General features: G+C 64.8%; 110 protein-coding genes, 2 tRNA genes, 1 other RNA gene, 1 pseudogene and 1 riboswitch (1 of these 115 running past the window's edge). Of the genes and pseudogenes, 61 read left to right on the top strand and 53 right to left on the bottom strand.

The annotated features are described in order from the left end of the window. From tldD to R3E77_13190, 3 genes are all read left to right on the top strand, one after another. On the top strand, positions 1-323 hold the end of the coding sequence (tldD, locus tag R3E77_13200; GenBank protein MEZ5500371.1) for a metalloprotease TldD. It extends 1126 nt beyond the left edge of the window; 323 of the gene's 1449 nt are visible here — the last part of the coding sequence; the start codon falls outside the window, past its left edge; the stop codon is at positions 321-323. A 141-nt stretch (positions 324-464) separates the two neighbouring features. Beyond that, on the top strand, positions 465-740 hold the full coding sequence (locus tag R3E77_13195) for a hypothetical protein (protein MEZ5500370.1): 276 nt from the start codon (positions 465-467) through the stop codon (positions 738-740). 57 nt (positions 741-797) lie between these two features. After that, positions 798-1031 (top strand): hypothetical protein, encoded by a 234-nt coding sequence (locus R3E77_13190; protein ID MEZ5500369.1) that lies wholly within the window; start codon positions 798-800, stop codon positions 1029-1031. Positions 1032-1047: 16 nt separating this feature from the next. Here the strand turns inward: R3E77_13190 and R3E77_13185 are convergent, their stop codons facing one another. Genes R3E77_13185 through yjgA form a run of 4 tightly spaced genes read right to left on the bottom strand, consistent with a single transcriptional unit; the run spans position 1048 to position 4537 of the window. Further along, positions 1048-2346 carry an AAA family ATPase gene (locus tag R3E77_13185; protein ID MEZ5500368.1) on the bottom strand — a complete coding sequence of 433 codons (1299 nt, stop codon included), beginning with the start codon at positions 2344-2346 and terminating at the stop codon, positions 1048-1050. Positions 2347-2356: 10 nt separating this feature from the next. Next, positions 2357-3478: a 5-(carboxyamino)imidazole ribonucleotide synthase gene (locus R3E77_13180; GenBank protein ID MEZ5500367.1), complete on the bottom strand. Its 1122-nt coding sequence runs from the start codon at positions 3476-3478 to the stop codon at positions 2357-2359. Then, positions 3475-3981, bottom strand: a complete 507-nt coding sequence (purE, locus tag R3E77_13175; GenBank protein MEZ5500366.1) for a 5-(carboxyamino)imidazole ribonucleotide mutase — start codon at positions 3979-3981, stop codon at positions 3475-3477. The genes R3E77_13180 and purE overlap by 4 nt, the downstream gene beginning before the upstream one ends. A gap of 19 nt (positions 3982-4000) precedes the next feature. After that, complete coding sequence (gene yjgA, locus R3E77_13170) at positions 4001-4537, bottom strand: ribosome biogenesis factor YjgA (protein ID MEZ5500365.1); 537 nt, start codon at positions 4535-4537, stop codon at positions 4001-4003. Between the two features lie 91 nt (positions 4538-4628). Here yjgA and pmbA point away from each other — a divergent pair, with 91 nt between their 5' ends. Then, positions 4629-5966 carry a metalloprotease PmbA gene (gene pmbA / locus R3E77_13165; protein MEZ5500364.1) on the top strand — a complete coding sequence of 446 codons (1338 nt, stop codon included), beginning with the start codon at positions 4629-4631 and terminating at the stop codon, positions 5964-5966. Here pmbA and R3E77_13160 read toward each other — a convergent pair. After that, a complete protein-coding gene (locus R3E77_13160) occupies positions 5950-7278 on the bottom strand; it encodes a YihY/virulence factor BrkB family protein (GenBank protein ID MEZ5500363.1) in 1329 nt (442 codons plus the stop codon). The two genes, pmbA and R3E77_13160, sit on opposite strands and share 17 nt — an antisense overlap. A gap of 86 nt (positions 7279-7364) precedes the next feature. On the opposite strand from R3E77_13160, the gene R3E77_13155 reads away from it, so the two are divergent. Then, positions 7365-8192 carry a cobalamin-binding protein gene (locus tag R3E77_13155; GenBank protein MEZ5500362.1) on the top strand — a complete coding sequence of 276 codons (828 nt, stop codon included), beginning with the start codon at positions 7365-7367 and terminating at the stop codon, positions 8190-8192. A 6-nt stretch (positions 8193-8198) separates the two neighbouring features. Here the strand turns inward: R3E77_13155 and R3E77_13150 are convergent, their stop codons facing one another. Next, positions 8199-9152: a phosphoribosylaminoimidazolesuccinocarboxamide synthase gene (locus R3E77_13150; protein MEZ5500361.1), complete on the bottom strand. Its 954-nt coding sequence runs from the start codon at positions 9150-9152 to the stop codon at positions 8199-8201. Positions 9153-9237: 85 nt separating this feature from the next. On the opposite strand from R3E77_13150, the gene djlA reads away from it, so the two are divergent. Together djlA and rpe are read left to right on the top strand one after the other, a co-directional pair. After that, positions 9238-10038, top strand: coding sequence for a co-chaperone DjlA (gene djlA, locus R3E77_13145; protein MEZ5500360.1), 801 nt, complete (start codon positions 9238-9240; stop codon positions 10036-10038). A 32-nt stretch (positions 10039-10070) separates the two neighbouring features. Further along, positions 10071-10766, top strand: coding sequence for a ribulose-phosphate 3-epimerase (gene rpe, locus R3E77_13140; protein MEZ5500359.1), 696 nt, complete (start codon positions 10071-10073; stop codon positions 10764-10766). A 71-nt stretch (positions 10767-10837) separates the two neighbouring features. Here rpe and crp read toward each other — a convergent pair. After that, positions 10838-11473, bottom strand: a pseudogene (gene crp, locus R3E77_13135) (cAMP-activated global transcriptional regulator CRP). 70 nt (positions 11474-11543) lie between these two features. Further along, complete coding sequence (coq7, locus tag R3E77_13130; GenBank protein MEZ5500358.1) at positions 11544-12173, bottom strand: 2-polyprenyl-3-methyl-6-methoxy-1,4-benzoquinone monooxygenase; 630 nt, start codon at positions 12171-12173, stop codon at positions 11544-11546. 132 nt (positions 12174-12305) lie between these two features. Here coq7 and rplM point away from each other — a divergent pair, with 132 nt between their 5' ends. The 3 genes from rplM (at position 12306) to R3E77_13115 (ending at position 13260) form a co-directional block, all read left to right on the top strand. Next, complete coding sequence (gene rplM / locus R3E77_13125; GenBank protein ID MEZ5500357.1) at positions 12306-12734, top strand: 50S ribosomal protein L13; 429 nt, start codon at positions 12306-12308, stop codon at positions 12732-12734. Positions 12735-12761: 27 nt separating this feature from the next. Beyond that, positions 12762-13154 (top strand): 30S ribosomal protein S9, encoded by a 393-nt coding sequence (gene rpsI / locus R3E77_13120; GenBank protein MEZ5500356.1) that lies wholly within the window; start codon positions 12762-12764, stop codon positions 13152-13154. Positions 13155-13186: 32 nt separating this feature from the next. Then, positions 13187-13260, top strand: a tRNA-Gln gene (locus tag R3E77_13115). Positions 13261-13294: 34 nt separating this feature from the next. On the opposite strand, the gene rpiA is transcribed toward R3E77_13115, so the two are convergent. The 6 genes from rpiA to R3E77_13085 all read right to left on the bottom strand — a co-directional run bounded on the left by rpiA (position 13295) and on the right by R3E77_13085 (position 16122). Further along, positions 13295-13954 carry a ribose-5-phosphate isomerase RpiA gene (gene rpiA, locus R3E77_13110; protein ID MEZ5500355.1) on the bottom strand — a complete coding sequence of 220 codons (660 nt, stop codon included), beginning with the start codon at positions 13952-13954 and terminating at the stop codon, positions 13295-13297. Positions 13955-14246: 292 nt separating this feature from the next. After that, positions 14247-14708: an EVE domain-containing protein gene (locus R3E77_13105; protein ID MEZ5500354.1), complete on the bottom strand. Its 462-nt coding sequence runs from the start codon at positions 14706-14708 to the stop codon at positions 14247-14249. A 5-nt stretch (positions 14709-14713) separates the two neighbouring features. Then, on the bottom strand, positions 14714-15295 hold the full coding sequence (locus tag R3E77_13100; protein ID MEZ5500353.1) for a 5-formyltetrahydrofolate cyclo-ligase: 582 nt from the start codon (positions 15293-15295) through the stop codon (positions 14714-14716). A gap of 17 nt (positions 15296-15312) precedes the next feature. After that, positions 15313-15502: non-coding RNA, 6S RNA (gene ssrS, locus R3E77_13095), on the bottom strand. 78 nt (positions 15503-15580) lie between these two features. Then, positions 15581-15898, bottom strand: coding sequence for a cell division protein ZapA (locus R3E77_13090; GenBank protein MEZ5500352.1), 318 nt, complete (start codon positions 15896-15898; stop codon positions 15581-15583). Next, positions 15895-16122: a TIGR02449 family protein gene (locus R3E77_13085; GenBank protein ID MEZ5500351.1), complete on the bottom strand. Its 228-nt coding sequence runs from the start codon at positions 16120-16122 to the stop codon at positions 15895-15897. The genes R3E77_13090 and R3E77_13085 overlap by 4 nt, the downstream gene beginning before the upstream one ends. 67 nt (positions 16123-16189) lie before the next feature. Here R3E77_13085 and R3E77_13080 point away from each other — a divergent pair, with 67 nt between their 5' ends. From R3E77_13080 to R3E77_13065, 4 genes are read left to right on the top strand one after another with little or no spacing between them, the layout of a single operon-like run. Further along, positions 16190-16747: a UPF0149 family protein gene (locus R3E77_13080; GenBank protein MEZ5500350.1), complete on the top strand. Its 558-nt coding sequence runs from the start codon at positions 16190-16192 to the stop codon at positions 16745-16747. Next, complete coding sequence (locus R3E77_13075; GenBank protein ID MEZ5500349.1) at positions 16747-18078, top strand: aminopeptidase P N-terminal domain-containing protein; 1332 nt, start codon at positions 16747-16749, stop codon at positions 18076-18078. Before R3E77_13080 ends, R3E77_13075 begins: the two co-directional genes overlap by 1 nt. Then, on the top strand, positions 18075-19298 hold the full coding sequence (ubiH, locus tag R3E77_13070; GenBank protein ID MEZ5500348.1) for a 2-octaprenyl-6-methoxyphenyl hydroxylase: 1224 nt from the start codon (positions 18075-18077) through the stop codon (positions 19296-19298). Before R3E77_13075 ends, ubiH begins: the two co-directional genes overlap by 4 nt. Next, the gene (locus tag R3E77_13065; GenBank protein ID MEZ5500347.1) at positions 19295-20554 is read left to right on the top strand and encodes an FAD-dependent monooxygenase; all 1260 of its coding nucleotides are present in this window, start codon (positions 19295-19297) and stop codon (positions 20552-20554) included. The genes ubiH and R3E77_13065 overlap by 4 nt, the downstream gene beginning before the upstream one ends. On the opposite strand, the gene R3E77_13060 is transcribed toward R3E77_13065, so the two are convergent. Both R3E77_13060 and ispG read right to left on the bottom strand, forming a co-directional pair. Then, positions 20514-20852 carry a 4a-hydroxytetrahydrobiopterin dehydratase gene (locus tag R3E77_13060; protein MEZ5500346.1) on the bottom strand — a complete coding sequence of 113 codons (339 nt, stop codon included), beginning with the start codon at positions 20850-20852 and terminating at the stop codon, positions 20514-20516. The genes R3E77_13065 and R3E77_13060 overlap by 41 nt on opposite strands. Next, positions 20849-22084 carry a flavodoxin-dependent (E)-4-hydroxy-3-methylbut-2-enyl-diphosphate synthase gene (gene ispG / locus R3E77_13055; GenBank protein ID MEZ5500345.1) on the bottom strand — a complete coding sequence of 412 codons (1236 nt, stop codon included), beginning with the start codon at positions 22082-22084 and terminating at the stop codon, positions 20849-20851. The genes R3E77_13060 and ispG overlap by 4 nt, the downstream gene beginning before the upstream one ends. A gap of 189 nt (positions 22085-22273) precedes the next feature. Next, a riboswitch (glycine riboswitch) is annotated at positions 22274-22368 on the top strand. A gap of 179 nt (positions 22369-22547) precedes the next feature. Here ispG and gcvT point away from each other — a divergent pair. From gcvT to R3E77_13015, 8 genes are all read left to right on the top strand, one after another. Further along, complete coding sequence (gcvT, locus tag R3E77_13050; protein MEZ5500344.1) at positions 22548-23639, top strand: glycine cleavage system aminomethyltransferase GcvT; 1092 nt, start codon at positions 22548-22550, stop codon at positions 23637-23639. Positions 23640-23676: 37 nt separating this feature from the next. Next, positions 23677-24072, top strand: a complete 396-nt coding sequence (gcvH, locus tag R3E77_13045; protein MEZ5500343.1) for a glycine cleavage system protein GcvH — start codon at positions 23677-23679, stop codon at positions 24070-24072. Between the two features lie 14 nt (positions 24073-24086). After that, positions 24087-25460, top strand: coding sequence for an aminomethyl-transferring glycine dehydrogenase subunit GcvPA (gene gcvPA, locus R3E77_13040; GenBank protein MEZ5500342.1), 1374 nt, complete (start codon positions 24087-24089; stop codon positions 25458-25460). A 20-nt stretch (positions 25461-25480) separates the two neighbouring features. Continuing rightward, positions 25481-26950: an aminomethyl-transferring glycine dehydrogenase subunit GcvPB gene (gene gcvPB, locus R3E77_13035; GenBank protein ID MEZ5500341.1), complete on the top strand. Its 1470-nt coding sequence runs from the start codon at positions 25481-25483 to the stop codon at positions 26948-26950. A 26-nt stretch (positions 26951-26976) separates the two neighbouring features. Beyond that, entirely contained in the window at positions 26977-27327 is a 351-nt protein-coding gene (locus R3E77_13030) for a diacylglycerol kinase (GenBank protein MEZ5500340.1), read from the top strand. 13 nt (positions 27328-27340) lie between these two features. Then, entirely contained in the window at positions 27341-28279 is a 939-nt protein-coding gene (locus R3E77_13025; GenBank protein MEZ5500339.1) for a carbohydrate kinase family protein, read from the top strand. Positions 28280-28293: 14 nt separating this feature from the next. Beyond that, a complete protein-coding gene (locus R3E77_13020) occupies positions 28294-31140 on the top strand; it encodes a PDZ domain-containing protein (GenBank protein ID MEZ5500338.1) in 2847 nt (948 codons plus the stop codon). A 68-nt stretch (positions 31141-31208) separates the two neighbouring features. Then, entirely contained in the window at positions 31209-32228 is a 1020-nt protein-coding gene (locus tag R3E77_13015; GenBank protein MEZ5500337.1) for an L-threonylcarbamoyladenylate synthase, read from the top strand. Positions 32229-32242: 14 nt separating this feature from the next. Here R3E77_13015 and R3E77_13010 read toward each other — a convergent pair whose 3' ends face one another. Genes R3E77_13010 through R3E77_13000 form a run of 3 tightly spaced genes read right to left on the bottom strand, consistent with a single transcriptional unit; the run spans position 32243 to position 34907 of the window. Next, on the bottom strand, positions 32243-32854 hold the full coding sequence (locus R3E77_13010; protein MEZ5500336.1) for a LysE family transporter: 612 nt from the start codon (positions 32852-32854) through the stop codon (positions 32243-32245). Further along, on the bottom strand, positions 32854-33558 hold the full coding sequence (locus R3E77_13005) for a GntR family transcriptional regulator (GenBank protein ID MEZ5500335.1): 705 nt from the start codon (positions 33556-33558) through the stop codon (positions 32854-32856). Before R3E77_13005 ends, R3E77_13010 begins: the two co-directional genes overlap by 1 nt. After that, positions 33552-34907 carry a formimidoylglutamate deiminase gene (locus R3E77_13000; GenBank protein MEZ5500334.1) on the bottom strand — a complete coding sequence of 452 codons (1356 nt, stop codon included), beginning with the start codon at positions 34905-34907 and terminating at the stop codon, positions 33552-33554. Before R3E77_13000 ends, R3E77_13005 begins: the two co-directional genes overlap by 7 nt. Before the next feature lie 76 nt (positions 34908-34983). Between R3E77_13000 and hutI the strand changes: the two genes are divergently transcribed. From hutI to cysQ, 5 genes are read left to right on the top strand one after another with little or no spacing between them, the layout of a single operon-like run. Then, complete coding sequence (hutI, locus tag R3E77_12995; GenBank protein MEZ5500333.1) at positions 34984-36192, top strand: imidazolonepropionase; 1209 nt, start codon at positions 34984-34986, stop codon at positions 36190-36192. Continuing rightward, positions 36189-37742 carry a histidine ammonia-lyase gene (hutH, locus tag R3E77_12990; protein ID MEZ5500332.1) on the top strand — a complete coding sequence of 518 codons (1554 nt, stop codon included), beginning with the start codon at positions 36189-36191 and terminating at the stop codon, positions 37740-37742. Before hutI ends, hutH begins: the two co-directional genes overlap by 4 nt. Continuing rightward, positions 37729-38538 carry an N-formylglutamate deformylase gene (gene hutG, locus R3E77_12985; protein MEZ5500331.1) on the top strand — a complete coding sequence of 270 codons (810 nt, stop codon included), beginning with the start codon at positions 37729-37731 and terminating at the stop codon, positions 38536-38538. The genes hutH and hutG overlap by 14 nt, the downstream gene beginning before the upstream one ends. Continuing rightward, a complete protein-coding gene (gene hutU / locus R3E77_12980) occupies positions 38535-40205 on the top strand; it encodes a urocanate hydratase (GenBank protein MEZ5500330.1) in 1671 nt (556 codons plus the stop codon). The genes hutG and hutU overlap by 4 nt, the downstream gene beginning before the upstream one ends. Further along, entirely contained in the window at positions 40202-40981 is a 780-nt protein-coding gene (gene cysQ, locus R3E77_12975) for a 3'(2'),5'-bisphosphate nucleotidase CysQ (GenBank protein MEZ5500329.1), read from the top strand. The genes hutU and cysQ overlap by 4 nt, the downstream gene beginning before the upstream one ends. Here cysQ and R3E77_12970 read toward each other — a convergent pair. After that, positions 40970-42487 carry an AAA family ATPase gene (locus R3E77_12970; protein MEZ5500328.1) on the bottom strand — a complete coding sequence of 506 codons (1518 nt, stop codon included), beginning with the start codon at positions 42485-42487 and terminating at the stop codon, positions 40970-40972. The two genes, cysQ and R3E77_12970, sit on opposite strands and share 12 nt — an antisense overlap. An 83-nt stretch (positions 42488-42570) precedes the next feature. Between R3E77_12970 and R3E77_12965 the strand changes: the two genes are divergently transcribed. Beyond that, positions 42571-43869 (top strand): type III PLP-dependent enzyme, encoded by a 1299-nt coding sequence (locus R3E77_12965; GenBank protein MEZ5500327.1) that lies wholly within the window; start codon positions 42571-42573, stop codon positions 43867-43869. Next, positions 43866-44453 (top strand): SRPBCC family protein, encoded by a 588-nt coding sequence (locus R3E77_12960; GenBank protein MEZ5500326.1) that lies wholly within the window; start codon positions 43866-43868, stop codon positions 44451-44453. The genes R3E77_12965 and R3E77_12960 overlap by 4 nt, the downstream gene beginning before the upstream one ends. Here R3E77_12960 and R3E77_12955 read toward each other — a convergent pair. Further along, positions 44423-46522, bottom strand: coding sequence for a thioredoxin domain-containing protein (locus R3E77_12955; protein MEZ5500325.1), 2100 nt, complete (start codon positions 46520-46522; stop codon positions 44423-44425). The two genes, R3E77_12960 and R3E77_12955, sit on opposite strands and share 31 nt — an antisense overlap. 82 nt (positions 46523-46604) lie before the next feature. On the opposite strand from R3E77_12955, the gene R3E77_12950 reads away from it, so the two are divergent. The 4 genes from R3E77_12950 to R3E77_12935 are packed head-to-tail and all read left to right on the top strand — an operon-like array spanning position 46605 to position 50012. Beyond that, a complete protein-coding gene (locus R3E77_12950) occupies positions 46605-47822 on the top strand; it encodes a class I SAM-dependent rRNA methyltransferase (GenBank protein ID MEZ5500324.1) in 1218 nt (405 codons plus the stop codon). Between the two features lie 11 nt (positions 47823-47833). Further along, positions 47834-48634, top strand: coding sequence for a prolipoprotein diacylglyceryl transferase (gene lgt / locus R3E77_12945; GenBank protein ID MEZ5500323.1), 801 nt, complete (start codon positions 47834-47836; stop codon positions 48632-48634). Next, on the top strand, positions 48631-49425 hold the full coding sequence (gene thyA / locus R3E77_12940) for a thymidylate synthase (GenBank protein MEZ5500322.1): 795 nt from the start codon (positions 48631-48633) through the stop codon (positions 49423-49425). Before lgt ends, thyA begins: the two co-directional genes overlap by 4 nt. Before the next feature lie 26 nt (positions 49426-49451). After that, complete coding sequence (locus R3E77_12935; protein MEZ5500321.1) at positions 49452-50012, top strand: SET domain-containing protein-lysine N-methyltransferase; 561 nt, start codon at positions 49452-49454, stop codon at positions 50010-50012. Positions 50013-50031: 19 nt separating this feature from the next. On the opposite strand, the gene R3E77_12930 is transcribed toward R3E77_12935, so the two are convergent. Beyond that, on the bottom strand, positions 50032-53034 hold the full coding sequence (locus R3E77_12930; protein MEZ5500320.1) for a hypothetical protein: 3003 nt from the start codon (positions 53032-53034) through the stop codon (positions 50032-50034). A 104-nt stretch (positions 53035-53138) separates the two neighbouring features. Between R3E77_12930 and R3E77_12925 the strand changes: the two genes are divergently transcribed. Next, positions 53139-53663 (top strand): dihydrofolate reductase, encoded by a 525-nt coding sequence (locus tag R3E77_12925; protein ID MEZ5500319.1) that lies wholly within the window; start codon positions 53139-53141, stop codon positions 53661-53663. Here the strand turns inward: R3E77_12925 and R3E77_12920 are convergent. The 3 genes from R3E77_12920 to R3E77_12910 are packed head-to-tail and all read right to left on the bottom strand — an operon-like array spanning position 53645 to position 56874. Beyond that, on the bottom strand, positions 53645-55042 hold the full coding sequence (locus R3E77_12920; protein MEZ5500318.1) for an NAD(P)/FAD-dependent oxidoreductase: 1398 nt from the start codon (positions 55040-55042) through the stop codon (positions 53645-53647). The genes R3E77_12925 and R3E77_12920 overlap by 19 nt on opposite strands. Continuing rightward, positions 55039-56322 (bottom strand): kynureninase, encoded by a 1284-nt coding sequence (gene kynU / locus R3E77_12915; GenBank protein ID MEZ5500317.1) that lies wholly within the window; start codon positions 56320-56322, stop codon positions 55039-55041. Before kynU ends, R3E77_12920 begins: the two co-directional genes overlap by 4 nt. 24 nt (positions 56323-56346) lie before the next feature. Continuing rightward, complete coding sequence (locus tag R3E77_12910) at positions 56347-56874, bottom strand: 3-hydroxyanthranilate 3,4-dioxygenase (GenBank protein MEZ5500316.1); 528 nt, start codon at positions 56872-56874, stop codon at positions 56347-56349. Between the two features lie 124 nt (positions 56875-56998). On the opposite strand from R3E77_12910, the gene R3E77_12905 reads away from it, so the two are divergent. Then, positions 56999-57517 (top strand): hypothetical protein, encoded by a 519-nt coding sequence (locus R3E77_12905; GenBank protein MEZ5500315.1) that lies wholly within the window; start codon positions 56999-57001, stop codon positions 57515-57517. On the opposite strand, the gene R3E77_12900 is transcribed toward R3E77_12905, so the two are convergent. Genes R3E77_12900 through R3E77_12870 form a run of 7 tightly spaced genes read right to left on the bottom strand, consistent with a single transcriptional unit; the run spans position 57496 to position 64566 of the window. Beyond that, positions 57496-58326: a symmetrical bis(5'-nucleosyl)-tetraphosphatase gene (locus R3E77_12900; protein MEZ5500314.1), complete on the bottom strand. Its 831-nt coding sequence runs from the start codon at positions 58324-58326 to the stop codon at positions 57496-57498. The genes R3E77_12905 and R3E77_12900 overlap by 22 nt on opposite strands. A gap of 12 nt (positions 58327-58338) precedes the next feature. Continuing rightward, positions 58339-58716, bottom strand: coding sequence for a Co2+/Mg2+ efflux protein ApaG (gene apaG, locus R3E77_12895; protein ID MEZ5500313.1), 378 nt, complete (start codon positions 58714-58716; stop codon positions 58339-58341). A 5-nt stretch (positions 58717-58721) separates the two neighbouring features. After that, positions 58722-59171 carry a universal stress protein gene (locus tag R3E77_12890; GenBank protein ID MEZ5500312.1) on the bottom strand — a complete coding sequence of 150 codons (450 nt, stop codon included), beginning with the start codon at positions 59169-59171 and terminating at the stop codon, positions 58722-58724. Positions 59172-59181: 10 nt separating this feature from the next. Beyond that, a complete protein-coding gene (rsmA, locus tag R3E77_12885; GenBank protein ID MEZ5500311.1) occupies positions 59182-59955 on the bottom strand; it encodes a 16S rRNA (adenine(1518)-N(6)/adenine(1519)-N(6))-dimethyltransferase RsmA in 774 nt (257 codons plus the stop codon). Further along, positions 59955-60917 (bottom strand): 4-hydroxythreonine-4-phosphate dehydrogenase PdxA, encoded by a 963-nt coding sequence (gene pdxA, locus R3E77_12880; GenBank protein MEZ5500310.1) that lies wholly within the window; start codon positions 60915-60917, stop codon positions 59955-59957. Before pdxA ends, rsmA begins: the two co-directional genes overlap by 1 nt. A gap of 49 nt (positions 60918-60966) precedes the next feature. After that, positions 60967-62280, bottom strand: a complete 1314-nt coding sequence (locus tag R3E77_12875; GenBank protein MEZ5500309.1) for a peptidylprolyl isomerase — start codon at positions 62278-62280, stop codon at positions 60967-60969. A 27-nt stretch (positions 62281-62307) separates the two neighbouring features. Beyond that, positions 62308-64566: an LPS-assembly protein LptD gene (locus R3E77_12870; protein MEZ5500308.1), complete on the bottom strand. Its 2259-nt coding sequence runs from the start codon at positions 64564-64566 to the stop codon at positions 62308-62310. A gap of 23 nt (positions 64567-64589) precedes the next feature. Here R3E77_12870 and R3E77_12865 point away from each other — a divergent pair, with 23 nt between their 5' ends. From R3E77_12865 to lipB, 4 genes are read left to right on the top strand one after another with little or no spacing between them, the layout of a single operon-like run. After that, positions 64590-65648, top strand: coding sequence for a phosphotransferase (locus tag R3E77_12865; GenBank protein ID MEZ5500307.1), 1059 nt, complete (start codon positions 64590-64592; stop codon positions 65646-65648). Next, a complete protein-coding gene (locus R3E77_12860) occupies positions 65645-66349 on the top strand; it encodes a nucleotidyltransferase family protein (protein ID MEZ5500306.1) in 705 nt (234 codons plus the stop codon). The genes R3E77_12865 and R3E77_12860 overlap by 4 nt, the downstream gene beginning before the upstream one ends. Then, complete coding sequence (gene lipA / locus R3E77_12855; protein ID MEZ5500305.1) at positions 66346-67362, top strand: lipoyl synthase; 1017 nt, start codon at positions 66346-66348, stop codon at positions 67360-67362. Before R3E77_12860 ends, lipA begins: the two co-directional genes overlap by 4 nt. Next, positions 67337-68035 carry a lipoyl(octanoyl) transferase LipB gene (gene lipB / locus R3E77_12850; protein MEZ5500304.1) on the top strand — a complete coding sequence of 233 codons (699 nt, stop codon included), beginning with the start codon at positions 67337-67339 and terminating at the stop codon, positions 68033-68035. Before lipA ends, lipB begins: the two co-directional genes overlap by 26 nt. Here the strand turns inward: lipB and R3E77_12845 are convergent. The 11 genes from R3E77_12845 to R3E77_12795 form a co-directional block, all read right to left on the bottom strand. Beyond that, positions 67992-69455: a saccharopine dehydrogenase NADP-binding domain-containing protein gene (locus R3E77_12845; GenBank protein MEZ5500303.1), complete on the bottom strand. Its 1464-nt coding sequence runs from the start codon at positions 69453-69455 to the stop codon at positions 67992-67994. The genes lipB and R3E77_12845 overlap by 44 nt on opposite strands. Positions 69456-69554: 99 nt before the next feature. Continuing rightward, complete coding sequence (locus R3E77_12840) at positions 69555-69821, bottom strand: DUF493 domain-containing protein (GenBank protein ID MEZ5500302.1); 267 nt, start codon at positions 69819-69821, stop codon at positions 69555-69557. Then, a complete protein-coding gene (locus tag R3E77_12835) occupies positions 69815-70681 on the bottom strand; it encodes an aminotransferase class IV (protein ID MEZ5500301.1) in 867 nt (288 codons plus the stop codon). The genes R3E77_12840 and R3E77_12835 overlap by 7 nt, the downstream gene beginning before the upstream one ends. 39 nt (positions 70682-70720) lie before the next feature. Then, entirely contained in the window at positions 70721-71860 is a 1140-nt protein-coding gene (locus tag R3E77_12830; GenBank protein ID MEZ5500300.1) for a D-alanyl-D-alanine carboxypeptidase family protein, read from the bottom strand. 29 nt (positions 71861-71889) lie between these two features. Beyond that, positions 71890-72903 (bottom strand): septal ring lytic transglycosylase RlpA family protein, encoded by a 1014-nt coding sequence (locus R3E77_12825; protein MEZ5500299.1) that lies wholly within the window; start codon positions 72901-72903, stop codon positions 71890-71892. After that, positions 72900-73907: a lytic murein transglycosylase B gene (gene mltB, locus R3E77_12820; GenBank protein ID MEZ5500298.1), complete on the bottom strand. Its 1008-nt coding sequence runs from the start codon at positions 73905-73907 to the stop codon at positions 72900-72902. The genes R3E77_12825 and mltB overlap by 4 nt, the downstream gene beginning before the upstream one ends. Beyond that, positions 73907-75043, bottom strand: coding sequence for a rod shape-determining protein RodA (gene rodA / locus R3E77_12815; protein MEZ5500297.1), 1137 nt, complete (start codon positions 75041-75043; stop codon positions 73907-73909). The genes mltB and rodA overlap by 1 nt, the downstream gene beginning before the upstream one ends. After that, a complete protein-coding gene (gene mrdA, locus R3E77_12810) occupies positions 75040-76956 on the bottom strand; it encodes a penicillin-binding protein 2 (GenBank protein ID MEZ5500296.1) in 1917 nt (638 codons plus the stop codon). Before mrdA ends, rodA begins: the two co-directional genes overlap by 4 nt. 15 nt (positions 76957-76971) lie before the next feature. Then, on the bottom strand, positions 76972-77445 hold the full coding sequence (gene mreD, locus R3E77_12805) for a rod shape-determining protein MreD (GenBank protein ID MEZ5500295.1): 474 nt from the start codon (positions 77443-77445) through the stop codon (positions 76972-76974). Continuing rightward, the gene (gene mreC / locus R3E77_12800; protein ID MEZ5500294.1) at positions 77442-78380 is read right to left on the bottom strand and encodes a rod shape-determining protein MreC; all 939 of its coding nucleotides are present in this window, start codon (positions 78378-78380) and stop codon (positions 77442-77444) included. The genes mreD and mreC overlap by 4 nt, the downstream gene beginning before the upstream one ends. Positions 78381-78393: 13 nt before the next feature. Further along, the gene (locus R3E77_12795) at positions 78394-79437 is read right to left on the bottom strand and encodes a rod shape-determining protein (protein ID MEZ5500293.1); all 1044 of its coding nucleotides are present in this window, start codon (positions 79435-79437) and stop codon (positions 78394-78396) included. Between the two features lie 126 nt (positions 79438-79563). Between R3E77_12795 and gatC the strand changes: the two genes are divergently transcribed. From gatC to R3E77_12765, 6 genes are all read left to right on the top strand, one after another. After that, positions 79564-79854, top strand: a complete 291-nt coding sequence (gene gatC, locus R3E77_12790) for an Asp-tRNA(Asn)/Glu-tRNA(Gln) amidotransferase subunit GatC (GenBank protein MEZ5500292.1) — start codon at positions 79564-79566, stop codon at positions 79852-79854. Beyond that, a complete protein-coding gene (gene gatA, locus R3E77_12785; GenBank protein MEZ5500291.1) occupies positions 79854-81314 on the top strand; it encodes an Asp-tRNA(Asn)/Glu-tRNA(Gln) amidotransferase subunit GatA in 1461 nt (486 codons plus the stop codon). Before gatC ends, gatA begins: the two co-directional genes overlap by 1 nt. 8 nt (positions 81315-81322) lie before the next feature. Next, complete coding sequence (gene gatB, locus R3E77_12780; protein ID MEZ5500290.1) at positions 81323-82762, top strand: Asp-tRNA(Asn)/Glu-tRNA(Gln) amidotransferase subunit GatB; 1440 nt, start codon at positions 81323-81325, stop codon at positions 82760-82762. Continuing rightward, positions 82762-83670, top strand: coding sequence for an Hsp33 family molecular chaperone HslO (locus R3E77_12775; protein ID MEZ5500289.1), 909 nt, complete (start codon positions 82762-82764; stop codon positions 83668-83670). Before gatB ends, R3E77_12775 begins: the two co-directional genes overlap by 1 nt. 260 nt (positions 83671-83930) lie before the next feature. After that, the gene (locus R3E77_12770; protein MEZ5500288.1) at positions 83931-87194 is read left to right on the top strand and encodes a S8 family serine peptidase; all 3264 of its coding nucleotides are present in this window, start codon (positions 83931-83933) and stop codon (positions 87192-87194) included. Then, complete coding sequence (locus R3E77_12765; GenBank protein ID MEZ5500287.1) at positions 87194-87403, top strand: hypothetical protein; 210 nt, start codon at positions 87194-87196, stop codon at positions 87401-87403. Before R3E77_12770 ends, R3E77_12765 begins: the two co-directional genes overlap by 1 nt. Before the next feature lie 20 nt (positions 87404-87423). Here the strand turns inward: R3E77_12765 and R3E77_12760 are convergent, their stop codons facing one another. Next, the gene (locus R3E77_12760) at positions 87424-88206 is read right to left on the bottom strand and encodes a methyltransferase domain-containing protein (protein MEZ5500286.1); all 783 of its coding nucleotides are present in this window, start codon (positions 88204-88206) and stop codon (positions 87424-87426) included. Positions 88207-88247: 41 nt separating this feature from the next. Continuing rightward, positions 88248-89384, bottom strand: a complete 1137-nt coding sequence (locus tag R3E77_12755) for a cyclase family protein (GenBank protein MEZ5500285.1) — start codon at positions 89382-89384, stop codon at positions 88248-88250. 127 nt (positions 89385-89511) lie between these two features. Between R3E77_12755 and R3E77_12750 the strand changes: the two genes are divergently transcribed. From R3E77_12750 to metH, 3 genes are read left to right on the top strand one after another with little or no spacing between them, the layout of a single operon-like run. Further along, on the top strand, positions 89512-90309 hold the full coding sequence (locus R3E77_12750; GenBank protein ID MEZ5500284.1) for a metalloregulator ArsR/SmtB family transcription factor: 798 nt from the start codon (positions 89512-89514) through the stop codon (positions 90307-90309). Then, the gene (gene metF, locus R3E77_12745) at positions 90306-91172 is read left to right on the top strand and encodes a methylenetetrahydrofolate reductase (protein MEZ5500283.1); all 867 of its coding nucleotides are present in this window, start codon (positions 90306-90308) and stop codon (positions 91170-91172) included. The genes R3E77_12750 and metF overlap by 4 nt, the downstream gene beginning before the upstream one ends. Then, positions 91169-94891: a methionine synthase gene (metH, locus tag R3E77_12740; protein ID MEZ5500282.1), complete on the top strand. Its 3723-nt coding sequence runs from the start codon at positions 91169-91171 to the stop codon at positions 94889-94891. Before metF ends, metH begins: the two co-directional genes overlap by 4 nt. Here metH and mtgA read toward each other — a convergent pair. From mtgA to prmC, 3 genes are read right to left on the bottom strand one after another with little or no spacing between them, the layout of a single operon-like run. After that, positions 94888-95595, bottom strand: coding sequence for a monofunctional biosynthetic peptidoglycan transglycosylase (gene mtgA / locus R3E77_12735; GenBank protein ID MEZ5500281.1), 708 nt, complete (start codon positions 95593-95595; stop codon positions 94888-94890). The two genes, metH and mtgA, sit on opposite strands and share 4 nt — an antisense overlap. A 54-nt stretch (positions 95596-95649) precedes the next feature. Further along, positions 95650-96141 carry a peptidylprolyl isomerase gene (locus tag R3E77_12730; GenBank protein MEZ5500280.1) on the bottom strand — a complete coding sequence of 164 codons (492 nt, stop codon included), beginning with the start codon at positions 96139-96141 and terminating at the stop codon, positions 95650-95652. Between the two features lie 5 nt (positions 96142-96146). Beyond that, on the bottom strand, positions 96147-97031 hold the full coding sequence (gene prmC / locus R3E77_12725) for a peptide chain release factor N(5)-glutamine methyltransferase (GenBank protein ID MEZ5500279.1): 885 nt from the start codon (positions 97029-97031) through the stop codon (positions 96147-96149). Between prmC and R3E77_12720 the strand changes: the two genes are divergently transcribed. The 5 genes from R3E77_12720 to R3E77_12700 are packed head-to-tail and all read left to right on the top strand — an operon-like array spanning position 97030 to position 102274. Beyond that, the gene (locus R3E77_12720) at positions 97030-97797 is read left to right on the top strand and encodes a hypothetical protein (protein ID MEZ5500278.1); all 768 of its coding nucleotides are present in this window, start codon (positions 97030-97032) and stop codon (positions 97795-97797) included. The two genes, prmC and R3E77_12720, sit on opposite strands and share 2 nt — an antisense overlap. After that, positions 97772-98752: a hypothetical protein gene (locus R3E77_12715; GenBank protein ID MEZ5500277.1), complete on the top strand. Its 981-nt coding sequence runs from the start codon at positions 97772-97774 to the stop codon at positions 98750-98752. The genes R3E77_12720 and R3E77_12715 overlap by 26 nt, the downstream gene beginning before the upstream one ends. Further along, positions 98749-100029, top strand: a complete 1281-nt coding sequence (locus R3E77_12710; protein ID MEZ5500276.1) for a DUF4350 domain-containing protein — start codon at positions 98749-98751, stop codon at positions 100027-100029. The genes R3E77_12715 and R3E77_12710 overlap by 4 nt, the downstream gene beginning before the upstream one ends. Beyond that, the gene (locus R3E77_12705) at positions 100026-100973 is read left to right on the top strand and encodes a MoxR family ATPase (GenBank protein MEZ5500275.1); all 948 of its coding nucleotides are present in this window, start codon (positions 100026-100028) and stop codon (positions 100971-100973) included. Before R3E77_12710 ends, R3E77_12705 begins: the two co-directional genes overlap by 4 nt. A 2-nt stretch (positions 100974-100975) precedes the next feature. Continuing rightward, positions 100976-102274 (top strand): DUF58 domain-containing protein, encoded by a 1299-nt coding sequence (locus tag R3E77_12700; protein MEZ5500274.1) that lies wholly within the window; start codon positions 100976-100978, stop codon positions 102272-102274. On the opposite strand, the gene R3E77_12695 is transcribed toward R3E77_12700, so the two are convergent. The 3 genes from R3E77_12695 to prfA are packed head-to-tail and all read right to left on the bottom strand — an operon-like array spanning position 102251 to position 104863. Further along, positions 102251-103240, bottom strand: coding sequence for a stage II sporulation protein M (locus R3E77_12695; GenBank protein ID MEZ5500273.1), 990 nt, complete (start codon positions 103238-103240; stop codon positions 102251-102253). The two genes, R3E77_12700 and R3E77_12695, sit on opposite strands and share 24 nt — an antisense overlap. Continuing rightward, entirely contained in the window at positions 103237-103791 is a 555-nt protein-coding gene (locus R3E77_12690) for an RDD family protein (protein MEZ5500272.1), read from the bottom strand. Before R3E77_12690 ends, R3E77_12695 begins: the two co-directional genes overlap by 4 nt. Then, positions 103784-104863, bottom strand: coding sequence for a peptide chain release factor 1 (gene prfA / locus R3E77_12685; GenBank protein MEZ5500271.1), 1080 nt, complete (start codon positions 104861-104863; stop codon positions 103784-103786). Before prfA ends, R3E77_12690 begins: the two co-directional genes overlap by 8 nt. A gap of 58 nt (positions 104864-104921) precedes the next feature. Here prfA and R3E77_12680 point away from each other — a divergent pair, with 58 nt between their 5' ends. The 8 genes from R3E77_12680 to ychF all read left to right on the top strand — a co-directional run bounded on the left by R3E77_12680 (position 104922) and on the right by ychF (position 111573). Continuing rightward, positions 104922-106553, top strand: coding sequence for a tetratricopeptide repeat protein (locus R3E77_12680; GenBank protein ID MEZ5500270.1), 1632 nt, complete (start codon positions 104922-104924; stop codon positions 106551-106553). Then, the gene (lolB, locus tag R3E77_12675; protein MEZ5500269.1) at positions 106550-107149 is read left to right on the top strand and encodes a lipoprotein insertase outer membrane protein LolB; all 600 of its coding nucleotides are present in this window, start codon (positions 106550-106552) and stop codon (positions 107147-107149) included. The genes R3E77_12680 and lolB overlap by 4 nt, the downstream gene beginning before the upstream one ends. Next, positions 107137-107988 carry a 4-(cytidine 5'-diphospho)-2-C-methyl-D-erythritol kinase gene (ispE, locus tag R3E77_12670; protein ID MEZ5500268.1) on the top strand — a complete coding sequence of 284 codons (852 nt, stop codon included), beginning with the start codon at positions 107137-107139 and terminating at the stop codon, positions 107986-107988. Before lolB ends, ispE begins: the two co-directional genes overlap by 13 nt. 6 nt (positions 107989-107994) lie before the next feature. Beyond that, positions 107995-108069 (top strand) — tRNA-Gln (locus tag R3E77_12665). Between the two features lie 39 nt (positions 108070-108108). Next, positions 108109-109047: a ribose-phosphate pyrophosphokinase gene (locus tag R3E77_12660; GenBank protein MEZ5500267.1), complete on the top strand. Its 939-nt coding sequence runs from the start codon at positions 108109-108111 to the stop codon at positions 109045-109047. Between the two features lie 74 nt (positions 109048-109121). Then, entirely contained in the window at positions 109122-109829 is a 708-nt protein-coding gene (locus R3E77_12655; protein MEZ5500266.1) for a 50S ribosomal protein L25/general stress protein Ctc, read from the top strand. Between the two features lie 63 nt (positions 109830-109892). After that, a complete protein-coding gene (gene pth / locus R3E77_12650) occupies positions 109893-110480 on the top strand; it encodes an aminoacyl-tRNA hydrolase (GenBank protein MEZ5500265.1) in 588 nt (195 codons plus the stop codon). Position 110481: 1 nt separating this feature from the next. After that, positions 110482-111573, top strand: coding sequence for a redox-regulated ATPase YchF (ychF, locus tag R3E77_12645; GenBank protein ID MEZ5500264.1), 1092 nt, complete (start codon positions 110482-110484; stop codon positions 111571-111573). Here ychF and R3E77_12640 read toward each other — a convergent pair. Both R3E77_12640 and dacB read right to left on the bottom strand, forming a co-directional pair. Beyond that, positions 111563-112024 carry a VOC family protein gene (locus tag R3E77_12640; protein ID MEZ5500263.1) on the bottom strand — a complete coding sequence of 154 codons (462 nt, stop codon included), beginning with the start codon at positions 112022-112024 and terminating at the stop codon, positions 111563-111565. The two genes, ychF and R3E77_12640, sit on opposite strands and share 11 nt — an antisense overlap. After that, the coding region (dacB, locus tag R3E77_12635) for a D-alanyl-D-alanine carboxypeptidase/D-alanyl-D-alanine-endopeptidase (protein MEZ5500262.1) at positions 112017-113192 on the bottom strand (1176 nt) is incomplete at its 5' end. The genes R3E77_12640 and dacB, both read right to left, overlap by 8 nt.

The raw sequence follows: 113192 nt of genomic DNA, 5'->3' as shown, positions 1-113192 counted from the left end.
TCATCGCCTCGGTCGAGCATGGTCTCTATGCAGTGAATTTTGGCGGCGGGCAGGTCGATATCACCTCCGGTCGATTCGTATTTTCCGCAAGCGAGGCCTATTTGATCGACAAGGGGCGGATCGGTGCGCCCGTGCGCGGCGCCACGCTCATCGGCAATGGCCCCGAAGTGCTGACCCGTGTCGCCATGGTCGGAAACGACCTCCAACTCGACGGCGGCATCGGCACCTGTGGCAAGGACGGCCAGAGCGTGCCGGTAGGCGTAGGCCAACCCACCTTGCGCATCGACGGGCTGACCGTCGGAGGTACGTCGGCGCTGGGTTGAGAAGCCTCCGTTTCTCGCGATTGCGATCAATAATCCCGCGCCCGACTGACGCCATTTGGCGTCAGACTTTCTGTCAAGCGGCGGCGCAGGATGCGCGTAATCCAGCAAGGTTGCGAGGGACGCCGCGACATAATTTCCATCTTGCCTCGCACCGGCGCATTTCCTGTGAAGCGCGGCACGCCGCACCTGCGCGCAGCCGACTACCTTTGTCGCCTCGAGACCCAAGGTTTACCGGAGACGGCGATGCACGTAGACAGCAAGGCTGACACGATCGAGCTCAAACTGCCGCAGGACCTCCTTGCCGAGGTGGCCCGTTCGACTCTGCCGCGCCCGCACGAGGATCTGCGGGTCAATCGTTTCCAGGTCTCGCTCATCGATCGGCTCTTCGCGCTCTTTTCTTCGCGAGCCAAGCGATAAGTCAACTGGCGAGCGCCAGGAGTTGCCAAAACCGCCACGCGTGCCGACAATGGCCGTGTGAGTACGCCGCAATTCCGTCTGCCCCGATCAATCTACGAGGCATTACCCTACCTTTATGCCCTGGGCGGGACGCTGCTCGCGGTTACCGGCTTCCAGTTGACCAACGCATGGTTGAGCGGCTTGCTGGTCTTCGCCGGATTGGCCGCACTGGTCTGCGGCAGCGCCATCTGGCTGCGCCGGCGCGATTATCGCTCCTCGCAGCGTGGCTACGAGGGATTCGACCAACTCTGAGCGGCGAACCTGCGCGTCAGGTTGACTCGTTTGCGTCCGGGTCGGCGAATTCGTCTTCGCCAGGATAGGTATCGCTGAAATCCTTTTCGCGAGGCAGGCGCTCGTCGAAATAAGTCAGTTCATGACGACCGATGGTGACAACGTCGCCGTCGTTGAGGTTGCATCGCCGCACCCGTTTTTCCTTCACGAAAATGCCGTTGGTGCTGTTGAGGTCCTCGATCACGCATGCAGTCTCGGTGGTGATGATCTGGCAGTGATGGCGGCTGATGAAGCGGCTGTCGATCTGCAGGTCGTTGTCGGCCGTGCGACCGACGATCTTGCGCCCGACGCCGAGCGACAATTCGGACACGAACGCGCCTTCGGTCGACAGCTGCAACCGCGCCAGCACCGCGCCGGGACCCGCGCGTCGTGGCATGAAGACCTGGGTTTCCCCGCCTTGCTGTGGTCCATCGCCGATTTGCGTCTGTGTTTCATCGTGGGTGACAGGCCGGGGTGCCGGCGCAACCCAGGGCGACCAGCGCAATTCCGCAATCGCGCTCTCGATGTCCGCCAGCGTGACCTCGGCTCGCTCCGCAGCAAACGCCGACATCATGGCGGTGTCGCAGAGCGTGTTGATGAGGCGCGGAACGCCACCGGTATAGCGGTAGATCGTGGGGTAGCTATCATCACTGAATATGCGCCGCCCCTCGGCGCCCGCGACTTCGAGCCGGTGTACGACGTAGTCGTGGGTATCGGCGGCACTCAGTGGCGTCAGGTGAAATCGCAATCGTACCCGCTGCACGAGCTGGGTGAGCTCCGGCGCATCGAGCTTGCCATTCAACTCCGGCTGACCGACCAGGACGATGCGCAGCACCTTGTCCTTGGTGGTCTCGACGCCCGACAGGAGCCGCACTTCCTCGAGCACCTTCGGCGAGAGGTTCTGCGCCTCGTCGATCACGAGCAGTACTTTGCGTCCCGAGGCATATTGCTCGACCAGGAAATCGTTGAGTGTCGCGAGCAGCTCGGCTTTTTTCATCTTGAAGGGCTTGAAGCCGAACTGCACCAGCACCGATTGAAGAAACTCCGACGCCGACACCTGGGTCTGGTTGATTTGTGCCACGACGATATCGGCCGACAATTCCTTGAGAAAAGTCTCGATCAGGGTGGTCTTGCCTGAGCCGATATCGCCGGTGATGATCACGAAGCCATCTGTGAACCAGATGGTCGACTCCATGTAGGCCTTGGCGCGCGCGTGATTCTTGCTGAGGTACAGGAACTGCGGGTCCGGGCTCAGCCGGAACGGCAATTCCTTCAACCTGAAGAATTCGAGGTACATTGGCTCGATATTACGTGAATTTCGGCCCCGGCAGCGACCTGGGGGGTCGCGGCATGACGAGCGACAGGACCTTCCGTGCCAGCCGGTCGCGCTTTCGGGCGCTGTCGGCCAACACTGTCAAATGACCGAGCTTGCGACCGGGTCGCGCGGTCTTGCCGTAGTCGTGCCAGTGCAGGTCCTCGATGGCAAGCAACGGCGCCTGCGCAGGCATGCGTCCGATCAGATTGACCATGGCCACATGGCGATGGGTCGTGGTCGCGCCGAGCGGCAGTGCGCAGATGGCGCGCAGATGATTCTCGAACTGGCTGGTCGCCGCTCCCTCGATGGTCCAATGGCCGGAGTTGTGCACGCGCGGGGCGATTTCATTGGCAACCAGACCGCCATCGCGGACGAAGAATTCCACCGCCATCACGCCGACGTAATCGAGCGACTCGAGGATCGCCGAAACGTGCCTCTCGGCAGCGTGCTGCAAGGCAGCGTTCGTGAGCGGCGCGCGGCTCAAGCGCAGAATTCCCTGCTCGTGCCAGTTCAGCGTGAGCGGGTAGAACAGTACCTGGCCGTCGCGACCGCGCACGGCAAGCGCGGATACTTCGTACTCGTAGTGGATCAGTTCCTCGTAGATGCAGGGCGCTCCAGCGACCTGCTGCCATGCCGCTGCGATGTCCTGCGCGCGGCGCAGCACGACCTGGCCCTTGCCGTCATAGCCAAGGCGCCGGGTCTTCAGTACGCCGGGGAGGCCGATCTCGCGAACCGCGGCGCGCAGGCCTCGTTCGTCGGCCACGGCGCGGCAATGCGTGGTCGGTACCTTGAGGCGACGGAACAGGTTTTTCTCGCGCAACCGGTCCTGGCCGATCTCGAGCGCGCGCAGTGGCGGCGCAAAGCGGTGGCCGGGTCCGAGCTGGCGCAGCGCGCCGACCGCGATGTTCTCCCAGTCGAAGGTGATCACCGCGCTCGCCGACCCCAGTCGACGCAAGGCGGCCCGATCCGTGAACGCGCCTCGCAGCGACTGAGTTACCTGGGCGGCGGGACCTGTTGCATCGGGGTCCTGCACGATGGTACCGACCCCCAGTGGATGGGCTGCCAGGGCCAGCATGCGCGCGAGCTGGCCGCCGCCCACGATCCCGACCTTCATGCGTCAGTCGGCGGCGGCTGTCGCGGATCGGGGTCCGCCATGATCAGTGCGGTCTGCGCGCTGCGCCACTGCCGCAGGCGTTTGTCGATATCGGCATGTCGCAATGCGAGGATTGCGGCAGCTGCGAGCGCCGCATTGGTTGCACCGGCATTGCCGATCGCAAATGTGGCAACGGGAATGCCGGCCGGCATCTGCACGATCGACAGCAGCGAATCGATGCCGTTCAATGCGCGCGACGCGATGGGCACTGCCAGCACCGGCAAGGTCGTCTTCGCCGCGGTCATGCCGGGCAAGTGCGCAGCGCCGCCCGCGCCAGCTATGATGACTTCGAGGCCGCGTTCGCGAGCCGTTTCCGCGTATTTGAACAGCAGGTCCGGCGTACGGTGCGCAGATACGACCTTCACTTCGTAAGCGACGGCCAGCTTGTCGAGCATTTCGGCCGCCGCGCGCATGGTCTCCCAGTCGGAACGCGAGCCCATGATGATGCCAACGAGTGCGGCCATCAGCGCATTCTAGCATGCGTCATCGCAGGGTCCCGGCGGCACGGCTCGCGATGGCACGCCCAAGTGCGCGTTCGAGCCTGCGTTCGGCCTCACGGCGATGCGATACCGGACCATGTCGTGCCGCGGCGATGATCGGGGCGAGGTCGGCTTTGGCGGATGCACCGAAGATAGCCGCGAACTCGGCGAGCGCCGTGTCGCCGCCACCCAGCAGGCGCTGTCGCCATCGATAGGCTTCGTGCGCCTGGCGCGCGGCACCGGCGCGTTCGGCATCGCGCTGCAGGATGGCACTGCGCAGCGCCTCGATATCCGCCTGGCGCATCAGGCGGCCGATCAGCTGCCGTTGCCGCGCGAGCGCACCGCGGCTGCGCAATTGCTGCGCCGCCAGGACCGCCTCGCGCAGCTCCTCGCCCAAAGGGAGCTGCGCGAGCTCTGTTGCGGTGAGGTCGATCAGCGCGACGCCGATGCGCTGCGCATCGAGTGCCGCGCGTTTGGCTGCACTGCGACTGGGTCGCTCATCGCCGGGGGCTGGATGGTCGAGGTCTGCGCGTGATCGCAAGCAACAATGCCTTCATCGCTCTCTGGACAAACCCTATCTTAGCCATTGGCGCTACGGTGCATAACCCGTCGAGACACTTTAAAATCGGCCGATGCACGATCTGGCGCGCAAACAGGCCGAACTCGGCGAAGCGGTCGCACTCTCGCTCAGCGAGGCGCGGCGGCTCGGTGCCTCCGCAGCGGAAGCGGATGCCAGCTTCCAGAATGGCTTTACGGTCAACGTTCGTCTCGGCGAAGTCGATACCGTCGAGTACCAGCGTGACCGCGCCCTCGGCATCACGGTGTACTTCGGTCAGCGCAAGGCGAATGCCAGTACGGCGGATTTCAAGCCACAGGCGGTTCGCGACATGGTGGACAAGGCCTGCACCATGGCCCGCTACACCGGCGAGGACTTCGCAGCAGGTCTTGCCGATCCGGTCGAAATGGCGCGCGAGCTTCCTGACCTTCGGCTTTATCACCACTGGGACCTCTCTCCCGATGAGGCCATTGTGCTTGCGCGCGACTGCGAGTCCGCCGGGCGCGAGGTGGCCGGTATTGCCAATTCCGAGGGCGCGGCCGTCACCTCGCACGATGGCGTGCGCGTGTATGGCAATACGCATGGTTTCATCGGCGGCTATCCGAGCAGCAGTCACAGCCTCAGTTGCTCGCTGCTGGCGGGCCAGGGCGATGCGATGCAACGGGACTACTGGTACACGACCGACCGCAATCCCGCCAATCTGACCGCGCCGGCGGAAGTGGGCCGGTTGGCTGCACAGCGCACGCTCGCGAGGGTCGGCGCTAGGCAGATCGATACACGGCGTGCACCGGTGCTGTTCGCGGCGGAACTCTCACGCGGTTTGTTCGGCGCGCTGCTTGGAGCCATCAGCGGCGGCAGCCAGTACCGGCGGGCCAGTTTTCTGCTCGACGCCCTTGGCCGCAGCGTATTTCCGCAGTTCATCAGCCTGACCGAGCGGCCGCATTTGCCGGGTGCGATGGGCAGCGCGGCCTTCGATGGCGATGGCGTGTCGACTCGCGAGCAGAGCTTCATCGCCGCCGGCGAGCTGCGCAGCTACGTGCTGTCCAGCTATTCGGCGCGCCGGCTCGGCATGCGCACCACCGGCAACGCGGGCGGCGTGCACAACCTGGTCGTCGAGTCGAGCGATGGCGCAACCGACTTCGAGGGCCTGCTGCGCCGCATGGGCAGCGGCCTTCTGGTCACCGAGTTGATGGGGCAGGGCGTCAATGGCGTCACCGGCGATTATTCGCGCGGTGCCGGAGGATTCTGGATAGAGAACGGCGTACTCGCCTACCCCGTGCACGAAGTGACCATCGCCGGCAATCTCGCCGACATGTTCCGCGGCATCGTTGCCGTGGGCAGCGATGTCGATCGGCGCAGTGCCATACACAGCGGCTCGGTGCTCATCGACAGCATGACTATCGCGGGGCGCTGAGCGCCGCTTCGTCGGTGTTCCCGATCAGGTCTCCGAGCGTACGATGCGCCAGCGCCGCGCGACGGGCGGCGCCGAGTTCGAGACCGAGCCGATCGACCGGCTGCAGGCTGCGCAAGCCGCCAATACGGCCGCTCATGCAATTGCGCGCGACTTCGAGGATGTCCTCGAGCGTGATGGCATCGATATCCCGGGCCGGCACCAGTACATCGTCGTCGGTCACGAGCAGCATATTGGCCTTCTCGAGCGCCGCAACCACCTGCGAGACGCCGATGCCGGGAACGGCTAGCCGGTCGGAGAGGCTCTGCATGGTCAGCAGCGGCTGTCCATGGGCGTGCCGCTCGCCTACCAGGTACATGATCTGCAGGGCGAGCGTCTCCATTTCGCTCGCCGACAGGCGCAGCGGCATCAGCCCAAGTCGCAGGTAGCTCGGATTCTGCAGGTAGAACGACAGCAGCGCTCCGACCAGCAGGATCAGCCAGCCGAAATAAGTCCACAGCAACGCCGCCACGATGATGGCGAATCCCGCATAGACGAGGGTGAGGCGCGCGGTGTAGAGCACCATCGCGGTGAACAGCTTGCCGACCGCCGCCCAGAGTACGCCGGCCGTCATGGCCCCGATGAGCGCCGGACGCCAGGCAACGCGCGTGTTCGGCACGAACATGTACATGCCGGTAAATACGGCGGTCACCATGGCGTAGGGTCCGAGCGCCACGGCGATCTCGATGGCCTTTTCCATCACTGCCAGGTTGCCGAAGCGGCGCAGCTGCGGAGCACCCAGGGCCGCGTGCGTCAGTCCCAGGAATCCCACCAGCAGCACCGGCCCGATGATCAGGAGCGCGAGGTACTCGGTGACCCGCCGCGGAAAGCTGCGCGGCAGGTCCACCCGCCACAGAAAGTTGAAACTGTCCTCGACTTTCTTGATCGTGCCAAGCAACGTCCACACGAGCAGCGCAAGGCCCACCGAGCCCACGATTCCGCTGCTGACGTTGTCCGCGAACTGCATGACGCGGGCCGTTATTTCACCGGCCGCGGCGCCCACCGGCCGGAAGAACTCGAAGATGACGGGCTCGAGATCGCGATGCGCACCGAAGCTCTTTAGGATCGCGAATGCAAACGCCACCAGAGGAATCAAGGTGAGCAGCGTCGTGTAGACGAGGCCCATGGCCCGCAGGTTGACCTCGCCGCGTGACAGGTCGCGCAGCACCGCGAACGGATAGCGAAGCAATCGCAGCAGCAGCGCGCCGATGCCGGTAGCGCTCGAGGATGGACCGAACAGGTAGCGCTCGAACCAGCCGAATACCCGCTCCCACATCGTCTCAGGTCTCCAGTGGCCGGGAACCTGTGCGCGAAGGTCCGACATGGCTGACAGTGGTCGCGCGCTTGGTTAGATTGGGTCCCATGCCCGCCGATTATCCACGACGAATCGTCTGTCTGACCGAGGAAACGACGGAAACCCTGTATCTGCTCGGCGCCGAGGATAGGATCGTCGGCATTTCCGGCTTTACCGTCCGTCCGCCGCGCGCTCGCCGCGAGAAGCCGCGTGTTTCGGCATTCACATCGGCGAAGATCGACCGCATCCTTGCCTTGCAGCCGGATCTCGTGCTGGGTTTCTCGGACCTGCAGGCCGACATCGCCGCGCAGCTGGTGCGCGCGGGCATTGCAGTGCACGTATTCAACCAGCGCTCGGTGGCGCAGATCCTGCAGATGGTGCTGCAGGTCGGCGGGCTGATCGGCGCCGAGCAGCCAGCCCAGGTGTTGCACGGGCAACTCTGCAAGGGCATCGAAGCCGTGCGGGTGGCGGCCGGGGGCCTGCGGCGCCGGCCACGCGTGTACTTCGAGGAATGGGACAACCCGCAGATCTCCTGCATCCGCTGGGTGTCGGAACTGATCGGCATCGCCGGAGGCGACGATTGCTTCGCCGAACTCGCCAGGCAGCCGCTCGGTCGGGATCGCATCATCGCCGATCCCGACGAAGTCGTGCGGCGCCAGCCCGACATCATCTTCGGTTCCTGGTGCGGCAAGAAATTCAGTCCGCGCACAGTGATGGCGCGCGAGGGTTGGGGTGCGATTCCCGCGGTGCGCGACGCTGCCGTCTTCGAGATCAAGTCGTCGATCATCCTGCAGCCAGGGCCGGCGGCACTGACGGACGGTCTGCAGGCGTTGCATGCACACATTGCGCGCTGGTCCGTGCCGGGAGATGAAGCTGCCGCAACGGCACCGGCGTGAACATGGCTATGCCGTCGCCGCAGGCGAGGTAAGGCGCCGGTAGGCCTCGGCGTATTTCTCCGCAGTGCGTTCGATGATCTGCGGCGGCAGCCTTGGCCCTGGTGCGCGCTTGTCCCAGTCGAGGGTTTCGAGGTAGTCGCGCACGAATTGTTTGTCGAAACTCGGCGGGCTACTGCCTGGCCGATAGCTGGCCGCGGGCCAGAAACGCGACGAGTCCGGCGTCAGCACTTCGTCGATCAGCGTAAGTCGGCCGTCATCATCGAGACCGAACTCGAACTTGGTGTCCGCGATGATGATGCCCCGCGCCGCGGCGTGTCGCGCGGCATGCGCGTACAGACGCAGGGACACTTCGCGTACCTGCGTCGCGAGTTCGCTGCCGATCAGGCCCGCCGCGGCCTCGAAGCTGATGTTCTCATCGTGATCGCCAACGGCCGCCTTGGTCGCCGGTGTGAAAATGGGCTGCGGCAGCTGTGCCGCCTGTTGCAGACCCGGCGGCAGTGCGATGCCGCAGACCATGCCGCTCGCGCGATAGTCCTTCCAACCCGAGCCGATCAGATAGCCACGCACCACCGCCTCGATCGGCAGCGCGCGAAGACGCGCGACGACCATCGAACGGCCAGCCACGATCTCGCGCTCGGCGGCCACCGGCACGACCTCGGTGGGGTCACGATCGAGCAGATGATTGGGCACGATGTAACGCAGCTCATTGAACCAGTAGAGCGAGATACCGTTCAGGACGGCGCCCTTGCCGGGTATCGGATCGGGCAGCACGACATCGAAGGCCGACAGCCGGTCGGTGGTGACGATCAACATCGACTTCTCATCGAGCGCATAGATGTCGCGAACCTTGCCGGTGTGCAGTTTTTCGAGACCGGTGAGCGAGGTGCTATGGACGAGTCGGGGCATGGCTTCGGGTATGAGTGTGAAGATCAGGGCCGCGTGCGCGGCGTTCGCGGCCACGCCTGTTAACATGCGCGCCACACGCGCCGAGCATCTTGCGGCCGCCAGGCGCGTACGGTCAAGACGACCGCTTGCGGGGCAGGACATGGCGAGATGGACGGGTAAATTGATCGGCGGTGTGATCGGGCTGTTCGCGGGTGGCCCAATCGGCGCGCTCGTCGGCGGCCTGCTCGGCCATCAGTTCGATCATGCAGCCGATGGCAGCGATGAGCTGGCGCCACAGCTGCCGCCCGCCGAGGTCGCGCAGCGCTTCTTCGCCGCCACCTTCGAAATCATGGGCTATGTGGCGAAGGCGGATGGCCGCGTGTCCGAGGCGGAGATCGCCGCGGCAAGCGCGATCATGGAGCAACTGAAACTCGACGATGCTTCGCGGCGCGCCGCCATCGAATGCTTCGGACGCGGCAAGGCGCCGGGCTTTGCGCTCGGCGATGCTGTCGCCTCGTTGCAGCGTGCCTGCCGCGGCCGCGCCGACCTGCGCCGCATATTCATGGAAATCCAGTTGCGCGCCGCGCTCGGCGGCAGCGACATGGCAGGACCTGCGCGCCAGATCCTGCAACGCATCGGCGCCAGTCTCGGCGTCTCGGCACTCGAGCTCGCGCATCTCGAGGCTGTGCTGCGCATTCGGGGCTCGACCGCAGGCGCCGAACCGTCGAGTGCCGCTGCGCGCCAGGGTGCATTACGTGATGCCTACGAAGTGCTCGAGATCAACGACACGGCCACGGACCCGGAAGTCGCCAAAGCCTACCGGCGTCAGTTGTCGCGCCACCATCCGGACAAGCTCAAAGCCAACGGCCTGCCCGAGTCCATGCTCGAACATGCCAAGGAGCGAACCCGGCAGATCATCGAGGCCTATGACCTCATACGCAAGACGCGCGGGACCGGCTGAACCTCGCCAGTGAGTCGCGTAGACTAGCGCCTGTGCCCGCCAAGCCCTGGATAGCCCCGTCGATACTGTCAGCCGACTTTGCCCGCCTGGGCGAGGAAGTCGAGGCGGTGCTGCGTGCCGGGGCCGACCTCATTCATTTCGACGTCATGGACAATCACTACGTGCCGAACCTCACAGTCGGTCCGCTGGTGTGCAGTGCACTGCGCAAGCACGGGATCAGCGCGCCGATCGACGTGCACCTGATGGTGCGGCCCGTGGATGCATTGATCAGCGAGTTCGCACGCGCCGGAGCGACCTACATATCCTTCCATCCCGAGGCCAGCGATCACGTCGACCGTAGCATCGAGCTCATCCATGCCGCAGGCTGCCGGGCGGGCCTGGTACTGAACCCGGCGACACCGCTCGATGTGCTCGATTACACGCTTGCCGAGCTCGATCTGGTGCTGGTGATGTCGGTCAATCCCGGATTCGCGGGCCAGCAGTTCATACCGCTCGCGCTCGAGAAGCTGCGCGCGATTCGCCGCCGGATCGATGCGGGCGCGCGGCCGGTGCGGCTGGAGATCGATGGTGGCGTCAAGGTGGACAACATCGGCGCCATAGCGGGTGCGGGGGCCGACACCTTCGTCGCCGGATCGGCAATATTCGGCAGCGGCGATTATGCCGCGACCATCAGCGCCATGCGGCGCGCGATTCAATCCTCGTCGTCGTCATCATCATCGTCGTCGTAGCTGCTGCGCACCGCCGCCGGACTCGCCTTCCCGGTGGCCGGTACGACGACCGGGCGCGTTTTCATTTTCGGGCGCGCATTGAACACCACGATGGTCTTGCCGGTGGCGCGCAACAGGCCTTGCTCCTCGAGCACCTTGAGCACCCGTCCCGCCATTTCACGTGAGCAGCCGACCAGTCGCGACAGTTCCTGCCGCGACACCTTGATCTGCATGCCCTCGGGATGCGTCATGGCATCGGGCTCGCCGCACAGATCCATGATGGCATGAGCGACACGGCCGGTAACGTCGACGAAGGCGAGGTCACCCAACTTGCGATTGGTGCGATCGAGGCGCGTCGCCAGCTGGGTCGCCAGCTCGAAAATGAGCCCCGGGCTTTCCGCCGCGATCTGCCGAAAACGCGGATAGGTCATTTCGGCCAGCTCACACTGGTTGCGCGTACGTACCCAGGCGCTGCGCGTCGGCTGTTCGTAGAACAGTCCCATTTCGCCAAAGAACTGTCCCTTGTTGAGATAGGCGAGGACCATTTCATTGCCTTCCTCGTCCTCGATCATCACCTCGACCGAGCCGGAGATGATGTAGTAAAGGACATCGGGCATGTCGCCAGCGTGGATCACCACGGTCTTGGATGGCACTGTCCGAATACGGCAATAGCTCAAAAACCGGTTGATTGCCGGAATCTCGCTCAGTGGCTTGATGTTCTCTTCCATTAGCGCAACGTCTCCCCAGGGTCCGCCATGGCCGATGCCTGGCATCGACTGGCGGCGAATTATTACATATTCAAAGCCAATAGGCTGTGCTGGTCATTACGCGCGCCGCTGCCCGCATCAGTGACTGCACTGGCGCGGGCAGCTCGATGCCACCGGCGGCAGCAGCGTTCGCACCGTGCGCCGCTTCGTCGCTGCACATCGCGGCAACGATGCTGCGGCTCCTGTGATCATCCGCAGGCAGACGTTCGAGATGGCCATGCAGATGCGCTTCGACCTGGCTCTCGGTTTCGCGCACGAAGCCGAGGCTCACGCGATCGCCCGCGAGTCCTGCGATCGTGCCGATCGCAAATGAACCGGCATACCAGAGGGGTTTCAACAGCGATGGTTGGCTGCCGAGTTCATGCAGGCGCTCCTCGCACCAGGCGAGATGATCCTGCTCCTCGGCGGCCGCTCGATGGAGAAAATCGCGCGTCCCTGCATCGCGCGCGAACAAGGCCTGGCCCTGGTACAAGGCCTGGGCCGCGACCTCGCCGGCGTGGTTGACACGCATGAGGCCCGCGGCCTCGCGCCGGGCGGGTTCGCTGAGACTGTCCTGTGCTGCGGCGGGGGCGCGGCGGCGAGCCACCGGCGGGGCCGCCAGGGCGCCGAGTGCCTGCCCAAGTGTGCCCAGAAGCTGGTCGAGGGGCCCCAATTCGCGCATGCACTCATTATATGTCCCCACGGGGGCAGGGGCCGAGTCCCGCCCCGGACCGCCACTTTGCATTGGCAGGGTGGCTTCAAGTACACTTCCCGGCCTTTTTTGGTACCCCCGGACCCCCAAGGTTCTAAGCATATGAAGACTCAGTTCGCCAAGCCTGGCGCCGTACGCGGCGACTGGTACCTGGTCGACGCCTCGGGCAAGACGCTCGGGCGCCTTGCCACTGAAATCGCCCATCGCCTGCGCGGCAAGCACAAGGCCGACTACAGCCCGCACGTGGACATGGGCGATCACATCGTGGTGATCAATGCCGGCAAGGTCGCTGTTACGGGCAACAAGCTCAACGACAAGATCTACTACCGGCACACGGGGTTCATCGGCAATCTCAAGTCGATAGCGCTCGGCAAGCTTCTCGAGCAACGCCCGGAGCGGGCCATCCAGTTCGCCGTCAAAGGCATGCTGCCGAAGAACACCCTGGGCCGGCGCATGTTTCGCAAATTGCATGTGTTCGCCGGCGACAGCCACCCGCACTCTGCTCAGCAGCCGAAGGCGCTCGAGCTCTAACCCCATCTCAGAAGGACGATCCCAGCCATGGCCTCGACTCAACCCTACGGAACCGGACGACGCAAGACCGCGGCAGCGCGGGTCTATCTGCGGCCCGGGAGCGGCAAGATCACCGTCAATGACCGACCGCTCGAAGAGTTCTTCGGTCGCGAAACAGGCCGCATGATCGTGCGACAACCGCTCGAGACCATCGAGATGCAAAGCCGGTTCGACGTGGTCGCGCGGGTAAGCGGCGGCGGCACCACCGGGCAGGCAGGCGCAATCCGCCACGGCATCACGCGCGCCCTGATCGAGTACGACGAAAATCTGCGCAAACCCCTGCGGGCTGCCGGTTTCGTCACGCGCGATGCGCGCGAAGTCGAGCGCAAGAAGGTTGGCCGTCGCAAGGCGCGGCGCGGAACGCAGTACTCGAAGCGCTGATCGCGGTCCGTCGGCCTGTCACGCGCATCCATTGGGGGATCGTCTAGTGGTAGGACAGCGGACTCTGACTCCGCTAACCTAGGTTCGAATCCTAGTCCCCCAGCCATACTCGGGCCCGCCTCGTGCGGGCCCGTTCATTTTCAGCGTTGTTCGCAACCGCTCGCCGTGCCGATGAGCAGCACATCGGCACCGCGGGTCGCGAATATGCCAACACTCACCACACCCGCGATCTGATTGATCTCGGCCTCGAGCGCGGCCGGGTCCGCAATGCTGAGTCCCTTGAGGTCGATGATCTGGTTGCCGTTGTCGGTCGTGACATCTCGTCGCCACTGGGGTGTACCGCCCAGGGCGCGCAACTTCCGGGCGACATGCTCGCGCGCCATCGGTATGACCTCGACCGGAACGCCGAAGGCACCCAGTCGGCTCACCAGCTTGCTGTCATCGATCATGCAGACGAAGCGACGCGATGCTCCTGCAACGATCTTCTCGCGGGTGAGGGCGCCGCCGCCACCCTTGATCAGTTCGCGCTGCCAGGTGGCTTCGTCCGCGCCATCGACGTACAGGTCGAGTTCACCGGCATCGTTCAGGTCCAGCACGTCGATTCCGCCCGCTCGCAGGGCCCTGGTTGTGGCTTCGGAGCTCGAAACGGCAGCGCCTGGCCGGCGTTCCGAAGCCAGCAGCAGTTCGATGAAGATGTTGACCGTCGACCCGGTGCCTACCCCGAGCACGGCAGCCGGGGTTACGAAATCGATTGCGGCTGCCGCAGCCAGACGCTTCTTGTTGTCCTGTATCTGTGCCATCCAGGCGCGATGCTGCCATGCCGAAGGGACGGTTGCCAGAGACAAAAAAGACGATGCCCGCTTGCGCGGGCATCGTCTGGAATCTGAAGGCGGCGAGCAGGAAATCCCGCTCGCCGCGAAGGTCTGAAAAAAGCCTTACTTCTTCTTGGCGGCTTTCTTCGCTTTCTTCTTGGCTTTACGTTTTGCCATTGTCATCTCCATTTACAGGTTAGTCCGAGGTCGGAGTATATACACGAAGAAATAAATTACAAGTAAGTGGCATCCAGTGACACAACGTGACCCCGGTCACGCTTCATTCGAGTTTGAGTATGTACTGCCAGTGTCCTTCACTCACCGGAGTGATTGAAAGTCGATTGCCACGTTGCAACAACAGCAGGCCATCGAGCTTGCGCACATGCTTGCGCAACTCATCCAACGTGATGGTGCGACGGAGTTTGCGCACCAGTCGCACATCGACGACGTACCAGCGGGGCTGATCCGGATCGCTCTTGGGGTCGTAGTGATGGTCATCCGGGTCGAACGCGCTCGCATCCGCATAGCCCTCGCGCACGACTTCGACGATGCCGACTATGCCCGGCTCCGCGCAGCTCGAATGGTAGAAAAACCCCCGGTCCCCGCGCTTCATGGCATCGCGAAGATAGTTGCGAGCCTGGTAATTGCGCACGCCGTCCCAGGCAGTGCGGCGTCCGGGAGCCGCCGCGAGGTCATCTATACCAAATGACTGTGGTTCGCTTTTCATGAGCCAGTACTGCATCGGGACTATCTCCAGAACCTTCGGATACCACTTTCAGTTACAACGGCATCCAGTTGAATGTCGTGGGTCTTCGGCGTGAGCGCCGGGCATCGCTGTGCCTCGTAACCGAGGCCGATCAGCAACGGCCCACGCCACCTGCGCCGCAGCGCCCGAAACCTCAACAGCCGATCATAGTAGCCGGCCCCCATGCCGAGACGATTGCCGAGCTGATCGAACCCCAACAGCGGCAGCAGTATCACCTGGCACCAGCGCGGATCGAGCCAATCGGCATCGGCAGGTTCGTCGATGCCATAGCGATTCGTCGACAGAGGGGGGTGCAGCGGGCACAGCCGCATGCGCCGGTGAGCATAGTCGCTGATGACCGGGGCGTAGAGCGCGCAGCCATTGCGTTGCGCAGCGAGGATGGTTGGCCAGCAATCGACTTCCGTGGGCGTCGGCAGGTAGACGGCAATACGTGCACGCGGACGCAGCAGGTGCAGGCCGCGCAGGCAATGCGCGATGCGCCGGCCGGCATCTGCGCGATCGGTCGGGCTGACGGCGGCGCGACGCTGCCTCAGGCGGGTGCGCAAGGCGGCGATGTCAGTCATGGTGGAGGTCGAAGAGCGCGTCGCCCGCCGGTGCCGGTGCGAACCATTGCTCTCGAACCAGAGCAACAGGTGGGGCAAGCTGCGGTTGGTAAGGCTTCCCGCTCATGGCGGACTTGCACAATTCAGCCGGCAAGCTCAAGGGCCCCGAGGGTGTTTCAATTAGGGTCGAGAGGTAACCCGATCCGCTGTCGAACACCGCAGGCGACGCGTGGATGAATCTACACGATGCGCGCGCGGGCCGTGAAGGGATTGTCGTGCGTTTCTTGCGACAGTTGGCAGTTTTGCTCAAAGCTCGAGCTGTTGACCCTTTTCGAGGGCGGACTCGACCCGTTCACGCAGGTTGCGTAACCGGCCACCGACGTTGTGCGAGACCTGGCTGCCCTGGCTCTTGATCTTCAGCAGTTCGTTGGCGAGATTGAGCGCCGCAATGATCGCGATCCGGTCGAGGCCAACGACTTTGCCGGTGTCACGGATTTCCTTCATTTTCGAGTTGAGGTATTCGGCCGAATCGAGCAGATCCGAACGCTCCTCATGCGGGCAGGCGATCTGGTATTCCTTCTCGAGGATGCGCACCCCGACGCGGGTCACCGCCGGCTCGCTCATGCGCCGTGCTCCAGCGTCTTCAGGCGATTGATCATCGCCTCGACCCGCGTGCGAACCTGTTCGTTCTTGTGGAGCAATCCTGCGCGCTCGGTTGCGAGCATTTCCTGGCGCTGCTTGAGTGCGCGGTTTTCTTCCTTGAGCCGGCCTATGGTTGCCAGAAGCTCTTCGAAGCGCTTTTCGAGTCTCTTCAGTTCGCTGTCGACCGTGGTTGCAGTGTCGTTCATTGGAAAACTATAGGTCCGCATGCGCGGACTGGTCAATCACAATCAGCGCTTCGGGCATAATGGCCGCATGACTGCCGCCGACTATGCGCTGCTTTCGAAACTCTTCGATCAGGTTCATGCGGTGACCGCGGTGGCCGAGGCGCATGGCGCCCTGGCCGGCGCCCTGTGTTCGGGCGCGGACTATGCCATCGATGACTGGATCGCCGAAATTCAGCCATCCCTTGCCATTGACAACAAGCTTGCGCTGTGGCTGGACAAGATCTACAGCGGTACGCGCAATGCACTCGAGGGGCAGGAGCTTGCACTGCAGTTGCTGCTGCCGGCCGATGACATGCCGATCGAGTCGCGCGCCGAAGCGCTTGGACTTTGGTGCCAGGGCTTTCTCTACGGGCTAGGTACCCACGGTCTGCGCGATGCCGCGGACATGCCTGGCGAGGTCGGCGAAGTGGTGCGCGACCTGACCGAGATCACCCACATTGGTGTCGATGCGAGTGAGGGCGAGGAGCGAAACGAAACGGCCTTCGTCGAACTGGTGGAGTTCGTGCGGGTCGGCGTGCAGCTGATTTTCGAGGAACTGGCCGACAGGCGTCGCCCCGGCAACGTCGAGCGGCCGGTGCTGCACTGATGGTCGCGCGGCCGAGACCGGTTGCAGCGGCCGAATACGCACGGCGCCGGGCGCAGCTCATGCGCAGCATGGGACCGGGCAGCATCGCGGTGGTGCCATCGGCGCCACTGCAGATGCGCAATTCGGATGTCGAACACCGCTACCGCCAGGATAGTGACTTCCATTACCTGACCGGGTTTGGCGAGCCCGAAGCCGTTGCAGTCCTGGTGCCGAAGCGCCGTGCCGCCGAGTACATCCTGTTCGTGCGCGACCGCGATCCGCAGCGCGAGACCTGGGATGGGCTGCGCGCGGGGCCCGCCGGCGCGGTGCGCGATTTCGGAGCAGACGATGCCTTTCCGATTGGCGACATCGACGAAATCCTGCCCGGGCTGCTCGAGAATCGCGACAAGGTCTTCTATGCCATGGGCGTCAACTGGCAGTTCGAGCAGCGGCTCCTGGGCTGGATCAACGGCTTGCGCGCTCATGGTCGCTACGATCGCCATGCGCCGGCCGAAGTCGTCGCGCTGCAGCACCTGTTGCACGACATGCGCCTCACCAAGAGCCGTGCCGAGATCGCCCAGATGCGCGAAGCCGCCGCGATCGGTTGCCGGGCACACCAGCGGGCTATGCGTGCCGCCCGCGCCGGCCGTTACGAGTACCAGATCGCCGCTGAATTGCTCCATGAGTTTCACCTGGCCGGCGCCGAGCTGTCCTACCAGCCGATCGTCGCCGGCGGGCGCAACGCCTGCATCCTGCACTATCACGAGAATCGCGCGCCGCTGGTGAGCGGCGAGCTGTTGCTGGTCGATGCAGGTTGCGAGTACCGCTACTACGCGTCGGACATCACACGCACCTACCCGGTGAACGGCAGGTTCAGCCCGGTGCAACGCGCGGTCTATGAGGTTGTGTTGGCGGCAAACCAGGCCGCCATCGACAAGGTTCGGCCGGGCAATCACTGGAACGAACCCCACGATGCGGCGGTGCGGGTCCTGACCGAAGGGCTGGTGAAACTCGGCGTCCTGAAGGGCAAGCCCGGCCAGCTCGTCAAATCGGACGCCTACCGCAAGTTCTACATGCATCGTACCGGTCACTGGCTCGGGATGGATGTCCACGACGTTGGCGACTACAAGCTCGGCGACGCCTGGCGCGTTCTCGAACCAGGCATGGCCCTCACCATCGAACCGGGGCTGTATTTTCCGAAGGGCATGCGCGGGCTGCCACGCGGACTCGCAGGTACGGGCATACGCATCGAGGACGACGTGATTGTCGGTACGAGCGGCCCCGAGGTATTGACCGAGACTGCGCCCAAATCGGTCAAGGCCATTGAAAAACTCATGTCCATGCGGCGATGAGCGCGGCGTTACCCGGCGAATTCGATGTCCTGATCGTTGGCGGGGGCATGGTCGGCGCGAGTCTTGCACTGGCGCTTGGACAGTCGGGCAGAAGCGTCGCGCTGCTCGAAGCGATTGCCGCGGACAGTGCCCTGCAGCCGAGTTTCGACGAACGTACCACTGCACTCGGGAACGGCAGCCGACAGATATTCACCGCGCTCGGGGTCTGGCCGCAGATCGAGCGCGAGGCGGCGGCGATCGAACAGATCCACGTGTCCGACGCCGGTCGCTTTGGTTTCGCGCGCCTCGACGCATCGGAGCTCGATCTCGCGGCTTTCGGCTATGTCGTGCCGAATCGGGTAATCGGTACGGTGTTGTGGGCGCGTCTTGCCGCGATGGAAAATGTTTCGCTGCTGGTACCTGCCAGGGTCGAGAACGTCGAATACGAAACACGGTTCGCGCGCGTGAGCGCCCGTTTGCGCGAGGGCCAGCACCTGCTGCAGGCGCCTCTGCTGATCGCTGCCGACGGCGCCCACTCGGTGGTGCGCCAGGCTGCGGGCATCGACGTCGAGGTCGAGGACTACGAGCAGGTTGCGCTGGTGGCCAATGTCGAGACAGACAGTGCAGCCCGCGGGATTGCCTACGAGCGCTTTACGCCGCAGGGTCCGATCGCGTTGTTGCCGCGCTCCGATCGGCAGTTCACGGCCGTCTGGACCCGTCCTGCGAGCGATGCCGCGACCGCACTCGCACTTGACGATGCGACCTTTCTCGCGCAGCTGCAAGACGCCTTCGGCTGGCGGGCAGGCCGCATGCAGCGGCTCGCGCGTTGCGGCAGCTATCCGTTGCAGCTGTCGCGAGCGAGCGGCCTGGTCGGTCGGCGCACATTGGTCATAGGCAACGCCGCGCAGGCCCTGCATCCAGTGGCGGGACAGGGATTCAATCTCGGGCTGCGCGACGTCGCATTCGTCTGTGAGTGGCTGCAGGAAGCCGTTGGCGATCCGGGCAGCGAGGCGCAACTCGCGCGCTATGCGAACGCGCGCAATGCCGACCGCGAGGCCGTCACGCGTTTCACCGATACGCTGATCAGGACCTTCGGCGATCGCCGCCCCTGGCTCGCAGCTGCGCGCGATCTGGGTCTGCTGCTGTTCGACCTGGCGCCGCCGGTGAAGCGCGCGCTCGCCGGCATCAGCTACGGCATGGCAGGTTCGAGTCCGCGGCTCGCGCGGGGAGCGAGGCCATGACGGGGCGCGACGCCGATATCATCGTGGTCGGCGCCGGTGTGGCCGGCCTCGCCTGCGCAGCGTTGCTGCGACGCAACCCCGATTTGCAGGGCTTGCGGGTATTGCTCGTCGATCGCAACGCACCGCCGCGATTCGATCCCACCGCGCCGCTGCGATCGCGAGTGCTTGCGGTATCGCGCGCCGGGGAGCGCTTGCTGCAGCATGTCGGTGGTGCGCCATTGTCCGAGCATCCCCGTGCTGGCATCTACGAGCGTATGCATGTCTGGCATCACAGTGTCGCGCCCACGGATGCGCGCGCGCTCGATTTCGACGCAGCGGAAATCGCCGAGCCCAACCTCGGCATGATCGTCGAGAACGACCTGTTGCAACAGCTGTTCCACGAGCGCGCGCTGGCGCTCGGCATTGCGACCCGCTTCTGCGAAATCACCGGACTCGATTTCGCAGCCGACAGTGTCGTATTGACGACGAGCGACGGTCCGTTGCGCGGCGGGTTGGTGATCGCCGCCGACGGCGCGCGCTCGCGCCTGCGCACGCTGGCGGGTCTCGGCGGGAAGCAAGGCAGTTTCGGGCAGCTCGCCCTGGTTGGCAATTTCCGTACGGAGCGATCGCATCAGCGCACGGCGTGGCAGCGCTTTCTCGGCGATGGCACGCTGGCACTCCTGCCGCTCGCAGACGGCTGTTCCTCCATCGTCTGGGCAACCGCAGCGGCGAACGCCGAGCGTCTGCTCGCCCTCGCACCCGATGCGCTGGAAAACGAGCTGACCCTGGCATCAGCCCAGGTACTCGGCCAGCTTCAGGCAGTCACCGAAGTGCAGGCCGTGCCGCTTGGCTACCACGCGGCCGATCGCTACGTGCTGCCACGCTTTGCGCTGATTGGCGATGCCGCCCATGTCGTGCACCCGCTGGCGGGGCAGGGCGCGAATCTCGGCCTGCTCGATGCAGCCGCGCTCGTGCAATGCCTCGGCGAGCAGCACCGGCGCGGCGAGGATTGCGGCGCGCTGGCGGGACTTCGCAACTACGAGCGCTGGCGCAAGAGCGAGAACCTCGCCATGGCCGGCGCGATGAATGCGCTGCAGGCTGTACTCGCGACGGGCAGCGGCAGCGCAACTCGCCTTGCTGTGAGTGGCCTTGGCTGGGTGAACGGCGCCGGGCCGCTCAAGAACTTCTTTGCGCGGCGCGCGCTCGGCTTGAGCGGCGAGAGGCCCGAGGCATTGTTCAGGACTCAATCAGCAGGTCGATCTTGGCGGCGCAGATGAAGTCATTGTCCGAAAGACCGTCAATGGCGTGGGTGCGGTAGACGACCTCGCAGTAGCCGTAGCCGACCTTCAGATCCGGGTGATGATCCTCGCGATTGGCGATATGCGCGATCGCGTTGACGAAACTCATCGTGCGGTAGAAATCCTTGAACGTGAACCGCCGCGCGAGCTCCCCCGCAGCCGCTCCGAGCTCCCAGCCGGGCGCGAGCTGCGCGAGCGCGGCCACCGCCTGCTCGCGCGCAAGCGGCGCCAGGCCGCCCTCGCAGGGCGTACAGTGCCGGTCGGCATATTGACTCATGGCTGATCCTTCCTGTGTGCGCCATCGGGACCAAAGCGGCGCGCGACGTAATCTTCGACCAGTGCGGTGAATTGCTCGGCAATGTGCTCGCCCTTGAGCGTCACGGTCTTGACGCCATCTTCATAGACCGGCGCGACCGGTCTCTCGCCCGTGCCGGGCAGGCTGATGCCGATGTGCGCATGCTTGCTCTCGCCGGGACCGTTGACCACGCAGCCCATGACGGCGACCGTCATCTGTTCGACGCCGGGGTGCCGGCTGCGCCAGTGCGGCATGCGTTCGCGAAGGTGCAACTCGATATCGCGCGCGAGCTCCTGGAAAAAACTGCTGGTGGTGCGCCCGCAACCCGGGCAGGCGATGACCTGCGGGGCAAAGGCGCGTAAACCGAGGGACTGCAGCATCTCCTGGGCCACGCGGACTTCCTGGGTTCTGTCACCCCCGGGTTCGGGTGTGAGCGAAACCCGAATGGTATCGCCGATGCCATCCTGCAGCAGCACCGCCATCGCAGCGGTGGAAGCGACGATGCCCTTGCTGCCCATGCCCGCTTCGGTGAGGCCAAGGTGCAACGGATGGCGCGAGCGCTGCGCCAGGGCGCGATAGATCGCAATCAGATCCTGCACGCCGCTCACCTTGGCGGACAGGACGATGCGCTCGGGCCCGAGTCCGATATCCACGGCGCGCTCGGCGCTGTCGAGGCAGGAGGTGATGATCGCCTCGTGCATGACCTCGCGGGCGCTGCGCGGAGCCGCACTGGCATTGTTGGCGTCCATCAGCCGCGTCAACAGGTCCTGATCGAGGCTGCCCCAGTTGACGCCTATGCGCACCGGTTTGCCATAGCGGCAGGCGGTTTCGATCATTGCGCAGAACTGCGGATCGCGTTTGCTGCCGCGGCCGACGTTGCCCGGATTGATGCGGTATTTGTCGAGCGCCTGCGCGCAGCCGGGATGCTCTGCCAGCAGCTTGTGACCATTGAAGTGAAAGTCACCCACCAGCGGCACGTCGACGCCAAACCGGGCGAGCCGATCGCGGATGTGTGGCACGGCAGCCGCTGCGGCGTCGCTATTGACCGTGATGCGCACCAGTTCCGAGCCGGCATTGGCCAGGGCACGCACCTGCAGTGCGGTCGCTTCGACGTCGGCGGTATCGGTGTTGGTCATCGATTGCACGACGATGGGATGGTCCCCGCCGAGCGTGATCGAACCGACCTGCACCGCGTGACGCGGCTTGCGAGTCACGAGCGGGGCGCCAGGGCGCTGCGCCTGGTCGCAGGAGGCTGGCAATAGTGCCCGCAAATCGGCAGATTCAAGGTCATCGTATGCAAACGGCATCGCATGGGTGAAGTCGAAATTTTGCGCTTCGCCGGACCGCGGCGCCAGTTGATGATGACGAAATGCCCCCGCCAGTGGTGTATATTATGAATACCCGCAGGTATCGATCAGAGAGTCCGCGACTGTGCTCGCGGCGCCGAAGGCGCAAGTTCCGCCCGGAAACGCTCAGGCAAAAGGATGGCGATCCCGAAGCGGTCTCTGGAGAGTGGCGAACCGCAGCGGTTCGCACACCGAAGGGGTGAGGCGCAGGACCGCGGGTCCGGCGCTCGATCTCTCAGGTCAATGGACAGAGGGGCGGCAGGAGCAGCAGTGTTCCTGCCGCCTTTTTTGTCTTTCGCCGCGGGTGGTCGTGAAAGACCGGGAGACGGATTTGGCACGACGCACACCGTTGTACGCATCTCATCTGGCCGCCGGCGCCCGCATGATCGACTTCGGCGGCTGGGAGATGCCGCTCAATTATGGCTCGCAGCTCGATGAGCACCACGCAGTGCGCCGCGCCGCCGGCGTTTTCGATGTCTCGCACATGGCGGTCGTCGACCTCGAGGGCGAACGCAGCCAGGAGCTGCTCGGCCGGCTGCTCGCGAACGACGTCGCCAAATTGACCACGCCGGGTCGCGCGTTATACAGCTGCATGCTGAACGAGCATGGCATGGTGCTGGACGATCTGATCGCCTATTACATCGATGATCGCAATTATCGCCTGGTGGTCAATGCCGGGCGGCGCGATGCGGATCTCGCCTGGATACGCGGCCATGCGCTTGCCTTCGATGTCGCCGTGCACGAGCGCAACGACCTGGCGATGCTGGCCGTACAGGGTCCGCTGGCCCGCGATAAGGTTGCACGTTTGCTCTCGAGCGCGGATCGCGCCACGGTGCTTGCGCTCGAGCCGTTCCATGCGGCCAGCTGCGCGCGGGAGTTCATCGCGCGCACCGGCTACACGGGCGAAGACGGCTTCGAGGTGATCCTGCCCGCGGACCTCGCCGTGCGGCGCTGGCAGGACCTGCGCGATGTCGAGGTCGCGCCAATTGGGCTCGGCGCGCGCGATACGCTGCGCCTGGAGGCTGGGATGAACCTCTACGGCAACGACATGGACGAATCGACGCATCCGCTCGAGTCGGCCCTGGCCTGGACTTGCGCATTCGAACCAGCCACGCGCGATTTCCTGGGCCGTGCGGCGCTCGAAGCGATTCGCCGGCGAGGCAGCGAACGCAAGCTCGTCGGACTCGTGCTCGAGGGCCGCGGTGTGCTGCGGGCCCACCAGGATGTCCTGCAAGGCGGCACGACCGTCGGCGCGACGACCTCGGGCGGATTTGCGCCCACGCTTGGCCGATCCATTGCGCTCGCGCGCATTGCGCGCGCCATCGAAGGTGAAGTCGATGTACAGGTGCGCGACAAACCACTACGGGCGCGCATCGTCAAGCCACCGTTCGTTCGCCACGGCAAGGTGCTGGTGGCCGTTTGAATCCATTGCCGTACCCATTTGCAGTGAGGATGCACCGATGAGCCTTGTTCCCAACGATCTCAAATACACGCGCACCCACGAATGGCTGCGCGAGCGTTCCGACGGCTCGATAGAGGTCGGCATTACCGACCATGCGCAACAGGCTCTTGGCGATCTGGTTTTCGTCGAACTGCCCGAATCCGGCCGGCAACTGGCGCGCGGCGAGGCCTGCGCGGTGGTGGAATCGGTCAAGGCCGCCTCCGACGTATACAGCCCAATCGCCGGCACGGTGAGCGAGGGGAACGATGCACTCGCTGCAAGCCCCGAACTCATCAACCAGGATCCTTATGGCGCGGGCTGGATGTTGCGATTCGCCGCGGGCGCCGAGCTCGACCCGGGCACGGTAATCAGCGCTGGCGAATACGAAGCGCTGCTCGCCAGCGAAACCGCCTGAACGCGACCCTCGCCATGCCGTTCATTCCGCACACACCGGCCGATCTCGAGCAGATGCTGGCCGCCGTCGGCGCGCGCAGCATCGATGACCTGTTCGATGAAATTCCGCCCGCGCTGCGCATCAAGTCATTGCAAGCCGTTCCCGCGGGTCTGAACGAATTCGCGGTCGGCCGCCTGATGCGCGAGCGCGCCGCAATGGACGGTGCGCCGCTCAATTTCATCGGCGCCGGCGCCTACGAACATCACATCCCGGCGGCCGTCTGGGCGATTGCGACCCGCGGCGAGTTCTACAGCGCCTACACGCCATACCAGGCGGAAGCGAGCCAGGGCACGCTGCAGACCATCTATGAATACCAGACCATGATGGCGAGCCTGACCGGCATGGAGGTGTCCAACGCCACGCTCTATGACGGCGCCTCGGCTTTGGCGGAAGCGGCGCTCATGGCGGTGCGGGCGCACCGTCGTGATCGCAGCCGTCGATTCCTGCACTCGGCGGCGCTGCATCCTCATTATCGCGATGTCGCCTTCGCGAGCGCCGGCCAGCAAGGGCTGCAGTTTCTCTCCCTCGCTTACCAGGCCGCGACCGGGCGCCTCGATCGCGCAACGGTTGCAGCAGCGATCGGCGAGGGCGCCTGCGCACTGATCATCCAGCAGCCGAATTTCTTCGGCATGCTCGAGGATGTCGATACGCTGACCGATCTCGCGCATGAGGCCGGCCTGATGGTAATCGCTGTGGTCAATCCTACGGCGATGGCGGTATTGAAGCCACCGGGGCAATGGGGCGCACGCGGCGCCGATATTGTCGTGGGCGAGGGCCAGCCACTCGGCGTGCCGCTCTCGAGCGGTGGCCCCTATTTTGGTTTCATGACGACGCGCATGGAGTACGTGCGGCAGATGCCGGGACGGATCGTCGGCCGCACCGTCGATCTCGACGGCCGCACCGGCTATGCGCTGACGCTGCAGGCACGTGAGCAACATATTCGCCGCGGCAAGGCGACGTCCAACATCTGCACCAACCAGGGCCTGTTGATGACCGCGGCCACGATCTACATGTCGCTCCTGGGGCCGCTGGGACTCGCCAGCGTCGCGCGCCAGTCTATGCAAAGGCTGCGCGAGCTGTGTGCGGCGCTTACGAAGATCCCGGGCGTCGAGCTCGCATTCACCGGGCCGCGCTTCCATGAGGCCGTGCTGCGCCTGCCGCAACCCGTGGCGCCGATACTCGCGCGGCTCGCGCGCCAGGGCATACTCGGTGGCATCGACCTGTTGCGCTCGTATCCGGACCTGGGCCCGGCGCTGCTGCTGGCTGCGACCGAGACCAAGACCACGGCCGACATCGAACGCTATGCCGAGGCCCTGCGTAGTGCGTTGGCCGCCGAGCGTGCGGCCTGAATCCGAGGCGCGGAACCGAGATGCATACCAGCGAACCCTGCATATTCGATTACTCTCAGGACGGGCGCAGCGCCCATGCGCAATGGGCCGAGCCGGCGACGCTCCCCGATGACCTGCCCGCCGACGCGCTGCGTCGCGAGCCACCCATGTTGCCGCAGGTGAGCGAGCTCGATGTGGTGCGTCATTTCACCCGCCTGTCGCAGCTGAATTTTTCCATCGACACGCACTTCTATCCGCTCGGCTCGTGCACCATGAAATACAACCCGCGGGCCTGCAACCAGTTTGCCATGCTGCCGGAATTCCTCGGGCGACATCCACTTGCACCCGCCGAGGTCAGCCAGGGCTTTCTCGAGTGCATGTACGAATTGCAGGAGATGCTGAAAGCCGTCACCGGCATGCATGGCGTCGCACTGAGTCCGATGGCGGGCGCGCATGGCGAGTTCGCCGGCGTGGCAATGATTCGCGCCTACCATCGCGCGCGCGGCGACCTCGCACGCAACGAAATCATCGTGCCTGCCGCCGCGCACGGTACGAATCCGGCGACCGCAACGATGTGCGGCTGCGTTGTGCGGGAAATTCCTGTCATGTCCGATGGTGACGTGGACATCGATGCCCTGCGCGGCGCACTTTGCGAACGCACGGCAGGCATCATGCTCACCAATCCCTCGACGCTCGGCGTGTTCGAACGCGGCATCGCCGAAGTCGCCGGCCTCGTGCATGCCAGCGGCGGTCTGCTCTACTACGACGGCGCCAATCTCAATGCGATCCTCGGCAAGGTGCGTCCAGGCGACATGGGTTTCGACGTCATACACATGAACCTGCACAAGACCTTCTCCACGCCCCACGGTGGCGGTGGTCCGGGTGCCGGCGCAGTGGGCGTCAGCCAGCGGCTGCTGCCGTATATGCCATTGCCGGTCGTGGGGCGCGACGGCGCGACCTTTCGCTGGCTCGATGAGCACGATCTGCCGCAATCCATCGGTCGTCTGTCGGCGTTCATGGGCAATGCGGGCGTACTGCTGCGCGCCTATGTGTACATGCGCATGCTCGGTCGCGAGGGTATGGCCAGGGTCGGGGACTACGCGACACTCAATGCGAATTACCTGCTGCGGCGGCTCATCGACGAGGGTTTCGAGGCGGCTTATCCGCAGCGCCGCGCGAGTCATGAGTTCATCATCAGCCTGAAGCGCAGTGCCCGCGAGCAGGGCGTCACGGCGATGGACTTTGCCAAGCGCCTGCTCGATTATGGCTTTCATGCGCCGACCACCTATTTTCCGTTGCTGGTCCCGGAGTGCCTGTTGATCGAGCCGACCGAGACCGAGAGCAAGCAGACTCTCGATGCCTTCATCGCGGCGATGGCGGCGATTCGCGCCGAATCGCAGTCGAACGCCAGGCTCGTCAACGACGCGCCACAGACCATGCCGGTGCGCCGCCTCGACGATGTACGCGCGGCCAAGCAGCTCGACCTGACCTGGAAGCCCAAATCCGCGTGACAGGTTGGGAAAAACCTCGCGGCGCGATGCGCATCTTCAAGGCGATGCGGGCGAGCGCCAAAGGCCTCGCCGCGGCGATACGCTACGAAGCTTCGTTCCGCTCTGAACTGCTGCTCGCGCTCGTGGTCCTACCGGCAGGACTCTGGTTCGGGAACTCGCCGCTCGAGAAGCTGGCGTTGACGGCGCCGATGTTGCTGGTGTTGATCATCGAGCTGGTCAATAGTGCCATCGAAGCGGCCATCGACCGCGTCGGCATCGAGGTGCACGAGCTGTCGGGTCGCGCCAAGGATCTCGGGTCCGCGGCAGTCTTTTTCAGCCTGCTGCTGCTTGCGCTCAGCTGGCTGCTGATACTGGGCACGCGCTGGGCGCTATTCTGATGAGGATCGACCGATGACCGCACTCATCTGCGGATCCATGGCCTACGATACCGTCATGGTGTTCGACGGCAGGTTTCGCGACCATATCCTGGCCGACCGAATTCACATGCTGAATGTGTCCTTCCTGGTGCCGGGCATGCGCCGCAATTTCGGCGGCTGCGCAGGCAACATTGCCTATAACCTCAAGCTCCTGGGCGGTGATGGCAGGATCATGGCCACCGTGGGCAGTGATTTCGCGCCCTACGAGGCATGGTTGCGCGACTGCGGTGTTTCGCGGCAGCACATACTGCGTATCGACAACGAATACACCGCGCAGGCCTTCATCACCACGGACCTCGACGATAACCAGATCACGGCCTTTCACCCCGGCGCCATGAATCATGCACATCGAAACGAGGTGCCATCCGGCGCCGGCATCGAAATCGGGGTGGTGGCGCCGGAGAGCCGCGAGGGCATGTTGCAACATGCCGCGCAATTCGACGCCCAGGGCATTCCCTTCCTGTTCGATCCCGGCCAGGGGTTGCCGATGTTCTCAGGCGATGAGTTGCGCAGGTTCGTGAGCATGGCGCGCTGGGTCGCGGTGAATGACTATGAAGCGAGCCTGCTGGCAGAGCGCTGTGGCCTTGGCATCGATGAGCTGGCGCAAAGCGTCGAGGCTCTGATCGTGACTCGCGGCGCCTCCGGATCGTGCATCCACCATGCGGGCCAGCAGTTGCAGATTCCGCCAGCGCGACCGGCCGAAGTGCGTGACCCGACCGGCTGCGGTGATGCCTATCGTGCTGGTCTCCTGTATGGCCTGCAACGTGGTCTTGACTGGCCGCAGACAGGCCGACTGGCCTCGCTCTTGGGCGCGCTGAAGATCGAACATCACGGCACGCAGAATCATCGCTTCACGCAGGGCGAATTGCGCTCCCGCTACCTTGGCGAATTCGGCGCGGCACTCAACATCTGACTGGGATTTCATTCATGCGACAGCTACTGTCTTTTTGTCTCTGTCTGCTCATTTGCACGGGAGCCCTCGCCGCCGAAGCGCCGGCCGAAGTCCCTGGGCAGGTTCTGCAGGAGGCTGTCGCCCAGGAGAGCGCCGGCTGGGCGCGTACCCTGACGCGAATCGCACAAAGTGTCGTGTCGATCAAAGTCGATCAGACCCGCGCCTTCGACACCGAGTGGAACAGTTCTGCCCAGGCGACCGGGTTCGTCGTCGACGCGGCGCGCGGCCTGATTCTCACCAATCGGCACGTGGTTACACCCGGCCCGGTCACGGCGGAGGCGATTTTCCTCAACCGCGAGGAAGTGCAGCTGCGCGCCGTGTACCGCGACCCCGTGCATGACTTCGGCATCTACCGCTACGATCCGGCGAAACTTCGTTTCATCCATCCCGAGTCCTTGCCGTTGTACCCGGAAGGGGCGCGCATCGGCCGTGAGATCAGGGTGATCGGCAACAACGCCGGCGAGCAATTGTCGATACTCGCAGGCACACTCGCCCGGCTCGATCGCGACGCGCCGGACTATGGCATCGGCAAGTACAACGACTTCAACACCTTCTACCTGCAGGCGGCATCCGGCACCTCGGGCGGCTCCTCCGGGTCGCCGGTCGTCGACATACAGGGTCGTGTCATTGCATTGAACGCCGGTGGTGCGACCGGCGCGGCCTCGAGCTTCTACCTGCCGCTCGATCGGGTGAAAAGGGCGCTCGAACTGATCCAGGCTGGCGAGCCGGTGCCGCGGGGTACCCTGCAAGCACGCTTCGCCTACACGCCCTATGACGAATTGAAGCGGCTGGGACTCGATGGCAGGACCGAGGCCGCGGTGCGCAATGCCTTCCCGGCCGTGACCGGCATGCTGGTGGTCGCGGAAGTGCAGCCCGGTTCGCCTGCCGAGAAGGTGCTGCAGCCCGGCGACGTGCTGATCAAGGTCAACGAGCGTTACATCACGCAATTCGAACCGCTCGCGGACATCCTCGATGGCAGCGTCGGCAAGCCCGTACAGGTGCTCATCGAGCGCGGCGGCCGGGTCGTCGATGCCGCAATCACGGTGTCGGATCTGCACGGAATCACGCCGGACGAATACCTCGAAGTCGGCGATGGCATCGTACACACCCTGTCGTATCAGCAGGCGCGCCATTTCAACCTGCCGGTCGCGGGCGTCTACGTGGCCAATCCGGGCTATATCTTTGGCGCGGCCGGCGTGCCGCGCGGTGCCGTCATTCGTGCTCTCGATGGGACCCAGGTACCCGGGCTGGACGCCTTTGTCGAAGCCGTGTCCAAGCTCGGACAGGGCGAGCGTGCACTGGTGCGCTATTCGACCATCGACGATCCGGCGAGCATCCAGGTCGCATCATTGCGGATGGATTGGCGATGGTTTGCGACCCGGCGTTGCCACCGCGACGATGCGACAGGACTGTGGCCTTGCACGGATCTGGCGGCACCTGCGGACAAGGCAGGGGTTGCGAGCGGCGGCAGCACCACTTTCCCGAAATACACCGACGCCAAGCTCACGCGCATCGCCCCGTCCCTGGTCGGAGTCACCTTCGACATGCCGTATTCCATCGCCGGCATCACCGAGAAGAACTACTACGGCACGGGGGTGATCGCAGATGCTGCGCGTGGCCTCGTCGTGGTCGATCGCAATACCGTGCCGGTCTCGCTCGGCGATGCGAGACTCACGTTCGCAGGCTCGCTCGAAATACCCGCGCGCGTTGTATTCGTCCATCCGCTGCACAATCTGGCGGTGCTGCAATACGATCCGGCGCTCATCGGATCGACGCCGGTGCGTTCGGCGCGCCTTGCCACGCGGCCGCTTCGGATCGGTGATGCGGTCAACGTGGTCGGATTGAGTCGCGACGGCGAGATCAAGCAGCGCGCGACCACCGTGGCCGACATCGAATCACTCGACCTGCCGTTGTCGCGCACCATGCAGTTTCGCGACAGCAACCTCGAGGTCATCCAGCTCCTGAACGCGCCGCAGGAATTCGACGGCGTCATTGTCGATCGCGGCGGTGCGGTCGCGGGCCTGTGGTCGAGTTTCGCATATGAGGACGGCCGCGACATGCAGCAGCAGAATCGCGGCGTAGCCATCGAACTGGTCGCAGACATGCTCTCACGCGTCGAGGATGGCGGTACGATCAATTCTCTCGAAGCCGAATTCAGCGCCATTGCGCTCGCCGCGGCGCGTCGATTTGGCCTTAGCGACGAGTGGTTGGCGCGCCTCTCGAATGGCGCCGAGGCACAGCGGCGCGTGCTGATCATCACACGCCTGGTCGGCAGCTCACCGGCGCAGCAGCTCCTGCAGCAGGGCGACCTGCTGCTGTCTATCGATGACAAGGTGATCAGCAGCTACCGCGGCGTCGAGACGGCGGTTGCCGACCGGCCGAGGGTCAAGGTCACGGTCTGGCGCGACGGGGCCGAGCTTACGCTCGAAGTGCCTACGGTCGCACTGACCGGTGATGATTTCGACAAGGTCCTGCTGTGGGCCGGTGCAACGCTGCATGCGCCGCACCGGGCCATGATCGCGCAGCGCGGCACGGCGGCCGAGGGTGTCTACGTTGCCTACTTCTCGTATGGATCGCCGGCCTCGCGCTATGGACTGTATCCGGGGCGGCGCATCACCGAACTCGACGGCGTGCCGACCCCGGATCTCGATTCCTTCATCAAGCTGTTGCGCGGCCGGGCCGATCGCAGCAGCGTGCGCCTGAAAACCATCACCTGGAACAACGCCGCGGAAGTGATCACGCTGAAGCTCGACGAGCACTACTGGCCGGCCTACCTGTTGACGCGTACAAAGAGCGGCTGGCAACGGCAAGACGTCGAATAGAGCCTTTCCGTGTTGCAGATCACGAATCTTGCAACGCGCATGGGAGGCGATTGACCTAGAATTCGCGCATGGTCCGGGTTCGTGCCACGCAGCAGGAGATCGACGCCGCAGTCGCAGCATTGCGCGATGGCGAGCTGGTCGCTTTCCCCACGGAGACCGTCTACGGACTTGGCGCCAACGCCCAGAATCCGGCGGCGGTGCGCAAGCTCTTTCGCGTCAAGGGGCGACCGGCCGAACATCCGGTCATCGTCCATCTCGACAATGAGCGTTTCATGCACCGTTGGGCTGCGAGCGTGCCACGTGCGGCGCAGAAGCTGGCCGAAGCGTTCTGGCCCGGTCCGCTCACGCTCATTCTCGAGAAGCACGAAAACGTCAACACCGTGGTCACCGGCGGCCAGCAGACCATTGCACTGCGCGTCCCCGCCCATCCCATGGCGCAGCAGTTGCTCACCGCCTTTGGCGGGGGCATCGCCGCGCCGTCGGCCAATCGATACGGCCGCTTGTCGCCGACGCGTGCCGAGCACGTTCGCGAGGAGTTCGGCACGGAAGTTCCGGTCATCCTCGATGGCGGCGAATGCCAGATCGGTATCGAATCGACCATCGTTGCCTTCGATGCGCACGGCGCCCGGCTGCTGCGTCCGGGTTGGATCAGCGTCGCGCAGCTCGAGGAGGTCATCGGCCCGGTTGCCATCGGGCCGTCACTCGATGCGCCGCGTGTCCCGGGTAGCGATCGGCGCCACTACGCGCCGATGACACCGATGGTCATCGTGCCGGCCGATGACATCGATGTCGAAGCGCGCGAACGATCCGACGGTGGCAGGCGCGTTGCCGTGCTGGCGCAACGCCTGCCGTTACGAACCTATCCGTCGGTGACCTGGGTGAACGCCGGGCGTCGACTCGATGTCTATGCACACGATCTGTATGCGAATCTCCGCGCCCTTGACACGGCCGGTTGCGAACTCATTCTGGTGCAAGCCGTGCCCGAAGACGCGCAATGGCAGTCGGTGCGTGACCGGCTGATGCGCGGCGCCGAAAGGCGCTCCGACCCGGATGAGGATACCGCCGAGGGTCTTGCCGTATTGCCGTGAGCGCGCAAGGCCGCTCAGCGCCGCAAGGCGAGCAGAACGGCCGCACCGGCGAGCAAGAGCGAAGTGCCGCGGTTGAGCCATGTCAGCCGTCGCGGTTTTTGCAGCGACCGGCCGATTCGTTCGGCGCCCGCCAGGTAGAGCCATTGCACGGCAAGGTCGATCGTTAGACCGAGCACGGCGATCGTCACGACTCCCTGCAGGTGCAGTGAGTTCATGTCGAAGGCCTGAGGCAGGATGGCGCCGAAGAACGCGAGCGCCTTGGGGTTCGCGAGCGCAACGCCAAGGCCGCCGAGCCACGGCGTCAGCGCGCCCGATTGTGGCTGGGTGCCAGCCCGGCCGGGCGTAGCGCGCCACAGCCGGAGCGCGAGATAGAGCAGATAGGCAATTCCGAGCCAGCGGATCGCGGCGAATAGCGGCCCGTGTCGCGCCGCGATCGCGGCGAGTCCTGCCGCCGCAAGCCACAACCACAGCTGGTTGCCGGCAATCATCCCGAGCCCGAAGCCGATGGCCTGCCGGCGGCCGTGATGCAGGACCTGGCCGAGCAGTGCGGCCTGGCCAGGTCCCGGCACCAGGGCTGCGCCAGCGAAGAGCAGCGCGAAAGTGGCAAGTCCTGCGGCAGTGGGCATCAGAATTCGCTCTGCAACTGGTGGTTGGGTGTGTAGTACATGTCGACGCAGGTGACCGCCCGGTCGCCGAGCCAGGTCGTGCGGCGCAGCAGGAGTAGCGGCGCACTGCGCTTGCAGCCGAGTGCGCGCGCCGCCGCCGGCGGCGCCGGCACGGCTGCGATGGCCAGCTTGCCGGTACTGAGTGGTGCATTCGCAATCAGCCATTCGTTGGCGCTGATGCCCGCAAAATCGACCTCAGTTGCAGCCGGCGTCACGCGCGGATCGATCCAGCGATCTTCATAGACATAGGGGCGGCCATTTGCCAGATGCAAGGCCCGCAGGCGCAGCAGCGGAGCGCCTTGCGCGAGATCAAGTTGTCTCGCGATGATGCGATTGGCGGGCAGCGTCTGCCGGGCGAGGAGGCGGTAGCCGTAGGCCGCGCCAATGGCCGCGACCTCGTGACGCAGCAGGGGGATGTCGAGCATCGCGCGGCGCACAGGATGCAACGCCACGCGGCTGCCGGCCTTGCGCCGCCGCTCCAGTACGCCGCTGCGGGCGAGCTCGCGCAATGCGCGATTGACCGTGGTCCTTGCGCAGTGCAGCTCGCCGGCGAGTTCGGCTTCGGTCGGTATCGCCATGCCCGGCAGCCAGCGGCGCGTCTCGATGCGGCGCAGGACTTCATCGCGCACCGCCTGCCAGCCCGTCCGCGCGCGCGCATTCACCATGTGCGCAGTCGTTCGAGGCAGCGACGGTAGTCGGCGATGATTGCCGTGCGCTCGACATGCCGTCCCTGGTGCACGAGGTGTCGTCCTGCTGCCCACACCTCGCTCACACCGCCGTCCGCGAATATCCAGGTATCGAGCCACTGGTCGTCGCGCCGCGCGGCGTAGCGGTGATCATGGCTGTCGAGCGTCATGAGGTCGGCGTATTCGCCGAGGGCGATCCCGCCGCCACCGCGGCCAAGCGCACGCGCGCCGCCGCGCACCGCCTGCTCGATGAGAAACCGTCCGCTCGATCCGCCGGTCGCGGCAAGTCGGGTGCGCTCCTGATCGCGCAATCGCTGCGAATATTCGAGCATGCGCAGCTCCGCCGCCACGGAAATCTCGACATTGGAATCGCTGCCAACGCCCCACAGTCCGTTCTCGCCGGCGAACTCGCCCGCCGGGAATATGCCATCGCCGAGGTTCGCTTCGGTCACCGGGCACAGCGCCGCGACGGCACCGCTTCGAGCCAGGGCCTTCAATTCGCCGGCGAGCAGGTGGGTCGCGTGTACGATGGTCCACCTTGCATCGACGCCGCAGTGACGCAGCAACCACTCGACCGGCCTTGCGCCGAGGCAGGCGTTGACTTCCTCGACTTCGCTGCGTTGCTCGGCGGCATGGATGTGCAGGAGTTGCGCCGACGGCAGCTGGGACAGCTCGATCATCGCGGATGCTTCGACGGCCCGCAGTGAGTGTGCGGCCGCACCGACGCGAAAATCGGCCAGCGCATGCGCACACAGTGCCTGGCACGCTTCGAGCAGGCGCTGGTACTCGTGCAACGTGTTGCCGAAGCGCCGCTGCGCGCCTTCGAGGGCGCGGCCGTCGCAGCCGCCACGCTGATAGAGCACGGGCAGCAGCGTAAGTCCGATGCCGCTGCGCCGGCTCGCCGCCACCACGGCGCTGGCCATCTCGGCCACGTCGGCGTAGTTTGCGCCATTCGGGTCACGGTGCAGGTAATGGAACTCCGCGACGCTCGCGAATCCCGCTTCGAGCATCTCCATCTGTGCGAGAGCCGTGATCGCGTGAAGATCCTGCGGTGTCAGCCGCTCGACCAGCTGGTACATGCGCTGCCGCCAGCTCCAGAAGTTGTCGCCGCCGGCGGTGCCGCGCGCTTCGGCGAGTCCGGCCATGGCCCGCTGGAATGCATGGCTGTGGACATTGGCGGGCGCCGGCAGGAGCAGGTCGTGCTCGCAGGCCTCAGCGACAGGCGCCGCGCGTATCGCCGCGATGCGACCGTTCGCATCGACGTCGATCGCCACCGCGCCATGCCAGCCATCGGGCAGCAGGGCCCGTTTCGCCGTGATCGATTGCATGGGTATATAATGCGCCTCGACTATTATGTATGCACATAATAAACACAAGGCCGTCGACCCCGCAGGATCGCGTGACATGACCGGGCGTCTGCTCGTCAATGCCACGCTGGCGACCATGTGCGGACCCGGCCATGATCCCTGTGCAATGCAACGCGGGGCGGCAATTGCCTGGGCCGACGGTGTCATTGCCTGGACGGGCGCGGCTTCGGCCGTACCCGCGTCGTACTCCCACTGGCCGCGGCTGGACCTGCAAGGGCGCCTGGTGACGCCGGGTCTGATCGACTGCCACACGCATATCGTGCACGCGGGCAATCGCGCAGCCGAATTCGCGGCACGCTTGGCGGGCGCGAGCTATGAGCAAATTGCGTGCGCGGGGGGCGGGATCATGGCGACCGTGGGTGCGACGCGCAATGCCGACGAGGCGCAGCTGCTCGGCGAATCCATGCCGCGCATCGATGCCTTGCTGGCCGAAGGCGTCACTACGCTCGAGATCAAGTCGGGCTATGGGCTCGATGTTGAGACGGAACTGACGATGCTGGCCGCTGCGCGCGAAGTGGCGCGTCAGCGTCCCGTGCGCGTGCGTGCCAGTTTCCTCGGCGCGCATGCCCTTCCCGGCGAATACAGCGGCCGCGTTGGTGAGTATATCCGCGAGTGCTGCATTCCGGCCCTGCGCGCCGCGCATGAACGTGGGCTGGTCGATGCGGTCGACGCCTATTGCGAGGACATCGCGTTCACCGCCGCGGAGCTGCAGCCGCTGTACGATGTCGCGCGCGAGCTTGGATTGCCCGTCAAGCTGCATGCCGACCAGCGTAGCGACGTGGGTGCAGCGGAGTTCGCCGCTCGCAATCACGCGCTGTCGGCCGATCATCTCGAGTACGCCAGCCGGTCGGGTATTGCGGCAATGGCCGCGGCCGGTACCGTCGCCGTGCTGCTGCCCGGCGCGTACTACAGCCTGCGTGAAACGCGCAAGCCGCCGATCGCCGATTTGCGTTCCCAGGGCGTTGCGATCGCGGTTGCGACCGACTGCAATCCCGGCACATCGCCCCTTACGTCGCTTCTGCTGGCCGCCAACATGGCCTGCGTGTTGTTCGAGCTGACGCCTGCCGAGGCGCTCGCGGCAATCACCTGCCATGCCGCGCGTGCGCTTGGTCTTGCCGATACAGGCCGGCTTGCGGTTGGCCTGCGGGCCGATCTCGCCATCTGGGACGCGAGCGATCCGGCCGAACTCATTTGTCGCCTGGGCGGTGCGCGACCTGTCGAGCGCATATTTGGAGGTGAATCATGACCTTGCTTCTGCGTCCAGGCCATGCGCGACTCGCCGATCTCGAAGAGGTCTATCGCAGCGCGAAATCCGTGCGTATCGACCCGGCGGCGCGAGCGGCTGTCGATGCCGGTGCCGCGCGGCTCACCGCGTACGCAGCGGGCGAACGCGCCGTATATGGCATCAACACGGGATTCGGCCGGCTCGCGAGCGTGCGCATCGCCGCGGGCGATGCCACGCGCCTGCAGCGCAACCTGATTCTCTCTCACTGCAGCGGGATCGGCCCGCCACTTGGACCCGCCGTCGTCAGGCTGACCATGACGCTCAAGCTCCTGTCGCTCGCGCGCGGCGCGTCCGGCGTGCGTTATGCACTCATCGAGCTGCTCGAACAGATGCTCGCGCGCGATGTGCTGCCGTTGATCCCTGTGCAGGGTTCGGTGGGCGCATCAGGCGATCTTGCGCCGCTTGCCCACCTCGGCGCCGTACTGATAGGCGAGGGCGAGGCGTATTTTCAGGGCAAACGGATGCCGGGCGCCGCGGCACTCGCTGCTGCCGGCCTCGCGGCCATCGAGCTGGGTCCGAAAGAGGGCCTGGCGCTGATCAACGGCACGCAATTCTCCACCGCGCTTGCGCTGGCGGGGCTATTCGATGCCTGGCGCTGCGCGCAGGCGGCGGTCGTCACGGGTGCGCTCAGCACGGATGCGGCCATGGCTTCGACCGAACCCTTGCTCGAGGAAATCCACGAGCTGCGCGGTCACCGCGGCCAGCTCGAGGTGGCCGCGGCAATGCGGGCGCTGCTCGATGGCTCACCGCTACGCGAGTCGCACAGGAGCGATGACAATCGCGTCCAGGATCCCTATTGCATTCGCTGCCAGCCGCAGGTGACTGGCGCCTGCGTCGACCTGTTGCGCCAGGCCGCCGCGACCTTGCGTATCGAAGCCAATGCGGTTACCGACAACCCGTTGTTGCTCGAGCGCGCGCAGCAGATCGTTTCCGGCGGGAATTTTCATGCCGAACCGGTCGCCTTCGCCGCCGACCAGACTGCGCTCGCGATTGCCGAGATCGGCTCGATCTCCCAGCGACGCATCGCATTGCTGGTCGACCCCACGCTCAGCTTCGATCTGCCCCCCTTCCTGACACCCAACCCGGGCCTGAATTCCGGCTTCATGGTGGCGGAGATCGCCGCAGCTGCGCTGATGAGCGAGAACAAGCATCTCGCGAACCCCTGTTCGACCGATTCCACGCCCACCAGCGCCAACCAGGAAGATCACGTGTCCATGGCGGCCCATGGCGCACGCCGCCTGGGTCCCATGAACGAAAACCTTGCGCAGATACTCGGCATCGAGTTGCTCTGCGCCGCACAGGGCGTGCATCTGCGTGCGCCCTTGACGACGAGCGATCAGCTCGCAGCGGTCATTGCCTGCCTGAGGCGCGAAGTCGCACCGCTCCGCGAGGATCGTATCCTTGCTGCCGACCTGTCGCGAGCGGCGGCGCTGGTGCGCGCGGCCGAGGTGGTCAGGGCGACCGGGCGGGCGCAACTGCTCGCGCCCCTCGATGCAAATGTCGGCGGTTGAAGTCACCCCGGGCGACGGCCCGGTGCTGCTCGCGATGCCGCATAGCGGTGTCGAGGTGCCATCGGCACTCTGGGAGCGATTGAACGAGCGCGGGCGGGCGCTCGCCGATACCGACTGGCATGTCGATCGCCTTTATCTGCCGTTGCTGCCCGGTGCGACCCGCGTGCGTGCGAGATTCCACCGCTACGTCATCGACGCCAATCGCAGTCCCGACGGAGCGAGCCTGTATCCCGGGCAGAACAGTACCGCTTTGTGCCCGCTGACCGATTTCGCCGGCGAGCCGATCTACCGCGAGGGCACTGAGCCGGACGCCGCGGATATCGCGGCCCGGTTGCGGGAATTCCATTCCTGCTATCACGAAGCGCTGCAGCGTGAGATCACGCGAATCAAGGAGCGCTTTGGCTGCGTCGTTCTCTACGACTGCCACAGTATCCGTTCCGTCCTGCCTTTCCTGTTCGATGGCGAACTCGCGATCTTCAATATCGGCAGCAATGGCGGCCGCAGCTGTGCGCCGGATGTCGTGGCGGGGATGGCCGACATCTGCCGGACCGCGACTGGCTACAGCCATGTCGTCGACGGCCGGTTTCGCGGCGGCTGGACCACCCGCCATTACGGGCAGCCGGCTGCCGGCGTGCACGCCGTGCAGATGGAACTGGCGCAGCGCTGCTATATGGACGCAACGCCACCCTGGCGCTGGCGCGAGGAGCGCGCATCGGCCGTGCAGCGCGTGCTCGGGGAGATATTGCTTGCGCTCGATGAACTCGCGCGCGGCGGCCGACTGGAGATGAGGACATGAGCGCATTTCACCGACAACAACGCAGCATCCGCGCCCCGACCGGCACGAAACTGACCGCGAAATCGTGGCTGACCGAGGCGCCGCTGCGCATGTTGATGAACAATCTGCATCCCGACGTCGCCGAAAATCCCGCCGAGCTCGTCGTCTACGGCGGTATCGGACGCGCGGCGCGCAGCTGGGATGACTATGACCGGATCGTCGCAGCCCTGACCCGGCTTGAACACGACGAGACGCTGCTGGTGCAGTCGGGGAGGGCGGTCGGTGTGTTTCGCACGCACGATGACGCTCCGCGCGTGCTCATCGCCAACTCCAACCTGGTGCCGCACTGGGCGACCTGGGAGCATTTCAACGAACTCGACCGCAAGGGCCTGATGATGTACGGGCAGATGACCGCGGGCTCGTGGATCTACATCGGCACGCAGGGCATCGTGCAGGGAACCTACGAAACTTTCGCCGAAGCTGCTCGCCAACATTATGGCGGCAACATGCGCGGCCGCTGGATCCTCACCGCGGGTCTCGGCGGCATGGGCGGCGCACAACCGCTGGCGGCGGTGATGGCCGGTGCCTGTTGTCTTGCCATCGAGTGCGACCCTGAACGGATCGCCTTTCGCCTGCGCACGCGCTACCTCGACGAGTCGACCGAATCCCTCGACGATGCGTTGGCGCGCATCGAGTACTGGTGCGAGCGCGGCGAGACGCGCTCGATTGCCCTCCTTGGCAATGCCGCGGACATCTTTCCCGCGCTGCTCGCTCGCGGCGCCAAGCCTTCGCTCGTGACCGACCAGACCTCGGCGCATGATCCCGTCAATGGCTACCTGCCGCTCGGCTGGACCCTTGCCGAGTGGCGCGAGCGACGGACCCGCTCGCCGCAGGAGGTCGCCAAGGCGGCGCGTGCTTCGATGCGGGTGCAGGTTACGGCCATGCTCGGATTCCATCGCCGCGGCGTGCCGACCGTCGATTACGGCAACAACATCCGGCAGATGGCGAGCGACGAAGGCCTTGCCAATGCCTTCGACTTCCCCGGCTTCGTGCCAGCCTACATCAGGCCGCTTTTCTGCCGCGGCGTCGGGCCGTTTCGCTGGTGCGCGTTGTCGGGCGATCCGGCCGATATCGAGCGCACCGACGCCTGTGTCAAGGAGTTGCTGCCGGATCACCGCGAATTGCATCGCTGGCTCGACATGGCGCGCGAGCGCATTGCGTTTCAGGGTCTGCCGGCTCGTATCTGCTGGGTCGGGCTCGGCGAGCGGCATAGGCTCGGTCTCGCATTCAACCGGCTGGTGCGTAGCGGAGAGCTGCGCGCGCCCATCGTCATCGGGCGCGATCACCTCGATTCGGGCTCGGTGGCCTCACCGAACCGCGAGACCGAGGCCATGCGCGATGGATCCGACGCGGTATCGGACTGGCCGTTGCTGAATGCCTTGCTCAACTGCGCATCCGGCGCAACCTGGGTGTCGATCCACCACGGCGGCGGCGTCGGCATGGGTTATTCGCAACACGCCGGCATGGTCATCTGCTGCGACGGCAGCGACGCGGCGGCGCGGCGCATCGAACGCGTGCTGTGGAATGACCCGGCGAGCGGCGTGATGCGTCATGCCGATGCGGGTTATCCGCTTGCGTTAGACTGCGCACGCGAGCACGGCCTCGACCTTCCGGGAATCGCGCATTGATCGAACAAATCGTCGAACTCGTTGACCGTGCCGGTGCGGCGATCATGGAGGTCTATGCAAGCGGTGACCTGCGCGTCGCTGAAAAAGCCGACAGCTCGCCGCTCACCGAGGCGGACCTGCGGTCGCACCGCCTGATCACTGCGGGACTCGAACGGCTGGAGCCCCGCTACCCGGTACTGTCGGAGGAATCGGCGGCGGTCCCTTATGCCGAGCGGCGCCGGTGGCAGCGCTACTGGCTGGTCGATCCCCTCGATGGCACGCGCGATTTTCTCTCACGCAACGGTGAATTCACCGTCAACGTTGCGCTGGTGGAAAATCATCGCGCCATCCTCGGAGTCGTCGGTGTACCGGCGCAGGGACTCATCTATCATGGCGAGCTGGGCCATGGTGCTTTTCGGCGCGAGCGGATGCAGCCCGCTCGGCCGATCGTCGTCAGCCGCTGTGCCGACCCGGTGCGTATCGTCGGCAGTCGATCCCACCGCGGCAGTTCGCTGGATGCCTTCCTCGCGAGGGTCCCGGCCCATGAGCTACTGGCGGTCGGCAGTGCGCTCAAGTTCTGCCTGGTCGCCGAAGGCAGGGCCGACGTTTATCCGCGCCTGGGCCCAACCTGCGAGTGGGATACCGCTGCGGCGCAGGCCGTGCTGGAGTCTGCCGGCGGCAAGGTCGTGACCCTGGACGGAGCAGACCTTGGCTACAACAGCAAGGAAGAGCTCCTCAACCCGCATTTCGTTGCCTTCGGTGACAGCGCGCGGGACTGGCTCGCTCTAGTCGGCTGAGACGGTCCGATCCCGTGCCCAGTTGCGTAGGGCCGCGACCTTTTCGGCCATTACGACGGCCAGCGGTCGTGTCGCAACCAGTTCGCGGGCAATCAGCTGCGCGCTGACCGTCGATCCGCTGGCATGGGCGGCATAGCGCGCAGCCACCACGGCTTGTTCGATTTCCGCGCCGGAGAAATGCTCGCAGTGACGCGCAAGGGCGGCCAGTTGGTTTGGCGCCAGTTCGATGCCGCGCTTGCCGGTGTGGATGCGCAGGATGTCCTGGCGCGCATCGGCGCCCGGCAGGTCGACGAAAAAGATTTCATCGAACCGTCCCTTGCGCAGGAGCTCGGCCGGCAGCGCCGCAATGTCATTCGCCGTGGCGACGACGAAAACGCGGCTCTGGTTCTCTGCGAGCCAGGTGAGCAGGCTGCCGAGCACGCGGCGCGAAGTGCCGCCCTCGCCATCGCCGGTGGCGATCGCTTTTTCGATTTCGTCGATCCACAACACGCAGGGCGCAAGCGCCGTTGCCGAGCTCAGCGACTCGCGCAGGTTGCGCTCGGATTCACCATGCCACTTGTTGTATAGCGCGGCGAAATCGAAACGCAGCAGCGGCACGCCGAAGACGCCCGCCGCCGCCTTGGCTGCCAGGCTCTTGCCGCAGCCCTGTACGCCGAGCAGCAGTACCCCCTTCGGAGGTTCGAGATCGGCGGCACTGCCATCGAATGCGGGCTTTCTCGCCTGCAGCCACTGTCGCAGGCGATGCAGTCCGCCGATGTCGGCGAAGCGCGCCGTGTCGGGCTCGTAGGTCAGCGTGCCGTTGCGGTTCAGCAGCTCGAATTTGGCGGCCATGATGCGCGGCAGGTCCGCAGAAGTGATCGCCCCATCGTGCGCAAGCGCCTGACGAACCAGGCGCTCGCAGTCGCTGGCGGACAGTCCGGCGAGGTTCTCGAGCAGGCGCGATTCGGCCTCCTTGTCGACAGGCGGCGCGATGCCATTGTGGCTGGCGGCGAAATCGGCAATGGCGCGCGTTACGATCATGCGCCGCTCGTTGAGCGTCGGCATGTTCAAGGTCAGGCGCGCCGCGAAATGGTCGAGCTCGCCGGGCAGCTCCAGGTGATGGCTGATGAGCACGACGGTGCGGGCGACGTCCCCATAGCCCTGCGCCACGTCCTTCAGCATGCGCACGTTGACCGGGTCGGCAAGGTAGGGGTGAAAGTCGAGCAGCACATAGATGCCGGCAGCGGGTGTCGCCTTCAGGTGGCGCAGGAACTGCGTCGGGTCGGCGACCGTTCGCAATGGCCCGCCCAGGTCGCGATCGATGCGTTGCAGGCCTTCGGTCACAGTCCATTGAAATACGCCCCAGTCGCGCTTGCGGCGTGCATTGAGGCTCGCGCGCCGCAGGAGCTCGAGCGCACGCTGCTCTTCGCGGGTCTCGAGGATGATCAGGGCATGGTTCGACAGCAGCAACGCTGTCAGTTCCGCCAGTGGATCCTGCAGATTGGCGGAACGATTGGGCTCGCTCATGGTCCAAAGAGTAGCAAATCCCCGAACGGCCCTTGCGCGCCGCCCGCCAATTTCGTGAAACTGTGCGATTCGGCGCGGTCCTGGTGACCGCCAAATGTTCCAAGGCTGGCAGCGCGTTGAGTCATACCAAGAGCAAGACCCGGTCGGTTGCGAAATCCGTCAAGCCTGCAGTGGCGGGCGACCCCTTTCGGCCCGCCGCGGTACGGCGCCTGGTTGCCAATTTCGGTTCGCCGCTGCTGATACTCGACTGCGATCGATTGCGCCGTCAGTACCGCCAGCTGCAAAGGGCACTGCCGGGGGTCGACCTGCACTACGCCCTGAAGCCCATGCCGCACCCCTCGGTGGTGCGCACCGTGCTCGAAATGGGCGGCTGGCTCGATCTTGCAACCAGTGGCGAGGTCGATCTCGTGCGTCGCATGCGCGTCGATCCGGGCCGTTGCATCCATACGCATCCGATCAAGCGCGAAGCCGACATCCGCGCTGCGCTGGATTATGGCGTGCGGACCTTCGTTGCCGACAATCCGGACGAGATCCGCAAGTTCCGGCCTTTCGCCAGTCGCGCCGGGTTGTTGCTGCGCGTTTCCTTCCGCAGCCCGGGCGCGGTCTGTGACCTGTCGCGGAAATTCGGCTGCGATCCCGAAGACGCCATCGAACTGTGCCGACTGGCGCGCAGGCTCGGGATCGAGGTGACCGGGTTTTCCTTTCACGTCGGCTCGCAATCAGCCGATGCCCTGAAGCACGTCGAGGCGATCGAGGTCTGCACGCAGCTTCTTGCCACGGCGCGCCAGATGCGCCTTGCAACACCGACGACGCTCGACATCGGTGGCGGGTTCCCCATCGACTACGCGCAGCGAGCGCCGGACATACAGTTCTTCTGCGCGCCCATTCGCAAGGCACTGCGCGAGGTGCCGCGCAATGTGCGGGTCATAGCCGAACCGGGTCGCTATATCGTGGGTCCCGCGGCGCTCGGTGTCGCAAGCGTGATGGGCCGGGCGCGCCGCGAGGGGCTATGGTGGTATTACCTCGACGATGGCCTGTACGGCTCCTACAGTGGACAGCTCTACGATCACGCCCGCTATCCCGTGGAGGCACTGGGTGGCAGCGCGCGCAAATACCCGTCCGTGCTTGCGGGTCCTACCTGTGACAGTATCGACGTGGTCGCCGAGAACATCATGTTGCCGCAATTGCAGGCTGGCGATCTGATCATGGGCCGCGCGATGGGCGCCTACACGGCCGCGAGCGCGACGGATTTCAACTTCTTCCCGCGCGCCCGCATCATTACCGTCAATGCCTGGCCCGGAGATACCGGGCACCAGGCGGTCGTCGAGTCCACGCGGCGCCGTCCCAGGCGCCCTCAAACCCAGCGTCGAGGCAGCCGATGAAAATCATCATCAATGTGATCGCGGCGTTGCTCGTCATCGCGCTACTCGTTGCCATTACCTTCGACAAGGTCGAGTTCAAGAACAGCATCACGATCGACCGTCCTGCGCCGCAGGCCTGGCTGGTGCTCATGGACGAACATCAGGCCGCGCGCTGGCTGGAGGGGTTGCAACGTGTCGAGACGGTATTTGGCCAGACCCGCGGCGTCGACAGCAAACGCCGGTTTGTCTATGACGACTATGCGAGCGAGGAGACGGCGCTCGAGGTCGTGCCGCCACGCCTCTATGTCGCGCAGTCGCTATCGCCGCGTGCGCGCATGCTGAGTGAATTCGCCATCGAAGACATGGGCGAGCAATGCCAGTTGAGCTGGCACAGCATCATGCAGCCGCGCGGCTGGCGACGCGTATTCATACCGCTCCTGAAGCGGGGCATCGCGAAGCAGCGGCAGCGTGATCTCGAGGCGCTCAAGCGCTTGGTGGAAACCGAACCGGTACGCCAGTTTGCGGTCGCACCGACCGACGAGGAACTGGGCCTGCCGCCGGGCTCGACCGACCTTCAGCCGCAAGCGGCGGCCGCGCCGCCGTAGCCGAGCGCCGCGACGAGATCCTCGAGGCTTGCAAGTGCCGCGCCGCAGGTCAAGCCGCGGCACACATAAGCCCGCACTTCACCCGGAACGCCCGCTTTGCCTGCCAGGGCGGCCGGCAAGCCCGCGCAGTCCTCGGCGATGGGGAACACGAGTCGGCCGGCATCGTAGAGCGCGTCGAGCTCGTTGCACCACTCGGCGAGCGCCGTGCGCGGACCGCGCAATATCACCAGTGCCGGCGGGTGCAGAAATTCATCGAGCGCAAGCAACATGCCGCTGTGTGCGGCGGGATGGCGGAGGCTGGCCGCCCTTGCGGCACGCAGGCTCTTCTCGGCTGCAGCAAGATAGCGCGGCTCTGCGAATAACCAGCCGCAGCGCTGCAGGACGCGAGTGGCGCAGGCGCTGCCACCGATGCTCGCATCGTCGGCAAAACTGCGACTGCGCAGCAGCAGCGACTCATGGTCCCGGCTCGTGAAGAAGAATCCGCCCGCCTGCTCATCGGCGAATTGAGCCAGCAGGGTCTCGATGAGTTGTAGCAACGCGGCGCCGAGCTCGGGCTGCCAGCCGAGCTGCAGCAGTTCCACGAGCGCATCCGCCAGCAGCGCGTAGTCGTCGAGGTAGCCATTCAACTTGGCCGTGCCATCGTCGAGCGCCGTCGCAAGCAGGCGGGCATCGCGATACAGGTGTCGCAGCAGGAATGCGCTCGCCGATCGCGCGGCATCAGCGAGGTCGTCGCGCCGCAGACTGCGGGCGGCGATCACCAGGCCGCGTATCGCGAGGGCATTCCACGAGGTCAGTATTTTCTCGTCGCGCGAAGGGCGCACTCGCTCGTCACGAACAGCGAGAAGTCTGGCCCGCGCCGAATCGATGCGCGCCCTGACATCGGCAACGGGCAGATTGGCCTGCGCGGCGAGTGCCTCGAAGTCGCACTTGACGGCTAGATGCCAGGCCGATTCGAAATTGGGTTCGCCGTCGAGACCGAAGCGGGCGGCAAACAGGTCTTGATCCGGCGCGGTCAATTGCTGCGCGATCTCATCGCGCTGCCAGACGTAGAAGCGCCCCTCTTCGCCTTCCGAATCGGCATCCAGGCTCGAATAGAAGGCACCGCCTGGCGCCTGCATCTCCCGCAGCAACCAGTCACCGACCTCATTGGCAGTCTTGCGGTAACGTTCCTCGCCGGTCGCCAGTGCCGCTTCGGCGTAGCTCGCGATGAGTCCGGCATTGTCGTAGAGCATTTTCTCGAAATGCGGGATCTGCCAGGACGCATCGACGCTGTAACGGCAGAAGCCACCGCCGAGGTGATCGAACAGCCCGCCGTCTGCCATGCGCTGTAGCGTCAGGCTGTGCATCGCCAGGGCCTCAAGGTCCGGTTGCTCGCTACGGGCACTGCGCCACCATTGCCGCAACAGCAGATCGATGCTGCTCACATGGGGAAACTTGGGTGCACCACCGAAGCCGCCGTGGCGCGCGTCGAATTGCGCCGCGATCTCGCTGCGCCAGGCCTTGATGGGCTCGGCGTCCAGCGGGCCCTGCTCGCCGGCCTCCGCGGCCATGATTTCGGTCAGCGCCGAGAGGAGCGCGCGATTCTGTTCGCGCAATTCGCTTTGACGCTCTCGGTAATACGCAGCGACGCGCTCCAGCAGATCGCGGAACGCCGGCAGTCCAAAGCGCGCCTGCGGCGGAAAATATGTGCCGCCGAAAAATGGTCGTTGATCGTCATGAGCAAGGAACATCGTCAATGGCCAGCCGCCGCCGCGGCGTGTGAGCAGCTGGTGCGCAAGCTGGTAGATCCTGTCGAGGTCCGGCCGCTCCTCGCGGTCGACCTTGATATTGACGAATAGTTCATTCATCACGGCGGCTGTCGCCGGATCCTCGAACGACTCGTGCGCCATGACGTGGCACCAATGACAGGCTGCATATCCTATCGACAGCAAAATGGGCTTGCCGCTGGCGCGCGCGATTTCAAGCGCCGCATCGTCCCAGGGCTGCCAATGCACGGGATTATCGGCATGCTGGCGCAGGTAGGGGCTGGTCTCGCTCGTGAGACGGTTGCCTGACGTCTGATTGCTCAGGGCTGCTCCGGTGAATGGACTAAAATGTGCGTGTCACTATAACAACGCGACGACGCTGTCGCGACCGGGTCGCATCGCCCCCATGAATATTCCGAGCCCAACAGGCCTGCTTGCAGAACTTCGGCTCCTGCCTCGTGAGGAGCGGCGACTGCGAGCGGGCCACGTCTGGGTATTCGCCAACGAAGTGGACAACCGCCACAGCCCATTGAAATCCTTCGCACCTGGATCGCAGGCGCGCCTGCTGAGCGCCCGCGGTGAGCTGCTGGGTTTCGTCTATGTCAATCCACATAGCCTGATCTGCGCGCGCCTCGTCGCGGACCCTTCCGAAGGGCCGCTCGGCGAGGAGCTGATCGCCCTGCGTCTCGAGCGCGCGCTCGAGTGCCGCCAGCAGCTCTACAGCGATCCCTGGTATCGGGTGGTGTTCGGCGAGGCGGATCGACTGCCGGGCCTGATTCTTGATCGCTACGGCGATGTCCTGGTTGGCCAGATCGCAACTTGCGGCATGGAGGCGTTGCGCCCGGCGCTCGAGCGGGCAGTGGATCGCGTGCTGAAACCCGCCGCATTGCTGTGGAAGAACGACAGTTCGGCGCGTGATCTCGAAGGCCTTGCACACGAGCAGCGCTGGGTCGGCGCCGCGCCCGCCATGCTCGAGGTGCGCGAAGGCCCGTTGCGATTTCAGTTGCCGTTCACCGGGCTGCAAAAGACCGGCTGGTTCTACGATCAGCGCGACAATCGACAACGCCTGCGACGCCATGTCGTACGCGGTGCCCGTGTCCTCGATGTGTTCTCGTATGCCGGTGCCTGGGCGAGCACCGCTCTGGCCGCCGGGGCAGGTAGCGCACTGGCTGTCGACTCCTCCGCCGGCGCGCTTGCCAATGCCGTCGCCTGTGCGCGCGACAATGGCTTCGAGCTCGAAACCCTGCAGAGCGATGCTTTCGATGCGCTCGAGCAGCTGCACGCTCGCGGCGAGCGATTCGACATCGTGATCATCGATCCGCCGGCTCTGGCCAAGCGGCGTCGCGATCTGGCGCGTGCCCGGGCCGCTTATCGCAAGCTCAATCAACTGGCGATGCGGTGCCTGCACGATCAGGGCTTGTTGGTGTCGGCGTCCTGTTCATATCACCTCGCCGAGGCCGACCTGCTCGCCGAGATCGCCCATGCGGCACGCCAAAGCGGCGTATTCGCGCAGGTGCTGGAAGTGGGCGGTCAGTCGGCCGATCATCCCTTCCTGCCCGCCGTTGCGGAGACCCGCTACCTCAAGGTGTTTTTTTGCCGCATCGCGCGCCTGCCAAACCGCTAAAATTGGCCACCATGCTGACGTTTCCGAATGTCGATCCGGTCGCCATCTCGCTCGGGCCTGTCAAGATTCGCTGGTACGGCATCATGTACCTCATCGGATTTGCCGCGGCCTGGTGGCTTGCCCGCCGCCGCGCCCGGCAGCGGGGCTCCACCTGGAGCGCGGTCGATGTCGATGACCTCATATTCTTCGCCATGCTCGGGGTGATCCTGGGCGGCCGCCTCGGCTATGTGCTTTTCTACGGCCTCGGTTACTGGCGTGACGACTGGCTCTATCCGCTGAAGATCATGGACGGCGGCATGTCCTTTCACGGCGGCCTGATCGGTGTGCTGATCGCCCTCGCGCTGTTCGCGCGCCGGCGTGGGCGCGCGATCGCCGACGTTTTCGACTTCACGGCACCGCTCCCCGGGATCGGCCTGCTGGCCGGGCGCCTTGGCAATTTCATCAATGGCGAACTGTGGGGCAAGCCCGGCGAGGTCCCCTGGGCCTTTGTCGTGGACGGTCAGGCACGCCACCCGACCCAGCTCTACGAGGCGTTGGGCGAGGGTGTCATCTTGTTTGCCATCCTGTGGTGGTTCACCGCGAGGCGGCGACCCCAGCTCGCGCCGTCTGGTCTGTTCCTCGTTCTCTATAGCCTCGCGCGCATGACTGTCGAATTCTGGCGCCTGCCCGATGCGCATATCGGTTACCTCGCGGGCGGCTGGTTGACCATGGGGCAGCTATTGTCGCTGCCGATGTTCCTCGCCGGTTGTGCGCTGCTCGTTGTCGCCTACCGTCGCAGTCGACCCAGCGGCAATTTCGCGACCGCATCATGAAAGCCTACCTCGAGTTCATGCGCCATGTGCGAAGCACGGGCGCACACAAGGGCGATCGCACCGGCACTGGCACCTTGTCGGTTTTCGGCTATCAAATGCGCTTTGACCTCGGACGCGGATTTCCGCTGGTCACGACCAAGCGGGTGCACCTGAAATCGATCGTCCACGAACTGCTATGGTTCCTGCGCGGCGATACCAATGTCGCTTATCTTCGCGAACACGGTGTCAGTATCTGGGATGAGTGGGCCGACGCGAACGGCGAATTGGGCCCAGTCTACGGACACCAATGGCGCAGTTGGCCCGCCGCGGATGGGCGGCAGATCGATCAGATCAGTGCAGTCGTCGCGCAGTTGCGCAGCAATCCGGATTCGCGACGCATCATCGTCAGCGCCTGGAACGTCGGCGAGCTGGAGCGCATGGCGCTGATGCCCTGTCACGCTTTCTTTCAGTTCTATGTCGCCGGCGGGCGCCTGTCCTGCCAGCTGTATCAGCGCAGCGCCGATATCTTTCTCGGCGTGCCGTTCAACATTGCATCCTACGCGTTGCTTACGCACATGCTCGCCGAGCAATGCGATCTCGAGCCGGGCGAGTTCATCTGGACCGGTGGCGACTGTCACCTCTACCAGAACCATCTTGCCCAGGCCGACCTGCAATTGGCGCGCGAGCCGTTGCCGGCGCCGCACCTGCGTATCCGGCGGCGGCCACCCAGTATCTTCGAGTATCGTTTTGACGACTTCGAATTCGAGAATTATCAATACCATCCGGCAATCAAGGCCGCGGTGGCCGTTTAACCAGCATAGGCAACACTCAATCGACGATGAAACAGCAACAGGATTCACCCTGGTTCAGGGTCAGACGTTCGAAGGTTCACGGCATGGGCGGCTTCGCCAGCAAGGCGATCCCCAAGGGTGTTCGGGTCATCGAGTACCTGGGCGATCGCGTTTCCCACAAGGAAGCCGATGACCGTTACGACGACAAGGACGAGAACGACAATCATACCTTTCTGTTCATCGTCGATAGCAGGATCGTGATCGATGCCGGCCACAATGGCAACGATGCCAGGTTCATCAATCACTCCTGCGACCCCAATTGCGAGTCGGTCATCGAAAACCGCCGCGTATTCATCGAATCGGTCCGGCCGATCGCCAAGGGCGAGGAACTCACCTACGACTACCAGATCGGTCGCGAGAAAAGCGATCCGCCGAATGTCGATGAGATTTATGCCTGCCGCTGCGGCTCGCCCAAATGCCGCGGCTCCATGCTCTGGCCACCCAGGCGGCGCAAGAAGGCAGCGCTGGCGAAGGCTGCACCGGCGAAGGCTGCTAAGCGCCGCCGCGGCACGGCCAAGGTGAAACGCAGGACGCGACGCGCGCGCTGATCGCGAGAGCGTTACGCGCTCAGTCGACGCGCACCCGGATTGCGATGCTGAACGATGGCTGGTTGGCGCCGCTGACTGCGGCCATCGTGCCGTTCAAAGTGACCTGAATGCCGGTCACCGCGCCGTCGAACCCGCCGCCATCCGGCGACGGCGTGTAGTTGAACGGCGCGCCGCCGCCTGGCTGGTTCGAGTAAGCGACCGCGCCGAGGCTGAGTCCACTCGCTGTCGCGCCATCGGTAAATTGCACGGCAGGTCCATTGACCGGCCCGACGTAAAGTGCCGTATTCTGCGGCACGACGTCGGTAATCGTGAGGCTGCCCGAGTCCACGTTGCCCGGGCCGCTGTTGGTCACCGTAATGGTGTAGCGGGTGACCCCGCCCGGTACGCGCAATGGATTGCTCGTGCCGTTGTAGGGGTCCGAAAACGCGCTCGAGGTCTTGGCGACCGCCAGCGTTGGCAGGAGTGGCGCAATGGTCACCGTGCCTACGCCGAGATCGGTCACCGTGCCTTCGCTGCCTTCGGTTGCCGTGACGTTGGCCGTCCAGACGCCGGGTGCGCCATTCAGCGGTACCGTATAGGCGAACTCGTAGGTCCGAAGGGCCGCGCCATTGTCGGCGACCTGCGCCATGGCGGCATTGTTGACTTGCGTGGCGCCATTGCCATCGACCAGGGTGAGGCGCGCGCCGGCGATGTCGAAGCTTCCGAAGGGATCGCTCACGACGGCGCGTATATGGATCGTCGCTCCAGGCAGGAAAGTCGATGCGACCGCGGTCGACGGGTAGGCGGCCGTGTGCATGGTCACGCTGTCGACATTGATGACGGTATTGCTGTTCAATTCGACACGCGAGACGTTGCCCGCACCGACGCCATTGGGGAAAACCAGTGTCTGGCGGCTGCCGCCCGGCGCATCATGGCTGATTGCGAGCGTGAACAGCGATCCGGCCGGAAAACTCTGCGCGGTTGGATTGGGCAGCGTGACATTCACCAGCACCGGATCGCCGCTGCTCGGAGATGCAAAACTCTGTGTCGTGCTGCCGATCGTGCCGGTGGCCGAGTTGGCGAGCGTTACGGTGATCGTGCGGCTGCTGCTCGAGCCGGCGCGGCGCAGCCACAATGGTACGGCGATATTGCCGGCCGGAAGGTCGACAGCGAGCTGCAGCGGCGGGGTGAGGGCCCAGGTCAACGTCTGGCCCGCATTGATGGTTGCGAAAGACTCGGCGGGTGAGGGAGGCAATCGAGAAAGGTCGAGTGCCGGCGTCGTGTGCAGGTACAAGGGCTTGGTGCCGCTGCCTGGTATTTGTGACGGCAGGACCGTCATCGTCGGCGCGGCGGGTGTCGCGCCCGGACCGTTTGGCTGGCTGATCACGGCGCTGTTGTCGATGGTCGTGCCTGGCGTCGCGCTGCTGCTGACCACGACATCGAAGACAACCGTCGCCGTGCCATTGGCCGGCACCGTAATGTTGGTCACGTTGACGACGCCTGTACCGTTCGCACCGCCGCCCGGCGTCGAGGTGTTGATCGCTCCCGGTGGCAGGCTGACGATACTGAACCCGGCAGTGTTCGCCGGCACATCGTCCTGCATGCTTGCGAGCGTGGCAATGACACCGCCGCTTTCGCGCAGGGTCACGGTATAGCGCAGGCTGTCGCCGGGCGCGACTTCTCCGCCATTGACGTCGACCACGGTCTTGGTCGAGGTCGACAGGTTCGGCGCGAGGACCACGACCGTGTCTGTTGCGCTGTCATTTGCCGGATTGATATCGAGGCTGGGGCTGCTGACAGTGGCCGTATTTGCGACGCTCGGCGCCGCGGCGGCACTCACGGCAACCGTCAAGTTGATGGGCGGCAGGCTCGCACCCGAATTGAGGAAGGGCGGGTGCGTGCAGGTCACGGTCTGCCCGGATGCGCCGCAGGCCCATCCCGTGCCGGTCGCGGCGACGAAGCCGAGACCTGCGGGTAGCGTATCGGTGACGGTGATGACGTTGTCGTCGCGCTCGACACCCGCAGCATTGCTCACGGTAATGGTGAACTGCCCGTTGCTGCCCACGGCGAAATTGCCGGTATGTGTCTTTGTGATGCCGAGATCGACCACCGGTTCGGTGGTTACACTGACGATCTGCGCGGTGAGCAGCACCAGGTCGCCGCCCGAGGAGTAGACCGTGGTCGCGCTGGTCTGCCCTGGCGATAGCAATGGCGTCACGTCGTAGATGTCGACATCGACGCCGTAGCTGTTCACATTGCCGATCGAATTGATGGTGCCATCGAACTGCTGCACGACGGGATCGCTGCCCGCCGGCACCAGTCCGTCATCGAGCAGGGTGCCGTTGAATGTCAGGCTCTCGGCGAAGCCATTGAGTGGCAGGGAGTTCTGCGGATCGCCTTCCCAGGTGATCACCGCCACGCGACCATCGATGTTCGATGGCGGCACGCGAAAACCATCGGGCGTGAGAGTCAGCGCGCTGCCGCGGAAGAACTGCAGTCCATCGAAGATATTGATTGCGCGCAGTCGCTCATTCGTTCCCTGGTAGACCACGACCAGGCCCCAGCCCGCGGCAACAGCTGACGAGGCGCAATGCGGCGCGCCGGTATTGACGGTGAGACCGCTGAAAGTGAAGTTGCCGTTGCCCGTGACTCTCGTCGTGACATCCGCGACGCCGCCGAAGTAGGGGTAGTTCGTGCCGCCAGTGTTGAATATCGCAGTGAAGGTGCGCTGTGCTGCGACAGCGGAGCCATTGAGCGTCACGTTGCTGTCGATGGTGGCGCCCGACCCGCCCCAGTACAGATACGCCGCGCGTATGCTGGTTCCTGCCGGGATACCCGTGAGTGCCGCGGTGTTGGTCGTGCCCACGGCACAGGAGTCGCCCGTGTTAGGCTGGGTGCGCAGTGACCCGCCCGTGGTCACGAAATTGATGTTGCCGGTGAAACGCTGCGCGCGGGTGATCGGCGTGCCCTGGGCCAGCGCGAGCGCTGGTGCGAACTGCAGAACCAGCAGAGTCAGCAATGCCAGCGGAGCGGATCTGATCAAGGGCTGCATCTGGGTTGATAGGCTTGTCGTTGCGGGAAATCCGCGCAAGATTAGGGGTTAGGCTGAGATTTCAGGTACCGAACCACTCACAGACTGGTCAGATTATGTCAACGGAACTGAGAAGCAGCTCACATTTGCAGGCGCCGGTCGTGATCGTCGTCGCCATGGCGACCAATGGTGTCATTGGTCGCGACGGCAGGCTGCCCTGGCATCTACCCGCCGACCTCGCGCATTTCAAGCGACAGACCCTGGGAGGGGTCATCGCAATGGGTCGCCGGACCTACGAATCGATCGGCCGACCCTTGCCCGGGCGACGCAGCCTTGTGCTGACGCGTGATGCGTCATGGCATGCGGATGGCGTCGAACGCGTTGCCGACCTTGACGATGCGCGATGCGTGCCGGCTCCCGGGCAGCCATTGTTCGTCATCGGCGGTGCACAGCTGTACGAAGCAGCATTGCCGGTGGCCACGCGCCTTTGCATCACCCGGGTGCGGGCGAACATCGAGGGTGATTGTTTTTTTCCGCCGCTCGACTTCGGCGCCTGGCGCGAGGACGAACGCAGCGAGCACGCGGCGGATGAGCGCAATGCCTACGCGATGTCCTTCGTCAACTACACGAGGTCGGGTTGACGGTGCTCCACGTCGATGCGTGGCAATCGCGAGCTGACGAGTTCGGCCGCGGCGGCTGAGTGCGCCAGCGCTTCGATCTGCGCTGTGTCGGTGAGCGGGACGGGAATCAATTGCGCCAGTATCTGCTGCTGGACCTCGCCACGTGCCCTGGCGTCGGCATAGCCGATCTCGGGATGGAACATGACCATGGAATATCGCGGCACGAAGCGCTCGGGATGTGCGCGCTCCAGTGCCAACGCCAGTTGTTTGCGCTGCAGGAACAGGGGCTCGCGCACGGTGGCGCGCATTTCGAGGAAGTTCTCCACCGCCATGCGCGAGATCGCATCGGTATGTGAACGGCGCTCGGCCGTGAACCGTGCAAAGACTTCGCTGCAGGATGCCTCGCCTGCGAATTGTTCCGCGAGTTGGTGACAGTCCTCGAACGCGGCATTCATCCCCTGGGCGTGAAAGGGCACCATCGCGTGCGCGGCATCGCCCAGCAGGAGCAGTTGGCCGCCGACATGCCAGTTCGAGCAGCGCACGGTACCCATGATGCCCTGAGGATTCCTGAAATAATCCGCCGCGAGATCAGGCAGCAGTGGCTGGGCATCCGGGAATTGCTCGCGAAACAGCGCGTCGAGATCGGCAGGGCTCCTGAGAGTTGCGAAACTGACCGGTCCGTCGCGCGGCAGGAACAGCGTCGCGGTGAAGCTGCCGTCGGTATTCGGCAGCGCGATCAGCATGAAATCGCCCCGCGGCCAGACGTGCAAGGCATCGCGGGCAAGTTCTGCGCCACATTCGGGCGGAATATTGAGCTCCTTGTAATCATGCTCCAGGAGCTCTTCGCTGGCTTCGATGAGCCCGCTTGCGACCAGGCTGTTGCGAATGGCCGAACCGGCACCGTCCGCGGCGATCGAGGGCGCAAGGTCGGTTTCGTAGAGGCGGCCGCTGATGCCGTCCTCGAAGTGCAGCACATTGTATTGCGGCCGGGCGCCGAGGCAACGTTGTGCGAAGCGGAATTCAACCGTCGGCTCGGTATCCGCGGCGGCGATCAACAGCAGGTTCAGTTCGCGCCGCGAAACCGAGTAGATGACTTCATGGGGACGCTGCCCGTAGGGCAGCAGGCGGGGCGCCGCCTTGCCCTCATGCACCATCCGTCCGCGCATGGGCACCAGCAGCGGCTGCACACTGCGCGTCAGTCCGGCAGCGCTGAGGGCGCGCAAACCGCGCGCGGCCAATGCCAGGTTGATCGAGCGTCCGCCCAGCAGGGGCTGCGTCCGCGGATCGGCGCCGCGGTCGAAGATGCGCACGCTGTGACCCTGTCGCGCCAACAGCAACGCAAGCAATGGTCCGCTGAGACCGGCGCCGATTACGTTGATGTGGCCGATCTGCCGGTTCATGCAAACGTGCGCAGGGCGAGCGACAGCCGATCGGCGAAGCGAAAGACGTCGACATAGGAGTTGTAGAGCGGGCACGGCGCGACGCGGATGATGTCCGGTTCGCGCCAGTCGCAGATGCACTCCTGTGCCAGCAACCAGTCGAAGACCTGACGGCCCCGCCCGAGGCGCCCCGGTATGCGTAGTGACAGCTGCGCACCGCGCTGATCGCTCGCGGCAGGTGTTATCACCTGCAATTGGCCAGCAGCGATGTTGTTCGTCAGGAACAAGAGATAGTCGGACAGGTAGGCCGATTTTTCGCGCAATCGCCCAATGCCCGCGGCGCGGAAGATCTGCAAAGAGGCGAGCAGTGGCGCTGTCGAGAAAACCGGCGGGTTGCTGAGTGCCCAGGCGTCCGCGCCACGCGCCGCCTGGAATTTCTCACCCATGCGAAACCGCGTGGCCGCGTCGTGCCCCCACCAACCCTCGCAGCGCCTGAGGTCGGTGCGCGCATGGTGTCGCTCGTTGACGTAGGCGCCGGCGACGGCGCCCGGGCCGCCATTGAGATATTTGTAGCTGCACCAGACGGCGAAGTCGGCGCGCCAATCGCTCAATTGCAGCGGCAGATTGCCGATCGCGTGCGCGAGGTCGAAGCCGGCGACCGCGCCGGCGCGATGCGCAGCCGCAGTGATTCGAGCGAGGTCGAACGATTGTCCGGTCCGGTATTGCACACCGGGCCACAGCACCAGCGCGAGTTCATTGCCGAGGGCGTCGATGGTGCGCTCGATGTCGTCCTCGCGCAGGCAATCCTCTCCCGGACGGGGCTGCAGTTCGACGAGATCCGTTTGTACCTCGAGCCCGTGCAGGCGCATCTGCGAGGTGACCGCATGACGATCGGAGGGGAAGGCCCCGTGCTCGATCAGGATTTTGCGCCGGTTGCCGCTTGGACGCAGGAAGCTCGTCAGCAACAGATGCAGATTGACAGTCAGGCCGTTCATGGCGACGACCTCGCTCGGCGCTGCGCCACAGAGGCTCGCGAGATCGTCCTTCAGCTCGTCGGCATAGCCGATCCAGGGCCGCGTCGCCTCGTGGTGGCCTAGCACCGCAAGCCGCGCCCAATCGGCCAGTTCCTCGCTGACGATATCGAGTGCGGCGCGCGGTGCGAGTCCCAACGAGTGGCCGCACAGATAGGTCACCTCATGGCCGCGCGGGTCGCGCGGCATGATGAACTGCGCACGAAAACCGCGCAGCTGGTCGGCGTCGTCACAGGACTGCGCGAACTCGATTGTCGGGGCGAAACTCATGGACGTGCGCGTACCCGGCTGCGGTCAGTCTGGCCTCTCCATGGAGTGGCCACAATGCCTGCAGCGCCGTAGCGCCGGGTCGGCATAGAAGCGGGCGAAAACCGGAGCGAGCTGGGTCTCGATGTCGGTGAGCTGCAGAAATTCCTCGTGCAGCAGGTGATTGCACCGCTCGCAATACCATTGGAACCCATCGAGTTCGCCTTTGCGGCGCTGCCGCTCTATGACCAGGCCGACGGTGTCGGCGGGACGCTGTGGGGAGTGTGCAATGCCTCCCGGCAACAGCAGCAACTCGCCGGCTCGCAGCGCAATGTCGCGCATTTTGCCGTTCTCGACCACGCGCAGCGTCATCTGCCCCTCGATCTGCATGAAGAACTCATCGCCCGGGTCGACGTGGAAGTCCTTGCGGCTATTGGGCCCGCCGACCACCATGATGATGAATTCACCCTGCTTGAACAGCTCGCGATTGCCGACCGGCGGCTTCAGGAGCGCGCGATTCCTGTCGATCCAGCGTGCCAGATCGAGCGGAACGAGTACTGGATCATGATCCTGCATGCGCGCCTATGGTAACCATAACCGGCCGGCTATGGTGCAATTACCCCGCGACGTGTGCGGATGGCGACAGCTGGTATTGGCGCGTTGCGCCGGGCATAGTGTGCGCTTGGCAGGAGGACTCGAATTGATCACGGCAGCTCGGACCCAGGTCCTTTTGGTGATGATGATCACGCTCACAGCCGTGTCGGGCTGTTCGCACCTGCCGCGAGTCAAATGGCCATTCGCGCGCAAGGCAACCGTCATCGACCTCAGCGAAGACGCTTTCGCTTTCACTGATTTCGCGAGTGGCGCGTCGCGCAACTACCCGCAGTACTGGAGTGGCAATACGCTAGTGATCGACCTGAGCGCAATTTCGGGCAGCGGCGCGGTGCGCGTGCAACCGAAAGATCCGGACAGGACCTGGCCCATGCGGCTGGCGCTGAAGCTCGTGCCCGGCACCGTGCAGGCAGTGGAAGTTGTCGGATCGGCGCGGGTCATCGTGCCGGTCGTGGCAGGAGCCGCTCGTGAACTTGCGCTATCGCCCGACGTGTACCGCGCGCGCACGCCGGAACTCATCATACGCTGGGGTGCCGCGGTGGGCCTCGCTGCCCCTGACCCTGCCGTCGGCGCAGCCGTTGCGCCTCAGTCTGCACCCGGCAGCTGACTGGCACTGCAGCGTACGCGCCAGCTGCTGCCGAGTTCATCGAGATCGACTGCGCTCAACGCACCTCCCCATACGCAACCGCTGTCGAGACCAACCACGCCATCATTGCGATACAGACCGAGCGTCGACCAGTGCCCGAACACCACCGTGACGTTACGGGTGCGGCGCCTCGGGAGCCGAAACCAGGGCACGAGTCCCGGCGGTGCCGCGGCCGGCGACATTTTCTCGCGCAATCGCAAGCGGCCGTCCGGCGTGCAATACCGAATGCGCGTCAAGGCATTGATGACGAATCGCCGCCGGCGCACGCCGGTCAGTTCGCTTCGCCACAGATCAGGTTGATCGCCATACATTGACTTCAGGAAGGCGGCGGGCGAGGCCCGCAATGCTTGCATGCATTCCCGCGCGAGTCTGTCAGTCTCGGCCGCACTCCACTGCGGCGCAACGCCCGCATGCACGCACAACAGGTCCTTGTTCCTGTCACGCCATGCCAGGCGCTGTTGCAACAGCCATTGCAAAAGCGCATCTCGGTCGGGCGCCTCAAGGACAGGGCTCAGGGTGTCGCGGCGCCGTTGCCGCTCACCGGCGAGCGCGACGGCCAGCAGGTGCAGGTCATGGTTGCCGAGCAGGACGATGGCGTTCTCGCCGAGCGCGTGCACAAAGCGCAGGCACTCGAGCGATTCACGACCCCGATTGACCAGATCCCCGACAAACAGCAATTGATCCCGATCGGCTTTGAAGCGGATTTTCTGAAGTAGCGCGCGCAGCGCGCCGAGGCATCCCTGCAGATCGCCGATGGCATAGCGCGCCATGCCCGGCGGATGTCAGTGCAGCACGCCGGGAATCGCCAGGCGGAAGGGCGGGATCGGCGCATCGAATCTCGCGCCGTCATCGCTTTGCATCTGATAGGAGCCCTGCATGGCGCCGACCGGGGTTTCGATGACCGCGCCGCTCGAGTAGCGAAAGCCCTGGCCGGGTTGCAGATGCGGCTGTTCGCCCACGACGCCGTCGCCGCGCACTTCCTGGACTTTGCCGTTCGCGTCGGTGATGACCCAATGGCGGGTGAGCAACTTGGCGGCCCGCTCCCCTTCGTTGCGTATGGTGATCGTGTAGGCGAATACGTAGCGATGGTCGCCGGGACTCGACTGCTCGGCGAGATACTCGGTCGCGACTTCGATGCCGATGCGGTGCGTGGTTGTCACGGTTGTCATGATTGTGCTTTCGAATTGCCGACTCGCACTGCCAGCACGTCGCAGGGTGACTGGTGCAGCACGGTATCTTCCGTGAGGTTGATCATGATCGACAACCCGTGGCGCTCACGGCTGCCGAGTACGATCAGATCGACTTTACGTTCCTGCGCGACCCGCAATATCTCCGCCTTGACATTGCCGGCTTCGACGTGCAGTTCCTCGACCTGCAGATTGAGATCGGTTACAAGCTGGTCCAGCCGCTGCTGGGCGCGCTCGAGCAGCTCCTCTTCGATCTGGACAGCGGGCATGAGTGTCTCGCCCATGGGTTCGACCGGCACGAATTCGACCACGTGGATGATGTCGAGGCGCGCGCCAAAACTGGTCGCCAGCTGCTGGGCGCGCAGGGCGACCTGGCGGCTGTGCTGCGACAGGTCGACGGCGAGGAGCAGGTGACGATATGGGCTCACAGCGGGAACGCTAGCTCGCTTGCAGGCATTGCGCAAGGGTAGCAAACTGTTGCGGCGCGAGCGATTCCGCCCGGGCCCCGGGATCGATCCCGCAGGCCGAAATCTGCGCTGCATCGAGGAGTTCCCGCAGGCTGTTGCGCAAGGTCTTGCGACGCATGGCAAATGCGGCAGTGACCAGCCTTGCATAACGCTGGTCGACCGCGAACCGTGGCTTCTCCAGCACATCGATCCGCACGACCGACGACCAGACCTTCGGCGCTGGCGTGAAAGCACCCGGGCCTATGTCGAACAGCCGGTGGATGTTCGCATAGGGCGCAAGCATGACGGTCAGGCGGCCGTAACGGCGATTACCCGGTGGCGCCGTCATTCGTTCGATCACTTCGCGCTGCAGCATGAAATGCATGTCGACGATGGCTTCGCGCTCGCCGAGCAGATGAAACAGCAGCGGCGTCGATATGTTATACGGCAGGTTGCCGACCACCCGCAGCCGCGACCTGCCTGCGGCCGGGATGCTTTTCAGATCGAACTGCAGCGCGTCGCCCTGGTGGATATGCACATGTCCGGCTCCCTCGAACCGGCTGCACAGGAGCCCGGCCAGGTCGCGATCAATTTCGATGGCATCAATGCTCGCGCAGGACTGCGCCAGGCTTTCGGTCAGCGCGCCGTGCCCCGGACCGATTTCCACGAAGTGCTGGCCAGGCATCGGCGCAATGGCGGCGATGATGCGGCCGATCACATTGCGATCGTGCAGAAAATGCTGACCGAATCGCTTGCGCGCGTGCATCACGCCGTCTGGCGTGCCATGTCGAGCGCAGTCTCGATCGCCGCGAGCAGGCTTCCCGACGATGCGCGGCCGGTTGCCGCGAGCGACAGCGCAGTGCCGTGATCGACCGACGTGCGAATGATCGGCAAACCGAGCGTCACGTTGACCGCGGCGCCAAATGCTCCGGCCTTGAGAACCGGCAAGCCCTGGTCATGGTACATCGCGAGAATTGCATCGAAGTCCCTGCGCTGGTCCGGCACGAATATCGTATCTGCCGGGAAGGGTCCCGCGACGTCGATGCCGCGCGAAGCAGCGGCATGCACGGCAGGAGCGATGACCGCGGTCTCTTCGTCACCGAGTTGGCCGCTCTCCCCGGCATGCGGGTTGAGGCCGCAGACCGCCAGGCGCGGACGTGCAATTGCGAAGTGGCGCCTGAGCCCATCGTCCAGCACAGCGAGGATGCGTTCGAGCGTCGCGGCGCAGATGGCAGACGCCACCTCGCGCAGTGGCAGGTGGGTCGTCGCAAGCGCGACGCGCAGACCGCCGCCGACCAGCAGCATCACCGGTTGCGAGGCGCCGCACAATTGGGCGATGAATTCCGTATGACCGTGAAAGACGCGCGCGGGCGTCGAGAGAGCCGCCTTGTTGACCGGCGCGGTGACCAGCGCGTCGAATGCAAGGTCGCGCACCGCAACGACGGCCTGCTGCAAAGTCGCAAGCAGCTGCGGTGCATTGCGTGGCTCGATGATCCCGGCACGGGTCGGATGCGGGTAGGGCAGATCCAGCACCTGCAGCACACCGGCCTGGTGACGTCGGCGCAGTTTGGGATCAAAGCGCTCGATCCTGACTCCATGGCCCAGTGCCCGGGCACGCGCCTCGAGGACGTCAGCGCTTGCGAAACAGACCAATTCGCAGTCGAGTTCGCGCCGGGCGACGTCGAGGCAGATATCGGGCCCGATGCCGGCTGGTTCGCCGGCGGTCAACGCGATGCGTTTGTGGACGGCACTCAGTGGCGGCCTCGTGCGCGCAAGGTCAGAGTCGCAGGTCCACGTAGGCTTCATCGCGCAGGCGGCGCAGCCACAATTCGGTTTCGTCGTCGGCCTTGCTCATGACCAGCTCCTGCATTGCCTGGCGCCGCTTGATTTCATCGCTGTTGTCGATACTGCGCTTGCCGAGCAGTTGCACGATGTGCCAGCCGAACTGGGTGCGAAAAGGCTCGCTGATTTCATTCTCGCCGAGCTTCGCGAGCTGTGCTTCGAATTCGGGAACGAAGGTGCCGCCCGGGTTCCAGCCAAGATCGCCACCGTTGGCGGCGGAGCCGACATCCTCGCTGACGGTCTTGGCAATGCCTGCGAAGTCCTCGCCGTTCACAATGCGCGCGCGGATATCGCGCAGGCGCTGCGCCACCGTCGCGTCGTCCTGCAATTCGTTCGGTTTGAGAAGAATATGGCGCGTATGCGACTGCTGCTCGACCGCGCTGCCCGCACCGACGCCGCGCCGTTCATTGAGACGCACGAGGTGGAAGCCCGATGGCGTGCGCAGCAGCTCGCTGACCTGGCCAGGCTCGAGCTTGACGATGACGTCCTCGAGAAAGGTCGGCAATTCCGTGCCCTTGCGCCAGCCAAGTTCGCCACCCTCGAGTGCTGTCTGGCTGTTGGAATAGCTGATAGCGAGTTTGGCGAAGTCTTCGCCTGCGGCGGCGCGACGATGCACGTCCTCGGCCCGGGCCGTTACGCGCGCAATGTCTTCGGGGGCCGCTGCCTCGGGAACGGCGATGAGGATGTGCGACACATTGTACTCGGCGCTCTGTGAAGGTTGCGCCGCGCGCTTTTCCATGTAGCGGTCGAGTTCGCGCGGGCTGATGTTGATGCGCGCCAGGACGTCGCGCTGTCGCAGCAGGTTGAGCGTCATTTCCGTGCGAATGCCGCTGCGGTAACTCGCGTAGTCAACGCCTTGAGCAGCCATCGCCGCCGGCAGCTGCGCCAGCGTGAGGCCGTTGCGCTCGCCAATTTCCCGCAATGCGTTGTTCACGGCCTCGTCGGGCACGTTGACACCCAGGCGCTTGGCGCGCTGCATCTGAATCTCCTGCAGCACCAGTCGCTCGAGCACCTGCTCGCGCAGTACGTTCTCGGGCGGCAGCTCCTGTTGCTGGCTCTGCAGGCGCTGGCTGATCAGCGTCAATTGCGCGTCGAGCTCGCTCTCGAGCACGATGCCGTCGTTGACCACGGCGACCACCCTGTCGAGCAGCGTACCGGGGCCACCGAGCTCGCTGGCCTGCGCGCCCTCGGGCAGTGCCAGCACCAGCATCATGAGCGCCAGGAACGGATTATTATCCAATAATTTCATATAGTTACAATCAGGCTGGTTGGGCCGCTAGCGCGACTGCCGGGGCGGCGAGTATCCACGAATTGATCGCTCGAGAAAAGCGTCTGCTGGCACTCCGACACTGGCGAGGCCGGTGAGTTCCAGTTGCAGATAGATGCCGGTGTCCTGCTCGCCGGTGCGGCTCGATACGAACCGTCGTGCCACGAGGCGCAGTCCCCAACAGCAGGCGCGATACTCGAGACCGGCGAATTTCTCGATTGCCTGGTCTGCATCGAGGTCACGCACGATGCGGGCAAATGCCTGCAGGTTCCGGGCCACGGGCCATGCTGCGGAAAACTCTGCCTGGCGGAGCCGATCGCGCTGCATACGATAGCCGAGATTGACCACGCGATTCGCCGCGCTCTGGTAGCGCAGCTGTGCCTGGGCGCGCTCGCTCGAACCGAGGTCGGTGTTCCATTGCGTGGCGAGGTCGACATACCAATTGGACAGGGCGTTGACCGACAGCTGAGCGATCAAGTCACTGCTGCGACGTTCGGCTGTCACTTCGTCGGGCAAACGCACCCGCGGCGATGAAAAATAGTAGATCTGGCCAATGGAGGCGGCGACTTTCTGGCGACCGGTCTTCAGGTCGTTGTAGCGCGCCGTCACGCCAAGGCTCAGTTGATTGGCATCGCTGACGCGGTCCGGCCCGACATAGCGATTATCGCGAAACAATTGCACGAGATCGCCATCCGGCAAGGCGGTGTCGAATACCGGCAGGTCATCCTGTGCGCGAAACGGCGTGTACAGGTACAAGGCGCGCGGCTCCAGCGTGACGTAGCTCGAGCTGTTGCGCCGCTCGAGGATCAAGCCGCCATCGAGGCTCGCGAAAGGCAACCTGCGGGACGGGCTCCGCGCCTCGCCGGGGGCTGTGCCGTCCAGTTGGTAATTTGTCACGCGAAACCCGGCAGTGGGGCGAAGGAAATAGCCGCTTCCGGCCCAGTCGAGTGAAAGTCTCGGCGCCAGATCCATGCGCCAGCCGGTCACGCCCGCGTCGCGGTCGAAATTCACGAGCTCGGCATCCATGCCGACACCCAGGCGGTGGCCCGGCCCGACCCAGTACTGCCCGGCTGCGGCAAGACGCGGCAGCGACGCATAGGGCTGTTCGAGCGGCGTCAGGCTCCTGTCCAGTGTCTGAAAGTGCTGGATCTCGGCACCCAGGCGCCAGTTGTTGTCGCGATAGCGCAGGGCGAGATTGCGGGGGACGAAAGGCTGGCTCGTCCCTTCCGGGCCCTGGCCAAAATCCTCGAAATATTCGCGATCGCTGACATTGGCCGCATCGATCAACATGCGCCAGTCACCGGGCAGCCGGGTCTCCTGGCGCAGTTGCACGAAACTGCGGTCACGATTGCTGCTGCGCAACGGGTTGCTGGCAAGATCGGCGGCTACGGCCCGGTCGCCGGGCAGGAAGCGCGCGGTCAACGACGCGAGGCTGTGTTCATCGAGATAACGCAGCTCACCGCCCAGCTCGACGCCGCGCTTGCTGTACAACCGCGGCTCGAAGGTCGCATCGATGTTGGGCGCGATGTTGACGTAATAGGGTGTCTGCAGTTCGAAGCCGCTGCGCGAGGAATTGCCGACATTGGGAAACAGGAAACCGCTCTTTCGCTGCGTGCCGATCGGGAAGGAGATCCATGGCGTGTAGAGTATCGGTACGCCCTTGAATCTCACCCGGGCGCCGCGGCCGACGCCGTTGCGCCGGCGCGGATCGAGGGTGATGCTGTCGGCCTCGAGCGCCCAGGCCTCGTCATCGCGCGGACAACTCGTGAAACTGACGCCGCGCAATGCGATGAGCCCGTCGAGGCCGAGCGCGGCATTGTCGGCGCGTCCCCTGGCGCCGCGCTGCTTCAGTTCGAATTCCGCGCCCTGAAAATCCGCACCGCCTGTCGTGGCGTAGTTGCCATTGCGGCCCCGCAGCCGCAGCAACGGGTCCTCGTACTCGATATTGCCTCTCAGGGTCAGCGCCCGTTCCTCTTGCGAGTATTCCATTTCATCGGCGTGTATCTCGCGATCGCCCTGGCGCACGGTGACCCGGCCGCTGACCGTGGCGTTGCCATTCAATCCGAGGACCGAGCGGTCGCTTTCGATCTCGATGGGCGCATTGGCATCGACTGCGCGCGTCGCAGCGGGCGTCGCGGGCGTCTGATCGGCCGGCGGTTGTTCGCAATCGGCGTCGGCGGCGCCGACGACGGCGGGCAGCCCCATGCTGAGCAGCACGACGGCCGCCGGCGCGCTAAAGGAACTGCGATGTACTCGCCGGTTGGGCATGGCGCACACATTATAATGGCGCGATGCAACATGCTGGAGCAGAAAGTAGTCAGCCGGTCGACCCACGACGGGAGCTCCTCGCGGGCTGGCTCCAGGGCGACCTCGGTTGTCGAGTGCGTAGCCTTGCGATCGCATCGGCCGACGCGAGTTTCCGGCGTTATTTCCGCGTCATCGATCACGACGGCGCAAGCCGTATCGTCATGGATGCTCCGCCCGAGCATGAGGACATCGAGCCCTACCTGCGCATTGGCAAATTGCTGGGTCACGCAGGTGTGCACGTGCCGGCCGTGCTCGCGAGCGATCTGGGGCGCGGTTTTCTGTTGCTTGAGGATTTCGGTGATCGCCAATACCTGGCGGCACTGCGCCAGGGTGCGGATCCGCACCGCCTGTATGACGATGCGTTGCGGGCACTGCTCGCAATCCAGGTCGATGCGCAGCCCGCAACGGCCGAGCTCGCCCGCTACGATGCAGCGGCGCTCGAGCGCGAGATGCAGCTCATGCCGCAATGGTTCCTGCAGCGTCATCTCGATCTCGATGTCACCACCGATACCGCAGGCATGCTGCGAGCCGCGTTCGACTTTCTGATCGGTGAGTTGCTCGCGCAGCCGGTCGTATTCGTGCATCGCGATTACCATACGCGCAATCTGATGCTGCTTGCCGAACGCAATCCGGGTGTCCTCGATTTCCAGGACGCGCTCGCCGGGCCCATCGGCTATGACCCGGTCTCCCTTCTCAAGGACTGCTATATCGAGTGGCCGCGTGCAACATGGCTCGAATGGCTGGCGCGCTATCACACGGCACTCAGCGGATGTGGTGCCGAGGCGGGCGATTTCCCGGAGTTCACGCGCTGGGTGGAACTCGCCGGCGTGCAGCGTCATCTCAAGGTGCTCGGCATTTTCGCACGCCTCTGGCATCGGGATGGCAAAGCCGGCTACCTGCGCGACCTGCCGCTCACGCTGCGCTATACGATCGACGGCTGCCGCAGATTTCCCGAGCTAGGCGTGCTCGCGGACTACCTCGAGCAGCTTGCGGATGAGCTTCCCGTTGCGACGGAACGGGCGCTCGCGACGGTCGCGCAATGAAGGCGATGATACTCGCGGCGGGCCGCGGTGAGCGCATGCGTCCGTTGACGGATCGGCTGCCGAAGCCGCTGCTCGAGGTTGCCGGCAGGCCGCTCATCGACTACCACCTTGGCAATCTGCACGCGGCCGGTGTGCGCGAAGTCGTGATCAATCTTGCCTGGCTGGGGCAAAGAATCCGCGAATTCGTCAAGGATGGCTCACGCTGGGGCCTGCGTGTGCACTTCAGCGATGAAGGACGCGAAGCGCTCGAGACGGCGGGCGGCATCGTGGCGGCGCAACGCTGGCTCTCAAGCGAGCCATTCCTGGTGGTCAACGGCGATATCTACTGTGACTTCGAATTTTCACGGCTGCGACTTCATCCGGGCGCGCTTGCGACCCTGGTTCTGGTCGCCAATCCCACCCACCATCCGCGGGGAGATTTCTCACTCGATGCCGCTGGTATCGTCGGCTCGGCGCCAACGCGGCTTACGTTCTCCGGCATCGCGATCTACGATCCGACCCTCTTCGCCGGCCTGGCATCGGGCAAGCGCAAACTGCTCGATGTCCTTGCGCCCGAAATCAGCGCGGGTCGCATCATGGGCGTGCGCCATGATGGCCTCTGGCATGACGTCGGTACGCCCGAGCGGCTCCGGGATCTCGACCGGCAAGTGCGCCTGGCCACTGCAAGCGAGCATGAAATGCCGTATCGTTGCCCCACATGAGCCGCCTCAAGGACATTCCGGTCACTATCAGCCGTGAAGCCCCGCGCAGCGGCGACAAATACCTGACCGAGCAGGGCTTCACCGCGATTCGCGATGGCCAGAAAAAACGCAACGGCGTGACGGTACGCCGCGACAGCGGCAAGCCGCGCTGGTTGCGCGCACAGATGCCCGCGGGCGAGGGCTTCAACGACGTGCGCAAGATCGTGCGCGAACATCGGCTCGCGACCGTATGCGAGCAAGCACATTGCCCCAACATCGGGGAGTGCTGGAACGCCGGCACGGCGACCATCATGCTGCTTGGCGAAGTTTGTACGCGAGCCTGTAGGTTCTGTGCTGTGGATACCGGCAATCCACGCGGCTGGCTCGATCGCGAGGAGCCGCTCAACACGGCGCGCAGCGTGCAGTTGATGGGCTTGCGTTACGTCGTGCTCACCTCGGTGAATCGCGACGATCTCGCCGATGGTGGCGCCCGGCATTTCGCTGCAACCGTTCGGGCGATCATCGAACTGTCGCCGCAGACCCAGGTGGAGGTGCTGACGCCGGATTTCTGCGGCGATCCTGCTGCGGTCGAAGTGGTCGTCGACAGTGGGATTGCGGTCTTCGCGCAGAATATCGAGACCGTCGAGCGCCTCACGCACCCCGTGCGTGATCCACGCGCCAGCTATACGCAAACGCTCGCAGTTCTCGAACACGCCAAACGACACGCGCCCGCCGTGCTGACCAAATCCAGCCTCATGCTGGGGTTGGGAGAAAGCGAGGACGAGGTCATCCAATGCATGCGCGACCTGCGTGCGCGCTCGGTCGACCTCCTGACCCTCGGGCAGTATCTGCAGCCGACGGTGCATCACCTGCCAGTCGCCCGTTTCGTCTCGCCGCAGGAGTTCTCGGCACTGCGTGATACCGCACTGGCGATGGGTTTTCGCGAATGTGTCGCAGGGCCTCTGGTTCGCTCGAGTTACAGGGCGGAGCGGGCGCTGGCTGGCAACAATGCCGGAATCCGCAATACGCCCTGAGCCCTGCCGGCAGCCGCTGCGCGCGCGCTGGCTCGGCAGGCAGCCCTATGAGCCGACCTGGCGGGCGATGCAGGCATACACGGAAGCGCGCGATCAAAATACGCCCGATGAACTTTGGCTGCTCGAGCATCCACCCGTGTTCACCCTGGGGATGAATGCCGACCCGGCCCATGTTCTCGACGCCGGGTCCATCGACGTCGTGCGTGTCGATCGGGGCGGCCAGGTGACCTATCACGGCCCCGGCCAGTTGATGGTCTATCCGTTGCTCGATCTGCGTCGGCGCGAGCGCGCCGTGCGCTGGCTGGTGAGCGCACTCGAGTCCGCCGTGGTTGACTATCTCGCTGCGCTCGGCTACCGAGCGGCGGCGCGTGCGGATGCACCGGGCGTGTATGTGTCCGGAGCGAAAATCGCGAGTGTCGGAATACGTGTGCGCAAGAATGGCAGCTACCATGGTCTCGCATTCAACGTCGCGATGGACCTCGCGCCGTTCGCAAGGATCAATCCCTGCGGATACGCGGGTCTTGCGATGACCGACCTGGCGACGCTCGGCACGCAACAGTCGGTCGCTGCATCTGCCGCGAACCTGCTGCCCTGCCTTGCGCGAAGACTCGAGGTCGACGAACCGCCGCTCAGCCGCGACGGTTTTCTGCCGTTCGGATCAGCGGCGCACTGATTGCACGCCAGTCGCGCTCCGGCGCGTCAACGCGCAGATTCACGAATTGCCATGGATCGGTCTCGTCGTGGCAGTCGGCCCGCTCGAAATCATCGAGCGCTGACCACTCGGCAAAATGCCCTTCGCATGCGCCGAGATAGGGCAGGGCGACATCGAGCGCCGCGCGGTAGTCGATCTCGTCGGGCTCCACGATGCCGCGCCGCGGGTTGTCGATTGCCCAGGCGACAGCCGCGAGCGCGCCGGCCGCAACCTGCAGGCTGGTCGCATTGCTGCTCTCGACGAGCGCGCGCGCATGGTGAATATCAAGACGCGAGCCGAGCCAGTACGGACCTGCGGCGGGGCCGCATACGAGTACGCCGAGCTCATCCATGCCGGCAACGATCTCGCTGCCTAGGACGCGCTGGCGGGCATGCGGCGCGAAGCGGGCCTCGCGAAATTCGTCGATCGACCGCATGGCCGCCGCGCAAGGTCGATACGCGAACTGCACGCTCGGGCGATACAAGGTGGTGCCTGCATCCCGTACCGAGAAGTAGTCTGCGATCGACAGCGTTTCGTCGTGACTTATCAGCAATCCCTGTTGTGGTCCGACGCTCGGTACCCAGCTGCGCACGTAGGTCTCGACGCCAGGTCGCTGCAGCAGGATGCCGCTGCGTGATCCCTGGGCATGGCGGCGCGCATCGTCCGGCAGCCAGCGCTCGTGGGTGCCGAAGCCAAGCTCGGCGGGCTGCAATAACTCGAACGTGAACCCCGGCACCGACCAGGTGTTGACGAATTCATCGGCCGGCTTGTTCGTCGACTCGCGCTGCGAGTCGCGCTCCGCAATCTGCACCAGGCGCACGTCGAGTCGGCGCGCGAGCCGCGCCCAGTCATTGCGGGTACGAGGTTCGGAACGTATACCTTCGCGCGCCGCGAGGTCGAGGAGTGCGCGCTTGAAGAAATGCGAGACCAGGCCCGGATTGGCGCCATGGTCCATGACCGCAGTGCCTGATTCGCCCAGTTCGCGCTTGAGCGCGAGCACCGACTCGCGCATTACGTAATTGCTGTTCGCCAGATGGTCTGCGCCGTTCGGTTGGCCGGCGCCGTCCCAGACTTCGATGGAGGTATCGACGTAGAGAATATCGCGGCGCGAACAGAAGCGTGCGACCTCGCGGCTGCCGACGCCGACGGAGACGTTCACCAGCAGGTCGCCGCTACGCAGCAGGGAGCCGAGTACGCGGCGGAAATTTTCGCGGTTGAGCGGTTCGCGTCGAAACGACACGCCCAGGCGTTCGCAAAATGGCCGACCATCCTCGTCGGCGGCCAGAACCGTGAACCGCGAAACATCGTCGGAGAAGCGCCTGATCAGCATGGGCAGGAGTGCCTGTCCGATGCTGCCGCAACCCAACATCAGTATGCGGCCAGGTAATGCTGGAGTACGCATGGCGTGCTGCCTCGTTACCGGTCGAATATCGATGTCAGGGCATCATGGCATGTGTGCCCCGCTTTGACAAATCAGCGACGTGCGCTGGTGCACATTATCTCAAATCACCATGATGACGTGCGGTGCGTTGCGAAGTTCGATTACGAGCGCGGTGATGTGCTCGCGACTCTCGGCGACGATGCGATAGGTGATGGAAACATAGTTGGCGTGTCCGCTGTTGCGCACCGAAACCTGTTCATCGACAAGCTGCGGCACGTGGCGGCGCACGATCGCATCGATCTCGGCGCGCAATACGGACGTACTGCGACCAACCACTTTCAGCGGATAATCGCAGGGAAAACGCAGCAGCTGCTCGCCGGTTACCATGGCAATGCCGATTCCCTGGCCAGCATGGCCTCGAACTGCGCTCGCAGCTGCCGATACAATGGGCCGACCCGGCCGTCGCCGACGATGGCGTCGTCGAGGCGCGTGACAGGGATGAATTCCCGTAACGCAGAGCTGATCCAGATTTCCTCCGCGCTGCGCAGCTGCCGCTCGCTGACCGGTTGCCGGATGCAGGGTACTCGCAAATTGTTCGCGAGTTCGAGGACGACATCGCGGGTCGTCCCGGGTAACAACAGCGGTCCATCGGGCGGTGTGAGCAGGCGACCGCCATGCACGAGGTGAACGCTGCTCGACGTGCCTTCGGTGACCCAGCCATCGCGCAGCAACAATGCCTCGGCCGAGTCACGTTCGCTTGCCATCTGGCGCAACAACACATTGCCGACCAGGGCGACCGTCTTGATATCGCAGCGCTGCCAGCGTATGTCGGCGGTCGTAATTGCCCGCACGCCATCGCGACGCACGCTGTCGGCCGGCCGCGTCCAGGGGGCCGCATAGGCGAATACGGTCGGCGCCAGCGCTGGCAATGGTGCAGGGTTGCGCTCGCCCGCTCTGCCGCCGCGGGAGACCTGCAGGTACAGGTATTGATCGGACGCCGCGCCGCCTGCGAGCAGGTGAGAGCAGATCGCGCGCCACTCGGATTCGCTGTGCGGCGAGTCGATCGACAGCTCGCCGAGGCTGCGGCCGAGGCGCGCCAGGTGATGTGCGAAACGAAACGGCCTGCTGGCATACGCCGGTATGACCTCGTAGACAGCGTCGGCAAACAGAAAACCCCGATCGAACGGCGAAATCCGCGCCGCCGCCGCATCCATGTACTCGCCGTTCACGAAACACAACGATGTCATATGCGGCCGACCAATCCGGCGGGGCTGATCTGCTCGTGCTCAGTGAAACCAGAGGGCAATGGTGTCGACCAGGCCGCCCCACCAGCCTCCGGCTGCCACGGCCGTTGCTGCCTGAAGCGGCGCCTGCGCAACGACCTCCTCGCCACTCAATACCGTGATCTCGCCGATGTCATCGCCCGCGGCGAAGGGCGCGATCAGGGGATCGCGGGCCGATGCGCGTGTCGTGAGGGCAGCCGCCGTGCCACGCGGTACGGTCACCCACAGCTCATGGCCGGTGATGGCATCGACCGCATCGGTTGCTCCCTTGTAGACCTGCGGCACGAGAATCTTCTCGCCTGCGGCCTTCATGCGGACGGTTTCGTAGAATGTATAGCCGAAGTTCAGCAGGGCGGCGCTGGCGTCAGCGCGTGCTTTCTCCGACGCCGTACCGAGGACAACCGATATCAGGCGCATGCCGTTGCGGTCCGCCGACGTCACGAGGCAGTAACCCGCGGATTCGGTATGACCTGTCTTGATGCCATCGACCGACGGGTCGCGACCAAGCAGGTCATTGCGATTGCGCTGGCGGATTCCGTTCCAGGTGAATTCGGGCTGCGAATACCAGCGGTAGTATTCGGGAAAGTCGCGTATCAACGCGGCGGACAGCTCTGCGATATCCGCGGCGCTCATGTAGTGCTCGGGATCGGGCAAGCCGGTGCTGTTGCGAAAGTGCGAATTCGTCAGGCCGAGCTTCCCGGCATAGCTGTTCATCATGGACGCGAAGCCGTCTTCACTGCCGCCGACGCGTTCCGCGAGCGCGATCGCCGCGTCATTGCCGGACTGGATGATCATGCCTTTCAGCAGGATGTCCACCGGCACGCTTGCGCCGACCTTGATGAAACTGCGCGAACCTTCGGCGCGCCAGGCGTGTTCGCTGACCAGAACCGAATCGTGCAATTGCAGACGGCCCTCGCGGATTGCTTCGAACACCACGTAGGCGGTCATCAGCTTGGTGATGCTCGCGGGTTCCATTCGCGCCGCGGCGTCGCGATCGGCCAGCACCTTGCCGCTGTGGAAGTCCACAAGCAGGTAGGCCCGGGCATCGATGTCGGGTGGTTTTGGAACCGGCATGGCGGCCGACGCCGCAACGCAGAGCGCGAGCAACAACGATGCATGAAGCCAGGGTGCACATCGACGCATGGCGGAACTTCCGTGGGCTGTACCGAAGGTCATTTTATCGCGGCCTTGCCCGCGGCGGTTTCAATCCGTAGCGGTGCTGGAAGTCCGAGCGCGTCCAGCCGTTGCGCGAGCGCGGTGAATTCGGCATCGGAGGCAAGCGGGCCCACCTTGACGCGGTGCAGCCGATCGCCGGTGGCCTCGTCGGCAAGCTGGAGCTGCACCTTGGCAATGCCGGCCCCAACCAGTCGATCCCGCATTGCGATGGCATTGGCGGGGTCGGAATAGGCCCCGACCTGCGCAAATGACTCGGGTTCGGCGGATTCGACAACCGATGGTGACGGGGACGGTGATTGTGGTCTCGATGGCGTCACCGCCGCGGCCTGCGTGTCGATCGCTGCGGGTGGCGGCGCGACCGGCCCGGCGCCGGCGTTGCTGGCCGCTACCGGGATCGCTGCGGCGATGGTCGAGCCCGTGGCATTGCCGGCTTGCAGTACCCGCAGTTCCACCAGCGCTGTGCCCCGGCGAAGCATGTCCAGTTTTGCCGCCGCCGTGTAGGAGAGGTCGACGATGCGATCTCCGACGAAGGGGCCGCGGTCGTTGATGCGCACCACGACGCTGCGGTTGTTCTCGAGATTGGTGATGCGGGCGTAGCAGGGTATGGGCAGGGTCTTGTGCGCCGCCGTCATGCCGTACATGTCATAGGGCTCGCCGCTCGAGGTGCGCTGGGCATGAAATCCGGGCCCGTACCACGAGGCGATGCCACGCTCGACATGGCCGGCAGCGGTGTCGAGCACGTAATACCGCCGGCCGAAGACCTCATACGATGCAGGATTGCCGAACTTGCTGCGCGGCTCGCTCTTCGGAACAGCGTCGGGAATCGCGGCAACGTCGGGGGGTGCCGCGCTGCCGCCGGTCGACTCGCCGCGCTCAACCGTCGGTTGCCTCGTCGTACCGCGCTCTCGCAATGGCGCGCAGGCGCTCGCCAGGGCAGCGACCAGGAGGATGGCGATCGGCGCGTGCAGCCCGCGACCAACGGCGCCGCGTCGCCGCGCAAGGATCATCATTGCGTGCCGACGCGTCCGCTGATGGCCGTGGCCAGGTCGTGGACCGCCATTGCATAGCGCACGCTGCGGTTGTACCGGGTGATAACGCGAAAGTTTGCGAAACCGACGCGTACCGCAGGGCCTTCTTTCTCTTCCGCCGGGATCAGCAGGGCCGGTGTCTCGGCGGGCAGGTCACTGTGCACGACGACCCCCTCGGCGCGCAGGCTGGCGATGGTCTCGTTCAGTTCCAGGTTGCGAGGATCAGCCGTATAGCTGCCATCGGGATCTGCCTCGGCCTCGGCAAGCACGGGCGCGCCGGCTTGCCAGCCATGTTCGCGGAAATAATTGGCGATGCTCGCAAAGACATCATGCCAGTCGGAGAACAGATCGCGTCGGCCGTCGCCGGAACCGTCGACCGCGTAATTGCGATAGCTCGAGGGGATGAACTGCGGTGCCCCCATCGCGCCGGCATAGGACCCGAGGACCGATAACGCGTCCACATGTTCCTCGCGCACCAGTTGCAGGAACTGCGCGAGCTCGGCGCGAAAGAATTCGCCGCGCGGTGAGTAATCAAAGCCGAGCGTTGCCAGGGCATCCAGAACGCGCCACCGGCCGGTGATGCGGCCGTAGAAGGTCTCCACACCGATGATGGCGACGATGTATTCGCCGGGGACGCCGCTTGCCTCGCTGACCGCGGCCAGTGTGTCGCGATGCTCACCGAAGAAGGCGACGCCTTTGTCGATCCGCTCTCGCGTGAGGAAGTTCTCCCGATACTTCCACCAGGGGGCGACTTTTTCGGCAGGGCGCTGCATCAACTCGATGATGCGCGGTTGCGGTTCGGCTTTGGCAAGGATTGCATACAACTCGCCCGGATCGTAGCCAATGGCCGGGGCGGTAGTGGTTACGAACTCGCGGATATCTTCGCGATCGAGATCGAAGCGATTGTGGCCGGAGAAGCGCTTGCCGCTCGCGTCGGCGCCAAGCGCAGCGAGGCAGGCCAGCCAGACGAATGCGCCAGCGCGCACTACCCGACCAGTTTTCGATGTGAGTACATGGACATCAGGATACCGAAGCCCGCCAACAGGGTCACCATCGAAGTGCCGCCGTAGCTGACGAGCGGCAGCGGTACTCCGACGACCGGCAGGATGCCGCTCACCATGCCGGCATTGATGAACACGTAGACGAAGAAGGTCAATGCGAGCGAGCCGCTCAACAACCGCGCGAACGTATCCTGCGTCTGCATGGCAAGGTAGATGGCCCTGAAAACCACGAACAGGTAGAGCACAAGCAATATGGCCTGCCCGACCATGCCGAATTCTTCGCCAATCACCGCGTAGATGAAATCGGTGGACCGTTCGGGCAGGAATTCCAGTTGCGCCTGGCTGCCATTCATCCAGCCCTTGCCGAATACACCACCGGAGCCGATGGCGATGGTGGCCTGGATGGTGTGGTAGCCGGCACCGAGCGGATCAGTCTGCGGATCGAGAAAGGTCAGCACGCGTTGACGCTGATAGTCGTGCAGGAAATTCCAGCCGACATAGGCGCCCGCGACGGCGAGCGCGAGCAATGCGCCAATCAGTCGCACTGACATGCCCGCGAGCAGGATCAGCAATGCGCCGCCTATGGTGATCAACATGCCGGTGCCCAAGTCGGGCTGTGCCACCGTGAGTCCGGCCGGTACCGCGATGATCACGGCGCAGACCAGCAGGGAACGAATCGACAGCGGGATCGGCCGCTCGTGCAGGTACCAGGCGCACATCATGGGTACGGCGATCTTCATGATCTCGGAGGGCTGGAACCTGATCACGCCGAGATCGAGCCAGCGCTGCGCACCTTTGCCGATGTAGCCGATCGCGTCGACCACCACCAGCAACACCGTGCCGAGCGCGAACAGCCATGGTGATATGCGTCGCAGGAACGCGGGTTTGACCTGGGCCAGTGCCAGCATGGCGAAGGCGCCAAGCCCCAGGCGCGCGCTCGCGCGCAGCACCATGCCGAGATCCTGGCCCGAGGCGCTGTAGAGCACGATGAGTCCATAGGCAGCAATCAGGCCGATACCGACCAGCAATGCGCCGTCGAGGCGCAGCGTCGCAAGGATTCTTGCGGTGGCCGTCAGCGTGCGTCGGGTGACCGACGAATTGTCGACTTCCTCGTAAATCATTCGCCACCCGCCTGGTTGTCGATGAAGGGTGAATCGTCCTGCACGCCCGGCAACAGATAGGCGTCGAGCACCTTGCGCGCAATCGGCGCGGCCGTGCCGCTGCCGCTGCTGCCGTTCTCGACCAGAACGGCCACGGCAATCCGGGGAGCTTCGACAGGAGCGAAGGCGATGAACCAGGCGTGATCGCGCAGCCGCTCGTCGATCTTGCTGGCGTCGTACTTCTCCGTCTGCCCAACCGTGAAGACCTGCGCCGTGCCGGTCTTGCCGGCGATGGTGAATTTCGCGCCGCGCGCGCTCGCCCGGGCCGTACCGATGGTGGTCACGGCCTGCATGCCGTCGATCGCGATCTGCCACTCGGCCTGATCCTTGATCGGCAACGTCTCGACCAACCTCGGCGCAATGCGCTCGATGTCGCCGCTTGCCGGATCGCGCAAGCCAGTGACCAGCCGCGGCTGGTAGCGCTTGCCGCGAGCGGCAATGATGGATGCTGCGTGCGCCATCTGCATCGGGGTCGCAAGCAGATAGCCCTGGCCAATGCCGAAGATCACGGTCTCGCCCGGAAACCAGGTCTTGTCAACCGGGTTGGCAAATGCCGTCTGTTTCCACGCGGGTGATGGCAACAGGCCGCTCTTTTCACCGCCAACATCGAGTCCGGTGACCGCGCCCAGTCCGAAATGACCAAGAAATCCGGCCAGGCGCTCGGCACCGATCACTTCGGCGAGACCGTAGAAATACACGTCGCAGGACTGTGCAATGGCATGGACCATGTCGACGCGGCCATGTCCTTGTGGTTTCCAGTCGCGAAACCGGTGCCGGGATCCGGGCAACGTGAAAAAGCCACGGCAGAAGCGGCTGTCCGACGGCGCGATGACGCCATAGTTGAGTCCGGCCATGGCCACGATCGGCTTGATGGTCGACCCCGGTGGATAAACGCCCTTCAGGGCGCGATTGAACAAGGGCCTGTCGATGTCGTTCTGCAACGCATCGAACTCGGCCTGGGTGAGGCCGCGGCCAAACGCATTGGGATCGAAGCCTGGCTGGCTCGCGAGCGCGATGACGTCGCCAGTTGCCGGATCGATCGCGACGATCGCCGCGCGTCGGCCCTCGATGGCCGCTTCGGCGGCGCGCTGCACGTCATAGTCCATCGCCAGAATGACGTCGCGACCGGCGATCGGCGGCACGACTTTCAATTCCGGGATGACGCCGCCCTGGCGATCGACGCTTCGTCCCTGGGCGTTGACCAGTACTTCCTTTGTGCCATTGCGGCCGTGCAGTTGCGTTTCGTATGCGGCTTCGACGCCGAGCTTGCCGATCAGCGACGTGCCAAAGTAGGTGCTGCGATCGATGCGTTCGAGATCTGCCTCGCTGATGGCCGCGACATAGCCGAGGGCATGCACGGCCGAGGCGCCAAACGGATAGCTGCGCGCGAGGCGCACCTTGATGTCGACGCCTGGAAAATCCATGCGGTGCACCGCGAAGCGGGCAACTTCTTCCTCGCTCATGCGCAGCTTCAACGGCACGCTTTCGAACTTGCGACGCGCACGAATTCGGCGGCGCATGTCGGCGATTTCCCCGGCCTCGATGAGCCGCAGCTGCGCGAGTCGCTGCAGCGCATCGTCGAGATCCGGAACCTGCTCGCTGATCAGTTCCAGTTGGTAGGCCGGCACGTTCTGCGCGAGTATGCGGCCCTTGCGGTCGAGTATCAGGCCGCGACTTGCCGGCAAGGGCTCGATGCGCACGCGATTTCCCTGCGACAGGTCGGTGTAATACTCGTGCTTCCAGATCTGCAGCCATGCCAGTCGCGCGATCAATGCAAGCGTCAGCGCCAGGATGATGACGATTGCGATGACCGTGCGCTGCTCGAAAATGCGCTGTTCGCGCCACTGGTCCTTGATGCGCACGGTTGCGTTCATGGGCGCTTGATCGCGCTAGCGGCTGTAGCGGCCGACAATCGCAGCCACGAGCGGCCAGCAGATTGCGCCGAGGACCGGGCTCAGCCACCGCCACGGATTGGCGATCGCGTGGCCGGTCCAGCCGTCGATCGCCCAGACGATCGCTTCATAGAGGAATACCGCCGCGAACACGAACAGGCATTGCTGCAGCAGGGTCTGATTGCGCAGCAACAGGTGCATGCGAATGGCGATGTAGGCGACAATGCAGGCCGCAAGCGCGTGCTGGCCGAGCACGACGCCATGGAAAACATCCATGGCGATCCCCGCCACGAAGGCGATGGCGATGCCGCCGAGGCGCGGCGCGACGACAGACCAGAACAGGACGACGAGCAACACGATCGGCGGACGGAGGGTTGCAAGGACGTTCGGCAGCGGCACGGTCTGCAACGCGATCGCGACGAGTAGTGATATCACGAGCACGCGACGTGACGGTTCCTGCGTGAGCGTCACGGTCTGTCCCCTGCAGGCGCATCCCCGTCGGCCGCGGCGGCGGTAGTCGTGGTGTCTCCCGTTTCACCGGCGGATTTCTCATCGCGCACATCGTTTCGCAGCCAGATCAACATGACCTGCCGGTCGCGATCGAGTCCGGCGAGCGGTCTTGCCCGCACCTGGGTCAGGGATTGCGCGACATCGCGGGATACGTCGGTTACGCGGGCAACGGGAAAGCCGGCCGGAAAAACCCCGCCGAGACCCGAGCACACCAGCAGGTCGTCCTCGCGGATGTCGGCCTGTATCGGCAGTGCCTGCAATACGATTTCGCTCGCGGCTCCGGTGCCGACGGCAATGCTGCGAAGGCCATTGCGCAACACCTGCACGGGGATGGCGTGTTCGGGATCGCTGATCAATATCACTTCGCTGCTCACCGGCCCGACGTGCAATATCTGGCCCACGACGCCACGTCCGGCGATCACCGTCTGGCCGCGGAATGCGCCGTCGATCTCGCCGCGGTCTATCACCATCCGCTGGCGCAGACTCGTCGACTCGAAGCTCTTCACCTGTGCGGCGAGATGCCGGTCCGCAATATTGACGGCGGCGCGATCGATTTCGCGCCAGCGCGCATTCTCGCTCGCCAGCGCCTCATAACGCATTACCTTCAGGTCGAGATCACGAACGCGCTGGCGCAGCGATGCGTTCTGTTCCTGCAATTGGTCGCGCGCTTCGAATGTCTCCCGCAGCCAGCGCCAGGCCGCGCCTGGCGAGTTGACGGCGAGCTGTATCGGGTAGGCCGCGGCGGTCAGCGCGTAGCGGGCAGTCTCGAGCCAGCCACTGCGCTGATCGATGATCATCAGCGTGACACTGAGGATGCTGTAGAGCGTCAGGCGCGCTCCAGCGGACGGTCCGCGCACCGGCAGCGGTCGGTTCGCGCGTCTCGCGAATGCCGCCACGGTGTATGCCCGTCTATTCGAGGCCGAAGTGGCCCGGGCCCAGTTCGTCCATCAGCTCGAGGATCCGGCCGCCACCACGGGCCACGCAAGTGAGCGGGTCATCCGATACCACGACGGGCAGGCCGGTCTCTTCCATGAGCAGCTTGTCGATGTCGCGAAGCAGCGCGCCGCCGCCGGTCAGTACGATGCCGCGTTCGGCGACGTCGGCGCCGAGTTCCGGCGGCGTCTGCTCGAGCGCCTGCTTGACGGCGCTGACGATCGCCTGCAGTGGTTCCTGCAAGGCTTCGAGGATTTCGTTGCTGTTGAGCGTGAAACTGCGGGGAACGCCTTCCGAGAGATTGCGGCCCTTGACCGACAGCTCGCGCACTTGTTGTCCTGGATAGGCCGCGCCGATTTCGATCTTGATCCGCTCGGCCGTCGCCTCGCCAATGAGGATGCCGTAATTGCGGCGCACGTAGTTCATGATGGCATCGTCGAAGCGATCGCCGCCGACGCGCGCGGAGTTCGCATACACAATGCCGTTCAGGGACAACACCGCAACCTCGGACGTGCCGCCGCCAATGTCGAGGACCATCGAGCCGCGCGCTTCGTGCACCGGCAGGCCGGCGCCCACGGCGGCCGCCATCGGCTCGCTCACGATGCCGACATTGCGTGCGCCGGCACCTTCGGCCGATTCACGGATGGCCCGGCGCTCGACCTGGGTGGACCCGAAGGGGACGCAGACCAGCACGCGCGGCGAGGGCTTCAGCAGGCGCTGGCCGTGGACCTTGCCGATGAAGTACTGGAGCATTTTCTCGGTGTAGGTGAAGTCGGCGATGACGCCGTCCTTGAGGGGCCGGACCGCCGTGATGTGGCCCGGCGTGCGCCCGAGCATGCTTTTCGCTTCGGTGCCGACCGCCACGATGACCTTGCCGCCGCGCGAGGGCTCATCCTGTACGGCTACGACCGACGGCTCATTGAGAACGATGCCCTTGTCACGGACATAGATAAGAGTATTGGCCGTGCCCAGGTCGATCGACAGATCGCTGGAGAAATAGCCCCGCAGGCGTTTGAACATGTAAGGCGACCGGTACTCGCGAAAATGCGCGAAAAAGTTGCGCTAATCTAGCAACCACCGGGACATTCCACAAGGCGAGGTGTATGATTTTCAGCCTTCGCCTGTTGATTCTTCCAACCGTTTCACATGACCCTGCAGCGTGACGACATCGAGCGCATCGCCGCCCTGGCGAAACTGTCGCTGACCCCGGCCGAACTACCGGCCTACCTCGAGAGCCTGCCAAAGATAGTCGAGTTCGTCGGGCAACTCGAAGCGGCGGATACGGGCGATGTCGAGCCCATGGCGCATCCCCTCGAGGGCCAGAGTCAACGCCTCGATGTCGATGCGGTCACAGAATCCGATCAGCACGAGCGCTACCAGCGCAATGCGCCGGCCGTATCCGCCGGACTCTACCTCGTGCCCAAGGTCATCGAGTAATGGCGCTGCATTTGCGTACCCTGGCCGAGCTGCGCCGCGGCCTGCTGGCCCGCGAGTACTCCGCGCTTGAACTCGCGCAGGCGTACCTGGCGCGGATCGAGGCGGCCCAGCCGACATTGAATGCCTTCATCACCGTGACGGGTGAGTCCGCCCTCGCTGCGGCCCGTGCCGCTGACCAGCAACTTCTGCGTGGCGAGTCCGGGGCGCTCACGGGATTGCCGCTCGCACACAAGGACATCTTCTGCACCGACGGCGTATTGACGAGTTGCGGATCGCGCATGCTCGCGAATTTCGTCTCGCCCTACGACGCGACCGTGGTCGCGCGGCTGCGTGCCGCCGGCGCGGTCATGCTAGGCAAGACCAACATGGATGAATTCGCCATGGGTTCGTCCAACGAGACGAGCTATTTCGGCGTCGTGCGCAATCCATGGAACACCGAGCTCGTGCCCGGCGGCTCATCGGGTGGTTCGGCTGCCGCGGTCGCGGCACGGCTGGTACCGGCTGCTACCGCGACGGACACCGGCGGCTCGATACGTCAACCGGCGGCTTTGTGCGGCGTCACCGGACTCAAACCCACCTATGGTCGGGTGTCGCGTTACGGCATGATCGCCTTTGCTTCGAGCCTCGATCAGGGCGGCGTCATCGCTCCGACGGCTGAGGACTGCGCCCTGCTGCTCGGTGCCATGGCGGGTTTCGATCCGCGCGACTCGACCAGTGTCGATGCCCCGGTACCCGATTACCTGGCCGCACTCGGCCAGTCGCTGCGGGGCCTCAAGATCGGTCTGGTCCGTGAATTCGTCGGCGCCGGACTCGATGCCGGGAATGAACAACGCGTGCGCGCAGCGCTCGCCGTCTACGAGCAGCTCGGCGCCACGTTGTGCGAAGTGAGCCTGCCCAATCTGGCGTTGTCCGTGCCGACCTACTATGTGGTCGCTCCGGCGGAGTGTTCATCCAACCTGGCGCGTTTCGACGGCGTGCGTTTCGGTTATCGCTGCGAATCGCCGCGCGATCTCAACGACATGTATTGCCGATCGCGCGGCGAGGGCTTCGGGGCCGAGGTCAAGCGTCGCATCATGACCGGCACCTACGTGCTGTCCGCCGGGTACTACGACGCTTATTACCTCAAGGCCCAGAAGGTGCGACAGCTCATCGCACAGGATTTCAAGCGCGCCTTCGAGAGCGTGGACGTGCTGGTCGGACCGACCACGCCGACGCCTGCCTTCGCCATCGGCGCGAAGACCGCCGATCCGCTGACCATGTACCTCAACGACATATACACCATCGGCGCCAACCTCGCGGGATTGCCGGCGATTTCCCTGCCTTGCGGTTTCGTGGGTGGATTGCCGGTCGGGCTGCAGATCGTCGCACCCCATTTTGCGGAAGCGCGGTTGCTGAATGTCGCGCACGCCTACCAACGACAGACCGAGTGGCACAGCCAGTTGCCGGCGGCATACGCCTGATCCGCATGATGGACTACGAAACAGTCATCGGTCTCGAGATACACGCGCAGCTTGCAACGCGCTCGAAGATCTTCTCGCGCTCGGCCACGGCATTTGGCGCAAGCCCCAACGCCCAGGCCAATCTGGTCGACCTGGGCTACCCCGGCGTGCTGCCCGTGTTGAATGGCGAAGCCGTGCGCATGGCGGTGATGTTCGGGCTCGCGATCCGCGCGAAGGTTGCCGAGCGCTCGGTGTTTGCACGCAAGAACTACTTCTATCCCGACCTGCCCAAGGGTTACCAGATCAGCCAGTACGAGCTGCCCATCGTTGCCGGCGGCACCGTCGAGATCGTGCTGGCGGACGGAACGACCAAGACCATAGGCGTAACACGTGCGCACCTCGAGGAAGATGCCGGCAAGTCGCTGCACGAAGGGCTCAAGGGCGTATCGGCCATCGATCTCAATCGTGCCGGAACCCCGTTGCTCGAAATCGTGTCCGAGCCGGACCTGCGCTCTGCCGGCGAAGCCGTGGCCTACATGAAGAAGATCCACACGCTGGTGCGCTACCTCGGCATCTGCGATGGCAACATGCAGGAAGGTTCGTTTCGCTGCGACGCGAACGTGTCCGTGCGCCGGCGCGGCGCGAGCGCTTTTGGCACACGTGCGGAAATCAAGAACCTGAATTCCTTCCGGTTCATCGAAAAAGCCATCAACTTCGAGGTGGCGCGCCAGATCGACATCGTCGAAGGCGGAGGCAAGGTCGTCCAGGAAACCAGGCTCTACGATCCGGATCGCGGCGAGACGCGCTCGATGCGAAGCAAGGAGGAGGCGAACGATTACCGTTATTTCCCGGATCCTGATCTGCTGCCGCTCGAGGTCTCCGCTGCGTATATCGAATCAGTACACGCGCAGTTGCCGGAATTGCCGGACGACAAGGCGCAGCGCTTCGTTGCCGACTACGGATTGTCGGCCTACGACGCCGGAGTGCTGACCGCGAGTCGCGAGCTCGCCGATTACTACGAGCAGGTGGTCGCGGCGGTTGGCGCGCAGCACGCCAAGCTCGCGGCCAACTGGGTGAGTGGCGAACTCGCCGCCGCACTCAACAAGGATGGTCTCGATATCGCTGCCAGCAGGGTCGGCGCCGCGGCGCTTGCGAACCTGCTCGAGCGGATCAACGATTCCACGCTCTCGGGCAAGCTTGCCAAGGAAGTGTTCGAAGCCATGTGGAGCAGTGGCAAGGGCGCCGATGCGATCATCGATGAGCGGGGCCTTCGGCAGATCACCGATACGGGCGCCATCGAGCGCGTCATCGACGAGGTCATGTCGGCCAATCCCGGCCAGCTCGCCGACTACCGCGCCGGCAAGGACAAGCTGTTCGGCTTCTTCGTCGGTCAGGTCATGAAGGCCTCCGGTGGCAAGGCCAATCCCGCCCAGGTGAACGCACTGCTGAAGCAAAAGCTCGCGCCCTGATGGTCCTGCCGGAGGATCCCAGCGCCGACAGCCTGCGACGTTTCGTATTCGATTCACTTCCGATGCGAGGCTACTGGCTCGATCTCGGGCCCGCATGGCGGGAGCTCAAGGCGCACCAGCATCATCCTGCTGCCGTGGAAAGGCTGCTGGGCGAGACACTCGCGGCCAGCGTGCTCCTTGCGGGCACGCTCAAGTTCGATGGCCTGCTCACGCTGCAGATCGAAGGCAGCGCCAACATTGCGCTGCTGGTGGCGCAATGCACGCATGACTATCGCATGCGGGCGATGGTGCGTGTCGCGGACGTTGCCGGGGAGGGCACGAACTTCACGTCGCTCGTGGGCGAGGGAACGCTCGCCGTGACTATCGATACGACTGCGATCGAAGGGGGACGTTACCAGGGCATCGTGCCACTCGATGGCAAGAGCCTCGCCGAGTCGCTCGAGCACTATTTCGCGTCCTCGGAGCAACTCCCCACCCGGGTGTTGCTCGCGGCGGATGCAAATCGCTGTGGCGGGCTCATCCTGCAGCGCATGCCGGCCGACAGTGGCCGCAATGCAGAAAATCACGACGGCGAGTGGCGCCTCGCTGGCGAGCGGTTTTCCCGACTGGCACGCGGGCAATTGCTTGACGGTGACGGCGAGTCGCTGCTGCGAGCACTGGCAGGATCCGAGGCCATCCGGTTGTTCTCCCCTCAGCCGGTGCGGTTTCGCTGCCGCTGCGATGGCGACCGTGTCGCAAGCCTGCTGCAGGGCCTTGGCCGCGAGGAAGTCGAGGACATCCTGCGCGAACAGGGCAGCGTCAGCGTCACCTGCGAGTTCTGTCAGCGCCCCTATCGTTTCGACGCCGGCGACGTGGAGCAACTGTTTGCCGGCGATCACCCGCCGAGTGGTTCGCGCGCCCTGAACTAGGCAAGCACAGCGCAGGTGGCGGACGAACCGCCCCTTGCGCCTGCGGCGACGCCCACCATCCCGGTGGGCACTGCCATTGGCACCCCATTTCAGAGTTTTCACTTGCCCGGTGCCGGTTCATTTGACCGACGCATTATTCCAACCACATCACAGTTTTCGGCCGGGCGGCGGTGGCGCCGAACGACACATGCAACGGCGTTTTTCCATGAAATACAGGCCTCGACGATCAACACGACGGCAACAGGAATTCGGGAACGGCCATGCAGAAGAAATTACTGGCGATTTCAGCGGCGGCAATTCTGGCGGGAGGGCTCTATCTGGCCCGGCCCGATGCATTGCCGGTTACGAGCGCTGTCGACGAAGCCGTGGGCAGCGCATCGGATGCAAGCCCGATTCGCGTTGCCGGCAATCCCTGGGACGATTACGAGCCGGCTGTCTCGCAGACCAAGCCGGTCGCGCAGCTCGCGCGCGCCGTCGTTGCGATGGCGGACGACCAGTTGCCGGTGTTCGAAGCCGTCGACCGCTCGGCGCCAGCCTACCTGGCCCATGATCCCCGTCCGGTTGCCGCGCGGCCAGGTGCGCTCGGCGCTTCCTACGATCCGGTGACCCCGGCGGGTTACGTCGACCAGCTGCTGCGCACCTCGCACGAGGCGGACATGGGCGAGCTCGCCACGCGCATCGCCGCGCTCGATGGCCGCATTTTGCGCAATTATCAGAATTTGCACATGCTTGCGGTGCGTGCACCGCAGAGCCGCATCGCGGCGCTGCTGGCGCTCGATGGCCTGCAATCAGCCGGCGTCGATCGCGACGTTGCCTTCATGTCGCAGCCGACACTCGAATCGGCGCACCTGCCCACTCAAGGTATGAGCGAGTTCACGAGTGTGCGCAGCGATATCGGCGTCGCCGTGATCGACACCGGTGTCGCGGATCATCCTGACCTCAACGTCGTGCGCCGTGCCAATCTCACCGCGCCGGTCACGGAGCTCGTGGCAAGTGGCCGCAGCGACGGCGCGCTGAAGGCGCTCTACCTGTTCGACGAGGGCAGCGGCGCACGCGCGTTCGACCGCACGAGCGGCACGCCGATGCATCTCGATCATTACGCCGACAGCAGTGGCCTGACCCAGGCCGATGGTGTCGCCATTTCGGGTTTGCGTTCGGTTGGCTCGCCATCGGCGCCGTTCCAGATGCAGAACAACTCCGATCATGCGATCCAGATGTTCTGGGTGGATTTCTCCGGCAACCTGGTGTCCTATGGAACGATACAGCCCGGCCAGAACTGGAGCATCGGTTCCTATCGCGATTACCCCTGGGTGGTGGCCAATGCGGCCACGGGCAAGCCCGAGGCGGTGATGCTCGCGCCGGTCGCAAGCAAGCAGCATTACTTCAATGGTCTGCCCGGCGAGTTTTCGGCGAGTGGCCTGAAGGTACACAACGGCGTGTTCGCGAATTTCGACAGCAACGACAAGATCGGCCCGAGCTGCAAGGCGAACAATGCCATGACGCTCGAAGTCTGGTTGACGCCGGCGAACATCACCGACAATTCGATCATCCTGCAGCGCGGTGTGACGACGATCGGCGACTTCAAGCTGTTGCAGATGGGCAATCGCTTCCAGGCCCGGGTGCGCAAGTCCGCCACGGTCGTCTACACCTATACCAACAGCGGCGCGCTGTTGCCTGGCAAATCGACGCATCTGGTGGTCACGCGCGGTACCGACGGCTATGTGCGCATGTACCAGGACGGCATCAAGACCTATAGCAACGGTACGAATCGCAGCGAACCGCTCGCCTGGGATACCAACTATCCGTTGCAGATCGGCGATACCGATGTGCCCTGGCAGGGCTCGATCGACATGCTTGCCGTGCACTGCCAGTCGCTCAGCGACAGCCAGGTTGCCGCGCACTATCTGGCGGGTGCGAACGCCTATGTGACCCAACTCGACGCGGTCGGCCACGGCACTCATATCGCTGGCACGATCGGTGGCAATGGCAACAAATCGGCAAAGCAATACAGCGGCGTTGCGCCGGGCGCATCGCTCTATGACCTGCGGGTGCTCGACAGCACTGGTCGCGGTACCGTCTCCGGTGTGTTGGCAGCCTTCGACTGGCTGATGGAGCAGGGTTCGCGCGAAGGCATTCGCGTCGCCAACCTCTCGCTCGGCAAGGCGGTCGAAGTCAAGGCGGCGGATGACCCGCTCGTGGCCGCGGTCGACGCCCTGGTCGCGCGCAACGTCACCGTGGTCACCTCGGCTGGCAACTACGGCGCCGCCGGCAATTTCTATGTCACGAGTCCCGGTATCGCGCCGGCAGCAATTACCGTGGGTGCGCTCAACAATGCCGATACCGGATGCTCGGGCGATGACACGGTCGCCGACTTTTCATCGCGCGGCCCGACGCTGTATGACCACTACGTCAAGCCCGATCTGCTGGCGCCCGGCTATCGCGTCATTGCGCCGATCTCGAAAGGCTCGTTGTCTGCCGGCTATCCTGAGCGCCTGGCCACCTGCCTGACTGGCGATTGCTACGGCCAGTATTTCCGTCTGAGCGGTACCAGCATGGCAGCGGCGGTCACCTCGGGCGCCGCGGTGCTGATGCTCTCGCGTGATCCATCCCTCAATCCGGCGAGCGTCAAGGCGCGCATGATGCGCTCGGCTCGCAAGATCGCGGGCGACCCGGTCGCAACCGGCGCCGGTGTACTCGACATCGCGGCAGCGATGCGCGACACGGGTCGCGTGGCACGTGCGCCGTCGCCGAAGTTGATCCGCCCGAGCGCCGGCACCACCGTGCTGATCGAAGACACAGGCAAGTTGTGGGGTAGCAGCGAGTGGTCGGCGCGCAATATCTGGAACAACGGTTACCTCTGGAACGACGGCTACCTCTGGTCGGATGGCTATCTCTGGTCCGACGGCTACCTCTGGACCGACGGTTACCTCTGGAACAACGGCTACCTGTGGAACAACGGCTATCTCTGGTCGGATGGCTACCTCTGGGCCGATGGCTACCTCTGGAACAACGGCTACCTCTGGAACAACGGTTACCTGTGGACCAATGGCATCGAGATGATGGCCGACAGCTCATCCTCGAGCGCGGGCGGCTCCTGCCCGGCCGACATGACGGTCACGCGGCTCAGCAATGGCGGCTTCGAGCAAGGGACTGCCGGACTGTGGCAGCCCGCGAGCGGCATCACCATCACGACATCAGCTTTCGAGGGCGCGAAAGCACTCAAGATCACCGCGCCGTCGAGCTCGTCACTGTGCACCTCGTTTACGCTCAATTCCTTCGAAGTTGGCCAGGTACTGACCACCGTCGGCTATTACACGGCCGAGCCCAACCGTCCGTGGACTGGCATCGGCTTCGACTACTTCGACGCGAACTGGACCGAGATCGGCGAGAACTACACCTCGCTCGCTCCCGCCAGCGCCTGGACCCGCTTCACCTTCAACGGCACGCCGCCCGCGGGCACCCAGCATGTCACGCTGTGGTTTTGTGGCGGCAGCACGAAGTACGATGCCCTGGAGGTACGCTGATGCGCCGCCGCACCCGTCGTGGTTCCAGGTCGTTGCCAGCGTCGTCACATCGCGCAACGCGCTCACCTTCGCCGCGCCGCACGCATGCCGACGACGACTATTGCGGATTCCTGTCGGCGCCCGAGCAGCGTGCCTCGGCTTTCGCCGAGTGCGGCGGATCCGCGCAATACCTCGACGGGCCGGGCGATCGCATCGCTGCCTGCTTTTGACTCCCCGTGCCGCGTGGCCCTCAGCGCGGCTTGCGGAACTTGAGCGTAAAGCGATCGCTATAGCCTTGCAGCGATATGCGCTGCGAATCGAACTGCAGGCTGTCATCCGGCCGGTAGTGCAGATCGCTGTAGTCGACGAACTCGAAGCCCGCCGCCGTCACTTCCTTGATGACGAGTACCGGGTCGATGCGGCGCCAGGTCTCGCTGGTGGCCGGTTCCATGTGCCGGCGCGTGTGATCGACGATGCCGTAGATGCCGCCCGGCTTCAACGCCCTGAAGACTTCGGCGTTCAACAGGGCCCGCGATGGCGCCGTCAGGTTGTGCATGTTGCGAAAGGTCAGCACCATGTCGACGTTCTTCGCCGGCAGCTGCAGTGATTCGACGTCGGCAATACCGTACTGACCGGTCGGCTTGAACACCGTCTTGTCGTCAAGGACCTCGACCTTGTCGAGACCCCACTCAGTCAGCAATGGCGCAAGACGTTTTGCGCCGATGGCGAGCGATAGCTTGCCCTTGTCCGCAAGCACGGGCGCAAGCACCTTGGTATACCAGCCGCGCCCGGGCAACAGTTCGATGACGTGCATGTCCGGTTGCAGGCCGAAGAACTCCAGGGTCTCGAGCGGCTTGCGTTCGGGCTGGTCGCGCGCGCGTTCATCGGCCGTGCGGATCGACGAAGCCAGTGCGGCTTCGATGCGCGTGGCGGCTTCGCTCTTGGCGGGCGCATCCTGCGCGGCGGCGACGAGCGGCAAGGCAATTGCAGTCGTCGCGATGCAGAGTCGGAAAAATCCTGTCGATGTCATCATTCTGCTCCGGTTATCGTGGCATGAGTGCGGGTCATTCGCGGCTAGCGCGCAGCTCCGATCGCGACGGGGCGTACCGGCGAGCCGGCGCCGCCTGCCGAGCGCAGCGGCAGGATCATGGTGCAGGACAACCAGACCTTGTCGCGGGCCAATTCATCGAGCTTGGCATTCTGTATCTGATGTATGCCCGATTGCGTCAGGTCGGTATGGTGGATCGCGAAGGGCAGCCCCGGCGGCGTGCCTTCGGCCGGTCCGGCCTTGCCCGCCAGCTGACCGTCATTGACGGGATCGGTGAACGGATTGTCGAGCGCAATCAGCACGATCTTCTTCTCCGCGATGTATTGCGCAGCGTCATAAGCGAGTCCCGGCCCCTTCGTGTAATAGTCCGGAGATGTCCAGTTCTCGCCCCAGCCGGTGTAGATGTAGAGCACGTCGCCTGGCAGTAGTCCGCGTTCTGCGAGGCCTTGCGCCTGCAACATCGTGTCGATGTCGGCGCGCGTGATGGCCCTGCCCGGTGCCAGGATCTCGCCATTGCCAAGCGCCGCACGCGCATCGAGCAACACGGCGCTGGTCACGATCGGCGGAATGTGCTCGACGCCGAGTTTCAGCAGCGGCGAACCCGGCGTGGGTTTGACGTCTGCCTGGGTGTAACCGCCGTAGTAGCGCACCTTGTCGGCGGGCAATGCACCCTTGCCATCCCAGGCCTCATCGAGAAATCCAAAATGCCCCAGCGCATCGAGTTGCGTGGCCTGCGCGCCCGGTTCACCGGTGACGATCTCTTCGCCGTTGAAGGCGTGGCGCGTACCCGGGATACCGACCGTCGGGCGATAGCGGTATTCGAGCTTCACGCCGAAGGGTGATTGATTCATGTCATTCGAGGTCTCGTAGGACAGTTCGTAGCTCTTCGCGCCCTCGGCGTTGAGGTATTGAGCGCAACGCATCCAGGTACCGGCGCCCAGCGTATTGGCCATGCCGACCTGATCGCCGGCTGGCCAGGGGCCGGCCGCCGTGAGCGCCAACGATGCCTTGTCGATGGCCGCTTCGGACTGGGCGGCGCTCTGCGGTTCTGCAGGAGGCGCAGCCGACCGCGCGCAGCCGAACAGGCTGTACACCGCCGCAATGGCTGCGATCAGGCTCCTCGCATGGGCGGCACGGGAATGCGGTCGATGGGCAGGATTCATGGCGGCTCCTTATGTGAGATGGCTCCGCATACTAAGGACAGTGCCATGCGTCGTCGAGCCTTGCCGGCATCCTCGCCGTGGGCCATGGACGGGCGGCCAGGCTTGCGGCATACTATTTCAATATTTTATGAATAAACGAAACGAACCAGGTGATGACGTGCTCGTGCAGGCCTTGCAGGCCGTGGGCGAGCCAGGGCGATTGCGGCTGCTGCGCCTCGCTCTCGGCGGTGAGCACGCCGCAACTGAACTCGCAAGGCTCGCGGGTCTTTCCAATTCCGCGGCCTCGCAGCATCTCGAGAAGCTCGTGTCTGCGGGGCTGCTCGGCCGCAGGCGCGACGGGCGACGGGTTTTCTATCGCGCGCAGTCGTCCGCGGCCTGGACTGCACTCGGGGATCTGCTGAGTTCAGTTCAGTCGGGCGCGGCCCACGCCGCTGCGACGGCCGGAGGCGACCCGTCTGGTGCCGCGCTGCAGCTCGCGTTGCGTGATCATCTGGTGGCGCTCCTCGCACGCGCGGGCACCCAGCAGGTCTGTCTGCCGCAGTCCCTGCACCCGGTGCTTGCACCTGTGGTTGCGCGCGCGCGGCTCTCCTTGTTGTGTTATCGCCCGGGCGAGAATCTGGCGGCGCTCGCGACAACGCCTGGCTGCCTCATCGTCATGGACGCTCGCTCGCTCGGGGGCGCGGCTATCGGCGAGGAAATCTATCGCCAGCGCGCGCTCGCCGAGCGCACCGATTGCCGACTGCTGCTGCTGTGCCGGTACGACGCGCTCGAAGGCATGGCCGCGGCCCATCCGCTCATGGCGGTGCGGCGTTACCTCGCAACTGCGGGATTCGAAAGCCTGCGCATGCAGCCGCTCGATGCCGATGGCATCGAATGGCTGTTGGTCGAAGCGGGTGGTCGTTGCGCGGCACAGGGGGCTGCATGAGCAGCGCGGCGCGCGGCATCAGTGTGTCCTTCGAATTCTTCCCGCCGGCGACGGTGGCCATGGAGGAAACGCTTTGGGCATCGGTGCAGCGACTCGCTCCGCTTGCGCCGCGCTTCGTTTCGGTCACCTATGGAGCGGATGGATCGACGCGCGATCGCACGCACCGAATCGTCAATCGCATCCAGGGCGAAACGCGGCTGACGGGCGCGCCGCATCTGACCTGCGTTGGCGCAAGCCGCGAGGAGATCCGCGCCATTGCCACGAAGTACTGGCAGGAGGGCCTGCGTCACATCGTCGCCTTGCGCGGCGATCCGCCGCAAGGCGAGGAGCGCTATCAGCCGCATCCGGGCGGCTATGCCTACGCGGCGGACCTGGTCGCGGGTCTGCGCGAGGTGGGTGATTTCGAAATCTCGGTCGCCGCCTATCCCGAGACTCATCCCGAAGCCGGCACTGCCGAGGCGGACCTCGACAATCTGCGCCGCAAGATCGATGCGGGCGCGAGCCGCGCGATCACCCAGTTCTTTTTCGAAAGCGATGCCTACCTGCGCTTTCGCGATCGCTGTGCCGGCGCGGGCATTGCGGTCCCGATCGTCCCGGGCATCCTCCCGATCACGCGATTTCCGCAAGTCCTGACATTCGCGGCGCGCTGCGGAGCGTCGATTCCGCAATGGTTGCGGGAGCGATTCGAAGGTCTTGACGATGACCCTGAAACACGTCGGCTGATCGCCGCCAACGTGGCCATCGAGCAGGTCTCGCGCCTGCAGCGCCACGGCGTCACTGATTTTCATTTTTATACGTTGAATCGCGCGGAACTCACCTACGCCATCTGCCACGCGCTTGGACTGCGCGCCGCCCGAGCATGAGCGGCGGCGAGCGCGCAACCCGGATCGCTGCGCTGCGCGATGCCATCTCGCGGCGCATCGTGCTGCTCGATGGCGCGATGGGCACGATGATCCAGGCGCATCGTCTCGATGAGCGCCAGTATCGCGCCGAGCGCTTCGCGAACCACGCGCGCGATCTGAAGGGCAACAACGACCTGCTGAACCTCACCCAGCCGGAGCTGGTGGCCGGGATCCACGCCGACTATCTGCAGGCCGGCGCGGACGTGATCGAAACCAACACCTTCAACTCAACCGCCATCGCCCAGGCTGATTATGGTCTCGAGGGGTTGGCCGCGGAGCTCAATCTCGAGGGCGCGCGCCTAGCGCGCCGCGCCGCGGATCAATATTCGGCGCAAACCGGTCGGGCTGCCTGGGTGGCCGGTGCGCTCGGCCCGACCAATCGCACCGCATCGATTTCGCCCGACGTCAATGACCCCGGCTTTCGCAATATCGACTTCGATCAACTGGTCGCAGCCTATGCAGATGCGGCTCAGGCGCTGGTGGCGGGCGGTGCCGACCTTCTCATTATCGAGACCGTGTTTGACACGCTCAATGCAAAGGCGGCGATCTTCGCGGTGCAGACCGTTTTCGAGCAGCTCGGTACGCCATTGCCGCTCATCGTGTCGGGGACCATCACCGACGCATCGGGTCGCACGCTCTCGGGGCAGACGGTCGAGGCCTTCTGGAACTCCATACGCCACGCCGAGCTGCTTGCGGTCGGGCTCAACTGCGCGCTCGGCGCGCGCCAGCTGCGTGCCTATGTGGCCGAGCTCGCACGCATCGCCGACGTCGCGGTCTGCGCCTATCCCAATGCCGGCCTGCCCAATGCATTCGGCGAATATGACGAGGGTCCGACGGAAACGGCAGCCATCCTGCGCGAATTCGCCGCGAGCGGACTGGTCAATCTGCTGGGGGGATGCTGCGGTACGACGCCCGGGCATATTCGCGCGATCCGCGCGGCGATCGCGGATTGCACGCCGCGCAAGTTGCCCTCGCTTGTGCCCGCATGTCGGCTGGCCGGCCTCGAGGCGCTCAACATTGGCACCGACAGTCTGTTCGTCAACGTGGGCGAGCGCAGCAACGTCACCGGTTCGGCACGATTTCGCAAGCTCATCGAGGCGAATGACTACGCGGGCGCTGTCGATGTGGCGCGTCAACAAGTGGCATCGGGCGCACAGCTGATTGACGTCAATATGGACGAGGGCATGCTCGACTCGAAGGCGGCCATGGTGCGTTTCCTGCACCTGATCGCCGCCGAGCCGGACGTCGCTCGGGTGCCGGTCATGATCGATTCATCGAAATGGGAGGTGCTGGAAGCGGGGCTCAAATGCGTTCAGGGCAAGGCCGTGGTCAATTCCATCAGCCTGAAAGAAGGTGAGGAGCGATTCCTCGAGCAGGCGCGGGTGCTGCGCCGTTATGGCGCGGCGGTGGTGGTGATGGCATTCGACGAGAAGGGCCAGGCTGATACCGTTGCGCGCAAGCTCGCAATCTGCCGCCGCAGTTTCGAGCTCCTGACCGGCAAGGTGGGAATCCCTGCGTCGGACATCATCTTCGATCCCAACATTTTTGCAGTCGCGACGGGAATCGAAGAACACAACGGCTATGCGCTCGCGTTCATCGATGCCGTTCGCGCGATCAAACAGCACCTGCCGGGTGTGCTGGTCAGCGGCGGCGTCAGCAATGTCTCGTTCGCGTTCCGCGGCAACGATCCGGTGCGCGAGGCCATGCACACGGTGTTCCTGTTCCACGCGATTCGCGCCGGCATGGACATGGGGATCGTCAATGCCGGGCAGCTTGGCATCTATGCCGAGATCGATCCGTTGCTGCGCGAAGCGGTCGAGGACGTCATTTTAGACAGGCGCGCCGATGCCACCGAGCGGTTGCTCGACATCGCTTCGCGGTGGAAGGGCGAGGCCGGCATGGCGCAGCGCACCGAAGACCTCAAGTGGCGCGATTGGCCCGTGGCGAAGCGCCTCGCGCATGCACTCGTCAATGGCATCGATCGGTTCATCGTCGAAGATACCGAGGCGGCCCGGCGCGACAGCGAGCGGCCGCTCGCTGTCATCGAGGGGCCGCTGATGGACGGCATGAACACCGTGGGCGACCTCTTTGGTGCGGGCAAGATGTTCCTGCCGCAGGTGGTCAAGAGCGCTAGGGTGATGAAAAAAGCGGTTGCCTACCTGGTGCCATTCATCGAAAAGGAACGCGATGGCGCGGCGCGCGCAGCCGGCCGGATCGTGATTGCAACGGTCAAGGGGGACGTGCACGACATCGGCAAGAACATCGTCGGCGTAGTTCTGCAGTGCAACAACTTCGAGGTGATCGATCTCGGCGTCATGGTCCCTGGTGAGAGGATTCTCGATGCCGCGGAACGCGAATCGGCCGATCTGATCGGACTGTCGGGGCTGATCACGCCGTCGCTCGATGAAATGACGCTGGTCGCGCGCGAAATGCAGCGCCGCGGCATGACCCAGCCATTGCTGATCGGCGGTGCGACGACCTCACCCGCGCACACTTCGGTCCGCATCGCACCCGAGTACGGGCAGCCGGTAGTCTATGTGAAGGATGCTTCGCGCGCGGTCGGTGTCTGCCAGCGCTTGTTGACGCCCCGGCACCGTGCCGAATATGCGCAACAGATTGCGGAGGAACACGATCGACGCCGCGAGCAACACGCCCGCAAGAAGCGGCGCGCGCCGGCCGTCAGCCTTGCTGCGGCCCGCGCAAACCGGGTGCCAGTCGACTGGTCGGTGTGGCAGGCGGATGTGCCGGCGGTGCCGGGGATCCAGGCTTTCGATGACTATCCGCTCGAGACGCTGGTGGGTTTCATCGACTGGATGCCATTTTTCAACGCCTGGGAGTTTGCCGGGCGATTTCCCGACATCCTGACCGATCCCAAGGTCGGCGATGCGGCCAGCAACCTGTATGCAGATGCGCGGCGCATGTTGCGGCAGCTCGTTGCCGAGAAGTGGCTGCAGCTGCGAGCGGTCATCGGCCTCTTTCCGGCCAACGCTGTCGGCGACGATGTCGCGGTGTTCGATCCGCGCCATCCTGACAGGCGAATCGAGACCCTGTGCTTTCTTCGCCAGCAGCGTGACAAGCCACCCGGCCAGGCGCATGCATGTCTCGCGGATTTCATTGCGCCCGAAAGTTGCGGCCGTCGCGATCATATCGGCGCATTCGCGGTGACAGCAGGTCTTGGTATCGAGACACAGCTGCGCCGGTTCGAAGCCGAGCACGATGATTACTCGGCCATCATGCTCAAGGCGCTTGCCGACCGCCTTGCCGAGGCGGCCGCCGAGCATTTTCACGAACGCGTGCGTCGCGAATTCTGGGGTTATGCCGCCGGCGAGGCGTTGACCAACCAGGAACTGATAAAGGAATCCTATCGCGGCATCCGGCCGGCGCCGGGCTACCCGGCCTGTCCCGATCACAGCGAAAAGACCAAGCTGTGGCGCCTGCTCAATGTCGAAGAACGCGCGCGTATCACCCTGACGGAAAATTTCGCCATGTTGCCGGCCGCCGCCGTGAGCGGCTGGTATTTCGCGCATCCCGCTGCACATTATTTCCAGGTCGGACTGATCGATCAGGACCAGGTGACGGACTACGCCTCGCGCAAGGGAGTCGATGCAGCAACGATTGCGCGACTGCTTGCGCCGAACCTGGCGGAAGCCCCGGTTGCAGCGAGTGCCGTGCCGACCTAGTTGCCGCGCACCGGCTGCGAGGCGTTCGCACGCAGCCCGGCAAGGTAATCCCGGTCGCCGAGATCACTCATCTGCGCGAGTATCCAGCGCTGCCTGCCGACCAGGTAGCGCCCTGGCCGGCGAGCGCGAAAGCGCAGTGGATTGGGCAGCACAGCCGCGAGCATGGCGCATTGTTCGCGGTTGAGCCGCGCCGCCGGGCGTGAATAGAACCGCTGTGCCGCCGCTTCGACGCCGTAGATGCCTGAGCCGAACTGCGCGACATTGAGATAGACCTCGAGGATGCGCTCCTTGGGCCAGAACGCCTCGATCAACACGGTGTACCAGGCTTCGAGCAGCTTGCGCGGATAGCTGCGCTTGCGCCAGAGGAACAGGTTCTTCGCGACCTGCTGCGAAATGGTGCTGGCGCCGCGAACCCGCTTGCCGGTCGCGTTGTGCGACATCGCTTCGCGAATTGCCTTGAAGTCAAAGCCATTGTGGTGCGCGAAGTTCTGATCCTCCGCCGCGACCACCGCGACCGCCGCATAGGGCGAGATTTGCCCGAGGTCGCGCCAGCGGTAGTCGACTTTGCGCGAGCCGCTCGTGCCGGCCGGGTCGCCATCCAGCATGGAGCCCAGCATGAAAGCCGAAGTCGGCGGATCGAACCAGCGCAACGTTAGCACCACCAGGGCGCTCGCTGAAATCGCGACGAGCGGAAGCAGCAGCACCGCGTACAGCCAGCGGCGCGGCTTGCTTGACCGTCGGGCGGACAGTCCTTCGCCCTAGCCGGCGGCGCCGAGGAGAGAGGCGCGCATTACCGTCACATCGTCCCTCGGAACGTCCTGGTGACCTCGCCGGGTCGTCGTCGGTACGGCGGCAATGCTGTCGACGACATCCATGCCGGCCGTTACGCATCCGAAGACCGCGTAGCCGTGTTGCCGGCCGTTGTGGTTGAGAAAATCGTTGTCGACCAGGTTGATGAAGAATTGCGACGTTGCGCTGTCGACGTCATTGGTGCGCGCCATGGACAGCGTACCGCGCAGGTTCTTGAGTCCGTTGTCGGATTCGTTGCGTATCGGCGCGCGTGTCTTGCGTTGCGCCATGCCCGCTTCGAGACCGCCGCCCTGGATGACGAATCCGGGGATTACCCGATGGAAAATCGTGCCGTCGTAGAACGCATCGTCCACATACTGGCGGAAATTGGCGCTGCTGATCGGCGCTTCCTTCTCGAACAACTCGATTTCGATTTGACCCAGGTTGGTCTCGAAGCGAATGGCTTTCAAAGTGTTCTCCGTAATGTACCCTGCAGGCGGCCTTCGCTGACACGCGGCCACCCGGCGAGATCGGCGTGGCAGCGTACGTGAGCAAACCCGGCATTGGCAAGTGCGTCCGCGACCGTGCGTTGCTGCGTGCCACCATGCTCGAGTATCAACCAGCCGCCGTCGCGCAAATGCATTGGCGCGTTCGCTATTATGAAAAAGAGCGCCTCCATGCCGCTTGCTCCGGCCACCAGCGCTTCACGCGGCTCGGCCCGCACGCCGTCATCATGCAGCGCGGAATCGTTGGCGGCGAGATAGGGCGGATTCGACAGCACCATGTCGAATTGCCGCTCACCAAGGGCATCGAACCACTCGCCCGGCAGCAATTCGACGTTGCCCGGCGTGAGACGGGCGAAATTCTTCGCGGCCACGGCGCGCGCGGCATCGCTGCGCTCGACCGCAGTGATTTGCCAGTCGCGCCGCTCCCGGGCAAGCGCCGCGGCGATGGCGCCGCTGCCGGTACCCAGATCGAGCACTTGCAGGCCCGACCCGGTGCCGAGCGCCAATGCGCGCTCGACGACGAGTTCCGTCTCCGGCCGCGGCACGAGGACGTTCGGGTCGACCAACAGGGGCAGTGACCAGAATTCCTTCTCGCCGCGCAGATAGGCCAGGGGCTGGCCGGCGGCGCGGCGTCGCAGCCAGTCGCGCAATCGCACTTGCTCGGCGTCGGTCAATACGCGCTCGGCTGTCGCGACCGTTGTCGCGACGGGCAGCCGAAGCGCAGCGGCCACCAGTCGCCTCGCCTCGACGGGTGCGTGCTCGCCCAAGGGCTGCAGGACGCTCTCGGCCAATGCGAGTGCGGCGCCGATTGTGTCGCAGGGCCCGTCCGTTATAGTGTCGGTCATGGTTCAAGCGCTCAAGTTGCGACGTCCGTTGCTGAGCGGCGAAGTTCTCGACCTCGGTCTGCGCCTTTTCATGGCGAGCATTGTAAAGTGTCTGCCGGTTGCGCTGGCCGTGCAGCTGGTGGGGCAGCTGGCATCGATACAGGGTTTCCTGTTGACCGGTCGCGGCGCCCGGCCGGCTGCGGATCCCCTGTGGTGGTCGTTGATGCTGGTTGCATTTGCTGCCGCCGCGATCGGGCTGGCATTGATCATGCGCCTGCAAACCGCCACCGGCACGGCGGAATTCTCCTTCGCTGCCGCGGCACGTGCGACACTGCGGCAGGCATCGCCGGTTGTCGCAATCGCGATCGCGGTCGTGCTTGCCGTGGCCGCGGGCCTGGCGCTGCTGGTTCTGCCGGGTGTTTATCTCATGGTTGCGTTGAGCATGGCGATGCCCTCGCTCGTCAACGAAGGGCTCGCGCCATTGCCGGCGATGCGACGAAGTTTCAGTCTGATTCGCGGTCACTGGTGGCGCACGGCATCCATGTTGCTGGTGGCGCTGGTGGCCGTCATCGTCGTCTATTTCGTGCTGTGGACAGTGGTCCTGCTCGTGGCGCAATTGTTCGGTGCAGCCGATCTCGCGCTCGTGAGCGCACTCACTGCAGTTGTACTGGCAATCGTCGGCGCCACGTTGCTGCCATTGTTCGCCGCGCTGTTGCTCGTCATGCACGCCGATCTGGTTCTTCGCAGCGCTCTGGCCGGACATGAAGGCAAGCCTGTCGCCGCCTGAACGGGCCGCGCTCTGCGCTGCGCTCCTGTTCCTCGCGCTCGCCGGCCAGCCAGCGATGGCGCAGACCGCCAGCGTTTCCCTTGCGGAACTCGACCGGCAGATAGAACTCTGCCGGCAGCGGCTCGATCCACGATCCGATGTCGGCTTTGCGCGCATCAACGCGCGCTGCCCGGCACTGGTGCGGACCCTGCGCCGCGGTCCGTGGTCCGCCTGGCTGCCGCAATCATGGAATGAGGCGGGCAATGACCTGTCCATCGATGGTGTCGCGCAGTTTGCCGCCATCGTGCAGCGCGAAGCTGGCGCCGCCACGGTGCGAGCGGCACCGCACCCGGGGAGTCTGTACCAGCTCGGCGAGCGATTTCGCGCCGCCAATGACGAGCCGTCGAACCTTTGGACGCGCTTTGCGCGCTGGCTAAGGGGATACGGCGAGGCTGGCGGGGCGGGCGATGCTATTGCGCCTGCCTGGCTGAGGCAACTGCTGGGTCGCCAATGGCCGGCGCCTTCGATGCTGCGCCTCGTGGTCGTCTTGCTGTTGTCGCTCGTGGTCGCCCTGGTGCTGCGCGGCGCCTATGAGGAAATTCGTGACGCCCGCGCGCGACGAGTGCGGGCGGTCGCGCAGCGCGACCAGCACCCGCCCTTGCCGCCGCCGGCCGTGCTCAGTCGCAGCGACATCGAGCTGGCGCCTTACCACGAACGGCCGGCATTGATGGTGCGGCTTGTATTGCAGTGTCTGCAGCCACGTCTGCGGGCGGGTCCGGCAGGGGCGCTCACACTGGCGGAACTTCAGGCGCGATTCGGCGGGATGGACGCAACGATCGCGCGCGAATTCGCGAAATTGTCCGAAGTCGCGCTACGCGCCCGCTATGCCGCCGCGATACCGGAGGTGCAGGAGATAGCGGCTGCACTGGCCTCGGGAGATCGGGTGATGGGCGCGCTCGCGCAGACCAACGCATGAATACCTCGGCGACCCGCATGGCCTCGGTGCTGGCTGCCCTCGCGGCCGCGCTGCTGTTCTTCCTGATGTTTCTCCTGCCGCGCAGTCCGGAGCGCGCGCGCGAAGCCATCTCGCGGCCGGTCAGCAGCGAGTCGCGCAGCAACGGCTATTTGTTGCTGCAGCGCTGGCTGCAGGACAGCGGCTTCGAAGTGCGTGCACTGCGATCGCCGTATACGAGCCTCGGAGAGATTGCAGGCGCCGATCATGGCAATCTCCTGCTGGTTACATTGCCGGGCGCCCGGCCGATCCGCACGGATGAACAATTGGCGCTCGAGCGCTGGCTGCGCAATGGCAACACGCTGGTGGTGATGGCGGCACTGACCGACGCGCCGGACTGGTCGCAGGCGTTCGGTGGCGTGGCACTTGCGGACATTGCTGCGCTCACCGGGCTCGATTTCGAATCCACCACGCAACGCGAGTCCCGCCTGGCCGGCCGTCGCACGGTGCGACCGGCGCCATCTGTCGAGCTGCTGGCCCGTCCGCAGGAGCGGCGCATGGTGCCGCGCCAGCCTCATCCCTTGTTCGACAGGGTTGGTGCCGTGGCCGGCGTTGCGGACTACACCCAGCAGGATTGGCTGCTGCGTGTTCCATTCGACAGCTTTGCTGCCGAACTCGCTGCCGATAGCGGCTCGGGAATCGGCACGGCTTTCGTCAAACTCGTCGGCAAGGGCAAGATACTCCTGCTCACCATGGGCAGCCCGCTGACGAACCGGGCGATCGAGCGGGCCGACAATGCGCGTTTCGCCGCCAACCTGTTCGCCGCCAATGTTGCGCCGGCGGGTGTCGTCATCTTCGACGATGCGCACCAGGGTGTTGCGGATACCTACGATGCCGCAAGCTTCTACGCCGATCCCCGCCTGTACCTCAGCATCCTCGTGCTGCTGTTGACCTGGTTTTCCTGGGTCGTCGGTGGCACCGCATTGGTCCTGCCCGTGCGCATCGAGGCTCCTGCCCAGGCCGACCTGCTGAACGCGAGCGCCGCGTTCCTCGCCCGAGTGGTGCGCCCCGCAGACGCGGCCGTCACGCTCGTCCAGCAATTCGTGCGGTCGGTTTCGACGCGCCTGCGGCTTGCGCCGGATCCGCAATCGTTCTGGCAATGGCTCGCGCGCCATCCTCGTGTAGCATCGGCGGATCTGGCGCGCGTTTCGAGCATGGCGCGGACCGCGGGCAGCGGCGGCAAGGTCGATCTGCTGCGCTTGCGCAACTTGCTGGTCAAGATCGACAGGCAGATACCATGAGCAATCACATTCGCGAACTCGAATCTCAGCTGCAGCGGGAACTGGGCCGCGCCGTCATCGGTAACCGCGCGGCCATCCGGGCCCTCACGGTTGCGCTCACGGCGCGCGGGCACGTGTTGTTGCAAGGCGCGCCGGGCCTCGGCAAGACCCTGCTGGCTCGCTCCGTGGCAGCGGTGATCGGCGGCTCCTTCCGCCGCGTGCAGGGAACGGCGGATCTGATGCCAGCGGATATCATCGGCGTGAGCATCTATGACGAAGTCGCCCGGCAATTCGTCTTTCATCCCGGACCGTTGTTTGCAGATGTGGTCCTGGTCGATGAGATCAATCGCGCGGGACCCAAGACGCAGTCCGCGCTGCTCGAGGCGATGGCCGAGCGGCAGGTGAGCACCGAGCAGGGCGTCCAGAAGCTCGATCCCAATTTCCTGGTGATCGCGACACAGAATCCGCACGAGTTCGAGGGAACATTCCCGCTGCCCGAATCACAACTCGATCGTTTCATGCTCTGCGTCAATCTTCTCTACCCGCCCGCGGACGAAGAAGTCCAGATCCTCGAGCGCTACGGCGCCACCATGACCGAGACCGTTTCATTGCCGCAGATGCGCATCGTCGAGGCCGACCTGTTGAGCGCGGCCCGGGACGAAGCCGAAGGCATGCACGTATCGCCCGCTCTGCACAGCTATGTCATCGCGCTCGCCAATGCGACCCGCGAACGGACCGACATTGCCGTCGGCCTCTCGAGTCGCGGTGCGCTGGCATTGTTACGCGCGGCTCGCGTCGTCGCGGGTCTGCGCGGCGGTGATTTCGTCACGCCGGAAGACGTCAAGGAGGCCGCGCCCTGGGTGATCGGGCACAGGTTGTCGCTCGGCGCCGAAGCGGCATTGCGTGCCGTCTCGGCGCAGCAGATCATCGACGAAGTGCTGGGCGCGACACCGGTCCCTCGATAATCATGCACGTTGCCGAACGGGGTTATCTGCTGATCGTCCTGGCAGCGATACTCGCGATCGTGGCGATCTGGTCAGCGGATCCGGCCGTCTCCTTTCTTTGGGGCTGGCCATTGCTCCTGCTGCTCGGTGGCATCGCGATCGAAGGGGCGTTGATGCGTCGTGCGCAGCCGACGCTCGAAGTGACACCACCTGATATTCTGCTGCTCGGGCGCGATGCTGCTGTCGATTTCAGCATTCAGAATCCCGCCCGACGCTTCCTCCAGCTGCAATACGCCCCGGTCCTGCCAGCGCAGCTCGCCTTGTCGATGCCAACCGGCGTCATGCGGCTCGCACCGGCCGCAGCCAATCGCGGTCAGCTGCGAGTTACGGCCGTGCGGTTAGGCGCCGCACGACTGCCCGCATGGCGCGCGCGTCTGCTCGGCCGGTTTTCACTCGCCTGGTGGGATACCGAGCTCGCCACTTCGTCGCAGATCGAGGTCGTCCCGGACAGTCCAGCGCTCGCTGGCAGCCGCACATCCGCCTGGATCGGAGGTGGGCGCAGTCTGCCGGTCGCCGGCGCAGGCTTCGAGCTCCTGCAGCTTCGCCCCTATCGCAGCGGCGATCCGCTCGGCAGAATCGACTGGAAGTCCTCGGCGCGCAGCAACGCTCTCGTCAGCCGCGAATACAGCGAAGATCGGCATCTGGAAGTCGTGATTGCACTCGATGCGGGGCGGCTGAGCCGTTTGCGCGCCGGGCATCTGGATCGCTACGGTCTATATACCAACGTCGCGGCCCGTTTCGCCGAACGATTGTCGCTTGCTGGTGATCGCGTCGGACTGGTCGTGTTCGCCGATGTGCCGCTCATCGAGGTGGCACCCACGATGGGCTACGCCGCTGTGCGGCGCTTGCGCGACGCAATGGCCTCGATCAGCGCGCAGCCTGTCGAATCGGATCCGTTCGCCGCCGCGGCGGTCATTCGTCGCCAACTGCGGCGGCGCAGCCTGGTTGTGATGCTGAGCGATTTCGGCGACAGTAGCGGCGCGGAGGGCATGCTTGCGGCACAACGATTGCTGACCCCGCCGCACCTGATGTTGGTCGGCGCTTTGCAGGATGAGGCCACGCTGTCCGCCGCGAACGGCGCGGCCCGACACTGGCTCGATCCATGGCGCGCGCTCGCCGCGCGCGAGCAGATCGAGCGCATGCAATTGCAGGCACAACAGATGACGCAACGTGGCGCTGCGGTTGTTCTGGCGAGTGAGCGCCAGCTCGGCGATGCGCTGATGCTCCGCTTCGGACAATTACGCCGTCAGCGGCGTATCTGAGCGCCGCCAGCGACGCGGCAGCAACAGCAGGGCAGCGGCGCAGAGAAAATATCCGGCGCCGATCGTGATCCGCGCCGCGAGCGATACGCCCGGGTTCGGCGAGATGAATCCCTCGATGAATCCGCAGCCGATCAGCAAAATGCACAGGACCAGCATGAGCTTCCAGGTACGGGCGATGGCAGATCGAAACGCATCGGAGCGCAGGCCGTTGGGCGGGCGCGCGATCGCTTCGCCCACGGCCGCCCCTGCGGCCCCCGCGAGGCATACGCAGCCGAGTTCAACCGGGCCGTGGGCGATGATGAACGCAAACAGCCGGTCCGCGATTCCGTGCTGCGATGTGAACGCAAACAGGCTGCCGAGCAGCAGCCCATTCAGGGTGACGATGTAGAACGTGCCGAGGCCGAACAGGAAGCCGGCGCAATAGGCGAACAATGCCACGACGACGTTGTTGGTCAGGATCTCGGCACTGAGTACCGATCCCGGAAAAACATTCAGCAGGCTGTCGGTCCACAACTCGCCGCGCTCGACGGTTGCGACCATCTGCGGCGATGCGAATAACGCCACCAGGTCCGGATAGCTCTGGGTCAGCCAGTGGCCAGCGGCAATCGACAGCACGAACAGCAGTGCAACCCAGGCGATGTGTTTGCGCAGCGCCCAGACCGTTGCCGGCAACTGTGCCCCGAACAACAGCAGGGGCCAGTGCCGCGGCTGGATGGCGGGCCGATGGATGATGCCGTGCAGCCGCAGGTAGGCCGACTCGAGCCGATCACGCTCTGCGCCGCGCGGTGCCGCGCGGCGCACGCGGGCCAGTTGTTGTGCCAGTTGGCGGTAGTCGTGCAGTACCGCAATCGCTTCGGCAGGCGTAGCCGTGCCGCGACGCATTTGCTCAGCGTGCTGCGCGATGGCGCCGGAGTCCCGCTGTTCGAAAGCGCCATCGGTCGTCGCGGGCAGTTCTGGTCCTGTCATCTTGGCAATCCGCCGGCAGAGGCGTGAGTTTCGGCCGGGCGATCGTAGACGAGCACCGTGCCCGCAGCCAGATCGCCCAGACGCACATGCTGGCGGGTGAGCAGCGTCGTCGCAAGACCGAGCCCGTAGACTCCGGGCAGGCTGTCGATGAGTCGAAATACGTTGCGTATCAGCAGGGCGTTGACGCCGCAGCGGGCGCCATGCAGATCCACAATGCGCACGTGTGCAAGGCGCTTGCCGGGTGTCTGGCCATGCATGGCAGGTTCGAGCACGAAGTGATAGAGAAAATAAATGGCCGTCGCAGGCGCAATCACAGCCGCGTACCACGATGCGCTGATCTCGCTCGGCGGGCCAATGCCTGCGCCGCGATTGTAAAGCGCTGCGCCGCACACGTACCACGCGGCGGCTGCCGCTGCGCGAATCATCCAGTCGATGAAGAACGCGTAGGCGCGCGCGCCGGGGCCGGCAATAGGCAGCTGCACCGCAACTCCGGTCGGACTTTCTATCATCACCCGCAATCCCGTGCGGGCCAATGGATCGTCGTCAGCCATCGCCGGCCAGCAATTGCGCCTGATACTCGGCCAGCAGGGGATCGATCAGGGCATCCAGCTGGCCGTTGAGGATGTCGTCGAGCTTATAAAGAGTCAGATTGATACGGTGATCCGTCACGCGACCTTGCGGATAATTGTAGGTCCTGATGCGCTCCGAGCGATCGCCGCTGCCAACCTGCAGTTTGCGCGTGGCCGCGACCTCCGCTTCGCGACGTGATCGCTCCATGTCGATGAGTTTGGCCTGCAGCAGGTGCATCGCCCGCGAGCGGTTCTTGTGTTGTGAGCGCTCGTCCTGGCACTCGACCACGATGCCGGTTGGCAAATGCGTGATCCGCACCGCCGAATCCGTCTTGTTGACGTGCTGTCCACCCGCGCCGGAGGCGCGGTAGGTATCGATGCGCAGCTCCGCAGGATTGATCTCGATCTCGGCGTTCTCCTGCGGCTCCGGGAGGATCGCCACCGTGCAGGCCGAGGTATGAATGCGTCCCTGGGCCTCGGTCTGTGGCACGCGTTGTACCCGGTGCACGCCCGATTCGAACTTCAGGCGCGAAAACGGGTTGCCGCAACTGACTCGGCAGATCACCTCGCGATAGCCGCCATGCTCGCCCGGATTCTCCGACAGCGTCTCGATTTTCATGCCGCGACCCTCGGCATAACGCGTATACATGCGAAGCAGGTCGCCGGCGAAGATCGCAGCTTCATCGCCGCCGGTGCCGGCGCGCACTTCCAGGAATACGTTCTGTTCATCGCGGTCATCGCGCGGCAGCAACATGACCGACAGCTCGCGTTCCTGTTCGGTCATCACCTGGCCGAGGCGCTGCAGCTCCTCGTGCCCGAGTTCTCGCAGCGCCGGATCGTCGTCGCTGGTCATGTCGGAGGCCGCGCGGCGGTCGCTCTCCAGGCTTCGATAGGCACGGTAGGCGTCGGCAACCGGTTCGAGCCTTGCGTACTCCCGCGACAGATCGACGAATCGCTGTTGCTGCGCGATGACCTCGGGATCGGCCAGCAGCCGGCGAATCTCCTCGAACCGGTCAACCGTACGCTCCAGCTTCTGGCGGATGCCTTCCTTCATCAATTTCTGCGACCTGCTGCGCTCACGCCGTGAAGTATAAGTGAGCTATAGTGCACTGATGCGCATACTGTTCATCTGTCTGGCGCTGGCGACGAGCGCAATCGCCGCTCCACCAACCCAGTACGAGCTCGCGCAGCAGGCCGAGCTCGCGTTCAACCAGGGCGAATGCCGACAAGCCGCCGAAACCTATCTGCAGGCTGCCAACGCGAGCCAGTCGGCTGCGGTTGCGGCCCGCGCGGCTGATGTCGCCGTCGAGTGCGATCAGCTCGACACGGCAGCGGTTGCGGTCACCCGATGGCTCGAGCTGGCGCCTGAGGATCGCAATGCGCGGCGATTCGAGGCGCTCCTCGCCATGCAGCAGTTTCGTCTGCAGGATGCCACTCGCGCGCTCGAGCGGGCGATGCCCGAGGGCGCCGCGGAGCGCGATGAATTCATCGACGGTGTCGTGCCGGTGGCAAGCGACGCGGCCGGCGCGTATGCCGTGCTGCGTGCCTTCGAACCGGCGCTCAAGTTCGACACCCTGGGCGATGCCTCGCTCACGACCATGATCGAACTGGCCATGCAAGCGAATCAGCTCAAGAAGGCAGCGCAATGGAACGCCGTTCTCATGAAGCGCAATGCTGCCGAAGCGCAGGCGCAGCAACTGCAATCGCGCATCGACGCCCTGCGCGGCCGCGCGGACGAGGCCTTGCAGGCAGCACGGCGTGCGGCTGCTCTCGACAAGGAGTCCTTCCGTTTTGCGCCGGCAGAGACACTTGCGATCCTCGATCGCAAGGAAGCCGCCTACGCCGAATACTCTTCCTTTCTCGATAGTGATGCGGCCGATGAGGCGAGTCGCCGGTTGGCGCTTCTTGCCTATTCGAGCGGCGATTTCGACGATGCGGAAAAGCGCTTTCGCGATCGCATGCAAGCGACTGCCGGCGCTGGCGAGGCGCTCTATTACCTGGCGGTCATTGCCGAGCGGCGTGGTGATCGCGAAGAAGCATTGCGGCGCTACCAGCAACTGATCGAAGCCGGCGCCGGGCTCGCCGTGCGCGTGCGCGCTGCGCGGCTGCAACTTGCGGGCGGCGAGCGCGATGCGGCCATGGCATTGCTCGATGACGTTTCTCTCGCGTCCGCCCAACAGCGCCTGCCGACCGAATTGACCCGAGCCCAGTTGCTCACCGAAGGCGGCGCGCCTGACGATGCCATCACCCATCTGCAGGCCCTGCTGCAGCAATATCCCGGACATTCTCAGGTGCGCTACCAGCTGGCGGCCGCACAGGAGCGAGCCGGCCGCATCGACGACGCGGTTGCGACCTTCGATAAACTGCTCGCCGATCGTCCCGGCGATCCAAATCTGCAAAACGCCCTTGGTTATACGCTCGTCGATCATGGCCGCGAGCTGAAACGTGGCAACCGGCTCATTGCCGAGGCGCTCGGCGAAATGCCGGACTCGCCCGCGATTCTCGACAGCATGGGCTGGTCGCTGGTTGCGCAGAAGCGGCCTGCGGCGGCACTGGAATATTTCGAACGCGCCTATCGGCAGTTGCGTGACAGTGAAATTGCCGCGCACTGGGGCGAGGCGCTATGGCAACTCGGTCGCAAGAGCGAGGCGCGCGCGATCTGGGCGCGTGCACTCGTGTATCAACCCGACTCGCAGCCGCTGCGCCGCACGATCGAAAGGCTCACGGCCAACGAAAAATCATGAGCCCGGTGCGTTTGCGCGCGCTGGCAGCTGCCGGCCTCGTGGCGCTTGGCGCATGCGTGAGCCAACCGCCCGCACCCGAACGGCGCGAATTCCCCTGGCCGCAATTGCGCGAGCAACTGCAGCGGCGCAGCGAATTCGCCCTCGACGGTCGTATGGCCGCGGCGGCCGGCAACCAGGGTTTTTCTGGAAGTTTTTCCTGGGTACAGTTCCAGCAGGCATCTTCGGTCGCCATCAGCGGACCGCTCGGAGCTGGCGCTCTGCGCATCGCCCTGCAGGACGGTCAGCTGACGGTGCAGACCGCAGGCGGTGAGTCCGTCGATGGCGCCGCTGCGCGCGAGATCCTCGAGCGCCAGCTCGGCTTCGAACTACCCATCGAGCGCCTGCGCTATTGGCTGCAGGGTGTTCCCGCGCCCGCGTCGCCTGCCGTGGAATTGCCCGATGAGGCCGCGCAGCGCTTGGTCGGTCTGCAACAGGACGGCTGGGATCTGCACTTCGATGCGTTCGAGCAAACGGCCGCTGGCTGGTTGCCTACGCGCATTGTGTTGCGCCGGGGCGCTGCGCGACTGCGGGTACTCATCAATACATGGCGACGTTGAGCGAGCCGGTTGCATCCCGTCGCTGGTGGCCAGCGCCCGCGAAACTCAATTTGTTCCTGCACGTGGTGGGTCGACGCGACGACGGATATCACGAGTTGCAGACGGCCTATCAGCTGCTCGACTGGGGTGATGAGTTGTCCTTCGAGTTGCTGGACGAGCCCCGGATCGAGTGCCGCGGCGGGCCGGCGGGCGTCGCGGCCGAGGACGATCTGGCCTGGCGGGCGGCGATGACCTTGCGCGAACATTGCCGGGTCCAGCGCGGCGCGAGCATCACCCTGCGCAAGCGTATCCCGGTCGGCGGCGGGCTGGGCGGTGGCAGTTCCGACGCAGCCACCGTCCTTCGGGTCCTGAACCATGCCTGGAACTGCGGCCTCACGCGCGCGGAGCTTGCCCGTCTCGGCCTCGGGCTCGGAGCGGATGTGCCTGTTTTCATTGAAGGATATTCGGCTTTCGCCGAAGGTCTGGGCGAGCGCCTGACCCCAATTGATCTGCCGGAGCGCTGGTTCGTGATCATCCATCCCAGGGTCGCCCTGTCCACCCGGGAGGTGTTCCATGCGCCTGATTTGACACGAAATTCTCCGCTCATCACAATACGCGCCTTTTTCGAGTCGGGCGGCCGCAATGATTGCGAACTGGTCGTTCGCAGGCGCTATCCTGCGGTAGCCGAAGCACTCGACTGGTTGGGAGATTTCGGCCCGGCACGCCTCACCGGTACAGGTTCCTGCGTCTTCCTGGCATGTACGAGCTGGCAGGAGGCAGAACGTGTGGCGGCGCGCGTTCCGGATAGATGGCAGAGTTTCGTGGCGAGGGGCGTGCGCGAATCGCCGCTGCAGATTTGACTCCGCTGGGGTGTAGCCAAGTGGTAAGGCAGCGGGTTTTGATCCCGCCATTCCCAGGTTCGAATCCTGGCACCCCAGCCACAGTACTTATAAGAAGGACAGGCCTTGGATTCTGAAGCTCTGGCGCTCTTTGCGGGCAATGCGACGCCAGCCCTCGCCAACGAGGTGGCGCGCCACCTGATGGTGCCGCTCGGTCGGGCGCAAGTTGGCCGTTTCAGCGATGGCGAAGTCAATGTCGAGATCATGGAGAACGTGCGCGGGCGCGACGTCTTCATCGTGCAGTCGACCTGTCCACCGGCGAACGACCACCTGATCGAACTGCTGGTGATGGTCGATGCCTGCCGTCGCTCGTCGGCCAAGACGATCACGGCGGTCGTTCCCTACTTCGGCTACGCCCGCCAGGACCGCCGCCCGCGCGCCACCCGCACGGCGATCACGGCAAAACTCGTCGCCAACATGATTGCAAGCGCAGGCGTCGATCGGCTGCTGACCATCGACCTGCATGCCGATCAGATCCAGGGATTCTTCGACATTCCCGTGGACAACGTTTATGCATCGCCGGTGTTGCTCGGCGACGCATGGAAGCAGGCCTATCCCAACATGATCGTCGTCTCGCCCGACGTCGGCGGCGTGGTGCGCGCACGGGCGCTCGCCAAGCGGCTCGATGATGCCGATCTCGCGATCATCGACAAACGCCGACCGAGGCCCAACGAATCCAAGGTCATGAACATCATCGGCGAGGTTGCGGGCAGGACCTGCGTGCTGGTCGATGACATGGTCGACACCGCAGGGACCTTGTGCCAGGCGGCGCAGGCGTTGAAGGACGAAGGCGCGGCAAAGGTCGTCGCCTACATCACGCACGCCGTGCTGTCGGGGCAGGCGCTCGACCGTATTGGCAATTCAGCGCTCGACGAGCTGGTCGTGACCGATACCATCCCATTGAGCGCGCCGGCACAGAAATGCCGGCGCATTCGTGTCCTGTCGGTGGCGGCACTGCTCGCCGAAACGATTCGTCGCATTCGCGACGAAGAGTCGGTCAGCTCGCTGTACGTCGATTGACACGACAGGTTTTATGGTGGGCCGCAACCTGGTCGCGGGTGGCGGTCTTTGCGAACGAGTAACAGGAGACAACAATGCGTGTAGCGTTTGAAATCAATGCCGCGCCGCGTGACGATTCAGGCAAGGGTGCGAGCCGCCGCCTGCGTCGCGCTGGTCGCGTGCCGGCAATACTTTATGGTGGTGGTGCGGACCCAAAGAGTCTGTCGCTCGACCATGCCCAGCTGCTGACCGTGGTGGGCAACGAGAAATTCTATTCATCCATCATCAATCTGAAGCTCGGCGACGCCGCGCAACCGGCCATCGTCAAGGATCTGCAGATGCACCCGGCGCGCAATATGGTCGTGCACCTCGATCTGCAGCGCGTGCTCGAGAACGAGCGCATCCGGCTGCACGTGCCGATCCACTTCAAGGGCGAGGCGGGTTCACCCGGCGTCAAGACAGAAGGCGGCGTCGTGTCGCATCGTATTGCCGATGTCGAAGTGCAATGCCTGCCGAAGGACCTGCCCGAGTTTCTCGAGCTGGATCTGTCGGAGATGCACCTGAACGAGACCAAGTTCCTCTCCGATATCCCCTTGCCGCCAGGCGTCGAACTCAGCGAGCTCAAGCACGGCAACAACGTGCCGGTGGTCAACATCCACAGCCCGCGTGCCGCAGAGCCCGAGCCCGTGGCCGAGGCCGCAGCCGCAACACCGGCGGCGGGCGAGGCCGCAGCGCCTGCCGCGGCCGGTGCAGCACCTGCAGCGCCGGCAGCGGACGCCAAGAAAGACGCCAAGAAGGGTTGAGTTTTGGACGTGTGACCTGCGCCCGGACAGGCGCAGGTCACGTCGTCCCGCTGCGTTCGCGCAATGGCTGTACCGCATTTCAAGCTGTTGGCGGGTCTCGGTAATCCCGGCGAGGAATACCGCGACACGCCGCATAACGCCGGTTTCTGGTTCATCGACGCATTGGCTGCGCGTTGCCAGGTGCAGTTGCGCCGCGAACCGCAATACCAGGCGCGCTGCGTCCGGGCACGCATCGGCGATTTCGATTGCTGGCTGCTGCAACCGCTGACCTATATGAATCGCAGCGGCCAGGCGTTGCGGGCATTCTGCGACTACTACCGTATCACGCTCGCGGAGACGCTGGTGATACACGATGAAATCGATCTGCCACCGGGCGCGCTGCGACTCAAGTTCGGTGGCGGCCATGGCGGCAACAATGGCCTGCGCGACATCATCGCCACCTGTGGCGCGGATTTCTGGCGATTGCGCATCGGTGTCGGCCATCCGGGGCACAAGGACCTGGTGGCGGATTACCTCCTCACGCGCGCGCGTTCCGAACAGCGCGTCGCGATCGACGATGCGGTTGCACGCGCGGTGGCACTGGTGCCGGAGCTGCTGCAGGATGGGGCGGACAAGGTGATGAATAGCCTTCATCGCCGGGAGAGCGACTGAGGTGGGAATCAAATGCGGCATCGTTGGCCTGCCGAACGTCGGCAAGTCGACACTCTTCAATGCGCTCACGCGCTCGGGGATCGCAGCGGAGAACTATCCGTTTTGCACGATCGATCCCAATGTCGGCATCGTCGCAGTGCCCGATCCGCGCCTGGCACAGCTCGCGGCGATCGTCCATCCCGAGAAGATCGTGCCGACCACCGTGGAGTTCGTCGACATCGCGGGTTTGGTGGCCGGTGCCGCCGAAGGCGAGGGTCTCGGTAACCAATTCCTCTCGCATATCCGCGAAGTCGATGCCATCGCGCACGTGGTGCGGTGCTTCGAAGACAGTGACATCGTGCACGTGGCGGGGCGTGTGCGCCCTGTCGATGACATCGACGTCATCGACACCGAGCTCGCGCTCGCGGATCTTGCGACCGTCGACAAAGCCGTCGACCGCGCGGCCAAGGCGGCCAAGAGCGGCGACAAGGACGCAATGCGCCGACGTGATTTGTTCGCGACCGTGCGCGATGCGCTCGATGCGGGTCGCCCGGTTCGCTCGCTGTCCCTCGCCGACGACGCGCTCCGCGATTTGCGCGAGTTGCACCTGCTGACGGCCAAGCCCGTCATGTACGTGGCGAATGTTGCCGAGTCTGGATTCAAAGGCAATCCCTTGCTCGACCAGGTCACCGAGCGCGCCGCCCGGGAGGGCGCTGTCGTCGTGGCGGTGTGTGCCGCAATCGAAGCCGAGATCTCGCAACTCGACGAAGCGGACCGTGCTCCATTTCTCGCCGAGCTCGGGTTCGACGAACCGGGGCTCGATCGCGTGATCCGCGGCGCCTACCGCCTGCTCGGCCTGCAGACCTACTTCACGGCCGGACCGAAGGAAGTGCGCGCCTGGACGGTGCGCGAGGGCGCCACGGCCCCACAAGCGGCCGGCGCCATCCATACCGATTTCGAGCGCGGCTTCATACGCGCCGAAGTCATCGCTTTCGATGACTATATTCGCAATGGTGGCGAAGCAGGGGCCAGGCAGGCCGGCAAGCTACGGCTCGAAGGCAAGGAGTATCGGGTGCACGAAGCCGACGTCATGCACTTTCGCTTCAACGTGTGATGCGATAGATCACGACCAGGTTGTCGTCGAAGTCCGCGATGCCGACTTCGCGTCCGATCCGCCCGTCGTGCGTCACGAGCTTTTCTTCGTCATAGACCGTAAGGCCCAGGGCCTTCGCGCCATCGACCACGGCATCGACGTCCTCGACGTCCAGTACGATGGCGCTGCGGCGCGGCAGGCTGCGCGGCGGCAGCACTGTGCCGCTCACTTCGGTCAACGCGAGCACGCGCTGCTGGGCGGCCGTCGAGAGTGCCGCGAATCGCAGTCTGGCATGGCGCGGAATCTCGAAGACCGGGTAGGAATACGACGATCCGTCGGGCTCCTGCACGAAGTCGAGGCGGAAGCCGAGCACGTCGCGATAGAAAGCGAGTGCGCGATCGAGGTCGCTCACGAGCACATTGGCGCGCTGCAGACGAACGCAGGAACCAGCACTTGGTCGTTGTTCAGCCATTGTCATAGACCCAGTCGAGCAATGCGTCGTGAACCCGCTGCGCGGATCCCGCATTGCGATGATTGATGATGGCAACTACCGCATAGCGATGGCCGCTGCGCGCGAGCACATAGCCTGCGATGGCGCGCACGCCTGTCAACATGCCCGTCTTGATGTGCGCACTGCCAGCCGCGACACGGCGAGTGCGCATCGTGCCGTCGACGCCTGCGATCGGCAGCGAAGTCATGAGCTCGGGCATCACCTTGCTGTAGTAGGCATCGCGCAACAGAGCCGCGAGGCTGTCAGCGGAAATGCGCTCGCGCGGCGAGAGTCCGGAACCATTCTCGATGCGAAGTTCACTCATGGCGAGGCCGCGACTTGCCAGAAATTGCCGGGTGGCGCGTTCGGCTTTATCTGTGTCTCCAGGCGCGCCAAACCGCGTGGCGCCGATGGTGAGATAGATCTGACGCGTCATCACGTTGTTGCTGAATTTGTTGCTGTCGCGAATGAGCGCCGCGAGGGGCGCCGATTCGAGGCTTGCAAGCAGCGCCGCGGCTGGCGGCGTCGCGGCGCTGCGCACTCGTCCGGACCAGCGGCCACCCTCGCGTTCCCACAGCGCGCGAAAAACGCCACCGAAATAGGCATCGTGCGAAAGGGCGCCCATGTAGATCGCGCGTTCGGCACAGTCGCGGGGAAAACTGCCGGTGAATTTTGGGGCGAGCGGCACGGAGAAGTCCGCGCGCACGGCGCTGCGCCATGCGGCGCAGGGCCGATCGCCGAGCGCTATGCTGGCGGGCGTGTTCATGCCGGCGATCTCCGGCACCACCACGATGCGTGCCCGTCCGGCGCGCGGCTCCGGGATGAAGGTGAATCCGACCGCCTTGAAGTTCAGCAGCAGCGGGTCCGGGCCGACTTCGTACGCGCGACCGTCATCCCGCCCGTCGATCGCCGGGTCATCGTCGCCCGATGCAAACGCCGTGCGATCCAGCAGCACATCGCCCTGGATGCGTTGCAGCCCGTACGCGCGCACCTTCTCGACGAGCAACCAGAAATTCTCGATGACGAGCTTCGGGTCGCCGCCGCCGCGGAACACGAGATTTCCGCGCAATTCATTGCCGGCGATTTCACCGTCGGCCAGGACATCCGTCCGGAAGGTGTAGGCGGGGCCCAGCGTGCTCAGCGCCGTGTA

It is taken from the genome of Steroidobacteraceae bacterium, from assembly GCA_041395505.1.
Taxonomy (GTDB): domain Bacteria; phylum Pseudomonadota; class Gammaproteobacteria; order Steroidobacterales; family Steroidobacteraceae; genus JAWLAG01.
This window is presented reverse-complemented; position numbering and strand designations above follow the sequence as displayed.

Coding starts and splice junctions, on each gene's coding strand:
- R3E77_13185 (MEZ5500368.1), bottom strand. CDS start 2,346: ATGTACCTCGAATTCTTCAGGTTGAAGGAATTGCCGTTCCGGCTGAGC.
- R3E77_13180 (MEZ5500367.1), bottom strand. CDS start 3,478: ATGAAGGTCGGGATCGTGGGCGGCGGCCAGCTCGCGCGCATGCTGGCC.
- purE (MEZ5500366.1), bottom strand. CDS start 3,981: ATGGCCGCACTCGTTGGCATCATCATGGGCTCGCGTTCCGACTGGGAG.
- pmbA (MEZ5500364.1), top strand. CDS start 4,629: ATGCACGATCTGGCGCGCAAACAGGCCGAACTCGGCGAAGCGGTCGCA.
- R3E77_13160 (MEZ5500363.1), bottom strand. CDS start 7,278: ATGTGGGAGCGGGTATTCGGCTGGTTCGAGCGCTACCTGTTCGGTCCA.
- R3E77_13155 (MEZ5500362.1), top strand. CDS start 7,365: ATGCCCGCCGATTATCCACGACGAATCGTCTGTCTGACCGAGGAAACG.
- djlA (MEZ5500360.1), top strand. CDS start 9,238: ATGGCGAGATGGACGGGTAAATTGATCGGCGGTGTGATCGGGCTGTTC.
- coq7 (MEZ5500358.1), bottom strand. CDS start 12,173: ATGCGCGAATTGGGGCCCCTCGACCAGCTTCTGGGCACACTTGGGCAG.
- rplM (MEZ5500357.1), top strand. CDS start 12,306: ATGAAGACTCAGTTCGCCAAGCCTGGCGCCGTACGCGGCGACTGGTAC.
- rpsI (MEZ5500356.1), top strand. CDS start 12,762: ATGGCCTCGACTCAACCCTACGGAACCGGACGACGCAAGACCGCGGCA.
- rpiA (MEZ5500355.1), bottom strand. CDS start 13,954: ATGGCACAGATACAGGACAACAAGAAGCGTCTGGCTGCGGCAGCCGCA.
- R3E77_13105 (MEZ5500354.1), bottom strand. CDS start 14,708: ATGCAGTACTGGCTCATGAAAAGCGAACCACAGTCATTTGGTATAGAT.
- R3E77_13100 (MEZ5500353.1), bottom strand. CDS start 15,295: ATGACTGACATCGCCGCCTTGCGCACCCGCCTGAGGCAGCGTCGCGCC.
- R3E77_13090 (MEZ5500352.1), bottom strand. CDS start 15,898: ATGAGCGAGCCGGCGGTGACCCGCGTCGGGGTGCGCATCCTCGAGAAG.
- R3E77_13085 (MEZ5500351.1), bottom strand. CDS start 16,122: ATGAACGACACTGCAACCACGGTCGACAGCGAACTGAAGAGACTCGAA.
- R3E77_13080 (MEZ5500350.1), top strand. CDS start 16,190: ATGACTGCCGCCGACTATGCGCTGCTTTCGAAACTCTTCGATCAGGTT.
- R3E77_13075 (MEZ5500349.1), top strand. CDS start 16,747: ATGGTCGCGCGGCCGAGACCGGTTGCAGCGGCCGAATACGCACGGCGC.
- ubiH (MEZ5500348.1), top strand. CDS start 18,075: ATGAGCGCGGCGTTACCCGGCGAATTCGATGTCCTGATCGTTGGCGGG.
- R3E77_13065 (MEZ5500347.1), top strand. CDS start 19,295: ATGACGGGGCGCGACGCCGATATCATCGTGGTCGGCGCCGGTGTGGCC.
- R3E77_13060 (MEZ5500346.1), bottom strand. CDS start 20,852: ATGAGTCAATATGCCGACCGGCACTGTACGCCCTGCGAGGGCGGCCTG.
- gcvH (MEZ5500343.1), top strand. CDS start 23,677: ATGAGCCTTGTTCCCAACGATCTCAAATACACGCGCACCCACGAATGG.
- gcvPA (MEZ5500342.1), top strand. CDS start 24,087: ATGCCGTTCATTCCGCACACACCGGCCGATCTCGAGCAGATGCTGGCC.
- gcvPB (MEZ5500341.1), top strand. CDS start 25,481: ATGCATACCAGCGAACCCTGCATATTCGATTACTCTCAGGACGGGCGC.
- R3E77_13030 (MEZ5500340.1), top strand. CDS start 26,977: ATGCGCATCTTCAAGGCGATGCGGGCGAGCGCCAAAGGCCTCGCCGCG.
- R3E77_13025 (MEZ5500339.1), top strand. CDS start 27,341: ATGACCGCACTCATCTGCGGATCCATGGCCTACGATACCGTCATGGTG.
- R3E77_13020 (MEZ5500338.1), top strand. CDS start 28,294: ATGCGACAGCTACTGTCTTTTTGTCTCTGTCTGCTCATTTGCACGGGA.
- R3E77_13015 (MEZ5500337.1), top strand. CDS start 31,209: ATGGTCCGGGTTCGTGCCACGCAGCAGGAGATCGACGCCGCAGTCGCA.
- R3E77_13010 (MEZ5500336.1), bottom strand. CDS start 32,854: ATGCCCACTGCCGCAGGACTTGCCACTTTCGCGCTGCTCTTCGCTGGC.
- R3E77_13005 (MEZ5500335.1), bottom strand. CDS start 33,558: ATGGTGAATGCGCGCGCGCGGACGGGCTGGCAGGCGGTGCGCGATGAA.
- R3E77_13000 (MEZ5500334.1), bottom strand. CDS start 34,907: ATGCAATCGATCACGGCGAAACGGGCCCTGCTGCCCGATGGCTGGCAT.
- hutI (MEZ5500333.1), top strand. CDS start 34,984: ATGACCGGGCGTCTGCTCGTCAATGCCACGCTGGCGACCATGTGCGGA.
- hutH (MEZ5500332.1), top strand. CDS start 36,189: ATGACCTTGCTTCTGCGTCCAGGCCATGCGCGACTCGCCGATCTCGAA.
- hutG (MEZ5500331.1), top strand. CDS start 37,729: ATGTCGGCGGTTGAAGTCACCCCGGGCGACGGCCCGGTGCTGCTCGCG.
- hutU (MEZ5500330.1), top strand. CDS start 38,535: ATGAGCGCATTTCACCGACAACAACGCAGCATCCGCGCCCCGACCGGC.
- R3E77_12970 (MEZ5500328.1), bottom strand. CDS start 42,487: ATGAGCGAGCCCAATCGTTCCGCCAATCTGCAGGATCCACTGGCGGAA.
- R3E77_12960 (MEZ5500326.1), top strand. CDS start 43,866: ATGAAAATCATCATCAATGTGATCGCGGCGTTGCTCGTCATCGCGCTA.
- R3E77_12950 (MEZ5500324.1), top strand. CDS start 46,605: ATGAATATTCCGAGCCCAACAGGCCTGCTTGCAGAACTTCGGCTCCTG.
- lgt (MEZ5500323.1), top strand. CDS start 47,834: ATGCTGACGTTTCCGAATGTCGATCCGGTCGCCATCTCGCTCGGGCCT.
- thyA (MEZ5500322.1), top strand. CDS start 48,631: ATGAAAGCCTACCTCGAGTTCATGCGCCATGTGCGAAGCACGGGCGCA.
- R3E77_12935 (MEZ5500321.1), top strand. CDS start 49,452: ATGAAACAGCAACAGGATTCACCCTGGTTCAGGGTCAGACGTTCGAAG.
- R3E77_12925 (MEZ5500319.1), top strand. CDS start 53,139: ATGTCAACGGAACTGAGAAGCAGCTCACATTTGCAGGCGCCGGTCGTG.
- R3E77_12920 (MEZ5500318.1), bottom strand. CDS start 55,042: ATGAACCGGCAGATCGGCCACATCAACGTAATCGGCGCCGGTCTCAGC.
- kynU (MEZ5500317.1), bottom strand. CDS start 56,322: ATGAGTTTCGCCCCGACAATCGAGTTCGCGCAGTCCTGTGACGACGCC.
- R3E77_12910 (MEZ5500316.1), bottom strand. CDS start 56,874: ATGCAGGATCATGATCCAGTACTCGTTCCGCTCGATCTGGCACGCTGG.
- R3E77_12900 (MEZ5500314.1), bottom strand. CDS start 58,326: ATGGCGCGCTATGCCATCGGCGATCTGCAGGGATGCCTCGGCGCGCTG.
- rsmA (MEZ5500311.1), bottom strand. CDS start 59,955: ATGCACGCGCGCAAGCGATTCGGTCAGCATTTTCTGCACGATCGCAAT.
- R3E77_12875 (MEZ5500309.1), bottom strand. CDS start 62,280: ATGAAATTATTGGATAATAATCCGTTCCTGGCGCTCATGATGCTGGTG.
- R3E77_12870 (MEZ5500308.1), bottom strand. CDS start 64,566: ATGCCCAACCGGCGAGTACATCGCAGTTCCTTTAGCGCGCCGGCGGCC.
- R3E77_12865 (MEZ5500307.1), top strand. CDS start 64,590: ATGCAACATGCTGGAGCAGAAAGTAGTCAGCCGGTCGACCCACGACGG.
- R3E77_12860 (MEZ5500306.1), top strand. CDS start 65,645: ATGAAGGCGATGATACTCGCGGCGGGCCGCGGTGAGCGCATGCGTCCG.
- lipA (MEZ5500305.1), top strand. CDS start 66,346: ATGAGCCGCCTCAAGGACATTCCGGTCACTATCAGCCGTGAAGCCCCG.
- lipB (MEZ5500304.1), top strand. CDS start 67,337: ATGCCGGAATCCGCAATACGCCCTGAGCCCTGCCGGCAGCCGCTGCGC.
- R3E77_12845 (MEZ5500303.1), bottom strand. CDS start 69,455: ATGCGTACTCCAGCATTACCTGGCCGCATACTGATGTTGGGTTGCGGC.
- R3E77_12840 (MEZ5500302.1), bottom strand. CDS start 69,821: ATGGTAACCGGCGAGCAGCTGCTGCGTTTTCCCTGCGATTATCCGCTG.
- R3E77_12835 (MEZ5500301.1), bottom strand. CDS start 70,681: ATGACATCGTTGTGTTTCGTGAACGGCGAGTACATGGATGCGGCGGCG.
- R3E77_12830 (MEZ5500300.1), bottom strand. CDS start 71,860: ATGCGTCGATGTGCACCCTGGCTTCATGCATCGTTGTTGCTCGCGCTC.
- R3E77_12825 (MEZ5500299.1), bottom strand. CDS start 72,903: ATGATGATCCTTGCGCGGCGACGCGGCGCCGTTGGTCGCGGGCTGCAC.
- rodA (MEZ5500297.1), bottom strand. CDS start 75,043: ATGATTTACGAGGAAGTCGACAATTCGTCGGTCACCCGACGCACGCTG.
- mrdA (MEZ5500296.1), bottom strand. CDS start 76,956: ATGAACGCAACCGTGCGCATCAAGGACCAGTGGCGCGAACAGCGCATT.
- R3E77_12795 (MEZ5500293.1), bottom strand. CDS start 79,437: ATGTTCAAACGCCTGCGGGGCTATTTCTCCAGCGATCTGTCGATCGAC.
- gatC (MEZ5500292.1), top strand. CDS start 79,564: ATGACCCTGCAGCGTGACGACATCGAGCGCATCGCCGCCCTGGCGAAA.
- gatA (MEZ5500291.1), top strand. CDS start 79,854: ATGGCGCTGCATTTGCGTACCCTGGCCGAGCTGCGCCGCGGCCTGCTG.
- gatB (MEZ5500290.1), top strand. CDS start 81,323: ATGGACTACGAAACAGTCATCGGTCTCGAGATACACGCGCAGCTTGCA.
- R3E77_12775 (MEZ5500289.1), top strand. CDS start 82,762: ATGGTCCTGCCGGAGGATCCCAGCGCCGACAGCCTGCGACGTTTCGTA.
- R3E77_12770 (MEZ5500288.1), top strand. CDS start 83,931: ATGCAGAAGAAATTACTGGCGATTTCAGCGGCGGCAATTCTGGCGGGA.
- R3E77_12765 (MEZ5500287.1), top strand. CDS start 87,194: ATGCGCCGCCGCACCCGTCGTGGTTCCAGGTCGTTGCCAGCGTCGTCA.
- R3E77_12760 (MEZ5500286.1), bottom strand. CDS start 88,206: ATGATGACATCGACAGGATTTTTCCGACTCTGCATCGCGACGACTGCA.
- R3E77_12755 (MEZ5500285.1), bottom strand. CDS start 89,384: ATGAATCCTGCCCATCGACCGCATTCCCGTGCCGCCCATGCGAGGAGC.
- R3E77_12750 (MEZ5500284.1), top strand. CDS start 89,512: ATGAATAAACGAAACGAACCAGGTGATGACGTGCTCGTGCAGGCCTTG.
- metF (MEZ5500283.1), top strand. CDS start 90,306: ATGAGCAGCGCGGCGCGCGGCATCAGTGTGTCCTTCGAATTCTTCCCG.
- metH (MEZ5500282.1), top strand. CDS start 91,169: ATGAGCGGCGGCGAGCGCGCAACCCGGATCGCTGCGCTGCGCGATGCC.
- R3E77_12720 (MEZ5500278.1), top strand. CDS start 97,030: ATGGTTCAAGCGCTCAAGTTGCGACGTCCGTTGCTGAGCGGCGAAGTT.
- prmC (MEZ5500279.1), bottom strand. CDS start 97,031: ATGACCGACACTATAACGGACGGGCCCTGCGACACAATCGGCGCCGCA.
- R3E77_12715 (MEZ5500277.1), top strand. CDS start 97,772: ATGAAGGCAAGCCTGTCGCCGCCTGAACGGGCCGCGCTCTGCGCTGCG.
- R3E77_12710 (MEZ5500276.1), top strand. CDS start 98,749: ATGAATACCTCGGCGACCCGCATGGCCTCGGTGCTGGCTGCCCTCGCG.
- R3E77_12705 (MEZ5500275.1), top strand. CDS start 100,026: ATGAGCAATCACATTCGCGAACTCGAATCTCAGCTGCAGCGGGAACTG.
- R3E77_12700 (MEZ5500274.1), top strand. CDS start 100,976: ATGCACGTTGCCGAACGGGGTTATCTGCTGATCGTCCTGGCAGCGATA.
- R3E77_12695 (MEZ5500273.1), bottom strand. CDS start 103,240: ATGACAGGACCAGAACTGCCCGCGACGACCGATGGCGCTTTCGAACAG.
- R3E77_12690 (MEZ5500272.1), bottom strand. CDS start 103,791: ATGGCTGACGACGATCCATTGGCCCGCACGGGATTGCGGGTGATGATA.
- prfA (MEZ5500271.1), bottom strand. CDS start 104,863: ATGAAGGAAGGCATCCGCCAGAAGCTGGAGCGTACGGTTGACCGGTTC.
- R3E77_12680 (MEZ5500270.1), top strand. CDS start 104,922: ATGCGCATACTGTTCATCTGTCTGGCGCTGGCGACGAGCGCAATCGCC.
- lolB (MEZ5500269.1), top strand. CDS start 106,550: ATGAGCCCGGTGCGTTTGCGCGCGCTGGCAGCTGCCGGCCTCGTGGCG.
- ispE (MEZ5500268.1), top strand. CDS start 107,137: ATGGCGACGTTGAGCGAGCCGGTTGCATCCCGTCGCTGGTGGCCAGCG.
- R3E77_12655 (MEZ5500266.1), top strand. CDS start 109,122: ATGCGTGTAGCGTTTGAAATCAATGCCGCGCCGCGTGACGATTCAGGC.
- pth (MEZ5500265.1), top strand. CDS start 109,893: ATGGCTGTACCGCATTTCAAGCTGTTGGCGGGTCTCGGTAATCCCGGC.
- R3E77_12640 (MEZ5500263.1), bottom strand. CDS start 112,024: ATGGCTGAACAACGACCAAGTGCTGGTTCCTGCGTTCGTCTGCAGCGC.